This is a genomic window from Yersinia sp. 22-579, assembly GCF_030433455.1.
GTDB classification, from domain to species: domain Bacteria; phylum Pseudomonadota; class Gammaproteobacteria; order Enterobacterales; family Enterobacteriaceae; genus Yersinia; species Yersinia enterocolitica.
Genome location: NZ_JAUJTZ010000005.1, coordinates 1 through 115,343 on the forward strand (window position 1 = coordinate 1; position 115,343 = coordinate 115,343).

Consider the following 115,343-nt stretch of genomic DNA (forward strand, 5'->3'; position numbering starts at 1 on the left):
GGTGCGTCCGAATGGACTCGAACCATCGACCCCCACCATGTCAAGGTGGTGCTCTAACCAACTGAGCTACGGACGCACATCATACTCTTGGCATTCTAATAACTTGGCATTCTAATAATAAGATTGGTGCGTCCGAATGGACTCGAACCATCGACCCCCACCATGTCAAGGTGGTGCTCTAACCAACTGAGCTACGGACGCAATACCTAACTCTTATTACTCGCCATCAATGCTGACAGCGGGGACGAATATTAACGAGCCGCCCGTCCGCTGGCAAGGGGAAAAACATAATATTCACCGCAAACTCACGTAATTGCTGCGCTTTTACTCATTGCGCTGTTTTTTTCTCCAGCTTTTCTTATTTGGCAGGGCATTAATTACTGAGATGAGCGTCAGCAATTAATGCCTATAATGACAAGCGCTTAGTGCGCCGCTTTTTGCAGAATAAAAGCAGGTGGCTGCTTTTGTAACCAACGGATGCGCAGCGCCATCAAGATAGCCGCTGAGGTCAGGCCGATAACGAAGCCTATCCAGAAACCACTTGGCCCCATCGCTGGCACAATATAATCGGTCAGCCCCAACACATAACCCGTCGGTAACCCCAACAACCAATACGCGGTGAAGGTAATAAAGAAGATCGAGCGAGTATCTTTATAACCGCGTAAGACGCCGCTGCCGATCACCTGAATTGCATCAGATAATTGGTAAAGTGCTGCCAATAACATCAAGTGGGAGGCCATTACCACGACTTCAGGTGTCTTGTTATAGAGCAGCGCAATATGTTCGCGGAACACCACCGTAAATATCGCGGTGACACACGCCAGCATCAGGCCTACAGCAATACTGGTATACGCGGCCACTCTGGCGTTTTCAACAGATCCTTGCCCCAGGCGAAAGCCGACACGAATGGTCGCGGCGACACTCAATGACATCGGTAACATAAACATTAATGAACTAAAGTTGAGGGCAATCTGGTGCCCGGCCACCGCAACGATACCCAGCGGAGAAACCAGTAGTGCGACCACCGCAAACAAGGTCACTTCGAAAAACAGCGCCAGCGCCACTGGCAGCCCAAGGCCCCCGAGGCGCTTCATTACTTGCCAGTCCGGTGCAGCAAATCCTTTTTCCAGTTTGATATCTTGCTGTGAGCGGGCACGCGTGACATACCAACGCATCATTAAGAACATCACCCAATAAACCGTTCCGGTTGCCACCCCACAACCGACACCGCCTAATGCCGGAGCACCAAATTTACCGTAGATGAAAATATAGTTAATGGGAATATTAACCAGTAAACCAATAAAACCAATCACCATGCCGGGTTTGGTTTTGGATAGCCCTTCACACTGATTGCGTAGCACCTGAAAGAAGAGGTAACCCGGCGCGCCCCACATAATGGCGTGCAGGAAACCAACGGCCTTATCTGCCAGCACCGGATCAATGTTGTGCATCTGCTTAATCACGTGGTCGCTATTATAGATGACCACCATAATTAATACCGAGACACAGGATGCCAGCCAGAATCCCTGTCTGACCTGATGAGCAATTTGGTTGCGCCGCCCGGAACCATTAAGTTGGGCTACCGTCGGCGTCAACGCCAACAATAATCCGTGACCAAATAAGATAGCCGGTAACCAGATTGAGGTCCCCACCGCCACCGCAGCCATATCGGTTGCACTGACAGAACCGGCCATAATAGTGTCAACCACACCCATGGCGGTTTGGGACAATTGCGCGATAACAACAGGAATAGCGAGAGCCAACAAGCTACGCGCTTCGACGATATACTTCTGCACGTATGCACCTTTATCTACCCATCGTTCTTCACGATGCATGGGTATAACCTAGTTATAATTTCAGTAGCGATAATTTATCTTTTTGTAGCCGATAAATAAAATAGCGGGAAAACATAATACTCTTGGAACACGAAGAGTATAAAAGATTGTACCTCCCCGTCGAGCTTAAGCAATCCTTGTCATTCAGTTTCAATGAAATAACGCGAATACAGATTTTTAGTCTAAGTGGTTTGGTTTTCCTTATCTTCTGAGGCAAAATCAAGGCAATTAAACTTTTTTCTACAGATAAGAGGCATGGCGTATGTTCACCGGTATTGTTCAAGGCACCGCGCCAGTGGTTGCCATTGACGAGAAATCCAACTTCCGCACCCATGTAGTCGAAATGCCAACTGAAATGTTACCTGAATTAGCATTAGGTGCTTCAGTGGCCCACAATGGCTGCTGTTTGACAGTGACAGAAGTTAATGGAAATCGAGTCAGTTTTGATTTAATGAAGGAAACGCTGCGTATTACCAATTTGGGTGATATTAAAGTCGGCGATGTGGTTAATCTGGAGCGGGCCGCTAAATTCAGTGATGAAATTGGCGGGCATCTTATGTCCGGTCATATTATTTGTACCGCTGAAATAGCCAAAATATATACCTCAGAAAATAACCGTCAGATCTGGTTTCGACTGCCCAGCGACGATTTAATGAAATATGTATTACACAAAGGCTTTATCGGTATTGATGGCATCAGTCTGACCATTGGCGAGGTAGTGGGTAACCGTTTTTGCGTTCATTTGATTCCGGAAACACTGGCGCGAACCACATTAGGTAAAAAGCGACTGGGGCATCGGGTGAATATTGAAATAGACCCACAAACACAGGCTGTAGTGGATACCGTTGAGCGGGTATTAGCGCAACGCGAAATTGCTCAGGTAGCAGCAGCGGCTGAAAAAGTCGCTCGCCCATAGCATGATAAAAGGCAGGGCTGATATGCTCCTGCCTTTTTAAAAAAGAATCATGTTAGATATTAACGAGCAACCCGAATACCGCCTTCTACCCCGTTGGGGCTGAATAATACCTGCCACAATTGAATATCTCTGGCGCGGAATGCACCGGCACAGGCATTCAGATAATAGCTAAACATCCGCTCAAATCGAGGCGAGTAATTCTCAGCTAATTTTGGCCACGCTGCTTGGAAACGTTCATACCAGGCCATTAATGTTCGGTCGTAATCTGCCCCGAAATTATGCCAATCTTCCATGATGAAATAAGGTTCGCTGGCCTTGGCAATATGTTGTACCGACGGCAGACACCCATTGGGGAAAATATATTTATCAATCCACGGGTCAACACTCAGGTCGGTACGATTAGCGCCGATTGTATGCAGCAAGAATAATCCGTCAGGTTTTAAATTACGCTTAACTACCTCAAAGTAGGTGTTGTAATTTTTAGGGCCGACGTGTTCGAACATTCCCACCGAGACTATACGATCGAATTGTTCATCCAGGTCGCGATAATCTTGCAGCAAAATAGTGACATCCAAACCTTCGCAGCGTTTTTGTGCCAATTTCTGTTGTTCAGCTGAAATCGTTACACCTGAAACCGACACTCCAAAATGGCGCGCGGCGTAAGCGGCAAGCCCGCCCCAGCCACAACCAATATCGAGTAGTTTCATGCCAGGCGCTAATTGCAGCTTCTCACAGATCATCTGCAATTTATTTTCCTGCGCTTGCTCAAGGGTGGCCGCATCTTTCCAATAGGCGCAAGAATATTGCATGTTGGGGTCGAGCATTAGGCTAAACAGATCATTACCGAGATCGTAATGTTCTTTGCCGACAATCCAGGCTCGTTTCTTTGATTGCAAATTGATAATACGTGCGGCTGCGATGCGTAAAGTATCTTTGAAATGGTGTGGAAGTTGATGCTCCAGACCAGCCCTGAGAACGCGCTGGAAGAAAATATCCAGTCGATCGCATTCCCACCAGCCATCCATATAACTCTCACCTAATGCCAAAGATCCTTCTTGTAATACCCGCTTAAAGAAGTCTGGATTATTAACTCTAATATCGAAGGGACGTGAGCCATTGATTTCAATATCAGCGCGGCTCAGCATTTCTTGTACAATGCGAAACCACGGATTTTCTTGAATACTCTGGTCTTCTATACAGGATGAACTCATAGCTTCTCCATCACTTTCTTCTGACTTATGACCCGCGATAAAATCTATATGCGCAGATACATACCAATAAAGTTGGTGTCTGGTATCCATTACGGACAGAGGAAGATTAAGAAGAAACCCTAATTTAGGGCTACTCATCCATAAGAGTAAATGTGACGCAATCCACGCGTCCAGTAAGTGCTTAAGATAATGCTTTTTTTAAATGATATTCTAATTGGTTAAACCGAGTATAGGCTTGCCGGGAAGCTTTCTCAATACTAAATCTTTCCCGGCCTAAATTTCGCTTAGTGACTATTTTTACAAGGAATTATGACTCCACGCAATTATAGTCATTATTATCAGTATGGACTTTTTCTTTCCTCAACGCATAGCAATGAATGCCATATCCCAATGCGGCTAAAGCTACCGTTGACAGCATCACAGTGACGGTTGCCAGCAAAGGTTGGCTGATATAGGCCGACACCAGCATGCTGGCAACAAAACACAAGCCCAGTTGTAGTGTGTTTTGCAACGCTGCTGCTTTACCCGTACTGGCTGGAAAGGGCATTAATGCATTTGCTACGATAATAGGGTAGCAGGCACCATTCACAAGCGCCATTAAGCAGAATGGAATAAGTAAGGTCACCAGTGTGGGCGTCGTCAGCGTTGCTATCAGATAGAGTGCGATCATACTGATAGCATAACCCGCTAATAGCCACGGCAGCAGGGTGTTTCCCTTGATTCGGCTCAATGCACTACGACAACCAAACCCCCCCAGTAGAAAGGCTAATGTTTGTGGAACATAACTCAAACCAATAACATTCGGGCTATATCCCATATCGCCTAAAATAAAAGGTGAACCCGTTAGCCAGGCAAAAAAACCGGCACTGCATGCAGCAAACATCATCACGTTACCGCTGAATACCGGAGACTTCAGCAACTGCCAGAAACTAATAGCGTTTTTGTTTTTATCTACGTTATCCGATGCTGTTTCTTTCCGTTCCTTAAGCAAGGCGGTCGGAATCAGTAGCAGCAGGGTAATCACCAATAGCACGACAAAAATTGAGCGCCAGCTGAAATGGTTTAATAACCAGGCACCCAGTAATGGCGCGAGCGCAGGGGATAACGCCACTAAGGGCATAATGGTCGCAAATACTCGGTTGGCCTTGCCGTCGCGATAACGATCGACCACTAAAGCTTGCCAGCTCACCGCAGCGGAACAGACCCCCACCGCCTGAATAAAGCGCAAAACTAATAACTGCGCCGCAGTTTCAACCCATAAAACTCCCAGGCAGCCGATGGCAAATAAACCCAATCCAGCTAACAGCACCGGTTTGCGGCCTATTTTGTCCGAAACGGGTCCCCAGATAAGTTGGGCGATAGCGAAACCTGCGAGAAAGATACTGAGGCTGGCGCTGATGGAGCCGGCGGAAGTTTGGAGTTCTTGTTGCATGGCACCAAAGGCGGGCAAATACATGTCAGTGGCCAGATACCCCAACATGCTCAAACCGGCCAGATAGAACATGAAACTTGATGTCGTTTTCATTATTTATTTCTCATTATAGTTTTTGCAGGTAAAACTTTTGTTACCGAAAATTAATTGCGGGGGCATTCTAACGACGCGATATTCGGTTGTGAAACGGTAATATTTGCGCCATGCTATCAAAAAAATTGATATCAAATACTCCGTCTAAAGGAAGCGCAAAACCATGTGGTCAGAATACTCATTGGATGTGGTGGATGCTGTTGCGCGCACTGGGAGTTTTAGTGCTGCTGCGCAAGAATTGCACCGCGTGCCGTCTGCGATAAGCTATACCGTGCGTCAATTGGAGGAGTGGTTAGCTGTGCCGCTTTTTGCGCGACGCCATCGGGATGTGGAATTGACCGAAGCAGGCAAAGTTTTTATTAAAGAATCGCGTGATGTTATCAAAAAAATGAATGACACACGTCGTCAATGTCAACAAGTGGCGAATGGCTGGCGCGGGCAATTAAATATCGTGGTTGATAAAATCGTCAAACCTCAGCGAAGTCGCCGTTTAGTACTGGATTTTTATCGCCATTTTCCCGATATCGAATTGCGGGTGCGCTATGAAGTCTTTAACGGCGTTTGGGATGCGCTGGTAGATGGGCAAGCGGATATGGCCATTGGTGCGACTCGTGCCATCCCTGTTGGTGGGCGGTTTGTCTTCCGTGACATGGGTTTTCTGACCTGGCATTGCGTAGTGAGTATTAATCACCCTTTAGCGCAGCTAACCGGGCCACTTAACGACGATCAGTTGCGGCCTTATCCCTCCCTCTGTTTAGAGGATACGGCGCGAAATTTGCCGAAACGAGATACCTGGACGTTGGATAACCAACAGCGATTAGTGGCACCGGATTGGGCGACGGGCATAGACTGTCTGTGTGAGGGGTTATGTATTGGCATGGTGCCCGCTCATATGGTATCGCCCCTGATTGCACAAGGGAAACTGGCAGCCTTAACACTCGCGGAACCCTTACCTGCTAGCCCGTGTTGCTTGACGTGGGAGCAGAACAACCATTCCCCAGCCTTAGCCTGGATGTTGGAGTACTTGGGTGACAGTGTCACGTTAAATGATGAGTGGTTAAAAGATGATAATGGCACGGATGATGATATACGGCAGAATTAGCAGCCGGTAACAGGGCGCTACCGGCAGACTAAATGTTTAGGACGATAACTGTGCTTAGCGACGATAATCGCGGAATGGGCCATCAGCAACAGAACGACGTTCGACCAGTTTTGGATGTACTTCAATGGTTTGAGGGTCTTCGCGTTTACTGACAATTCTGTCGAGCAACATAGCAAAAGCCGTTTCACCCAATCGCTCTTTCGGCTGATGAATGGTGGTCAACGCCGGTGAGAAATAGCGAGCATTACGCACATTGTCATACCCGATCACCGAAATATCTTGTGGTACACGCAAACCTAATTCATCTGCGGCGCATATCGCGCCCATTGCCATAATATCGCCACCACAGAATACAGCAGTCGGACGATGCTTTTGTGTCAGAATTTGATGCATGGCTTTATAGCCGGATTCTGGCTCAAAATCACCTTGAACTACCCATTCTTCTCGCAGGGTGATGTTGGCCTCCTCTAATGCTTTTAGGAAGCCCTGATGGCGACCGCCACCGGTATTACGCGATAATTGGCCGGGGATAGCCCCGATATCGCGGTGACCACGCTCAATAAGATAACGGCCAGCTAAATAACCGCCTTCAAATGCATTATCAATAATCGAGTCGGTAAAATCGCCACGGGCAGTCCCCCAATCCATCACCACCATCGGAATATTGCGATAATCCTCTAACATTCCCAGTAACTGTTCCGGATATTCTGAACACATCACCAATAAGCCATCAACACGCTTTTGTGCCAGCATCGCCAAATAGGCTTTTTGTTTATCAAGATTATTATGAGAGTTACATAAAATCAGAGTGTAGCCTTTGCTATAACAGCTATTTTCAACCGCTTCGATCACTTCGGCAAAATAGGGGGCTTCACTGGATGTCGCCAACAAGCCAATTGATTTAGTGTGATTAACTTTTAAACTGCGCGCCACAGCACTCGGTGAATAATGCAGTTCTTTAATGGCCGCCCACACAGCGGCCTTGGTGTTTTCGGCGACGAAACGAGTTTTGTTGATAACGTGCGAAACGGTGGTAGTGGACACACCCGCGTGTTTGGCCACATCTTTAATCGTTGCCATAAAAAGAATGACTCCTAAGCTCACCTGTTACAGCAGGTAAGTATTATGTTAATCGTTTGCCTGCATGACTCGAACACCGCTCAGACAGAAACAAGATAGTAGGCTGGAGAGCTAAGTCAGATGGTCGTCTGAGAGTATTTATTAGACGTTATTAGTCGGCATACAGTTATGAACTGCGAATTTTGTCTGATCTGGAGGGAAAGTGGAAGAGGTAATCAATGTTATAAAGTGCGTAATGAGCACAAGATTTTTTTTCTTAACTGTGGGAAAATAATTTAACGCACTAACTATGTGCCTTTACCCTACTAAAATAAACCGGCTGAGGAGTTCTTATGGATACCAATCTGAAAATGTCGCTGATTACGACTGTTGGTGCACTGGCGATGATTATTGTCTTTAGCTTCGTGGCGGTCATGAATTAATTAAGCCGCATGCCGGTGTGAAGTGATAAGTAGGGCGGTTAACCCGCCCTTAATTATTTCTGTTGGTAATATGATTACACGGCGTCTTTTGCTTCTTGTCTTATCAGGCTAAGTTTTTCTCAACGAAAGACCAATTCACCAGCGCCCAGAAATTCTCCAGATATTTTGGTCGCGCATTACGATAATCAATATAGTAAGCGTGCTCCCACACATCTACAGTTAACAATGGCTTATCCGCGGTCGTCAGCGGTGTCGCCGCATTTGATGTGCTGACAATAGCTAACGTGCCATCCGCTTTTTTGACTAGCCAGGTCCAGCCCGCGCCAAAGTTTTTTACTGCCGCATCAGTAAATTGCGCTTTAAATTCAGCAAAAGATCCAAAGGATTGATTAATGGCATCGGCGACTTTTCCTGTCGGTTCGCCACCGCCATTAGGTGACAAACAGTGCCAGTAAAAGGTGTGGTTCCAAACTTGCGCTGCATTGTTAAAAATACCGCCACTGGAGGTTTTGACAATCTCCTCCAAGGATTTACCTGCAAACTCAGTATCCTTGATCAGGTTATTGAGGTTTACCACATAGGTGTTGTGGTGCTTGCCGTAATGGTATTCCAGCGTTTCAGCAGAAATGTGCGGTTCCAGTGCATTTTGTGCATAAGGTAATGCCGGTAATTCAAAAGACATAGCTCTCTCCTTTCGGGGTTGCTCAGGGTGTTTGCTCCTCAAATCCGAACGTTAGCTCACTAAGATGTGGTGAGGAGCGGTTAAAATCGTAATTGTTGTATTTTTATTGTGGGTATTAATCTTAACAACTTTTAACCGGAATGACAGGTATAACCATACCATTTGATGGGATATTGGCTGTTTGAAGTTTGATAGGTATGTTTGACAGGTGTGTTTGACAGATAATAAGCACCCGATAGGGCTACCGGGTGCGGTGCTTGGTTTAGCGGATAGTTTTCGGTGTCACAACACGACGAGCGCCGACATAATGATCTTGCCAGTAGTCGTTGTCTAGCATGCTGATACGAATTTCTTCACCGGTGCGTGGTGACTGAATAAATTTGCCGTTACCTAAATAAACGCCGACATGATCAGCAACACCGCGATTAGCAATATTGAAGAACACTAAATCACCACTTTCTAATTCAGCGCGCTTAACCGGTGCCGCATCACGCAAATGATACATTTCATTAGCAGTGCGTGGCATTTTTATTCTGATGACATCTTTATAGGCGTAGTAAATAAGCCCGCTGCAATCAAAACCTGTATTAGGGGAGGTGCCACCCCAGCGATAAGGTTTCCCCACTTGCTTCATCAGTTTGCTCATTGCTGTCTGCTTAGCATGCTGATAGCGTTTTTTATGCGCAGGGCTGAGTTTTATTTTACTGTTTGCTACTAATTCGGTCGCGGCTTTACCTTGGGTTTTATTGCGATGACGGCCGTAAGCCACTTTTTCGGTTTTTTTAACTGTCGCTTTTTTATTGCTAGCAGTTTTAATATTTGTTTTTTTGCTACTAGTGACTTTTGGGCTGGTAGGTTTGCTGACTTCCTGTGCCTTTTTCTTAATGGTTTTGCTGGCGGTAGCTGCCGTTTTCTTTTTATCGTTGTTGGTCGCTATTTTATTTGTCACATTTTTACTATTGGTTTTGTTGTTATCAATTTTGGCTTTTTTAGTATTTTTATCAGCTTTACGCTTTTTACGGTCATCAGGACTGGCCTGACTGACTTGGCCTTTCTTTTGCTCAGCCGAGACGTGAGCCTGCGGCGACGCATGTGCGAGGTTTAGAAATAGCTGGGTAAACAGCAGCACAAACAGCGTAAGTATTAAACGCATAATAACGCTACCAACCTTGGCCCTGAAATGAATATGAAGAGTCACAGTATTGCCGAAACTCCGGATATAAAAAAGCGGAGAGCTACAGGATTTTAGTCGATATTGTGAGAAAACGTTAATGGCGTCGCAATTGTCGTTTTTTCACACGGCTAATGAACTTAAATCAACCATACGTCAACAAGTTAGTCGACCTGAATTTCTGCTATCCCTCAGTGAAGATAATAATGAAGAGAAGGGATCAAAAATGTTATTCTAAATGCACATATTTGTAGCTGATAATATAACCCACAACTAACCGAGTAAAACCCCTGCAAAAGATGGCGTTTTATTCCAGTGGTGACAGTCGCTACAATAGGCTGGACGCAATAATAAAATAGCCCTAATGGATAGGTTCTAAGTATTGTAGCCACTAAATGGCTTGAGGAAGCAAGAAATGACGACGATTGATAAAATTCAGCGCCAGATAGCAGAAAACCCAATCCTGCTTTACATGAAGGGCTCACCAAAGCTGCCAAACTGCGGTTTCTCTGCTCAGGCTGTACAGGCGCTATCTGCTTGTGGCGAACGCTTTGCTTACGTTGATATTCTGCAGAATCCGGATATCCGTGCTGAGCTGCCAAAATACGCTAACTGGCCAACTTTCCCACAACTGTGGGTTGACGGCGAATTGGTGGGCGGTTGCGACATCCTGATGGAAATGTATCAGCGTGGCGAACTGCAACAACTGTTGAAAGAGACAGCTGATAAATACCGTACTGAAGAAGAAAAGCCCGCAGCAGAGTAATGAGCTGCCAGCTTAGGTAATAAACCAAAAGGTGGCTCTCAGGCCACCTTTTTTAATGGTTAATTTGCTATTTTTTCTTGAGTTAGGCTACTCAGATTCGCCCGCTGGTACCGGCCAGCCACCCAATTTCTTCCAACGATTCACCAACTCACAGAATAGTTTCGCTGTTTGCATTGTATCGTACAAAGCAGAGTGAGCCTGGCTGCTATCAAACGGAATACCTGCCGTCAGGCAAGCTTTTGCCAATACGGTTTGCCCCAGAACCAGCCCACTAAGTGCTGCGGTGTCGAAAGTGGCAAATGGGTGGAACGGGTTACGCTTCAAGCTGGCGCGTTCTGCCGCGGCCATCACAAAGCTGTGATCAAAATGCGCATTATGCGCGACGATAATGGCGCGGTTACAGCCTTGTTCTTTCAAGCCTTTGCGCACAGCTTTGAAAATAGCATGTAATGCATCATGTTCACTCACTGCGCCACGTAATGGATTGGTGGGGTCTATTCCATTAAATGCCAGCGCTTCGGGTTCCAGATTGGCACCTTCGAACGGATCTACATGAAAATGTAGCGTTTCATCAGGCAGCAGCCAACCGTCCTTGTTCATTTGCAAGGTGACGGCAGCAATCTCTAATAATGCGTCAGTTTGAGCATTAAAACCGGCGGTTTCTACATCAATTACTACGGGATAATACCCACGAAAACGGCCACTCAGGGCGTTAAGGTCACTTTTATCTGCCATCAGTTTCTTATCTTCATCGAATTCAGCACGCATTATGTCAAATTTTGGCGTGGGATGCAGGGGGATATCGTGATGAGAAAAAAGGCACCGCGCAGGTGCCTTCTTGCTACTCAGTTTCCGAGGCCGTGTCCGGCACTTTTATTCTCGATGAGCTCTATTTTGTAACCGTCTGGATCTTCGACAAAAGCAATAACAGTATTACCGCCCTTGACCGGGCCTGCTTCACGGGTCACTTTGCCACCAGCATTGCGAATTTGGTCGCAGGTGGCAGCAACATCATCCACCCCCAAAGCCAAATGACCGAACGCCGTTCCCATCTCGTAGCTGTCTACGCCCCAGTTATAGGTCAACTCGATCACTGAGCCTTCGCTTTCATCGCTATAGCCGACGAATGCCAGTGAGTATTTATATTCGGTATTTTCACTGGTACGCAGCAAACGCATCCCTAATACCTTGGTGTAGAAATCGATGGAACGTTGCAGGTCACCGACGCGGATCATGGTATGGAGTAGGCGCATAATACCCTCTGTTGATATGTTGCCTGAATTATGGGCAAGAGTGAATGAATCCAAGTTTAAGTATAGCCTTGGTAATTAAATCAGTTCAATGGGTTACAGAAAATGAATAGACTGCAAATGATAACGGTCAGGCATATTGCCTGACCGTGAGCAGAGAAATTGATTTACAACTAAGCAGGGTTTACAGCTTTGGATAGTCGGTATAGCCCTTAGCGCCACCGCCGTAGAAGGTTTCACCGTCAGGCTCATTCAGTGGTGCATTTTGCTGCAAACGCTCAACCAGATCTGGGTTGGAAATATAGCTGCGACCAAAGGCAACGGCATCAATAAATCCTTTCTCAATCAGGCTTTCGGCTTTTTCTGCGGTATAGGCACCTGCGCCGATAATCACCCCTTTGAAGCGGGCACGCACAGCATCGCGGAATGCATCTGAATAAGGCTTACCGCCAGCCCAGTCTGGCTCGGAAATGTGCAGATAAGCGATATGGCGTTTGTTTAATTCTTCAATCAGATACAGCGCCGCTTCTTCCTGATCTTCACCATTATCCAAACCATTGAACGGGCCTAAAGGTGAAATACGGATACCAATACGCTCAGCACCCCATTCAGCCGCGGTGGCATCAACCACTTCTAAGGTCAGGCGAGTTCGGTTTTCAATGCTGCCACCGTATTGGTCAGTACGCTGGTTTGATGCCGGAGACATAAATTGATGTAATAAATAGCCGTGGGCCGCATGCAATTCAATATAATCAAACCCAGCCTCACGGGCATTGGCTGTTGCCTGGCGGAAATCATTAATGATGCCAGGGATCTCTTCTGTTTCCAGTGCGCGCGGCGTAGAGCAGGGAACACGAACCCAGGCACCGGTTTCATCACGAACGGTGGTGCGGGTATCTGCGGCAATGGCAGATGGCGCAACAGGTGCTTGTTGGCCTGGCTGTAAACTGTTGTGTGAGATACGGCCAACATGCCACAGTTGCACGGCAATATGTCCACCTTCATCATGCACAGCTTGCGTGATTTTTTTCCAGGCGTTTAACTGCTCCTGAGTGTGCAACCCCGGAGCGCCAGCGTAGCCTTTCGCCTGGAAAGAAATCTGAGTCGCTTCAGTGATAATCAAACCTGCACTGGCGCGTTGACGATAATATTCAGCCATTAATGGAGTAGGAATATCACCTGGCTCAATACTGCGTAAACGCGTCAGTGGAGCCATAAATACACGGTTTGGCAAAGTGAGCGCGCCAACCTTCAAAGGGGAGAACAGTTTAGCAGTCTTCATGGTGCGTCCTATATTAATAGACCAGTCGTCTAGTGACTGGGTAAACCCTGAAAATAAAAAAACATAACATTCAGGATCATTGGATTATTGAGCGGGTTGTAAAATCAGTTCGATACTTTCTAGCGCACAGGTCAGCGGCGCAACTGATCGTTTCACCTTCGCTCGCAACGAAGCGCCTAGCCACAAGGCATAGAGCGTTTCTGCGGTTGCCGCAGGGGAAAGCGTAATACGCAAAGAGCCTTCTTCAACGCCGGCTTCGATGGCATCTTGCAAACGACCAATGACGCGAGCAGTGCCGATATCTAACGCATGACGCATAGGTTCGGATAAATCACTCACTTCAGCTGATAGTTTAACCGCCAGACAAGCATTGTGGCATTCACTGCCACAATAGTTAGCAATCGCTTGAGCAAAATAGTGCAGCAGATGGTGGCGCTTATCACCTTGCGAGCCGGTTAACAGGGTTGCCATCTGTGCATCATAGCGATCAAAATAGCGCTGTAGCATCGCCTCACCAAATACTTCCTTCGAGCGGAAATAGTGATAAAACGAACCCTTAGGGATACCCGCAGTTGTGAGTAACTGGCTGAGACCCATGCCATTAAAACCGAGGCGTAGGCTGAGGCTCTCACCAGTTGCTAACAGGTGCTCACGGGTGTCTACATGTGCGTGCTGTGTTTTATTCATGCTCGAAAGATTAATAGACCGATCGGTCTAGGTCAAGAAAAAAATGCCAGCGGAGGGTACGCTGGCATCAATATAGATATCTATTGGCTATTTATTTATGACTACTTTTATCGGTTTGCCTTAACTTCGACATTTTTGTAGCAAATCCATTCCAGATTGATATTCAGTAGTTTGAACATTCATCATCCCTAAAATGGTGTGGAAGAGATTATCTTGTGAAATCTCATCATGTTGCGCGCTATCGGACAAACACTGGCGATCAATGCCATAGTTTTTGGTGTATTCAGGCGACAACCACATCAAAAAAGGAATATGTGTCTGCTGGCTGGGGGCAAACATATAGGGCGTGCCATGTAAATACATGCCATTTTCACCTAACGATTCTCCGTGGTCAGAGAGGTAAACCAGTGCGGTGTTAAATCTATCATTATGTTGTTGCAGTAATTTGATGGTGTTATCGAGCATCGCATCAGTATAAAGAATGGAATTGTCATAGGTGTTGACCAGTTCCTGCGGCGTACAATCCTGAATTTGGTTGCTATCACAGGTAGGAGCAAACTGACGTACCTCTGGTGTGGATCGGCGGTAGTAAGCCGGGCCGTGGCTGCCCATCTGATGTAACACAATAACACCATCGCCTTGTAGCCCATTGATATAATTATCTAACTTGTAGAGCAATGCATTATCCATGCAAACACCATTCTCACAATCAGTGGTTAATTGCAGTTGTGTGACGTCCTGATGAGGAATGCGATCGCAGGCACCTTTACAGCCACCATCATTTTCGCGCCACAACACATTCAACCCGGCATGGGCAAGAATATCCATCAAGCCTTCCTGATGGCTGGCAAGTGTTGCATCATAATTTTTACGCGGCATATTTGAGAACATACAAGGCACGGATACCGCCGTTTCAGTGCCGCAGGATGATGCATTCTTGAAATAGGTCACATCCTGTTTTTTCAGTCGTGGATTGGTTTCCCGCTCATAACCACCTAATGAGAAATTCTCTGCGCGAGCGGTTTCGCCCACCACTAATATCACCAGTGTTTTCTTTGGTTGTCCGCTGATTAAGGGGCCTTTATGGGCATCTTCCCCGATTGTCACTAATGACATATTACTGGCGAAATATTTATGTTTGGCGAATTGAAAACTACCACTAACAAAATTGGACGGTGTTAGCATTTTAACAATGCTTTTATTATTCCGGATAAGCGAAGCGTAATCTTTATAAAATAATGCCGCGATCAGCAGAATAATAACGACTGACGCCAGAATATTGGCGGCTCTTAGCCCCAGCATATACCACCAAGGGCGCGTCGCTCGGATACGCACGAAACAGATAATAATGGCGGGGATAATACCTAATATCAGCAACCATAAAGCCATGCGCGGCGTGAAAAGGGCGGTTGCTTCCTGCGCGTTGGTCTCAAACGCATTTTGCATCATATTGGCGTCGATAACGGCACCATAGCTGAACATAAAATAGTTGGCCGCTGCGCTCCCCAGCAGAAACAAAATAATGATTGGCTTACGCAGTACAGGTACGGCTAAAAGACTAAAAATAATATTAAGGGCGCAGAAAATCACCAGCGGAATAGTTGCTGCAAAGAAATAACTATCACTGCTGTCAAAGTGAATTAACGACCAGGCTTTATAAATAAACAGCGCATTCTGGAAGAGAGTAAAAAACAGTGCGGTGACTAAAATAAACACCAATCCGTTACACTGTAACTTGTATCGAACATTCATTGTAAACATCAGACCCTAGTATTAACCAATTAACGAAATGCTACTGAATAAAACTTAAGATAACCTTAGCGGTTAGGGCATAGTGTGTAGCGTAATTAGCAATAGGGACTTGCCAGTCGCGCTGAAGCAGGCTTCAATTAAAGTCTGCCTCTTGTACTTGGGGCCGCAGGGGTGTTAGCTGTATTCACTTACCCGAATCACTTACTTGAGTAAGCTCATCGGGGTTCATTCATTTGCTGCCTTCCTGCAACCTCAAGTTCTTCAGGTATGTCAGCAGCAGGAGAGGCGATTTGGCTCAGCAACTTGAGTTTTTTGACATCCCCAGCCCATGCCGTGGTATCTGTCAAACAGATGACCGTGGCTTTTGCCGTGGGTGTATGCGTAGCCGGGATGAGCGCTTTAATTGGATGAAAATGAGTGATCCGCAAAAGCGGGATGTCCTGCGGCTGTGTCGCCAGCGCTTGTTACGCTTGCAGCGCGCCAACAAACAACTGGATGACCCACTACCAGAACAACCTTCATTATTCTGATTCGCCATTGTTTTACCTTAGTGTTTAGCGATTATGGCGATTTCACTGCTCAGCCCCAATTCATTACTCAGGGAGGATTTAACCTTTCTGCCGGTTGTGTATGCTTAAGAGAGATAAACAAATGAGGTAGCAAATAATGGATACACGTAGCCAACTGGCTCCGCTTGGGCCTGAGTTTTCTCGCATGATTTGCGGCTATTGGCGGCTGATGGAATGGGAGATGACACCACAACAGTTGTTGGCCTTTATTGAGCAACATATTGAGTTGGGCATCACTACAGCTGATCACGCTGATATTTATGGCGGCTATCAATGCGAACAGGCATTTGGCCAGGCATTGCGCCTTAAGCCTTCCTTACGTAGCCAACTGGAATTAGTCAGTAAATGTGGTATTGCCACCACGGCCAAGCCAGAGCATGCGTTGGGGCATTATATTACTGATCGTTCCCATATCATTGAAAGTGCAGAGCAATCCTTAACGCATCTGCATACAGATTATCTTGATTTATTGCTAATTCATCGCCCAGACCCATTGATGGATGCAGATGAAGTTGCTGAAGCATTCACTCAATTACATAAAAGCGGCAAGGTGAGACATTTTGGTGTTTCAAACTTTTCGCCTGCGCAATTTAGTTTGTTGCAGTCACGCTTGCCATTCTCGTTGGTCACTAACCAGGTTGAGATTTCACCGTTGCACCAACCCGCCATTGTGGATGGGACGCTGGATGCTTGCCAGCAGTTGCGTATTAAGCCAATGGCATGGTCTTGTTTAGGGGGCGGGCGTTTGTTTAGCGATCCTGAATTCCAAACATTACGTAATGAGTTACAGACAATAGCTGATGAGATTGGTGCTGAAAGTATCGAGCAAGTGGTGTATGCCTGGGTTCTGCGTTTGCCATCTGCACCCTTACCGATTATGGGTTCCGGCAAGATAGAGCGCGTTAAAACTGCCTGGGCATCTCTCTCCCTAACCCTGACTCGCCAGCAGTGGTTCCGTATTCGTCGTGCTGCACTGGGCTATGACGTGCCTTAATTTTATCCTTTGCGCCAGCGAGCCTCAGGCTGGCGCAACCTTGCTTTCTTCGCCCGGTACCGCCATTTGCAATTGTGTTAGCGAACAATACAGCCGCCAGATAAGCCCGGCCAGTTCTCGGCCTGTATCATCCGGATATTGTCCTAAAATAGCACTCATACGCTGCAATTCTTGCAACGTGGCTTGTAGTGAACTTGGCTGAATACCTTTCTCGGTCATACAACCTTTCAGGCAATGAATACACACGTCCCGCACGGCAGACAAAGGTGCAGAAGTGGTTTGCCAATCGCGTAACTGCCAGACCACATGGCTGCAATTGAGCAGCACTATCCCCCACCGCAGTAGCCACAAGCGCGCGGGTTGATCTTTGCTAAGATTGAGTTGATTGATGCGGTGATATATCAGTGATTCAAATTGATTCTGGCTTTGTTGCGGGTGTGCGCTGAGTTGATCGATAAAGTCACGCCGTAGCATGCGAACAATGCGCCGACTCTTGCGTTTATCTGAGCTGGGTCGCAGTATCTGAAATGCCACACCTGCCAACATCACGCCAACTAATTTACCAATATTATCATTTAGGAACTCTTGATAATCATAGCTCGGGGGATTGGTCACGCTCAGAAATGAACCCATAAAAACAATCAATTGCCCCCATAGGGAAGCATAAGCCGGATGCTGAAGCTTCATCATTTGCATGGTGATTAAAATGGGGAACAACACCACGGCAAATTGCCAAAAATCATCAATTTGTACCATCACGCCAAATTTCAGAATAAAACAGCCAATCGAAAGCAAGATAATGGCTTTCACTAGCGTGGCAATGCTGTCAGTTGGCGAAGGGGTGGCAGAGTAAAGCACGCAACTGACCGCCGCCAATGACAGAGCAGCAGCGCCGGAACTCCACTGCGTATTTATCCAGAAGGCACAACCGATAACAATGCACACAAAGGTTCTCAGGCCGTTATAGGCGGCCTCATAGGTGTCGGTGTGGCGAGCCAGGGAGGTCACGGCAGGGGGCAACAACATGCCACTTTCCGGTTCCTTATCCAGTTGGGCCAGCCAGCGATTAACTTGTAAATATAACCAACAGAAATGTCGCAAGCGCAACCAGAAGGCCCGATGGCGATAATCAAACTCATCATGGGGAGCAATTCGTTGCAGGATCCTGGCTATCTGATACTTATCACAGTCAGGTTGCTGTAAGGCGGTTAGCAATTGATTGAGAACGGCGGGCAGATTCTCCGGTGGCGATGGCCAGTTAACCAACATACGACGCAGACTGGTAATTACGCTGGTGATGCGTAACTGGCGATGCAAAATGAAATTCAATACATTATTGTGTCGCCGTAAACGGTAATGGCTCCAAAATGCCTGAATACGCAGCAGATTCATCGTAAGAATCTGGCCAATCAGCCCCTCATGGGAGGTGCGAATCTGCTGTGTTTGCTCGGTTTGCCACAATAATTCTGCATGTTCTAACAACCGTGATTGCATACGGCGCAGGGATGTCAGCAGTGCTTCGCCGTCCGAAGTGCTGGGGAGCAGCATCATCATCAGACCACCGCAAAGAATGCCGGTAATAACCTCACAAACCCGGGCTTGGGCAATATCAAAGATTTGTTGTGTATCAGTAGTATTGACAGTAGAAAAAGCAATGATCGCGGTGGTATAGCCAGCCAAAGCGAAAGCATAAGAAACGTTATTTTGATAGTGATTGGAGACAAAAGTACACAGGCCAATCCAGGCAGCAATGACAAAGGTGAACAACCAAGGGTCATTTAGACAATGACCGGCAATCATCAATGATGCGGCGGCACCGATAAGACTGCCGATAACCCGGCCAATACTTTTGCTGATAACACCGCCAACCGTTGGGAAACTGACTACCGCCGCAGAGGTCATCGCCCAATAGGGCTCATCCAAATTCAGTGCAAATGCAATCCAGAGGGATAAACACATTGCCAGCGAATTGCGTAATGCATAACGCCACTGACCCGCATTGGCTTTGCCCCAGGGAGTTTGCTGCCACGAGGGGAAAGAGAGGCGCATTTTTAATCTGCCAGCGAAATGGTGCAGGTGGTGCCAGCGATCAAGGTGACATCGGGCGGAACATCCAGCAATTTAATCCTGACCGGTACCCGCTGTGCCAAGCGAACCCAAGGGACATTAGGTTTCACATCAATCAACAAACTCCCGCTGCTATCGACGCTTTGATCATAAATGGCTCTCCCAATACTTTCGACCACACCGCGTAAAGGAATATTGCCATTATACAAAACAATCTTGGCTTCATTACCTTCTCTAATGTGTCTGAGCTTGGTTTCTTCGAAATACCCCATTACATAAAATGAGTCGGTATCGATAAGTGCAACTAATGGAGTGCCGACGGTTGCATAGTCGCCAACACGGGTTTGCAAGTTGGTGATATAGCCATTGGCGGGGGCATAAACCCGCGTTTTACTCAGATTCCATTTCGCCTGTTCGAGGTTTGCCTGCGCGCCTTGATACGCGGCCTTCATGCTGTCAGCTGTTAGGTTGGCAATGTCGAGATCTTCGCCTGAAATGATGTTTTTAGGTAAATTCCGCCGACGTTCGGCTTCATGATTGGCTTTGGCCAGTTCTGCCTGCGCCCGTACTACGGCCGCTTGGGCATTATCCAGCGCTAATTGATAGGGCTGTGGGTCAATGACAAATAATAAGCTTCCGGTGCTTACCAACTGGTTATCATGAACTAATATTTTAACCAATCGGCCAGAGACTTCTGGTGTGATACTGACTAATTCTGCCCGGACTTTGCCATCACGAGTCCATGGGGATTGCATATAATAATTCCACATCCACCAACCGGCACAAAGTGCGAAGGCGAATACGATGACAGAAGAGAAATATTTAAGAGACTGATGATTCATATCAATTTACCAACCGGCTAATATCCATAAAGAAACGCTGACCGCAATGACAAAAATGGACAGATCCATTAATATTGGATGCCAGATATCACCAGAGTAGATCCAATTCCGCAGCATATGATGGATCAGTAGCCATAACACTAAACCTAGCATAACCGCCTTAAAAATTGGCGGGAAATAGATAGAGGCACCTAAAACCAAGTCTGATAGGGGTGCACTTGTGGATAATATAGATACATACATAAGGTTAATCCTTAAGAGGTAATTTTAGTAAATACATAATTTTTGCTAAAGGATTCCCCGTATTTATTGCTATTGTCCTAGCATCGACGGTATATATACATTTGTGTTTTTAATGTTAATTACCCAAAATAGACTGGACTCTGGTAGTTATGCTAGCACGCTAAATAAAAGGAGGGGCAATTGGAATCGACATTAGGATCTGATTTAGCACGATTAGTTCGCGTTTGGCGCGCGCTAATAGACCACCGGTTGAAGCCGTTGGAGCTGACCCAAACGCATTGGGTTACCTTGCATAACATTAATCGTTTACCACCTGAGCAATCCCAGATTCAACTGGCAAAAGCGATTGGTATCGAACAACCATCATTGGTTAGAACCTTAGATCAACTGGAGGAGAAAGGTCTAATCACACGCCATACTTGTGCAAATGATCGGCGTGCAAAGAGGATAAAACTGACGGAACAGTCTTCACCGATAATAGAGCAGGTTGATGGAGTTATATGTTCCACCCGTAAAGAAATTCTTGGGGGGATTTCAGCAGATGAGATTGCGTTGTTATCTGGTTTGATTGATAAGCTCGAGAGAAATATTATTCAATTACAAAGCAAGTAAAATAAAGCTCTACGACTCTATTCACAGCAAAAAGAAAATTTTCAGTAGTACAAAAATAAGCCAGAGATCGTTATGATCTCTGGCTTTTATCGCTGATACCATGAGTGCCTTGCCTGATGGGCAAAGGCGATTAGCGCGGGCTAACAGTCACTGTACTGCCACTGCTGGCGAGCATCACGCGCTGACCTACGCTAAAGCGGGTTGGGCCTTGTTTCTGAACAACCAGAATAGTGGTGCCATCATCTTTACGCACTTCAAGTTGCACGCCGTCAGTACGGTTCATTGCACCTTGAACACCTTGTCCTGCCATACCACCAGCAACCGCACCAGCTGCTGTCGCCAGGCTACGGCCTGTGCCGCCACCGACAGTATTCCCGAGGAAACCACCCAGTACAGCACCACCGATTGCGCCCATAACATTGTTGTCATCGCCGCCTTGAATCGTCACCGGACGCACGGAAAGCAGGGTGCCGTAAGTCACCGTTTGTACTTGCTTGGCTTGTGAAGCGCTAAAAACGTCACCAGATAAGGTGTTGTTGTTGGCACAACCGGTCAGAGTAACCGCAGCAATAGCAACGGCGATTAATGGCTTGATCATAAAAACTCCTATTAAAATGCATAACCGTATTACGGTTCAGTATGCCTGGTATATCCAAATCCAGTCCAATGACGGCCTAGTATTTGCATAAAGTATGGCTTACTCAAATATTTATTTCACTACTTACCGTATTTTTGACTGTGTGCTTTATTTTTGGATAACACTAATAAGACCGCAGCTTAGCGGTTTGTACTTCAACCAATATTAAACGGCAGTTTAACTTTCTCAAAGTTAGAAATGTCACTGTCATAACTCATACTGTAAGAATTAATGACTTTTATGTGACCCTTCTTGCAAATAAAAATCATTCTTTAAGACATGCCCCTATGGCGGTATACACTTAAAAAAGTATATCTTTTCATGGTGTTAATTTTATTATTCTGACGTGATTTGGGTAAAGTCTCGTTGCTATTTTGTCCCACAATGGGAAATAAGGTCATTGCTATGAAATCAGGCCGTTTTATTGGGGTGATGTCGGGAACCAGTTTGGATGGCATCGATGTTGTTCTGGCTGCCATTGATGAGCGCATGGTCGCTCAGCAGGCCAGTTATTGTCACCCAATGCCGCTCCAGTTAAAAAAAGATATTCTCGGCATGTGCCAAGGGCAGTCAACCACGTTATCTGCCGTGGGTAAACTCGATGCGCAATTAGGCATACTATTTGCTGAAGCGGTGCTGGCACTGCTGACCAAAGCAGGGCTGACAGCACAAGACATCACGGCAATTGGCTGTCACGGGCAGACGGTTTGGCATGAGCCACTGGGTGAACCGGCTTTTACCATGCAATTAGGTGACAATAATCGTATTGCTGCCATGACAAAAATTGCCACTGTTGGGGATTTTCGCCGCCGGGATATGGCTTATGGCGGGCAGGGAGCACCGCTGGTTCCGGCTTTCCACCATGCTTTATTAGCCCATTCCACGGAACGGCGCATGGTGTTGAATATTGGCGGTATCGCGAACTTATCTATGCTACTACCTGATTTACCGGTGCGCGGTTTTGATACTGGGCCGGGGAATATGCTGATGGATGCCTGGATTTGGCGTAATCGTTCGCTACCTTATGATAAGGATGCTGCTTGGGCACTATCGGGCCAGGTTAATCAGCCATTGTTGGAACTGATGTACAGTGACCCCTATTTTGCGAAACCGGCACCGAAAAGCACCGGTCGCGAGTATTTCAATGCCGGGTGGCTGGATAAACAATTGAATAAAATTCCGGGTATTAAACCTGAAGATGTCCAGGCGACATTAGCAGAGCTAACCGCACTCTCCATTGCTGAGCAAGTTCAGTTGGCTGGTGGTTGTGAGCGGCTGCTGGTTTGTGGTGGCGGGGCGCGCAACCCATTAGTGATGTCACGGATGTCAACATTATTGCCGGGTACCGAAGTGTGTGTCACCGATGATTTTGGTGTCAGTGGCGATGATATGGAAGCGCTGGCATTTGCCTGGTTGGCTTTTCGAACCTTGTCCGGTAAATCGGGTAATTTACCCTCAGTGACCGGAGCCAGTTGCGAGACCATTTTAGGAGCAGTCTATCCTGTATCGTCACGATGAGGGTGCTAAGCTGCCATAAACTAGGGTGGCTTATCCACGCAATAAGGACGGCAAAATGAAACATCTATTTGGCACGACGGCAGTATTGGGTACCGCGGCAGTATTGATGCTGACAGGATGCAGTTTGGTGCAGCCAAAAAACGAAACTTTGCATTACCAATGTGGTGGTACCAAGCTAACGATTATGCAAGATAATAAGCAGGATAAAGTCAGTTTAGTGCTAGACGGTAAACAGCTGACCTTGCCGCAAGTCCGTGCCGCTTCAGGGGCGAAATACAGTGATAACCAGTATACTTTCTGGTCGAAGGGCAACACAGCTTTTGTTGAGCGAGATGAAAAAGTCATTATTAATGACTGTGTGTTGATAAAATAAATACTTTGATCAAGTAATCAGGCTGTTGTCGGCTCAGGGTGATTGTGATTCTGCCGCTGTGAGGGCAAAATGACAATCACTGCTTTCCTGCGCGATACCGAGCTTATATGACTGACAATAATGAATTTGATGTTGCAGATTTGCGCCGTGAATATATTCGTGGCGGTTTACGTCGCAGCGACTTAACCGAAAATCCATTGGAATTGTTTGAGCGCTGGTTAAAACAGGCTTGTGATGCGCGTTTACCTGATCCGACAGCCATGTGTGTGGCGACCGTGGACGCCAACGGCCAGCCCTATCAGCGGATAGTGCTGTTAAAACATTATGACGACCAGGGTTTGGTGTTCTATACCAATTTAGGTAGTCGTAAAGCGCAGCAATTGGCGCAGAACCCACATATCAGCTTATTATTCCCTTGGCATATGCTTGACCGGCAAGTCATCTTCCTTGGCACAGCAGAGCGGCTTTCCACCCTCGAAGTGCTGAAGTATTTCAGTTCTCGCCCCAAAGATAGTCAGATTGGTGCCTGGGTATCTCAGCAATCCTCACGGATTTCTGCTCGTGGTGTATTGGAAAGTAAATTTCTCGAGCTTAAACAAAAATTCCAACAAGGTGATGTACCGCTACCCAGTTTTTGGGGGGGATTCCGGGTTAAATTCGACTCTGTCGAGTTCTGGCAAGGAGGCGAACACCGCCTGCATGACCGATTTATCTATCAACGGGATGCAGATACCTGGAAAATTGACCGTTTAGCGCCGTAAGAGTGATGAAATCCTAGCGCTCATCGGGCGGGCGCTTTATTCTATACCCGTCATACTTCAAGCTGCATGCGCGTTGACTGCTTTCGTTCACCCCAGTCACTTACTTGAGTAAGTTCCTGAGGATTTGCTCAATTGTCGCCTTCCTGCAACTCGAATTATTTAGGGTATAAAGCCGCGTTACCTCGTAAAAGACAAATTTTTGTAAAAACAATTTTGTGAAAAACAATGGAGTCGTTGATGACCAGCAGCAACCTGATTAAACAATTGCAAGAGCGGGGCCTCGTTGCCCAGGTTACGGATGAAGACGCGTTAGCAGAGAGACTGGCGCAAGGGCCAATTTCACTGTATTGCGGTTTCGATCCTACCGCAGACAGCTTGCATTTGGGTCATCTGGTTCCATTGTTATGCCTAAAGCGCTTCCAACTGGCAGGGCATCGCCCGGTTGCTTTAGTGGGTGGTGCGACCGGTATGATTGGTGACCCAAGCTTCAAAGCCAGCGAACGTAAGTTGAATACCGAAGATACGGTGAACGAGTGGGTGGAAAAAATCCGTCGGCAGGTTTCGCCATTCCTGGACTTTGATTGCGGTGAAAATAGTGCTATTGCGGCCAACAACTACGATTGGTTCGGTGGCATGAATGTGCTGACGTTCCTGCGTGATATTGGCAAACACTTCTCTGTTAATCAGATGATCAACAAAGAAGCCGTCAAACAGCGTTTAAATCGCGATGATAGCGGTATTTCATTTACCGAGTTCTCCTACAATTTGTTGCAGGCTTATGATTTTGCTTGCCTGAATAAAGCGCACGGCGTTGCATTACAAATTGGGGGGTCTGACCAATGGGGTAATATTACCTCTGGTATCGATTTAACCCGTCGTCTTCACCAGCAGCAGGTTTACGGCCTGACTGTGCCATTAATTACCAAAGCAGATGGCACCAAGTTCGGCAAAACCGAAGGTGGCGCGGTGTGGCTTGATCCGAAGAAAACCAGCCCTTACAAATTCTACCAATTCTGGATCAATACCGCAGATGCTGACGTTTATCGTTTCCTTAAATTCTTTACTTTCATGAGTTTGGAAGAGATTAACGCACTGGAAGAAGAAGATAAAAACAGTGGCAAAGCGCCGCGCGCTCAATACGTTTTGGCGGAAAATGTCACCGGTATGGTGCATGGCGAAGAAGGTCTGGCTGCGGCAAAACGTATCACTGCCAGCTTGTTCTCCGGTGATTTAAACGACATGACAGAAGCTGACTTTGCTCAACTGGCGCAAGATGGTATGCCGACCATTGAACTAACTCGTGACGCCGATTTGCAGCAAGCGTTGGTCAATGCGGAGTTGGTGCCTTCCCGTGGTCAAGCTCGCACTATGATTAGCTCGAATGCGGTGGCGATTAATGGTGAGAAGCAATCTGATCCAGAATACGCTTTCACGGATGCCGATCGTCTATTTGGCCGCTATACCTTATTGCGCCGCGGTAAAAAACATTATTGCCTGATTAGCTGGCTGTAAGAGTAAAAGAAAATAAGGGGCAAGATATGTCCCTTATTTTTTTGCTGATGGTTTATTCACTTTAGGCCGTACCAATGAAAAATATACTTTCGATTCAGTCACACGTTGTTTTTGGCCATGCAGGTAATAGCGCGGCTGAATTTCCTATGCGCCGGATGGGTGTTAATGTCTGGCCGTTAAATACCGTTCAGTTTTCGAACCATACGCAATATGGTCACTGGACGGGATGTGTTATGCCCGCCAGCCATCTGACTGAAATTGTACAAGGTATTGCCGATATTGACCGGCTGAAAGATTGTGATGCTGTATTGAGTGGCTATATTGGCTCACCGGAGCAAGGTGGTCATATATTGGCTGCTGTCTCGCGGGTGAAACAGGCCAATCCTAACGCCTGGTATTTTTGTGATCCGGTCATGGGGCATCCTGAGAAAGGCTGTATCGTAGCACCCGGTGTGGCAGAGTTTTTCTGCCAGGAAGCATTACCTGCCAGTGATATTATTGCGCCAAATCTGCTCGAACTGGAACAACTCAGTGGCGTGCACGTAGACAATGTTGAGCAAGCGGTTAAAGTTGCCCGCGACCTTTGTGCGAAAGGGCCGAAAGTTGTTTTGGTCAAGCATTTGAGCCGTGCCGGTTATCATCTTGACTGTTTTGAAATGTTATTAGTGACCATGGATGATGCCTGGCACATCAGCCGTCCACTGGTAGATTTTGGCACACGCCAGCCAGTGGGCGTGGGTGATTTGACCAGTGGATTATTGCTGGTAAATCTACTTAAAGGCGAACCTTTGGATAAAGCACTGGAGCATGTGACGGCTGCGGTATATGAAGTGATGTTGAAAACTCAGCAAATGGGTGAGTATGAACTTCAGGTGGTGGTGGCGCAGGACGCTATTGTTAACCCTTCCTGTCATTTTACTGCGACAAAATTATAATCTTGGTATGCAGTGCCCCTTATTTAGGGGCACTTCAAATAAGTGACTTTCTTATTTCTTCACGTCTTCTGCTGCCAGAGCCGCTTTGACTGCCGGACGCTCTGCTACCCGCGCCATATATTTATCTAAATGGCTGCGCTGTTTAATTTCAAGTTTCAGTGCAGTTGCCCAGCGAGTTACGGTAAATAGATAAGCATCGGCCACGCTGAATTTTGAGCCTAACAAATAATCATGTTTTGCTAATACGCCATCGACATAACTGAATTGTTTGTCCAGCCGCTCACGGGCGATAGCTTTATATTCGTCTGGTGTTTTCGGGTTAAACAGCGGGCTGAAACCTTTATGTAATTCAGTCGCAACGAAGTTTAACCACTCAATGGCGTGGTAGCGGGAAAGGGTGCCTGATGGTGCAATCAGGTGGCGATCAGGCACTTTATCTGCCAGATATTGCACGATAGCCACACCTTCAGTGAGTAGGCTTCCGTCATCCAGTAGCAGAGCAGGCACTTGTCCTTTCGGGTTGATGTGCAAATAGTCTTCACCCGTTTCAGTTTTTTTAGTCGCCAAATCGACACTTTCAATACTGAAGTCTAGCCCCGCTTCACGTAACACAATGTGGGGAGACAAAGAGCAGGCACCGGGTTTATAGAACAATTTCATCACAAACTCCTTAATAGCATACTGAAAGAGAAAAGCTTCCATTAATCCTAAGACAGGCAGACAAAAAATGCAGCTAGCGCAGTGTAATATAATTATGCAAGAAGTGAGAAGTTGACCTACAGCAGTATATTTCCCCCACTGTAGGCCACTTGTGACAGTTATTTTCTGTCAGTGGTGATTGTTACCGTGGTGGACGTGTGCTGATCGAGGCAGACCAGCTAAAAGTGGTAGTGCTTGGTGCTGTTTTTTTGGTTTTTCTTTCTACGCGGGTTAATTTTGCGATTTGTTCGCGGGCGTTCATGATTTTTTCTATGGCTTCGTCTTTCACTTTATTTTGTTCTGAGTTGGTTAATGCCCTTCCTAAATTTATCCTGGCTTTATCAAGTTGCGTTTTGACGTCACGTTGCTCACTTTCAGTCATTTCTTTTAATGTCAGCTTTTTCATTTTTTTTGCCTTGTTTGCCTCAGTCCTACTTAGTGTACAACTTTATCCTAAGTGGAGATGTAAGAGATTGCGATCTGGGCGACATTAATCACGATAAAAGCCTGTTAGTGACTTCAAATAGGGAATTAGCACCCGCTCTCAGCAAAATAATGCCAAGAGCGGAGCACCGCAGTTATTTTAGGTCATTACAGCAATCGCGAACCGTAACCCCACAGTAAAACGGTCAGGCCAAGAAGTAACTCTAAAACCAGCACTCCGATGGCAAAGGTAGAACCAGAGAAGATAAAACCTTCTTGCCGGTCAATATTGAGGAAGGTGGGGATGCCCAGATACATCAAGTAGCCGGCATAGCAAAGTGCAATCACCCCGACCAATAAGCACAACCAGATAATTGGGTAGAGGGCGACCACGCCGGCCAGCAACATCGGTGTGGCAGCATAACCGGCAAACAAGGTGCAGCGTTGCCAACTTGGGCGGCTTTCATAGCGGCGCGCCATCCAGTAAATCACCCGGCCCATCAGTGCTACGGCGGCCAGAATCAAGACGTAAAAAATGACAGCGGAATAAAGTGCGGTTAAAGGTGTCAGTTTTAGGATCTGCCCATCACCAAAATTCCAACCGACTTGCGTGGTGCCGATAAATGCACAAATCACCGGGATAGCAGCCATCAGGAGAATGTGATGAGCATACATGTGGCGTACACTTTCGCCTTCACGTTTGATTTGTTGAAACTCCTGGCCGGGATGGGTCATAAGCCCCCAAACATGGTTGATCATAAATCACCTCCTGATCGGTTATCGACCGCAGATAACAGACGTGTATCAGCCTGAGATAGGGAGTAATACTCTGCGATATAAATTGAGTATAGATTATTTTTTGTACACCAAGAGTGTGGCGTTATTCACATTGGTGTTGGGCGGCGGTGAAGACATAATTGGAGGGAATGAATAAGATAAATCAGCCATACTATTTGATGAGTTAATCACAGGAGTAGATCATGGGGATTAAGGGAAATGATAGTCGTATCGACAATATAGAGTTTGCTGTCAGTGATATTGCCCGTTCAAAAGATTTTTACGGGACGGTTTTTGATTGGCGCTTTACTGATTATGGGCCGAGCTATTGTGAGTTTACCGATGGTCGATTGACGGGAGGATTCACCTTAGGGGAAGTTCAGCCTAATGGTGGGCCACTTGTCATTCTGTATGCTGATAATTTAGAACAGATGCAAAAACGTTTGGAACAGGCGGGTGCCAAGATTGTCATCCCGATATTTGCTTTCCCGGGTGGGCGGCGTTTCCACTTCACCGATCCGGATGGATATCAGTTGGCCGTATGGTCAAATAACTGACAGCCCGCAGATGCCAAAAAAAGAAAGCGCTCCCGAAGGAGCGCTCAAGGTTAATGACAAAGTGCCCGTAACGGTGAAAACAGGCAGATCGTAAAGACGCCGTAAACCCATCCCTGGGGGCTCGACCCGCGCCATCCTTGGCGCGGACGCTTTACTCTTCTACCTGCCTTCACCTTGCAAGATCGAGTTATCGAGGTTTGTCAGCAGTCTGAAGCGCTCCCGAAGGAGCGCTCTTAGCCAGCCAGCAGATTAAACAACTGCGGCAGGAGAGGGTTTGTTACTGTCACTTGGTGCCAATGTCATGCGATATAGTTTTGGTGCGGTCAGCATCATCAGAACTGCGATGATAGCGGTCACGATACCAATCTGCATAAACACGTGGCTATAGATAGCAAGTGATGCATGGGCGTCGGTGATATCACTTGGTACCGCGGTCAATGCGGCAACTTTACCGGCGATCAGGGCAGCAGCAGCAGTGGTCAGGAACCATGACCCCATGATGAAGCCCATTAAACGCTGAGGCACCAATTGTGCGACCATCGCCAGACCCAGCCCTGAAATCATCAGTTCACCGATGCTTTGCAGCGCGTAGCTGAGGATCAACCAGTTGACGGAAACAATGCCGTGTTCGTTGGCAAAGCTTGCACCCCACGGCAGCACCAGGAAGGCTGCGGAACAGAGCACCATACCAAAAGCAAACTTGTGCGGCATTGGCAGGCGGTCGCCCATTTTGTTATAGACGGCAGCCAGTATTGGGCTGGCAACCATAATCCAGAATGGGTTCAATGCCTGATATTGTTCCGGCTCAAAAGCAATACCAAAGATAGTATGTTCAACGTTATGGATAGCGAAGAAGTTCAGTGATGTTGGCATTTGGCTGTACAAGACGAAGAACACCACTGCTTCCAGCATCAGCAGGAATGCGACGATCATTCTACGACGTGCGGTACCGTGCAGTGAGAATGTCTCTTTGGCAAAGATAAAAATAATGCCGACAGAAACCAGTGCTAATGCCCAGCGCGCCACTATTTGGTTGTGTAGCAGCCAGCTTGACAATGCAACCAGCGCGACGACACCGACCAAGACCATCAGCAGCTTTTTAAATTGTAATGGAGCAAAGTCAGGTTTAGAACCTTGATTTTTCACCCATTTACGGCAGAACCAGAAGTTCACCAGCGTGATCAGCATCCCGACAACACTCAGTGAGAATGCTACGCTCCAGCCATACTTTGCCGCTAACCACGGGGTCGCCAGCATAGAGAAGAACGAACCGATATTGACGGACATATAGTACATAGTAAATGCACCGTCCAAACGCGGATCGTCTTTGTTATAGCAGGTTGACAGCAGAGAAGATGGGTTGGCTTTGAACAAACCATTACCAACTGCAATAGTTGCCATACCCAGATAGACCCAAAAAATGTCATGACCGGAGTAGGCTATCATGGCATAACCCACTGCCAGCGTCAGCGCACCCAGCACAATAACGCGTTTTGCACCGAGGACTTTATCTCCTAACCAGCCACCAATGGCAACAAAACCATAAACCAAGGCGCTGAAGGATGAGAACAAGGTGATAGAGTCGGCTTCGCTCATCCCGAGCATTTTCACCAAATAGACGGCCATGATCCCTTGCAGGCCGTAATAACCAAAACGTTCCCAAAGCTCGATAGAGAAGATCAGGTAAAACGCCTTCGGTTGCTTGAAAGCATTCATGCTGATTTCAGGCTGGCTGTCGTTTGGTGGTTGTTGATTGTTGTTTGCTGTTGACACGGAAACCTCTGTTTTCACTACCTGCCATAAATGACAGGAAAGACAAAAGTGAATGCGCGAGATGGCATCCTTTTGCGTTGTTATAAGATGTTTAGCGGCGGTTAATGTTCACTATCTTTGTCAACGAGACAAGGCTTTTGTAATGTTCTGTTACATATAACTTGCTCAACGCGATAAAGCTATGTTGCAAATGTTATGCAGTATTAACGTTTATGTTTTCGCTGTTTGGCGAATTTTTGTTTTGATTAAAAGCTGAACTGATTTTAATTAGTTATATATTCTACTATTTGGCTGTTTTATGGTTCATATCGTTATATGTATGTGAATAGAGAAATCATTATTGTGCGTATGGGTAAAAATCTGAAATTATCCAAATCAAGGTTAAATGTTAACCAGGCAAATACCTGAGTTGAGCAGTGAACTGAGATCTGGATCAGAGAGTTGTGTAAATTTTTAGCCGGTAAAAACAGCAACACGGCAAAACACAGATGCAGGCACAATGATATACTGCATGGGATCATGAAAATCTGAGAATGTGTATGGATATCAAACAGCTTATCTATCTCTGTAATTTAGAGCGCGAGCGGCATTTTGGCCGAGCGGCTGAAGCCAGTTTTGTGAGTCAGCCAACATTGTCGATGCGCTTGAAAAATCTGGAGCGGGAGCTGGGGGTTGCACTGATAAATCGTGGTAATAACTTTGAAGGATTTACCGCAGAAGGCGAACGCGTATTATCGTGGGCGAGAGAAATTGTCTCTGTTTATCAGGGGCTAAAATTGGAAGTCGAGTCACTTAAAAATGGGTTGAATGGCACATTACGTATTGGCGTGGTGCCACAATGCAGTATCTCTTTGGCACGATTACTGAAAAGCGCCGGTGAACGCTATCCTCATCTGGACTATCGAGTCTCGGTGTTAAGCGCAGATCAATTGTTGGAAGCGTTAACCGGTCATTCGGTTGATGTAGGCATAGGTTTTTTTGAACTGACCATACTCAATGAACTGCATTTTCAAGCTCAACCGCTAGTCGATAGCGGGGTTGATGTGGTGTTTCATCCCGAGCATTTTCCTGAGTTGATAGGCACCGAGCCACTGACACTTTCTCAGGTAGCAGCATTGCCACTCTGTTTGGCGGAGCCTAGCCGTTACTTCCGGCGTTATCTGGATAATAGTTTCCGCGATGCAGGGTTATCACTGCATGCTCGGCTGGAAAGCACATCGATATTTCAGTTGCTGCAAGGGATCTTTGTTGGGTTGGGCTGTGGTTTATTTCCTCAAGGCAGTTTACTGGCAGAGATGTCTCCGGCATTACTGCGCAGGCCGGTGGATATTCCTAAAATGAGCCGGCATGCTGCGGTGGTGGTGGCTGAGCCAGGGCGGGTGACACCGCTGGCCCAGCACTTCTTTGACGTTGCCCAAGAGTGGCTGACTTCCCACGAGGCGTAATAACTGCGGTGATCGCTGAATTTAAACCGTTTGTCCCAGGGTGTGACGCAACCGGTTAGTCCATCCGGCCGAGGCGGCGCTGAAGATAATACCCAGCAACTGCTTATCACTGAGGCCCATCGCCCGCAACGGGCTAATATGCTGGTGGCTAAAGCGCTCCGGTGCGCGGGTCAGTTCTGCTGTGACATAGATAAGCTGGTGGGATATCTGCCCAGTAGATTGTGCTGCCAGAGCTTGATCGACTCCGGTCCGTAACGCGGCTAGTAATGCGCTATCTTCAGTCAATTGTTGCAAATTATACTGATGATGAGCCTGGCAGTAGAGGCTGCCATTGATTCGGGCACTGACCAGTGATACCCATTCCTGCCAGTCCGCGGGTACTCGATCAGGGTTATCTAACTGAGCGGTAATCGCGCTATAGGCGGACAAACTCTCTTGATGGTATGAGAGCAACTCGTTGAGTGTCACCTCGCTAGCGACTGAGGTGTCCTCGGCTGTGACGGAGTCGTTTTGCGTCAGCGAAGGCAGCCAACCTTGCCATTGTGGCTCACTTTCTAATAACAGGGCTGACGGGGCATCTTCCATGCGTGGGAAGCCGGGTAGCATGACTGTTGGATAGCCTGCCTGGGCAGAAAAACCGGCAACCACTCTGGCCTGGAATCCAACAAAACCAATTATCTGCGATAAAACAATAATATCTGCATCGGTTAGTCCTACCTCAGCCAGCTGTTGCAATGCATGTCGGTCAATCTGTGTCGGTTGGCTGGCGAGTTGTCGCGCATATTGGGTAATTTGTGTCAGTCTCATGTTACTTTCCCGCGAGGCATCTGGGCTGGAAAGTGGTGTGAGGAGGGCGGCATAGTGACTGCATAAACGCTGAATTCCGGTAACTTGTGCAACAGTCAAGGCGCTGCTTAATCGGTCATAGAGGGAAAATGTATTCTCGTGATTTAGCGCGACAACCGCAGGGAAAAGCGCCAGGTACATGGCATCTGAGGCAGATAAAATAGCCGAGTAATCCTGTAGAGAATGGGTTAATACCAGCGGAATATCGTTGGCTAAACCGAGCAGGAAAATGCCTTGCTCAAAAGGGGCACCACTCTGATATGGATTGCCGATGTTGCCACTATTGGCCGCGTCACTTTCGTCGGCAATTTGTGTTGCAAGAGCGCCACCACTGCGCTGAGTTTCATGATACCAATGCGCATTATCTTGTCGTCTAAATTGCACCATAATGACCTCCGTTAGGGGCAGCAACGCGCCAAAGTTAAAGGTGAAGGAAGCACCTCTTCAGGCGACAGGTACAGATGAATACTGAACAAGGTGGGTATTGCGGTATCTGGCTGGGCGTTATGCAAAGTGCGAGGGTTCAACATCGGCAAGATATCCTGTTGTTTTATGGAATGAACACAGTGGATATCATTGCTGATTGAGTTGGCGAGATAAAATAATGTTAAACCATAATCCATAACTAAAAGTAATAACATATTATTATATATAACAAAAATGTTGTTACGTTAGTTAATAATTGGCTAATGATTGTATCAGACTCAGTGAGTGAAGGGTTTACCGCACCTAGGGGCGCTCCGGCGACTCTGTTGCTACGACCCCAACGGCACGATTTCCCTTCATTTGACTTTGTTAGCAGTCACCAATAGCTTTGTCATTAACTTCATATAGGATCATAAAATTTCCGCGATCAGATGATCGCGGAGGCAGGTTTGTTTGCGAATGACGTGACAATGTCACATTAACCCTGTGGCGGTTAGAAACTTGCGCTATCCCGACGCCAGGCATCTGCGGTAAGAGCTTCACCAAAATGACTGGAAATCAATCGCTTAGTTAGATCATGCAAGGGTGCTGCGAGCACTTCTGCGGTACTGCCGCGCTCCACAACTTCCCCTTCATGCATCACAATCACCTGGTCACTGATATGCTTCATCATGCCTAAATGTTGGGTTACATAAATATAGGATATGCCGTGCTTTTCCTGTAACTCCAGCATCAGATTAATAATCTGTGAACGCATGGACATATCCAGTGACGCCAAAGCTTCATCGGCAACAATCACTTTTGGTTGCAGGATCAATGCTCGCGCCAGCGCAATACGCTGTTTCTGACCGGAGGCCAACATATGTGGATAGTAATTCGCGTGATCCGGTAACAACCCCACCTGGCGTAAAGTCTGATAGATACGCTGTTCGCGCGCGGCGGCATCTAAATCGGTATTCAGCTTTAACGGTGCATCCAGTAGTTGGCCAATACGTTGACGCGGGTTAAGCGAGGTGCTCGGGTCTTGGAAAATCATCCGAATACGCTGGCTGCGATAAGCATAATCACCATACACCAGGCGGTGGTCGTCAATGAGCAATTCACCGTCGGTCGGTTCAATCATGCCCGACAGCATTTTAGCTAAGGTAGATTTACCCGAACCATTTTCACCAATAACCGCCAGTGTTTGACCTTCGCGTAAGGTGAAACTGACCGCTTTAACCGCCTCCACATGCTGGCGACGAAACAGCCCAGTGCGATAGCGAAAGGTTTTGCTCAGGTTACGGACTTCGAGCAGTGTCTCGGCCATTATTGCTCCTCCAGATTTAAGGGGAAGTGGCAGGCAAAGGCGTGGTTTTTCACCAATCGCAAGCGCGGTGTTTCGATACAGGTTTTCTGGGCATAAGGGCAACGAGGCCCCAGACGACAACCAATCGGCAAGTGCTCCAATGAAGGAATCGCTCCCGGTAAAGTATTCAGCCGACTTTTGTGTGGCAGAGAGCGGCCAAAGTCAGGCATGGCGCGGATCAGCGCTTGAGTATAAGGATGGTGTGGGGATGCCAGCAGGTCTTCACAAACAGCACTTTCCACCGTCTGACCGCAATACAACACATTAATCCGGGTGGCCCATTTACTCATCATTTGTAAGTCATGGCTGATGAGCAAAATTGTGGTGTTATTGTTTTGATTCAGCCGTGCCAGTAAACGGAAAATCTGTGCCTGAGTGGTAGGTTCCATCGCATTGGTGGGCTCATCGGCAATCAGTAAGCGGGGCTGATTGGCCAGCGCAATAGCAATCATCACCTTTTGGCATTCGCCTTCGGTCAGTTCGTAGGGATAACTGCCCATAATGTCTTTGTGGTCTTTAATCCCCACCCGATGCAGCAACTCGATTGCCCGACGTTTACGCCAATGGAATCGTTGCCACCAGCGGCCTTTGTAAGTCCAACCTGGGATAGCTTGCACCAGTTGCCGACCAATACTTTCTGACGGATCCAAACAGGATTGCGGCTCCTGAAAAATCATCGAAATATTATGGCCGATCACCTTACGTCGCTCACGGGGGGTCAGTTGCAACAGGTCAATATCATTAAAGCGAAAACGGTCGGCGGTAATACGCCAGTTATCTTTGCTTACGCCACAGATAGCCTTGGCAATCAAACTCTTGCCCGAGCCTGATTCGCCGACTATGCCACGGACTTCCCCCTCCGTGAGGGTGATACTGATGCGGTCAACCGCTTTCACCATCCCTTCGGCAGTCATAAATTCAATGGTGAGGTTACGAATATCCAGTAGCGGCATTATTCCACCCCCGCATTAATAGCTCGGCGCATACCATCACCTAACAGATTAACCAGCAGTACACTGACCAAAATTGCTCCACCGGGTAACATCACGGTCCACGGCGCGACATAGACTAAATCCAGTGAATCTCCGAGCATCGCCCCCCATTCTGGCGAGGGTAATTGCGCGCCTAAATCGAGAAAACCCAAGGCCGCAATATCCAAAATCGCCATTGAGAGCGCGCGAGTAAATTCAGTGACTAACACTGCTGCGATATTCGGCAAAATGGCATAGGCCAAAATATGGGGAGTCGATGCACCATCCAGACGGGCGGCAATCACATATTCTTTATCCAGTTCATCATGCACGGCACTGTAAATAGTGCGCACCATGCGGGGAAGTAGTGCCAACCAGACGGCGAACATGGCGTGTTCTAAGCTCGGGCCGACAAAAGCCACCACAATAATGGCTAGCAGCAGGGAGGGGATTGAGAGCAGTGTATCCAGCACGTGATTAAGAATGGCAGAACGAAAACCGTGGGTGATACCTGCAAACACCCCGAGGATCACGCCACACAGTGCCGCTGCCACTGTCACTAATAGCGCCGACCCATAAGTGGATGCAGTGCCCGCTAATAAACGGCTTAAAATATCGCGCCCTAAGTCATCAGTGCCCAGGAAGAAAGAGACATTGCCGTAACGTGACCATGAGGGGGGCAGTAACTGGTAGCCCAAAAACTGTTGGTCGAGAGCGTAAGGGGCTAGCGTGCTGCCCAGTACACATAACACTAACAACCCCAGCACGCCATAAAACCCTACCATTGCCAGGCCATCGGCATAGAAAAGCCGCCAGGTATAGAGCAGCGGGCTGGGCATTTTCTTCTCGCGGTAGACATTATCGAAGGGCATACCATTCCTTATGCTTTAACGGCGTCATCATCGCGCCCAGGATATCCGACAGAACGTTAATGACGATAACCAGCGAACCGACTACCATCACGCCGGCTGAGATTGCAGCATAATCTTGTTGTCGAATCGCATTGATTAGCCAACGACCTAACCCCGGCCAGTTAAACACCACTTCGGTTATCATCGCCAATGTCAGCATGGTCGAGAACTGTAACCCCAATTTTGGAATGATGGGCGGTAAAGCATTGTGCAACACATGGCGGCGAATAATGGTAAATCGGGACAAGCCACGGGTTGCCGCCGCTTTAATATAGTTTTGCCCGATAACATCATCGGTACTGGTGCGCATTAAACGAATGACTTCCGTGGTGGGGGCTACGGCCAGTGCCGTGATGGGTAAAATCATATGTTGCAACGCACTGAGCATCATTTCTTTACGATACGGCGAGGGTGACAGCCACGCATCGACTAACGCCAGCCCGGTGACAGGTTTCACTTGATATAACAGGTCAAAACGCCCAGAAACCGGCAGCCATCCCAAATGCAGCGAAAAGAACAACATCAGTAGCAGGGCGAGCCAAAATACCGGGATTGAGAAACCGATGAGTGCAATGGAACTGATGGCAATATCAGCAAATTTGCCGCGCATCACACCGGCAATAATCCCCAGTGGAATACCGATAAATAGCGCCAAGGTAAAGGCCAGAACACATAGCTCCATCGTGGCAGGGAAAGCTTCGCGCAATTGCTCACTGATTGGTTGACCATTAATGCTGGAAACGCCAAAGTCCCACTGAAGCAAGCTGCTGAAATAGAAACGGTAGGCATCGAGCAGAGATGCGCCATTCAAGGGGGCATGAGGAGTAAAATAGCTCAGGCTAAAACTGACCAATGACAACATAAAGAGGGTTATCAACAGCAGTAATAAGCGCCGCAATGTGAAGATTATCATGGCTTTTTACCCTCATCACGATTGCTTTGGTGAGACTGGCTTTCTTGAAGCTGATTTTCTCGAAGCTGGTTTTCGCGAAACACGCCTGCAAAAGAAGAATTACCAAATGGGCTTAAAACTAAACCTTTAATATCATAACGGTATGCTTGCAACCGCAAGGATGACGCCAGGGGTAACAGCGGCAGTTGCTGTTCCAGAATGCGCTGGGCTTGCTGATAATATTCAATACGTGCCGATAATTGCTGGGAACGTAAAGCTTTTTGCAGCAACTCATCAAACTCAGGGTCACACCAGTGAGCATAGTTTGTTTGCGAACGGATTGCTGCACAGCTTAATAGTGGGCGGAAGAAACTGTCGGGGTCATTACTGTCGGTTGACCAGCCAGAGAGTGTCAGGTCGTGGCTCATCTCCATCAGGCGAGCTTCCTGGAAACGGCCTTCGACCGGCACGATATTCACCGTAATTCCGACCTGCGCTAAGTCAGCTTGTATCAACTCTGCCGTTTTTAAAGGGCTGGGGTTATAGGACTGCGATGCCGTCGGTACCCATAAGTTGAGTTGCAGCTTGGTGATACCCAGCTCTTTGAGGATCGCTTTGGCTTTTTCCGGATTATATTCAGTCACCTGAGCCTGATTATCATAAGCCCATGATGCACGGGGCAAAATGGATGCCGCAGTTTCCGCCGTGCCATAATAGATTGATTGCATCAATCGTTGGTTATTAATAGATAAGGCGATGGCCTGGCGGACGCGTTGATCATTCAGCGGCGGTTTGCGGGTATTAAAGGCCAAATAAGCCACGTTCATCCCTGGGCGCAGAGTCAAGCGCAGGCGGGGGTCATCGCGTAAAATAGATAACTGGCTAGCAGCGGGATAGGCCAATACATCACATTCACCAGTTAATAACTTGGATAAGCGGCCAGTTCCTCCCGCCCCGAGGTCAATGACGACCTGCGGCATGCGTGGCAAACCTTTCCAATAATCACTGTTACGGAACAAACGGATATATTGCCCGGACCGATATTCGTTTAATAAGAAGGGGCCAGTGCCTACCGGCTCGCGATCGATCTGCTCTTGTCGGCCCTGTTGGGTTAATACATCGGCATATTCGGCTGAAAGGATCGGCGCATAGTGGGTCGCTAAGTGCCACAGAAATGAAGCATCGGGGGCTTTCAGTTTAAATTCAACAGTATAGTCATCAAGTTTTTTGACACTTTGCACTGCATCAGCAAATTGCAGGCTATCAAAGTAAGGATATTCACCGCCGTTGACCTCATGATAAGGATGCTGCGAATCAAATACCCGTTGGAAACTGAATACCACGTCATCAGCATTCATCTTGCGTGTGGGAGTAAACCAATCGGTAGTCTGGAACGGGACATCTTTACGCAAATGAAAACGGTAGGTAGCCCCGTTATCCAGCACTTGCCAGCTTTCCGCCAATTCAGGGCTTAACCGGTAGGTATAGGGGTCAACATCTAATAAGCGGTCATAAAGCTGCGCCGCAAGGGTGTCGATAGTTAATCCGCTACTGGCCATCTGTGGATTGAAGGTATTCAGTATCCCACTGACACAATAGACAAAACCGCGCTGACGGATATCCGGCAGAGGTTGAGTCGGTTCGGCGGCTGGGGCAGGTTGCGCCAGCGCTGGGGTCGCAAGGCAAGCCAGCGGGAGCATCCAAATCGATAGCATCAAAATAAGTAATGCACGCATAAACGCTTCGCAGTAAGTAAGCAATACACTTAGTGTACCGTAATCTGGCACGCCTCCCAATCCATTGAGCAAAACAACTGCGCTGTCTGCTGTTTGTTGCAGCAATTGAGAGTAATAAGCAGCAAATTATTGTTTATTCACCGAGAAATCGGGAAGGCATCATTAGGGGGAAAGGTTTTTCATTCTGAAATTGTCCGTAATTCCATCAGAATTAGTATGGGAATGAGAAAAATTCTCAACAAAGTGTTTGCAAGTGCTATTGATAACCATTATCATCTATTTGCTCTTCGAGACAAAGCTAGTTGTTTCAGGCTTTTGACAGAAAAGCACGACATTGCTCACATTGCTTCCAGTGTTTTTTAAGCCAGCTCGGGTGCTGGCTTTTTTTTTACCTACCGTCGCCAATTCCCTTTCCGATAGTAAGTGTACTGACGTCCAGTCATGATTTAATTTAAATAATAATATTTAACATGTATACGCCCAGTTATTTTGGATTATGACATCAATGTATCCATTGCTATATTCATACATGAAATATATGAGTAACAAAGCTACATTTAGATTTTATGGAGGCGTGATGGGCCGATGTCAGTTAATGATTTTATTGCTTACTTTATGCCTGATAAATTTTAATAGTAGGGCTAAACCACCTGATATTGTCTGGCGTGTTGATACTCGTGACCATCATGAAATATTCAGTCAGGGTTTTTATTCTTCAGGTGACAATGATCTGGTGCTAGAACACCTTAGTGGTAGAAGCTGCCGTAGTAATATTTACCAACTCGCAGATAGTGCATTTATTTCTACTACGGCGGACAGAAGTTTTGCTTACGATTATTTAGAAAGAGTGTTGAAAAATATAAAAACGACAATGACCAGTGGTCCAAAGGCGTATATTTATCAGATACGAGCTGATGCTAATATGTATAGTGCAGATCATACCCTGGATTTTTTATTACGACTGGGGGCCAGTGAGATTCAACAGGAGATTCATCGTATTTTTCGTTATGCACCCTACTTATCAGAATGGATGGCCCATCGCAGAGTTTTAGCGGAACAGGTCATGTCAGCAACTTCATATTTATTGCATCAGGGCAACGTTCTGTTTAATGGATATATTCCCAACCCTTTCTATCAACAAACACGTTCGAGTGCCAGTATGAATCCTTATCATAGCGCTTTTATTGTGCCTTCAGCGCTGAATATGATGCGAACCTGGATGTTAAGAATGGGAATAAGACCTATGATTAGGGCTTGTTTTGGCAGTATGGATTCAATAAGTTTCAAACGAAGTCTGGATTCAATTTATAGCGGTCATGGGAAAATGTTTAAGCTAGTGGCTATTTTATAAAGCTAACTTTCATATATCACTAAATGGGGTGGTTATATTATGAAATTAATTACTTGCGGGGCTATTATATTTATATGCATCCCTGCATTCGCGACGAAACCTGGAGATTTAAAATCACAATGCGATATTGATGAAGGTATTATGATTTATAAACGGATAATTAAAAATTATAATGCGAGCATTATGTGGCGGCCGGATGATATATCTCTCGATGCGATTAATATCAAGATAGATGATAAGTGGTATGGCGCCATAGCGGATGACAGAACAAATGGGAATGCAGCAAAAGGGATGTCCAGTTTTGCACAAGCGGCGTATTTAATCAGTCTCCCAGTTAATGTTTGTGTTAAAAATAAATATTTACGAGGAATTGAAGGTGCCGACTGATACTTCAGTCAGCGCCTTCCGCTTATCGCCATAGGCTGATTTATTGTTCACCTGCCAATATTTGATGTTTCTTCAGCATGCCGCGTAATTGATGGTAAGTCAGCCCCAACAAGCTGGCTGCCTTGCGTTGATTAAATCGCGCCTGTTCCAATGCCTGCTTGAGTATCTGTTTTTCACTATTATGCAGCCAATCTTTAAGATTGAGCGGTAAGGTGGGCAACTCGCTGGTTTGGTTGTCAGCGTTGCTGCGCTCGATACGGCTATTTTCTATGTTCTGCCGGTGTGCAAAAGGGTCGATAATAATGTTATCCAGCGCCTTACTGCTGTCGCCGTGGCGATATACTGAGCGCTCGACGACATTTTTCAGCTCGCGCACATTTCCCGGCCAATGATATTCCAGTAATTGCTGTTCGGCTTGCGGGGTAAATCCAGGGAACAGTGGCAGACCTAATTCCCGGCACATCTGAATGGCAAAATGCTCTGCCAGCAACATAATATCTTGTTGGCGTTCACGCAACGGCGGCAGTTGCACCACATCAAATGCCAGGCGGTCGAGCAGGTCAGCGCGGAATTTCCCTGCGGCGGCCAGCGCGGGCAAGTTGTCATTGGTTGCACACACTAAACGAACATCCACTTGCAAGGGTTGGCTCCCACCAACACGCTCCAGATGACCATACTCAATCACCCGTAATAACTTTTCCTGTACCAGCATGGGGGCGGTTGCCAGTTCATCTAAAAAAAGCGTGCCGCCATCTGCGCGTTCAAAACGCCCAAGATGACGCTTCTGCGCGCCAGTAAAGGCTCCCGCCTCATGGCCGAACAGTTCTGAATCGAGTAAATTTTCATTAAGAGCAGCACAATTGAGTGAAATAAACGGCCCCTGCCAACGGCCTGATAAGTAATGCAGGCGATGGGCTATCAACTCCTTGCCGGTACCTCGTTCACCAATCACCAACACTGGCTTATTCAGCTTTGCCAGCCCTGAAACTTGCTCCAGCACTTCAACAAAAGAGTTGGCTTGGCCTAACAGGTTTTCTAATTGCTCGCTCATGATGAAATTCGCCAATAGTTGGTTAAAGTAATCACTTTACATTTTATATTCAAACAGTCAAAAATTACTTTTTGTTATTTTTCAATCAATTAATTTTATGAGAAAGTTGGCACGACTCTTGATATATCACTATTGAAATTATGTGAATCGGCGCAACCAAACGCCAATTAGTTTAAAGAGGATGTAAATTATGGGTATTTTTTCTCGTTTTGCCGATATCGTGAACGCCAACATCAATACATTACTGGATAAAGCTGAAGATCCACAGAAGTTGGTGCGGCTGATGATTCAGGAAATGGAAGATACACTGGTTGAGATCCGCTCAACATCGGCCCGCGCACTGGCTGAGAAAAAACAATTGCTACGCCGCATTGACCACTGTGAAAGCCAGCAGCAGGAGTGGCAGGATAAAGCCGAACTGGCTTTGCGCAAAGATAAAGAAGATTTGGCGCGTGCCGCCCTGATTGAAAAGCAAAAAGTGGTCGCACTGATTGAGACGCTGACTCGTGAAGTGACGACGGTTGATGAAACGCTTACCCGCATGAAGCATGAAATCACTGAGCTTGAAAGTAAGCTGACTGAAACGCGTGCCCGGCAGCAAGCCCTGACACTGCGTCATCAAGCGGCTGCATCATCTCGTGATGTTCGCCGTCAGTTAGACAGTGGCAAACTGGATGAAGCAATGGCCCGTTTTGAACAGTTTGAGCGCCGCATTGATCATATGGAAGCTGAGGCTGAAACTGTGGGTATTGGCAAACAAAAGTCATTGGAAAGCCAGTTTGCCGAACTGAAAGCTGATGATGAAATTAGCAACCAACTGGCCGCACTGAAAGCAAAAATGAATTCAGCGCAATAAGTTAGCGCTAAACTTCAGAAAAATACCTCGTCAGGCCGTCGGCATACAGGCGGCCTGCCATGATTAAAATGCGGATATCCGCGAGCATATATACACCAATAATTCGAGTTGCAGGAAGGCGGCAACTGAGCGAGTCCCAGGAGCTTACACAAGTAAGTGACTGAGGTGAACGAAGGCAGCCAACACACATGCAGCTTGAAGTATGACGGGTATAATTGAGGGGAACTAATGAGTATCCTATTTCTTGCCATACCGCTGACCATTTTTGTGTTGTTTGTCGCACCGATTTGGTTATGGCTGCATTACAGCAATCGCCAGCAAAGCGGTGCTCAACTTAGTCATCAGGATATGCAACGTCTATCGCAGTTAACAGACGATGCGCGCCGGATGCGTGACCGCATTCAGGCATTGGAAGAAATTCTTGATGCCGAGCATCCGAATTGGAGGCAGTCATAATGGGCGATATGTTTAAAAACGATTCGTTTAAAAGCAATTCATTTAAAAATAATGTGTTAAGTAAGAAGAAACTCTATCGCGTGCCAGAAGAAGGCATGATCAAGGGCGTTTGTGCCGGGTTAGCGCACTATTTTGATATTCCGGTGCGGCTGATTCGTGTGATGGTGGTGTTATCGCTGTTCTTTGGTCTGTTCGTTTTCACCATTGCGGCTTATATCGTACTGACTTTCTTGTTGGAACCTGCGCCTGCATCCAGTTTTAGTGAGCATCACGAGGCGACGCCGCGCCAGCTTCTTGATCAACTTGAGTATGAACTGGGGGCTGGAGAGCAACGTTTGCGCCAGGTCGAGCGCTATGTCACTTCCGAAACCTTTGGGGTGCAGAGCCGTTTTCGTCAGTTGTGATATGACTTATTCAATTAACGCTAAAGTCTGCCGGAGGGCATAACGATGAACAATAATCCCGCCCGCAGCCGTGCAGGTGTAGTATTAACCACACTAATTAAAATTATTTTTAGTGTCGCATTGACCTATGGCCCGGCAGGTGCAGCAGGTTTTATCGTCAGAAATGTCAGCCGAAAACCCTTGCGCTGGTTGTTGCTGATGATGTTGGAACCCATGCTAAAACGTGCAATGGGGGCAGCGGCGGGTCAATTTGCCAAGGAGAAGCATGAAACGACTGCAAAATGAGATTACGTCATTGGTCAATCGCGGGATGGATAGGCATCTGCGCTTGGCAGTAACCGGCTTGAGCCGCAGCGGGAAAACTGCATTTATCACTTCTCTGGTGAATCAATTACTTCATGTCCACAGCGGCGCGCGCTTGCCGCTGTTTTCTGCTGTGCGTGAAGAACGGTTACTGGGAGTAAAACGGGTGCCGCAGCGTGATTTGGGCATTCAGCGCTTTACTTACGATGAAGGTCTGGCCTCTTTATACGGTACGCCGCCTAATTGGCCAACCCCAACCCGTGGTGTTAGCGAAATTCGCTTAGCTTTGCGTTTTCGCTCCAACGATTCCTTGTTGCGGCATTTTAAAGAGACATCAACGCTGTATCTGGAAATTGTCGATTATCCGGGTGAATGGTTGTTGGATTTACCCATGCTGGAACAAGATTATTTGAGCTGGTCGCGGCAGATGGCTGGCTTGTTGCAAGGGGATCGCGCTGAGTGGGCCAAACCTTGGCTGACGCTGTGTCAGCAGTGCGATCCATTGGCCCCGGCCGATGAAAATCAACTGGCGGCGATTGCTCAGGCTTATACTGATTATCTGATTCGTTGTAAAAATGAAGGCCTGCATTTCATTCAACCGGGGCGTTTTGTGTTGCCGGGTGATATGGCGGGCGCGCCTGCATTGCAGTTCTTCCCGTGGCCGGATGTCACTGATCTTGGCGAATCGCGGCTGGCTCAAGCCGATAAACATTCCAATTTGGGCATGCTGCGCACTCGTTTTAATTATTACTGCAACTCGGTCGTGAAAGGTTTTTACAAAGAGCACTTTGTGCGTTTTGACCGACAAATCGTGCTGGTAGATTGCCTGCAACCCCTGAATAGCGGGCCGCAGGCGTTTAACGATATGCGCCTGGCGTTGACGCAATTGATGCAGAGCTTCCATTACGGGAAGCGCACGTTATTCCGTCGCTTATTTTCTCCGTGTATCGATAAGCTGATGTTTGCAGCAACCAAAGCCGACCATGTCACGGCCGATCAACACGCTAACCTGGTCTCCTTACTGCAACAATTGGTGCAGGAGGCCTGGCAAAATGCCGCATTTGAAGGGATCAGCATGGATTGTGTTGGGCTGGCGTCGGTACAGGCGACACAAAGTGGCATCGTTGAACATCAGGGACAGAAAATTCCTGCATTACGCGGCAATCGGCTAACTGATGGTGCGCCGCTAACGGTCTTCCCCGGCGATGTTCCAGCACGCTTACCCGGCCCCGCATTTTGGCAGCAGCAAGGGTTTCATTTTGATGAGTTCCGTCCACAAGCGGTACATGTCGATAGCCCATTACCCCATATTCGCCTTGATGCCGTCATGGAATTTTTATTGGGAGATAAATTGCGATGAGCGAGCCTTTAAAACCCCGAATCGATTTCGAACAGCCTCTGCAACCCATAGACGAACCGGTATTAAAAGCGGCGCAAGCTTTTGATCAACATACCGCCGAGAATTTCTATCCTGCGGATCCAGAACTGGACGCAGAGAATGAAGAAGGGCGGGTAGAAGGGCTGGTTAATGCGGCATTGAAGCCGAAACGTAGCCTGTGGCGTAAAATGGTGACGCTGGGGATAGCCCTGTTTGGTGTCAGTGTGATTGCTCAGTCAGTGCAATGGGTTAATCAGGCGTGGCAACAGCAGGATTGGATTGCACTGGGGGCCACCACTGCGGGGGGGCTTATCGTACTGGCGGGAGTCGGTTCAGTGGTGACGGAGTGGCGGCGTTTATACCGCCTGCGCCAACGGGCTGAAGAGCGGGACATTGCGCGCGAACTACTGGTGAGTCATGGTATAGGCCAAGGGCGGGCATTTTGTGAAAAGTTGGCGCGTCAGGCAGGGCTGGATCAAGGTCATCCGGCACTCCAGCGTTGGCAAGCCTCGCTACATGAAACCCATAATGACCGTGAAGTCGTTGAACTGTATGCCAAACTGGTTCAGCCATCACTGGATAATCTGGCGCGGGCCGAAATCAGCCGCTATGCCGCCGAGTCAGCATTAATGATTGCCGTCAGTCCGCTGGCGCTGGTGGATATGGCGTTTATCGCCTGGCGAAATATTCGTCTGATCAATCGTATTGCTGCTTTGTATGGTATTGAGTTGGGGTATTTCAGCCGCATCCGTCTGTTCCGTTTGGTACTACTCAATATTGCTTTTGCCGGAGCATCTGAATTGGTGCGCGAAGTGGGTATGGACTGGTTATCGCAGGATTTAGCCGCACGTTTATCTGCCCGAGCCGCGCAAGGCATCGGGGCTGGTTTGCTGACGGCTCGACTGGGTATCAAAGCAATGGAGTTGTGTCGCCCATTGCCGTGGTTGGGAGATGATAAACCTAAGTTGGGCGATTTCCGTCGGCAATTGATTGGCCAATTGAAAAATACCTTGCCAAAAAAAGATAAACCGGCGCAGCAGTAGCGCTATTTCAGCCGTGGGTCAAAGGCAAAAGAGAGCGGTTGAACACTGCTTAGGCAGGCTTGAAAGCTTTTGTGCCGAGGATTGAGCAGTAGATTGTTTTCTGTCGGCACCAGAGTGGATGGAACCAGTAATCCAAGTGATGATTCTGACTCCAGCCATTCAGTGCCGATATCCATTGTGGTCGCAGGTGCGGGGTCGCTGCGCCAGTCCGTGGGCCAATCCTGCGGCTGAAGCAGCATAATGTTGCTATCTTCGATTTCAATTTGGAATAACTCGAACTCACTTAGTGTTGAGCTGTCCTGAATATGTACCAACGTCTCCAACATCGCCAGTGATACACTGCTGGCTAAGTAGATGGCGGCGTGCCCCTTATGATTCCAGCGGCCACCATAGATTTCGGCACCATAGCCGGTCCAGGTTGAGGCAAGATAGCGGCGCATCACAATGCGGTAGAGCATCATAAATAGAGGCCTGCCGGGTTTATCTTCATAAGCTACTGATCCTTATAGCGCACAGTTATGAAAATACGCCGTGCTCCAGGCGTCCAATCAAATCACAGACTTCCAATGCACCGGTTTCGGTTTCCAGTAAGGAATCCGGACTACGGTGACCCAGGCCTTTAATCGGGGTCGACATCCAAGTGATAGCTTTGCCTTTATCTCCGCCAAATAGATCAACTGCGGCGTCCATAACCCGAACAAAACGCGCAATTCGCTCACTCTCTTCGGGAGTGAAACGGCCATCATGTGTGCGTCTGCGAGTCAAGCTGCGGCTGGGAATGCCGGTCGCACGCAAGATTTCAGCTTTGGGGATTGATGCCCATAGATGGATGCTGTCAATGACATCAACAGAAAAACCCATTTTGATGCTATCGACCAATACAGTACCGCGGCTCGCGGGCAAACCAATCTCTCGCCATAGCGCCCCTGTTTTGGTCGCTGGAGTGGGGTGATACGCTCTCATGTAACCTCCTCGGTCAATTGGCTATGTCTACTATAGCCAGTTGGCCGATATAAAGCAAAGTGTCACCGGTTCTTGACGAGAATGCCGACAGCATACGTCATTATATAATTCTAAATTATTAGTATAAAAACTAATAACTCGCTATATACGGCCCTGATAGGGGTTGATGATCTTATCTTTGTGAGTTCAATTGGATAGAAAAAACAGCAAAAAGCCGATTCCTGTCAACTTTTGCTGACAGATTGCTTCATCAGTAAGGGGGGACAGGGTATTATCATAGACAGATATTCCGCACCTGCCCTATATAAGGTCGATACTGATGCGCTTGGAAGTTTTTTGCGAAGACCGAATCGGTCTCACCAGAGAGTTACTTGATCTCTTGGTTTTACGCGGCATTGATTTACGTGGGATCGAAATTGATCCGATTGGCCGTATTTATCTGAATTTCTCACAGCTGGATTTCAGTGTATTTAGTGCGTTGATGATGGATATTCGACGCATTGATGGAGTGACTGATGTCCGCACCGTCTCCTTTATGCCATCTGAGCGAGAACACCGTTCGCTGCGGGCGCTGCTTGAATCCATGCCAGAGCCGGTATTTTCTATCGATTTAAAAGGTAACCTTGAGTTAGCTAACCCGGCTGCCCGTGAACTTTTCTCCCTTAATGAGGAGAAGGTTCGTCACAAAACAGCGGGTAGTTTGCTGGGCGGATATAATTTTGCGCGTTGGTTCGATGGGGGGGAAACTGCGCCTCATACTGAACGTGTATTGATCAATAATCAGGATTACCTGATGGAGATCACTCCGATTCAGCTTGAAGACGAAAATCAACAGAGTCAGACGGTCGGCGCTGTGGTGATGTTAAAATCGACCGCGCGCATGGGGAAACAACTGCAAATCTTATCGGTAAATGATGATACCGAATTTAAACAAATTGTTGCCACCAGCGTTAAAATGCGTCAAGTGCTTGACCAAGCACGTAAATTAGCCATGTTGGATGCACCACTACTGTTGGTGGGTGATACCGGCACCGGCAAAGACCTGTTGGCACGCGCTTGCCATCTACGCAGCCCGCGCGGGAAAATGCCCTTCCTCGGCCTGAATTGCGCTTCTTTACCCGATGATGTCGTAGAAAGTGAGCTATTTGGCTATGCCGCAGGAGCATACCCCAATGCTGTTGAGGGTAAAAAAGGCTTCTTTGAGCAGGCTAATGGCGGCTCAGTACTGTTAGATGAAATCGGCGAAATGTCGCCTCGCATGCAGATCAAACTGTTACGTTTCCTTAATGACGGAACTTTCCGCCGTGTCGGAGAGGAGCATGAGGTGCATGTTGATGTGCGGGTTATTTGTGCCACCCAAAAGAATTTGGTGGAATTAGTACAGCGTGGCGAATTCCGCGAGGATCTCTATTACCGCCTTAATGTATTGACTATCACTTTACCGCCTCTGCGTGAGCGCCAAGCCGATATCATGCCACTGACAGCACTGTTTGTGGCGCGTTTCTCTGACGAGCAGGGTGTACCTCGGCCGAAACTAGCGCCTGAACTGAGTGGTTTTCTGACCAATTACGGTTGGCCAGGTAATGTCCGCCAACTGAAAAATGCGATTTATCGTGCTTTGACCCAATTGGAAGGGGCGGAGCTACGGCCACAAGATATTGTCTTGCCGGAGTTTGAGGTTGAAGCGGCTCTGGGGGATGAAGTACTTGATGGTTCGCTCGACGATATTAGCAAACGTTTTGAACGCTCTGTTTTAACTCGGCTTTATCGTAATTATCCCAGCACACGTAAACTTGCTAAGCGCCTTGGTGTTTCTCACACCGCAATTGCCAATAAACTACGTGAATATGGCCTGAGTAGTAAGCGCTCCGCCAGTGATGAAAGTGAAGAAGAGTCGACGTAAAAGAGAAAACCATAAAAAAACGGCTGCACCCGAAAGGGCCAGCCGTTTATGGATAAACTCTATTTAAACCAAAGTAGTTCGAATTACTTCAGTGCTGCCAGTGCAGCATCATAGTCTGGTTCGGTGGTGATTTCGTTAACTAGCTCACTATAGATAACGTTGTCCTGACCATCCAGAATCACTACAGCACGAGCGGTCAAGCCTGCCAACGGGCCTTCAGTAATGGCCACACCGTAAGCTTGTTTGAAATCTGCGCCACGCAAAGTTGACAGCGTAGTCACGTTGCTCAGGCCTTCAGCACCGCAAAAACGTGATTGAGCAAATGGCAGGTCAGAGGAGATACAAAGAACAACGGTGTTCTCAAGTTCGCCAGCCAATTGATTGAATTTGCGTACAGATGCGGCACAAACACCGGTATCAATACTCGGGAAAATATTCAGAACCTTACGTTTACCCACGAAGCTGCTCAGAGCAACATCAGATAAATCTTTCGCAACCAAAGTAAAATCTTTAGCTTTATCGCCGGGTTGCGGTAGTTGACCTGCAACGGTCACTGGATTGCCTTGGAAATGTACTGTCTGTGTCATTATTTGATCCCTTTTACAGATGTGTAACACGAAGCTCAGTTTAAGGTAACAATAGCGGCTTGGATATGAGAAATTTGCTAAATAATTTAGATTTTACTGACATTAGGTTCTAATACCGACAGTCAACCCCTGAATTCTTCTGAGGAACCATAATGAGAACTCTGCGTTGCTATCCCGAGTCCTGGCCTCTACATTCCGCATTTGTGATTTCTCGCGGAAGCCGTACCGAAGCAAAAGTTGTGGTTGTCGAGATTGAGGAAGCGGGCATTCATGCCTTTGGTGAATGTACTCCATATCCACATTATGGAGAAAGTGAATCTTCGGTGATGGCACAGTTGGCTCTGGTGGCCAGCGCCATTGAGCAGGGCGTTTCACGTGAGGGCTTACAACAGCTATTGCCTGCTGGAGCGGCGAGAAATGCGGTCGATTGTGCATTATGGCAGTTGGAGTGTTTGCAGAATCAGCAGAGTTTATGGCAGTTGACCCAGACGGCACCGGTCGCCCATATCTCTATGGCCCAGACAGTCAGTATCGGGACTCCGGAAGCGATGGCGTACAGTGCGAGCGCATTGGCACATCAGGGGGCCAGGTTATTGAAAATAAAACTGGATGACCACCTGATTGCTGAGCGGTTGGTGGCAATCCGCAGCGCAGCACCAGAAGTGACATTAATTGTAGATGCCAATGAATCCTGGCAGCCTGAGGGTTTAGCCGCGCGTTGCCAGTTACTGGCAGATTTAGGAGTGGCTATGTTGGAGCAGCCATTACCCGCAGGGAATGATGATTCTTTGCAGAACTTTATCCACCCGCTGCCCATTTGTGCTGATGAGAGTTGCCATACTCGCGCGGATTTGGCGGGGTTGGTTGGCCGTTATGAGATGGTCAACATTAAACTGGATAAAAGTGGTGGGTTAACCGAAGCATTGCTATTGGCCGAACAGGCAAAATCGCTCGGATTTGCCATTATGCTTGGTTGTATGTTGTGTACATCTCGCGCTATTCGTGCTGCATTGCCACTGGCTTCAGGTGCCCGCTTTGTTGATCTGGATGGCCCTACGTGGTTGCAACACGATGTCGATGATGGGTTACATTTCTCGACCGGCGCTATTGATTTATCGGCTTAATCCGGTCTTGTGAGTAAGTCTACCAGGGCAGCCAGATAACATTCACTGGCTGCATCGGCAGAGATGGGGGGTAATTCCGCCGTAATACAAGGTAAGCTGATGTCGGCGCACCAACTGCCAAATGACCCCGGAGTGGCGTAACCTACATTCGTCACCAGTGGTAAGTTAAAGTTTGCCGCCAACTGTTCCCCCAATGCTGAACTATCAGGGTCTTCAATGCAGGCTAATGGCTCGTGAAAAGAGACTACCCAGCGCGGAGACAACTGCGTAATCAATGCACACAATGCTTGAGTTTCGGGTTCGGAGGCTGCGCACTCTCCAGTCGATAACACCACATCTCTTGCATCCGCCGCACTGTTCCAGCGATATACCGTTTCGCCAGCCTGCCAGTTTTTTGCCGGAAAATTACGATTAAGATCTACGCCATTGGCATTAGCCCGCAGCCCCAATTGGCAGCCATCGGGATTAACTGCCAATATCACATGGTGGCGCTGTTGTTCAGGGGAAATGCTACGTAACGCGCAGGAGAGGGCTACAATTGCCGCACTTTCATCGCCATGAGTCCCCGCGATAATCAGCCCGGTTTGCGCTGATGGATTTGCGGCCGGAAAATAGATCAGTGGCGCTCCCAGCAGAGTGGTACCGTAGTGTTGCCCTAAGGTAACCAGATTTCCCCGTGTGGAGCGGGGGCGATATTGACTCATGATATTCTGTTATTCCGAATTATATGCATATTACACTCAACATATCATTTAGCATTATTACTTTGAACCAATTGATCTGCTAGTTTATGTTGATAAGAGTTAGTGACTTTCGCTGAAATGGAACGACAACGAAAAGGTTAATCATTATGCGCTATTTCCGTTATGCATTATGTGCCGCATTGGTGGGGGCAGCGCTGGGCGCGGCAAATGCTGCTGATGTCCCCGCTGGCACTGTGTTGGCTGAAAAACAAGAACTTGTTCGTCATATTAAAGATGAGCCTGCGTCCCTTGACCCAATGAAAGCGGTTGGGTTAATCGAAGCTCAGGTTGCCCGTGATCTATTCGAAGGGCTGGTTAACCAGGATTCGCATGGACAGATAATTCCAGGTGTTGCGACAAACTGGAAAACGTCAGATAACCAAACCTATATATTTACGTTACGCAAAGATGCTAAATGGTCGAATGGCGATCCCGTGACCGCTCAGGATTTTGTATATAGTTGGCGTCGCCTGGTTGACCCTAAAAGTTTATCTCCTTTCGCCTGGTTTGCCGAGCTGGCTGGTATGGAGAATGCGCAACAGATTATTGCCGGAAAGATGCCACCCGAGGCCCTTGGGGTTAGTGCTGTTAATGATTACACCCTCAAAGTTAAACTTAGTAAGCCGGTACCTTATTTTCCCAGCCTGACCGCTAATTTCAGTTTATTCCCGGTACCATCAACCGTGGTTGAGAAATATGGTAGTGACTGGACTAAAGTCGGCAATCTGGTGGGGAACGGCGCATTCAAATTACAAGATAGAGTGGTGAATGAGAAATTGGTATTGGTGCCAAACAACTATTATTGGGACCATGCTCATACAGTTCTCACCAAAGTGACTTTTATTCCTATCAATCAGGAAGCTAATGCCACTAAGCGCTATCAGGCAGGCGATATTGATATTACGGAATCCTTCCCTAAAAATCTCTATCAGAAACTATTAAAAGATATTCCTGATCAGGTTTATACCCCAGACCAATTAGGTACTTATTATTACGCATTTAATACCCAGCGAGCACCAACAAATGATGTTCGGGTACGTAAGGCATTATCTTATGCAATAGATCGTAAAATTATCGCTGAAAAAGTCTTGGGTACTGGGGAAAAGCCTGCCTACCACTTTACCCCTGATGTTACGGCTGGCTATCATCCGGTGACCAATTTATTACAACAACAAGACCAGGATGAACTGAATGCACAAGCCAAAGCGTTACTGCATGCGGCGGGTTATGGGCCTGATAAGCCACTAAAATTATCGCTGTTGTATAACACATCGGATAATAATCAAAAGTTAGCCATCGCCATTGCTTCAATGTGGAAAAAAACATTGGGTGTGGATGTTCAAATGATTAACCAAGAGTGGAAGACCTACATTGATAGCCGCAACACCGGCAATTTTGATGTGGTCCGTGCTTCATGGGTTGGGGATTACAATGAGCCTTCTACATTCCTGTCATTACTGACCTCGACCCATAGCGGCAATATCGCCAAGTTTACGAGTGCAGATTATGACCGTTTGCTGAGTGAAGCGGGTAAACAAACAAATCCGAAAGCGCTAAGTGACGATTATAATAAAGCCGAACAAATTATTGCAGAGCAAGTACCAATAGCACCTATATATCAATTTACTAACGGGCGCTTAATTAAACCTTGGGTAAAAGGTTACCCGATTACTAATCCGGAAGATGTGGCATATAGCCAAATGATTTATATTATTAAGCACTAGTTATTATTAACCAATTAACCTGCAAGGGAATTCACTCTTGCGGGTTAATTGGTTGATCCGAAACTTAATCTATAAGTCATTTATATTGTGCTGCTTAGGAACAATGGCAGATATAGAGATCATAAACCCAGTCAATGATGCTACTATGAGTGGAAATATAAAAGCATCAGATGTTCTTAATGGGTTTTTCATATCAAAAATTATCACAATAAAAAATGAGCTAGTAGCAAACGTTGATGATGAATATAGTTCATTAAGCTTATATTGCAGATTTTCCAATGCAAATCTTGGCGTCTTTTTTGAAATACAATCCCATGTGATGTGCACCAACATGTAAGAAATACAGATGATACAGTAGAACTTCGTCAACTCATCAGTGGTCTGCGGTGAGTACCAGAGGGAAGAGAGTGGCTCCAATTCAGTGCCCCCACTGTTTGCTCAGATAGATACCGGAAATTAATACACTGCCAATTGCTGCGAATGTAAATGCAAGGGATGTGGTAATGGTTAATGTGGGGACTAAAAATGATAACCCACCAGTCAATGCAAACCCTGCCCCTGCGCCACCAATGAATGCTTTCATTAACGTAATAATACTGGTTTTCATAATCAATATCCCTTGAATATATAACGTGGTAATTAGCAAAATTGTACCTCAAAGTTTGAGGGCTTCTTCTGTCTTTATTATTATGTATCCTTAATATAAAATCTGATTGTTTGATATAAATTCTGTTGCCCGGAAACATATAGTTAATGAATCGGATAGCTGCATTTACGATGCTCTAATATAAAGTGTATTGCGATTATTTTATAGTAACAGCAAGCTATCGCATACATCACCTTTAAAGATCAGTGGGTGGGCGCTACACTGAGCTAATTGCATGATAAATGCTGAAATTGAGGATGTTGTCGTGGATGTAGTCGCAGGAAAAGCACTTCAAGTTTCTGATGCCGTTTATTCTTATCAACTCGATGGTAAAGGGGGCGTAACATCAATCAGCCCCGATGCTGTTGCTACCGCAGAGCAGCCATGTTGGCTGCATCTGGATTACACTCACCCGGACAGCGCCGCCTGGCTGCAAAATACCCCGCTATTACCTGAAGTTGTTCGCGATGGTTTGGCGGGTGAAAGTGTACGGCCGAAAGTGACCCGCTTGGGTGACGGTACAATGATCACCCTCCGAGGGATTAACTTCAATAATGATGCCCGGCCTGACCAGCTAGTCACTATCCGGGTTTATATGACAGATAAATTGATAGTTTCAACCCGGCATCGCAAAGTTTACTCGATTGATGATGTGCTCAACGATTTACAAAGTGGCACAGGTCCAACCAACAGTGGCAATTGGCTGGTGGAGATTGTCGATGGTCTGACCGACCACACCAGTGAGTTTATCGAAGACTTACACGATAAAATTATCGATCTCGAAGATGATTTATTGGAGCAAAAAATCCCAGCGCGCGGGCAGATGGCATTGTTACGTAAGCAGTTGATTGTACTACGACGATATATGGCCCCCCAGCGCGATGTATTCTCTCGGTTAGCCAGTGAGCGCTTGCCGTGGATGAATGATGATGATCGGCGTCGCATGCAGGAAATCTCAGAGCGCTTGGGCCGGGGTTTAGAAGATTTAGATTCCAGTATTGCGCGTACTGCGGTGTTGTCCGATGAAATTAGTTCATTAATGGCCGATGCGATGAACCGGCGCACTTATACCATGTCACTGTTGGCTATGGTATTTTTGCCCACCACCTTTTTAACCGGGCTGTTTGGTGTCAACCTTGGTGGTATTCCTGGGAATACCGACTCTTTTGGTTTTGCGACATTTTGTATGATGTTGGTGGTGTTGGTACTCGGTGTTGCATGGTGGTTAAAACATAGTAAATGGCTTTAATTAGCTATTCGCAAGCGAGTAAAAGAGTGTGCCAGGTAGCACGCTAATCACTGCAAAATTGAGCGATATCAAGATTTGACAGTGATGACTCAGGCATTATCACTTTGCAGGTGAATGCAACGTCAAGCGATGGGCGTTGCGCTCCATATTTGTAATACTTTTATTTTTGAATTACTGCATAGCACATAATTGTTACGATGCCGATGTTGTCTCAACATCGGCATTTTTTTTGTTTTTTAGGAAAAACAGTGGGTAAGGCTAACGAGAGGATTGCCTCTACACCTGAACGGTGAGAAGCAATACCTGATACTTGGTTACTTGATTTCCAGTACGTCGAGGCGAACCAGCGGTTGTGTATCGCCATCTTCAGCATCTTCTGGCCGCCAGCCAACCGGTTGTAGTGGCAATTCTTCACGATCAAACGCCAAATCACCGCCATCAACAATTTCACTATTGTGGGTGATATTTTTGAAATCAAACAACTTGTGATCATTTAAATGTGATGGCACCACATTTTGCATAGCGCTGAACATAGTTTCGATCCGCCCCGGATACTGTTTATCCCAATCACGCAGCATATCTTTGATCACCTGACGTTGCAGGTTAGGTTGCGAGCCGCATAAGTTACAAGGAATAATCGGGTACTCTCTGGCAACAGCAAAACGTTCAATGTCTTTTTCGCGACAGTAGGCCAGTGGGCGAATAACCACATGTTTGCCATCGTCGCTCATCAGTTTGGGTGGCATGCCTTTCAGTTTGCCGCCATAGAACATATTCAGGAATAGCGTTTGCAGAATATCATCGCGATGGTGACCAAGCGCGATTTTGGTGGCTCCCAGTTCAGTCGCGGTGCGGTATAAAATCCCACGGCGCAGGCGCGAACAGAGCGAGCAGGTGGTTTTCCCTTCCGGAATGATCTCTTTCACAATCCCGTAAGTGTTCTCTTCTACAATCTTGTATTCAACACCTTGCTTATCCAGATAGGCAGGCAGGATATCTTCAGGGAAACCTGGTTGTTTCTGATCCAGATTAACCGCGATGAGGGTGAAGTTAATTGGTGCACTTTTTTGCAGGTTCTGCAAAATATCCAACATGGTGTAGCTGTCTTTACCCCCCGACAGGCAGACCATGACGCGATCACCTTCTTCAATCATATTAAAATCAGCAATCGCCTGGCCGACATTGCGACGCAGGCGTTTCTGTAATTTGTTCAAATCGTATTGTTCTTTTTGCTTAACCACTTGTTTCTCTTGCATTTGTTCTTGACTCATATCCAGTTAGGGGCATGACGGGCAGTGCTGCTATGACATAAGTTTATCATCCAACAAGCATATATATTAGTGTTTTAATCTCTGGCATGTGGGGCATGGTATATGAGGTTTGTGAAAGGAGCTCGTCTATAGCTTGTGAAATAGTTCACAAAAAAAGGAAGAATCATTATTGCAACTTGCCACAATCCATCCTTTATGATGTAGTGGCTTCAACGGATTGTTACTGTGTAAGAACAGGCAAAACCTAAAAGAGAATGAACTCTTTTAAGTTTTGCCTTTTTTTTTGGGTGGAATATGAGAATACAAAGAGTTCTGAATAACAATGTGGTCGTCGCTCACGATTTTAGTGGGAAAGAATGTGTTGTTATTGGTAAAGGTGTAGGTTTCAATAAAAAGCCAAATGATCTGGTTGATGAAGCAGGCATTCAAAAAATATTCCGTCTTGATGAAGAAAATAGCTTTGATAAAACCCATGATGCTTTTCAGGATCTCCCTGAGGAGCTGTTTGATATTGTCCTGGATATTGTTAAACAAGCCACAACCAAATTAGATAGAAAGATTCATAAGAGTGTTTACGCTTCACTGTTGGATCATATTAGTTTTGCTATTGAACGAGCGAAGCAAGGGGTCCATGTTAGAAATATGCTACTTTGGGATATCAAACGTCTCTACCGGAATGAGTTTATTATTGGCGTTTCTGCATTAGAAAATATTAAACAAAAACTTAATGTCGATCTTGCTGAAGATGAAGCTGGATTTATTGCACTTCATCTGTTGAATTCACAAAAAGACGGCACCATGCCTGATATAGAGAATGTATCAAAAGTCATTCAAGACTTATTGAATATCGTTAAATATCACTTCAATATTGAATATGAAGAAGAATCAATTAATTTTCAACGTTTTGTGACACATTTGAAATTCTTTTCTCACCGTTTACTCAGTAATACTTATGTCATGACCAATGATAACTCTTTGCATGATGTTGTTGCCGAGAAATACTCTATCTCTTATGAGTGTGCCAAGAAAATAAATAAATTTATTAAACATGACTATGGCCGGGAATTAACAGGTGACGAAATGATGTTTCTCGCTATTCACATTGAACATGTCAGAGTGCCGACTTAAATAGAGCATTAAAAATATTAATTAAAAAGAATAGTCCATAAAATAAATGGATTCAATAGTTTATCAATTTAATTGAGGTTATCCCATGGGTGCATATAATATGCTGGCAGGGGAAATAATTGAACATGTAGGTGGGAAGGAAAATGTTGTTTCGCTCACTCACTGCATTACACGTTTAAGATTTTCTCTAAAAGATTCCAAAAAATTTAATAAATCAGTTTTAGATAAATTGGAGGGTGTAATTTTAGCTGTTGAAAGTAATGGTCAATATCAAGTTGTTATTGGTAACGATGTGACTAAAGTCTACAATGTGATCGTTGACGAGTTTGGTATTAAAGGAGATGTGTCATCAATAGACGGTGAGTCATCACCTGATAAGAAAGGTAATATAGTCGGCCGCATCTTTAATAAAATGTCGTCCATTTTAGTCCCTATTGTGCCGGCTCTGGCTGGTGCTGGTATGTTAAAAGCATTACTGGTTATTTTATCGACGTACCATTTTATTGACCCGACTGGTAGCACTTATAAAATTCTGGCTGCGGCCAGTAACAGTGTGTTTTATTTCCTTCCACTCTTATTAGCGTTCTCATGTGCTAAATCTTTCAATGCTCACCCATTTGTGTCAGTGGCAATAGTTGGGGCATTACTGGAACCCACATTTACAGGGTTGATGAAAAATCAGGGGGATATTGTCGAATTTATGGGGATCCCCGTAGTGCTGATGAAATATTCATCAACCCTGATCCCGGCCATCCTCGCTATTTGGGCTTACTCTTATCTTGAACGATTTTTAAAACGCTTCATCCATCAAAGTATTGAAATGATTGCTGTCCCTATGCTAGGGCTGCTCATCATGGTACCGGTAATCGTTATTGCTGTTGGGCCGATTGGAGTTTATCTGGGGGATGGCATTGGTGCAGGTATTGCTTATATGAATAATGTAAGCGGTATGCTGACGGGTGCAATTATTGGTGGTGGCTGGACATTGTTAGTGATGTTTGGCTTACATTGGGGATTAGTCCCTGTGATGCTGAATAACCTGGCATTACATGGCTTTGATACCATTAAGCCCGCCGCTGCCACCGCAACATTTGCTTCGGCTGGCGCTGCATTTGGTGTGTTCCTTAAAACCAAGGATAAGAAATTAAAATCTTTCGCCTTGTCCACTATGGTTCCCGCGTTATTTGCCGGGGTGACCGAACCGATTGTTTACGGTATTTCCATCAAATATAAACGTCCATTAATTGCTTCTCTTATTGCAGGAACTATTGCTGGAGGATTTGTTGGCGCCATGGGCACCACAGTAATGGCTTATGTTTTCCCGGCATTGACTACGCTGCCTGCATTTATGACCAATACTTTTGCTTATTATGTTATTGGTATATCGATGGCATTTGTCTTATCAACAGTGCTGACTTATATATTAGGTTTTGATGAGAAAATAGATGAAAATAGTGTGGTGCCGCGCCCAGATAGCACATCAAATAGTCAATTTTCTCGAAATAACTCAGCAACTATATTAGCTGAAGTATTATTGAATGCACCACTTAATGGAAAAATAGTACCGTTGGCTGATGTTAAAGATGGCGTTTTCGCCAGTGAAATAATAGGGAAGGGAATAGCTATTTATCCCACAGACGGTTTTGTCTATTCGCCGGTGAATGGTGTCGTGTCAAAATTATTCCATACTCACCATGCAATAGGGATTATCTCCGATGAGGGGGTGGAGATTCTCATTCATGTAGGTATTGATACAGTAAAATTAAATGGCGAGTTTTTTAAAAATAATATAAATGAAGGTGATGTTGTCACCAAAGGGCAATTACTTTTAACATTCGACCTTAATGCGCTAGTGGCTAAAGGGTTTGATATAACAACACCAGTTATTATTGCTAATACCGACGACTACAAAGATATTCTGGTAACTGAGCGAGACAGTATTGATCGTAACAATACATTAATGACTGTGCTTCCTGCCTCAGCCTAAATATATATTGGAGATATAAGATGACAGATTTATTGATTAAAGGTTTTCCTAAGGGATTTCTGTGGGGGGGCGCTGTCGCCGCTAATCAGGTTGAAGGTGGTTGGAATGTAGGGGGCAAAGGTTTATCTACCGCCGACATGGCAATTCATAAAAAAGATCTCAAACGTGAAGAGTATGAGAAACATTATAAAATTAGCAATCAACAAATTGCAGATGCTATTGCTGCCAAAGATGCGAGTGATTATCCAAAGCGTCGGGGTATAGACTTCTTTCATCGTTATAAACAAGATATGGCGCTATTTGCCGAAATGAATTTTAAAGTCTTGCGAGTATCTATTGCCTGGACACGCATTTACCCCAATGGCATTGAAGAACAACCGAATGAAGAGGGCTTGCGTTTCTATGATGAATTATTCGATGAAATGCATAAGAACGGTATTGAACCTTTAGTCACACTTTCACATTATGAAATGCCAATCTATTTGGTCAATAATTACGGTGGTTGGAGTAGCAGAAAAACTGTCGATTTATTTGAAAAGTTTTCGATTACTGTTTTAGAACGCTACCAACATAAAGTAAAGTATTGGCTGACCTTTAATGAGATCGACAGTTTAATTCGCCATCCATTTACTTCAGGCGGTATTGTTACTGAGCGCTTCCCCGCAGATGAAATTGAATCGGTTATTTATCAAGCGTTGCACCATCAGTTTGTCGCTAGTGCATTAGCTGTTAAGCACTGTAAGCGAATTTCACCGGACGCCAAAATAGGCTGTATGTTGACTCGCTTGCTGACCTATCCTGAAAGTTGTGCCCCGGAAGATGTATTACTGGCTTACCAGGAAAATCAACTTAACTATTTCTTCTCGGATGTCCAAATCCGTGGCCGTTATCCACGTCATATGACGCGTCGTTTTGCGGAAAAAGGTATTAATATCGTCATGCAGCCCGGCGATGAAGAGATTCTGCAGCAACATACCGTAGATTTTCTGTCATTCAGTTATTACATGTCGTTGGTGACCAGTGTTAATGCCGACAAGATGGATAAAGTGGGTGGGAATATTGCTGGCGGTGTTAAAAACCCGTATTTGAAGACCACTGACTGGGATTGGCAAATTGATCCAGTCGGCTTGCGTATTGCACTAAATGATATGTATGACCGCTATCAAATCCCATTATTTGTGGTGGAGAATGGGATGGGTGCCGTTGATAAAATTGATAAGGACAACCAAATCAATGATGACTATCGAATCGAATTCTTCCGTTCCCATTTAAAGGAAATGAAAGAGGCCGTCAAAGATGGGGTTGAATTGATGGGCTATACCTCTTGGGCACCTATCGATCTGATTAGCGCGTCAACGTCAGAAATGAATAAACGCTATGGTTTCATTTATGTAGACCAGGATAATGATGGTAATGGCACTTTGGAACGCTACCGTAAAAAGAGTTTTTATTGGTATCAGGAAGTGATCGAAACCAATGGTGAATATTTATAGTTTTTCACTGACAGGCTTCAGACGGCTGACAAACCTCGATAACTCGATCTTGCAAGGTGAAGGCAGGTAGAAGAGTAAAGCGTCCGCGCTAGGGACGGCGCGGCTCGAGCCCCAGGGAGGGGTTTACGGCGTCTTTACGATCTGCCTGTTTTCACCGTTACGGGTACTTTGTCATTAACCTCAGCCAGTCAGTTTTTCACTGACTGGCTTTTGGTTTAACGGACTGCCTATTATTCCGTTGCTGCTTTTTCGGTTTTCCCCGCTAGCAAACTTAGGAAGTCATAACGTTTTTTCAGATCTTTTTCAGCCGCAGCATACAGCTGTGCGGCAACCTCTGGCTCTTGGGTATTGAGCCGCCGGAAACGCTGCTCATTGAGCAATGTGGTGGTCAAATCACTGCTTGGTGGGCGAGAATCCAGTGCCAAAGCCACTTTGCCTTCGTCGGTACGGCGTGGGTCAAAGCGATACAGTGGCCAGAAGCCGGTGGCTGTTAGCTGCTTCATTTGGTCATGGCTGTAGGCCAAATCATAACCGTGCTCTTCGCAAGGGCTGTAAGCAATAATCAGAGACGGACCAGGGTAGGCTTCTGCTTCCTGAATAGCTTTAACAGTTTGATTCAGCTGTGCGCCCAGCGAAATCTGCGCGACATAAACATGACCATACATCATCATGCTGACGCCCAAATCTTTGCGTGCCTTACGTTTACCATGCTCGCCAAACTTGGTCACCGCGCCCAGCGGGGTTGCTTTGGATTGCTGACCACCGGTATTGGAATAACATTGGGTATCTAACACCAGCACATTGACGTTTTCCGTCAGACTGAGCACATGGTCCAAGCCACCAAAGCCAATATCGTAGGCCCAACCGTCACCACCGATCAGCCAGATGGATTTATCGACCAGATAATCTGCATCGGTTGCCAATTGTTGTGCGTCATTACCCGGAATATCTTTTAACAGCTGGCGCAGTTGTGTGACTTGCTCACGGCGAACTTCAGGTGTCGCCTCCTCATTCAGCAGTTGGTTGACCAATTCCTGCGGCAATTGCGCTGCCAATTGATTGATCAAGCGGATAACCCGTTGGCGATGTTGGTCAACAGTCAGGCGGAAGCCCAAGCCAAACTCGGCGTTATCTTCAAACAGTGAGTTAGCCCAGGCGGGGCCACGGCCATCGGCATTAGTGGTATAAGGCGTGGTCGGCAGGTTGCCACCATAAATTGAAGAGCAACCGGTGGCATTAGCTATTAACAGACGATCGCCATACAACTGGGTGAGCAATTTAATGTATGGCGTTTCACCACAACCTGAGCAAGCACCGGAATACTCAAACAGCGGTGAGATCAACTGTGAGGTACGGATATCGATGCGCTCCATTTGCGTTTTATCGATTTCCGGCAATTTGAGGAAGAAATCATAGTGGGCTTTTTCTTCCACCAGATGTTCCAGTCGCGGTTTCATATTGATGGCTTTGATTTCTGGGTTCTGCCGGTCTTTCGCCGGGCAGACTTCGTAGCAGAGATTACACCCAGTGCAGTCTTCCGGAGCAACTTGCAAGACATACTTCTGTCCACGCATATCGCGGGCTTTCACATCCAGGGATTGCAAGCTGCCTGGTGCGCCTGACATAGCATCCGGCTGTACTACTTTGGCGCGAATGGCCGAGTGCGGGCAAGCAGCAACGCAGTGGTTACACTGGGTACACAGATCCGGCTGCCAGATAGGAATATCTTCAGCAATATTGCGTTTTTCCCACTGGGTAGTGCCCACCGGCCAGGTGCCATCAGGTGGGAAGGCCGAGACGGGCAGTGCATCACCCAAACCGGCCAGCATGGTGGCCGTGACAGTTTTAACGAAATCAGGCGCTTGATCCGAGACAATCGGTGGCCGCATCGGGCTATTTTCATCAATCGGTTGCAGTGGGATTTCTACCAATGCATCAAGGGTGGCATCCAGCGCCTGCCAGTTACGAGTAACAATTTCCGGCCCTTTATTACTGTAGCTACGGTCAATAGCCGCCCGTAATTGCTCTTGCACCATAGCCGTTGGCAATATTTGCGTCAGGTGGAAGAACGCCATCTGCATCACGGTATTGATGCGCGCACCCAGTTTGCATTCGCGGGCAATTTTTGCCGCATTAATCACAAATAGACGGGCATTGCGTTGGTGCAGCACCGCCTGAACTTCTTGCGGCAAACGCTGCCACATTTCATCGGCGCTGAACGGGGTATTAATCAGGAAGATACCGCCGGGCTTGAGGCGTTCCGCCATTTGGTAGGTATCAATAAACTGTAATTGATGGCAGCCGACAAAATCGGCCTGGCTGACCAGATAAGCCGAATTAATAGGGGTTTCACTGACACGCAAGTGAGAGACGGTCAGGCCACCGGCCTTTTTCGAGTCGTAAACAAAATAACCTTGGGCATACAGCGAGGTACTGTTGCCGATAATCTTAATGTTATTTTTTGTCGCAGAGACTGAACCATCACTGCCAAGGCCATAAAACAGGGCTTCTAATGTGGCGCGTTGTTCGATTTTCTCATCAGTGAGCGGTAAGGATAGCCCCGTCACGTCATCAAAAATCCCTACGGTAAAGCGCGGGCGCGGTAAATCAAGCGATAATTCTTTGAACACCGCCAGCGCACAATCGGGGCCAAACTCTTTGGAAGATAAACCATAGCGGCCGCCAATCACTTTCGGCAATGTGGCTCGCTCACCACGGCTATAGGCTTCAGCCAGCGCGGTCATGACATCAAGATAAAGTGGCTCGGCCAGTGCACCGGGTTCTTTGGTGCGATCCAGCACCGCAATTTTAGTCACTGATTGCGGCAAGACACTGAGCAGATGTTCAGCAGAGAAGGGGCGGAACAAGCGCACTTTCAGTACGCCCACTTTTTCCCCGCGGGTTAGCAGGCTATCAATCACTTCTTCACAGGTACCAATCGCTGAACCCATCAGAATGATAACGCGCTCCGCCTGTGGGTGGCCATAATACTCAAATGGCTTATATTCACGCCCTGTGGCTTCAGCAAAAGCCTGCATGGCATCGGCAACATGTTGATAAGTATTGTTATACCAAGGGTTAGTGGCTTCACGAGACTGGAAATAGGTATCCGGGTTAGCGGAAGTGCCCCGCACCACCGGATGATCTGGCGAAAGCGCCCGACTACGGTGGCCGTCTATGCCTTTCTGCGGCAGCAATTGGCGCAGCGTGTCATCACTGAGCGGTACAATTTTATTGATTTCGTGTGAGGTGCGAAAACCATCAAAGAAATGAATAAATGGGATGCGACTATTGAGAGTTGCTACTTGGGAAATCAGGGCGAAATCTTGTGCTTCCTGCACACTGCTGGCGCACAGCATGGCACAGCCCGTTTGCCGCACCGCCATGACATCGGAGTGATCACCAAAAATAGACAGGGCATGGGTCGCAATGGTACGCGCCGCCACATGCAGAACAAAAGGTGTCAGCTCGCCCGCCAGTTTGTACAGGGTCGGGATCATTAACAGCAATCCCTGCGAGGAGGTAAACGAGGTCGATAATGCGCCAGTTTGCAGTGCGCCATGCACCGTCGCAATGGCCCCGCCTTCAGACTGCATTTCAACCACGCGGGGAACATCACCCCAGATATTAACTTTACCATCACCAGACCAGGCATCAGCTTGTTCTGCCATGGTGGAGCTTGGCGTAATAGGGTAGATGGCAATAACTTCACTGGCACGATAGGCCACAGAAGCTACTGCACTGTTACCGTCAGTAGTAATCATTAATTTATACCTTCACATTGCAAGTCATGCAGAGAACAAAAGAAGTGCGGGGTGTCTCTGACTATTTGAACTAATAATGAAATTCTAGCAGAGAGTATTTTTGCCAGTTATCGCATTTGTGTGGCGGCGGCCCGCCAGGTTGTGTCGTGAATAAGGCGAATAGCAGGTTTGGGGTTATATTGTGGTTTTCAGATAATAATTATTACAATTAGAAAACTATTGATAACAGCGATTAGATATTGCTTGCCAGTTCGGCGCACAATAATTGCGCGGCGCTGAGTTTGTTTGTGAAATAATTGTGAAGCGTAAACAGATTTAATGACCATTTAATCATCGGCGGGCATAATGTCGACCCAATACTGAAATGAGAGACTGATAATGAGTGGTTTCATGTATTTAATGATGGCAATTGTTGCCGAGGTGGTAGCCACCACAATGCTAAAAGCCTCTGATGGCTTTACCCGTCTGGTGCCCTCTGTTGTGGTTGTGATTGGTTATGGTATTGCTTTCTGGGGGTTATCACAGGTGGTGAAAACCATGCCATTGGGTATTGCTTATGCTATTTGGTCAGGATTGGGAATTGTATTAGTGTCCGTCGCGGCCACTTTTATGTACCAGCAGAAATTAGACTGGGCAGCCATTGCCGGTATGACATTGATTATCGCCGGTGTGTTGGTGATTAACCTGCTGTCGAAGACGCCAATGCATTAGAGATATACCCGTCATACTGCAAGCTGCATGGTGGTTGGCTACTTTCCGCGTTATCGCCACAGGGTTACGATAACGCGGAAGGGGATAACTGTGATTTTATACTCGTCATACAGTGCTTGCAGTACAACTATTTAATGTCCAACTGCTATTTAATGTCCAACTGATGTATCCCCTCGACGGCCAATAATGTTTCATATACCTGATCCAGATTTTTTCTGGGTGGTAAGGTGACTTCCATCGTGAGTTCACATTCATGTTCACCTTTCTCAGGTTTGTGAGTAACGGACAGATTAATAGGATGTAATTTTAATTTTTGCATCGCAATCAAAATACGTGGCACGCTGTCCGCGAGTAGCTTAATAGCAACAAAATGGTGTTGACCAATAAATCGGTTACTTAACTGGCGGAAGATCTCCAGCACCACTAATGTCACCATGGTGCCGTAAATACCAATCTCATATAGACCACTACCAATCACCAGACCAATCGCGGCGGTGACCCACATCCCGGCGGCGGTGGTAAGCCCTTTGACCATCTGTTTTTGAATCATGATGGTCCCGGCACCGAGGAAGCCCATGCCACTGACGACCTGTGCCGCGACGCGGCTAGGGTCAAAACTGACGTGTTCTAATGTCAGCAAATCCTCAAAACCATATTTTGAAACAATCATAAACATGGCACTCCCAATACCCACCAGGATATGGGTTCTTAACCCGGCATCTTTAGCACGCAGCTGACGTTCCAGCCCAATCAATCCTCCCAAAGCACCCGCTAAAGTAATTCGTAGTAGTAAATCAGTAATCATAATTATTCCCGTTTTATTTTGTACAAACTGTAGGTGTTTGATTCTTTACTATGATTAATATGGTTTGCTTATTTTTTTTCCAACCCTTAGCGCCAGAATAGCGCGATAATTCGATAGTCTGTTTTGATCTGGGCTAAATTAAATTAGCGCACTCTGCTTATTTATGTTGTGTTTTAATTATAACAGTTATTATATGAGCCTATTATAGCGCGATATATTTCTCATGCCGGAGCATAAAGAATGAATGCATTATCTTGGTTTGTGGGCGGAACTGTGTTCTTTCTAGCCGCTTGTAGCAGCAATGACCCAACAGATACAGCATCAACCTCTCGATTTTTAAACAATAACGATACCGCTGAGCCAGTACAACAAGCCACCAGTGCCAATGTTCATAATCTCAATATGGCGAATCCTGCGTCCGTCAATTGTGCCAATGCAGGCGGTGTATTGACCATTGCCAAGCAACTTAATGGGAGTAGCGTAGGCATGTGTCAATTGCCGGATGGTAAACGCTGTGAGGAGTGGGCATTAATGCGCGGCGCTTGTCCGGCTCGCTGATATACCCTCTATCTTTCAAGTCGCAGATGCGTTGGCCGCGCTCAATTACCCGAATCACTTACCAGTGTAAGCTCATCGGGATGCTTTCGTTTGCCGCCTTCCTGCACCTCGAAATCTATTGGGTATATAGCTATCGCCATCTTTCAAGTCGCAGATGCGTTGGCTGCGCTCAATTACCCGAATCACTTATAAAATCTAAGTCAGCTTATCGGGATGAATGAGCCTCATCCTTGAGACTCACCCTGCGGCTTTCTGGATATATTAGGCAGAAACAATATTCGGGCAAGGTTCGCCCTTTTTCAGTTGCGCAATATTCTGCATGGTGGTGTTAGAAATACTGGTCAGCGCTTCTTCTGTCAGGAAAGCCTGATGCCCGGTAAACAACACATTATGGCAAGAAGACAGACGGCGGAAGACATCATCCTGAATCACGTCATTGGATTTGTCTTCAAAGAACAGATCGCGTTCATTTTCATACACGTCCATGCCGAGTGAACCGATTTTCTGCTGTTTCAGTGCATCGATTGCCGCGGTAGAGTCAATCAGACCACCACGACTGGTATTGATGATCATTACGCCATCTTTCATTTGTTCAAAGGATTGCTTATTGAGCAAATGGTGGTTTTCTGGCGTCATCGGGCAGTGCAGCGAGATAACATCCGATTCGGCATATAAGGTTTTGAGGTCGACATATTCAGCCCCCAAATCCAGCGCCGCCTGGCTTGGGTAAGGGTCATAGGCTAGCAAGCGCATACCAAAGCCTTTCAAGATACGCATGGTCGCAACACCAATTTTGCCGGTGCCGATGATCCCCGCGGTACGGCCATGCATATTGAAGCCAATCAGACCTTCCAGCGAGAAGTTGGCATCACGGGTGCGTTGATAAGCACGATGGATACGGCGGTTAAGGCTCATCATCATACCGACAGTATGTTCAGCGACGGCTTCAGGTGAATAGGCCGGAACGCGAACCACCGGAATCCCCAGCTCTTTCGCTGCATTTAAATCCACATTATTAAAGCCGGCACAGCGTAATGCCAAAATCTCAACGCCGACTTCTTTTAATTCTGTCAATGTTTCGCGACAAGCATCATCGTTGACGAAAATACAAACCGCATCACAGCCAGCCGCCATTTTTGCGGTTTTTGGGCTTAACAGAAAATCGAAAAACTCTAATTCAAAGCCAAAATCTTTGTTGACCAATTCGAGGTATTTACGGTCATACTGTTTGGTACTGTAAACGGCTAATTTCATCATGATATCTCCGCTAAAATATTGTGATCAATCTAACAGATTTGAATAAATCATACAATTTGCCACAATAATAAGTTAAATGCGGCGCTTGTAAGTTTCTCATGCCAGTGAGGTAAGGTTTTTCTTCCCATTTTCAATGGCAGCAGTTCTGCGTGTGAGTCACCAGAGCATAGTTCGTTATTATGGTATCGTGCAGCAGTTTAGTTGCAGTGATTTTAGTGGTAGAGATTCAAGTACATCGGATGTCGGGTTAGTGATTACACAAGGTAAGTCATGACTAAATGCGCAAAAACAGTGGGTTGGTTGCTATTAATCAGCGCAATTTTCCTGGTGGTTTTATGGAAAACGCTACCGCAGTGGTTACCGAAAATCGCACAATTTTGGTTGCCAGCGGGTAGCCAACTGATTTTAACCCATCCCCCAGTTTGGCATGATGGCGCATTGCGTCTGCCACTACTGCGCTACCGGGTACAAGATTGCACCTTGGCCAATATTGACCAGTTAAGTGTCGGTTATCAGCAGGGGCGTTGGCAGTTAGCGGCTAATACCGTTGCTGTGGATACCGCATGTCTGAGCAAGTTACCGAGCAGCGACGAGGGTGCGCCGCAAAATTTGGCTTACTGGCAGCAACAACTGTCAAAGCTTGATCTGAATATCGGCAATTTGCAGATTACGCCGTGGCAGCAATACGCAGGTAAACTGACCTTAACCTCGCAAAAACTCAGCCAAGAGTTGCGTTATCAGGGCCAGCAATTGAGTTTCGCTGCGACACTGGATGCGCAGCAGCAACTTAGCTTACATCAATTCTCTATTGCCGTTCCCGGCACCCCGCAACCTTTCGAACTGAGCGGTAAAATTAAAATCCCACTGTCGCTGGATGATTGGCCAGAACAAGGTGCGCTCGACGGCGTATTGACGACAGGCTATCTGTCTAAACCGTTATTATTGAATTTGAGTTGGCAACAGCAAGAGGGCGTTTTAACCCTGACAGAGCGCGGTGATGACTCTCCGCTCGCACGGCTACCGTGGCGCGTTTCCGCGAACAAAATTCAAATAGCTAACGGCCAGTGGCAATGGCCCTACCAGCTGCAACCCTTGAGTGGCGGCATTAATCTGACGCTGTTTGACTGGGATCAGGGGTTGGATCAAACCTCGATTGAGGCGCGCATTAATGTCATCACCTCGGGGAAAAGTGGTAAAGGCAATGCTGTCCTGACGCTGGGGCCTGGCAATCTGAGCATGATAAACAGTGACTTAAAATTCCAGCTCAGTGGTCAAGCTAATCTGGAACGAATGGTATTGAATGCCACCATCCCCGGCTTACTTAGCGGTTCAATATTGAATCCGACCTGGGTACTGCATCCCGGTGCTTTGTTGCGTGCTCATGGTAATGTGACACCGGAGTTACGTATCAGAGATGCGCGTTGGCCTTTGGCGGGGGTTAAGGTGACGGCTGCTGGAGTGACGGGGCGGCTACAGGCCATTGTGGACGCGCAGGACAGTTATTGGGGTGATTTTAATCTGCATTTGGATGGGCAGGCGCAAGAGTTTTGGCCCGATAAAGGCAATTGGCAGTGGCGATATTGGGGTAATGGTCAGTTGCCGCCGCTGGCTGCGCGTTGGGATATGGGCGGCAGGGGAAGTTGGCAGGGGACGTTGATCACTGTCGATAAACTCTCGACCGGCTTTGATCGGCTGAAATATGGGGTGGTTTCAGTCGAGGCACCACGGCTGACTTTAGCCAAGCCTCTGACCTGGCAGCGCGATAATCATCACCCCGCTTTTATTGCCGGTTTTGAACTGGGCGCTAAAAAAGTCGCGTTTAGTGACGGTGGCGGTTATCTCCCTCCTGCCGTGCTTTCACTGCAACTGAATGGACGCGAGCCGGACAGTTTTTTGTGGCAGGGTAAGTTACAGGCGCAGGCTATCGGGCCAATTGCATTGCGTGGCCGTTGGGATGGCGAGCGTTTACGGGGTGAGGGCTGGTGGCCAAAACAATCGCTGACAGTATTCCAACCGCTTATTTCAGAAGAGTTGGGTATCAAACTGCGTGATGGTGAGCTGTATGCTCAGGCCGCTTTTTCTGCTGCTCGTGAACAAGGTTTTACTGCGGGGGGGCATTGGGTTGTCAATAATGGCGGAATGTGGCTGAAAGACGGTGAACTCAGCGGATTGGATTTTGTCATGTCTTATCGCTTAGAAAATCATCACTGGCTGTTGGGGCCGAAAGAGCCTGTTATGTTACGTATTGCCTCAATAACCAATTTGTTTGAAATGCAGAATATCACCGCCGATTTGCAGGGGACTTTTCCCTATTCAGAGAAAGCCCCATTGACCTTAAGTCATGTAGGCATGGATATTCTGAAAGGACATTTAAGTTTGTCGGCTTTGCGCTTACCCCAACATGATGCGGCGGTGCTGAAATTAAAATCGATTGATTTAAGTGAATTATTTACCGTGCTCAAACCCAAGCAATTGGCTATGTCGGGTAAAGTGAACGGCGAATTACCGCTTTATCTCAATAACCCACAGTGGTTGGTGCGCAATGGTTGGATAGCAAATGACGGCACAGTGACATTGCGCCTGGATCCTGATTTGGCTAATTCTATCGGTGATAGCAATTTGGTTGCTGGTGCGGCGATTGACTGGTTGCGCTATATGGAGATTTACCAATCTTATGCCACCGTCAGTTTGGATAATCTGGGCCAATTAACGCTGCGTTCAAAGATCCATGGTGTTAATACGCAGAAAAACGCAAAACGAGAGATAGTGTTGAATTATCAGCATGAGGAAAATGTATTCCAACTCTGGCGCAGCCTCCGTTTTGGTGACAATTTACAAGAGTGGTTACAACAAACACTTTCGTTGCGACCTACAGAATCTATACCGGTGAGGGCTAAGGAATGAAGATCTTGACATGGGAACCTGTGGCAATCCTGCTGGGCATTTTTATGCTGAGTGGCTGTTTGCGCCTTGAAGTAGCAACCCCGGAAAAACCGATCACGATTAATATGAATGTCAAGATTGAGCATGAAATCCAGATCAGAGTTGATAAAGATGTGGAAAATCTGCTTAAAAATCAATCCAATCTATTTTAAGGGGCCATTATGAAAAAGCTAACGTTCAGCTGGATTGGCTCACCACAGCAGTTAGTCCGCGTGATATTGGGCTGCATAATATTAAGCGGCAGTTTAGTATTTAGCTCAGGGGCATTTGCGCTGACATTAGAGCAAGCTAAACAGCAAGGCCGGGTGGGCGAAACTCTCAGTGGCTATCTGGCTCCGGTGAAAAAAGATGCTGAAACACTGGCGCTGGTGGAGCAAATTAACATCGCCAGAGCAGAGAAATATCAGGAAGTGGCGCAAAAAAACCATATTTCAACCGAGGATGTTGCCAAGCTGGCGGGGCAAAAGTTGGTTAACCGTGCGGCGGCGGGGGAATATGTGCGCGGCATAAACGGCCAGTGGATGCAGCGCTGAGCATCGTTATCCTACCACGCAATTGATAAAAAACGCCCGCCACGAGATGGGCGTTTTTTTATGGTAAATAGTCTTACTTTTTCTCAATAAAACAACAGATTAGCGCTCTGCCTGCAAATTCGCTGCAACAGGGGGCGTATTGATGCTGTTTAGCGACTCTTTGCGGTAATAGGTATCCACATGGCCTGGTTGTTCGACTTTGACAATCAAAGTCAACACCGCTGCAATCAGGTACAACGCGGTATAAACCCACACCACGCCGACAATATCGAAGAAAGGTAATACCAGCGAGGCGATGGCTGGCGCAACAAAATTACTCAAACCGGCAGACAGGTTATAAATCGAAATAGCTGCACCTTTGTGTTCTGGCTCCAATACCGGGAACACTGCGGTCATCGGGACAAACGCCGCTACCGTTATTCCTAACATCACCGCCGGGATAAGTGCTGCCCAGAAGTTATGGCCGAAATGCACCGGAATATAGTAAAACGCCAGGCTGGAGATCGCGCAGCCGATGCAGCCAAACCAACGCACCTGCCGCATCCAACCAATTTTTTCGCCCAAAATCCCCCACATAATGTTAGTGAAAATGGTCACGAAGAAGAACACAGCCCAGATTTGCAGCCATTCAGACATGGTAAAGCCGAGTCTGCCAACAAACAGCAGCGGCATGATCACGGCAAATCCGAACAAGGATAGCGTGTTAATAATGCGGATCAGACAGGACAAGAAAATATTCTTGTTGGTAAATAGAATGGTCACCGCCCGCGACAACTCTTTGATTTTTTCTTTATTGGACAGCGCCGCCTTTGGGCTGGCGGTACCGACATTACGCAGCAGTATCAGGGCCATCATGCCACCGACTGTGACCCACACAATGGCAAACCACAAAGTGCCAGTTTTACCTATCATCGGAATGGTGAAGCTAGGCAAATAGCTGCCCACCACACCAATGCCCACCGAGTACATGGCCCAGAACCAGCCCATCGCCGAAGAGAGTTGCTGTTTAGGGACGTTTTGCACAATCAGCATGACAAATGAATAGATAAATAACGGGTAGGCCAGGCCACGGATCCCGTAGAACACCAACATTAATGGGTAGCTTTTCATCCCCAGGCCAAACAGCATAAACAAGCAATGCATCACCACCCACAGGATAAAACCTATGCGCATAGCGCGTTGTGGCGTGATAATTTCCGCCACCACACCTGAACTCCAGGCGGCAATGGCAGCCGCTAACCCATAGAGGGTAAAAACAAAGGCCGATTGCGCCGGTGAAAAACCCATATCGGTAATATGCTTAGATAAGAAGGCCATTTCAAAGCCATCGCCGCTCATAAATATGGCAATAGCAATATAGCCCCAGAATAAATTCATCGGCAAGCCAAACCAATGAGTCGATTTTTTTTGCATAGTCGTTTCCTTGGGCGTTTGAGCGCCGGCTGCTTATTTGTAGGGACAGCAAATGAAAGGGCGATGTGCTCACCCGGGCATATGTGTGTTTTGGTTTTTTATCGTGCTAGCGTTTGGCGCAACTGGCGTTGCTGTTGGTAAAGTAATCGGTAGCGCTCAAGGCGGGCGAATAAGGCATCTTGCCGGTTCATATCCGGAATAAAACGCTGGTCAATTTGCGGCTTGGCACACACCAATTGCTCATCACCGCCGGCCGCCAGCCAGCCTAAACGCGCTGCACCTAACGCGCCGCCAGCCTCTCCGCCACTGTGGGTCACAATAGGTAAATTGAGCGTATCGGCCATCAATTGCCCCCACCAGACACTGCGCGCACCGCCACCAATCAGAGATGCCTGGGTAAGTTGAGTACCCGCCTGTTTCAATACCGCCAAACCATCAGCAATACCAAAAGTGACACCTTCCAGCACCGCATAACCCAATGCCGCGCGATCAGTAGCATGTGTCATGCCGTGAAAAGCGCCGGTTGCCAGCGGATCGTTATGAGGGGTACGTTCGCCGGAAAGATACGGCAGAAAAATAGGGGCCAGCCGTTGTTCCGCCCGACTGAGTTGAGCCACTTCGGATAACAAGGTTGTTTCATTGGTACCCAGCAGTTGGCATAACCAGCGCAGCGCACTGGCAGCGGTGAGCATCACACTCATCTGGTGCCAACGATGCGGCAAGGCATGGCAAAAAGCATGTACCGCCGATTGTGGGTTAGGGCGATAGCAATCATTAACGGCGAACAACACGCCGGATGTACCTAAAGAGATAAATCCATCACCGGGATTAATGGCTCCAATCCCAACGGCACTGGCGGCATTATCGCCACCACCACCGGCAATCACCACCTTATCGGGCAACCCCCATTCGCGGGCAATATCCGTTTTCAGATAGCCGCTGGGCTGATTGCCTTCAATCAGCCGTGGCATCATATCGCGCGATAAGCCACAAGCGGCCAGCAGGGAGTCTGACCAATCCCGTTTTGCCACATCCAGCCACAGTGTTCCGGCGGAGTCAGACATATCGCTGACCTTATCGCCACTCATCATCCAGCGCAGATAATCTTTCGGCAGCAGCACGGTGGCCAGTTGTGAGAAGATTTCTGGCTCGTGGCGAGCCACCCACAGTAATTTTGGCGCAGTGAAACCCGGCATCGCCAAATTCCCGGCAATCTGATGCAATTGCGGGGCATTGCGCGTTAGCTCCTCGCACTCGTCGGCACAGCGCGCGTCATTCCATAAAATTGCCGGACGCAAAATATGGTCTTCACGGTTGAGCAACACCGCACCGTGCATTTGCCCCGACAGGCCGATAGCAAGGATCTCACCCCAACGTTGCGGTATTTTATGACGCAGGCGGCCAATCACGCGTTGTGTCGCCTGCCACCAGTCAGTCGGATTTTGTTCTGACCACAGCGGATGTGGGCGTTGCACGGTGAGCGGCTCACCTTCGCTTGCCAGGATCTGCCCATGATCATCAATCACCACGGCTTTAATTTCTGATGTGCCTAAATCAAGTCCAAGATACATAGCCATTCCTTGTCGCTGATTAACGGTTAGCCATCACCCAGGCATTAACCCGGTCAATGGATTGTCGTAATAACTGTTCAAACTGGCTGTCACTGGCCAGTGCGCCAAACAGTTTGTTATCGCGGGCAAACAGACCCACAGGGTCAGTCGACTGGAACATGGCATGAACGGCAGAGACATCTAACATGCCATCCTGATATTCATATGGCAGTGTGCCTTGGTGCCAACTCTCCATAAAGACAAAGAACAGGGCGGGCAGCATGGCGGTGGCAGCGGGTACACAACCTCGTTGGTAGCACTCCATCAATGTCGGTGTGATAAAACCTGGGATTTTGGAGAAACCGTCGGCGGCGACGCGTTGATTGGTGTCGCGGATAAACGGATTACTGAAACGATCTAAAACCACATCACGATAATTCGCTAAATCCAATGGGCTAGGCGATAGCGATGGGATGACATCTTGGGTCACATAGTCATAGGCCATCTGGCGAATAGCGTCTGTTTGAGTACTTTCGTGAATGTAACGCTGACCGATCAAAGTACCAGCCCAGGCGATGCAACTGTGGCTGGCATTGAGGATACGAATCTTTGCTTCTTCATATGGCAGCACAGATTCGACCATTTCTACTCCCACATTCTCCAGCGCTGGCCGCCCGGCAATAAAGTCATCTTCAATAACCCACTGAATAAATGACTCACCCATGACAGGTGCCTGGTCGGCAAAACCAGTTTGTTGCAGCACGCGCGGGGCGATATCGTCAGATGGGCGAGGCGTAATACGATCAACCATGGTATTTGGGCTGCGAGTTTGATCGGTTGCCCAACTGAGCAAACTTTGCTGATCGCGCAATGCCAGAAACTGCAACAGGCAGTGGCGGAAACGCTCGCCGTTATGGCGCAAATTATCGCAGTTCAGCAAAGTTACCGGGCCGCTGTGTAGTTGTTGGCGTTGCAGCAAAACCCGGCTGATTGCACCATAAATTGTCCGGCAATCCCCGTTGAGATCGGCCTGAATATCGGCGTTATCCTGTTGCAGGTTAAACTGATTATCCAGATAGTAGCCGCCTTCCGTCACGGTAAAGGAGATAACGCGAGTTTCCTCCTTACTGCCTTGCTCAACCAAATTGTGCAGTTCTTTATCCCACGGAATGATTTTGCGTAGCGAGGTGATCTTTTCATATTGGCGTTCACCGGCAGGTGTGACCGTTTCCAGCATGTATTCGCCATGCTGTGCCGCTAAAGTTGTCAGCAAAGGGGTTGCATCATCGCGAATATTCGCCAGCGCAATAGACCAGCGATTATCACCCGCAGCCCGTAAACGATGCAGGTACCAGGCCTGATGAGCGCGGTGAAAAGATCCCGCACCAATATGTAGCCACACAGCAGGGGTTGAGTTCAGTTCAATATTCATCATGTTCTCCGCAATCTCAGTCAGCATTAAGATAATTCTTGGGCACAAGCCCATTGGTTGGGCATTTGCTCTAATGGCGATAGGTTAGTGTAACTTTTGCCCTTAAGTTGGGCTTTAGCTCACATAAACGTTAGCTGAGATAAAAATCTGCCAAACAACGGCGTAAAATGTTTAACATTGCTCCTTCACCACTAGCGCGTAGAAAACCCATGCATAAGAGTGACAAAAAATTGGATCAAGCGGCCAGAGCGGCCTGGATGTATTACGTAGCGGGTCAAACACAGCATGAAATTGCTGAAGCGCTCGGGGTTTCTCGCCAGGTAGCTCAGCGATTGGTGGCCTGTGCCATAGATAACGGGCTGGTGAGTGTCAGCATCGCCCATCCGGTGGGACGCTGTATGGCGCTGGCGGATCAACTGCAAAAGCACTACGGATTACATCAATGCCAGGTAGTGCCAAGCCAAGGTATGGACAGTGCGGGTGTGCAACGGGCTATCGCCGTGGCGGGGGCAGAGGTGATGGCGCAGTTTCTGCGACAAGAGCAACCACTGGTTATTGGTGTGGGGTCAGGGCGCAGCTTAAAAGCGGCTATTGATGAACTGCCGGATTTTGAACGCCCTCAGCACAGCTGCGTTTCCCTGATTGGGGCAATAGCTGCTGATGGTTCTTGTACCCGCTATGATGTGCCGTTATGGATGGCGGAGAAAACCCAAGGTCGCTATTTTATTTTGCCCGCGCCGCTTTTTGCGGATAGCGCCGCAGATCGTGACCTGTGGTGTAATCATCGGATTTACCGTACGGTGACCGAGAAGGCGGCTCAAGCTGATGTGACTTTTATTGGCATTGGTTCAATGGGTTATCATTGCCCGCTGCACAAAGATGGTTTTATTTCACAGCATGATGTGGCGCAACTGACGGCATCCAATGTGGTGGCCGAAATGTTAGGCAACTTCATCGATATTGATGGTCAGCGAGTGAGCTATGAGCTGGATCAGCGTTTAACCAGTGCCAACCTGCGTATCCGGCCTGAAAAACCGGTTATTGCTATTGCGGGTGGTGTAGAGAAACATCAAGCTATCAAAGCCGTTCTTAGGGGGCATTGGGTGAATGGTTTGGTGACGGATGAAGAGAGCGCTATCGCGCTGCTGGCATAGGTAGCAGGCGATAAAAGATAGCAGACAATAAAAAAACGCGCCCAAGGGCGCGTAATGATTCAATAACACTACTGGGTAAAACGAGGGTAATACAAGGCCATTCAGTCATGCATCAACAGAGACACCTGCCGATGCATGAAAGTCATTCATTAAGCGCTAACTATCTATTTAAGCGCTAACAACCTGAGTCAGTAACTCTTTGGCATCAGCTTGCGCTTTGGTCGCGACTTCAGGACCATAAGCAATACCTTCTGCGAACACGAACTCGACATCGGTAATCCCGATAAAGCCCAGGAACAGTCGCAGGTAAGGCACAACCAGATCAGTTGGGGTGTCTTTATGAATACCACCACGGCTGGTCAAAATAATGGCACGTTTACCGGTAATCAGGCCTTCAGGCCCTTTTTCGGTGTAACGGAAAGTCACGCCAGCACGTGCAATCAGATCAAAGTAGTTCTTCAACTGAGTTGGGATATTAAAGTTGTACATTGGAGCTGCCATGACGATCACGTCATTAGCCTGCAACTCAGCAATCAATTCATCAGACAGCGCCAGTGCTTCTTGTTGACGCGGTGTCAGCTCGGCATCTGAAGGGCGTAACGCGCCCACTAATTCGCCATCTAATACTGGAATCGGCTGAGCTGCCAGGTCACGCACGGTGATTTCATCGCCAGCATGAGCCGCTTTCCATTGTTCAACAAAAAAGTCAGCCAATTGGTTAGATTGTGAATAAGTTGCCAGAATGCTTGATTTCAGAACCAGAACTTTGCTCATCGTAATTCCTTAACAGGTAACAGAGACTTAGGCGGTACGCCCTTTCAATGAGATACACTTTATTCAACTTTTTCTATCAGTGATAGCGCAATATTTTGCGTTCTTTGTTCGATTTTATTGAATGATGATAATCAGATAGCTCAGTATCCGCCGGTTACAGCACCAACCCTGGCTGTGTTACCCTATATGACAAGGGTATATATAATTAAAAACTATGGATTACTCGTAGAGGATTAGCCGATCGAAAATTGACATCAATTAATAAAAAACAATGGCTAATCAAATTCATAGCATGAAATCATTGAGCTGACACCTTGAGTCTCAGCCGCATCGCAACAAGGAATATTGAACGTGAAATCTTCGCTCGCAGCATTATCCTCCCAACTCGGTGAGTTGATGCTCCGTGACCAACAGCGTATGCGGCGTCGGCTGCAAGGCGCACGAAAAGTCCATAATCCCGAGGCCGTAGAGGCGATTACCCGCGAAATCGAAACTGAGATTGCCACTGCAATGCAGCGGGTTAACAGTCGGCGGGCGGCGTGTCCGGCTATCTCGTATCCCGAGAATTTGCCGGTCAGTCAGAAGAAACAAGATATCTATAATGCTATTCGCGATAATCAGGTGGTGATTGTTGCCGGTGAAACCGGTTCTGGTAAAACCACACAATTACCGAAAATCTGCCTGGAGTTAGGGCGTGGTGTCAAAGGACTTATTGGTCATACCCAGCCGCGCCGCCTTGCCGCGCGTACCGTGGCAAATCGTATTGCTGATGAGCTAGACACCTCACTGGGCGGCTGTGTCGGTTATAAAGTGCGATTTAATGATCAAGTGGGTGAGAACACCCTTGTTAAGTTGATGACTGACGGTATTTTGCTGGCTGAAATTCAGCAAGACCGTCTGCTGATGCAATATGACACCTTGATTATTGATGAGGCGCATGAGCGCAGCCTGAACATTGATTTCATCTTGGGGTATTTGCGGGAGTTATTGCCAAAGCGCCCTGATCTGAAAGTTATTATCACTTCGGCGACCATTGATCCGCAGCGCTTTTCTAGCCATTTCAATAATGCGCCCATTATCGAAGTCTCTGGCCGTACCTATCCGGTGGAAGTGCGCTATCGGCCGATCGTGGATGATGCCGATGATGTTGAGCGTGATCAGTTACAGGCCATTTTTGATGCGGTAGATGAATTGGGGCGTGAAAGCCCCGGCGATATCCTGATATTTATGAGTGGCGAGCGGGAAATTCGTGATACTGCTGACGCGCTGATGAAGCAGAATTTGCCTCATACCGAAGTGCTGCCGCTGTATGCTCGCTTATCCAATAGTGAGCAGAATAGGGTGTTTCAGTCTCATCATGGGCGGCGCATTGTGCTGGCGACTAACGTGGCGGAAACTTCACTCACCGTGCCGGGCATTAAGTATGTCATCGATCCCGGAACTGCACGTATTAGCCGCTATAGTTTCCGTACTAAAGTTCAACGGTTGCCGATTGAACCGGTTTCTCAAGCCTCGGCTAATCAGCGTAAAGGCCGCTGTGGCCGTGTCTCTGACGGTATCTGTATCCGTCTTTATTCCGAACAAGATTTCCTTTCACGCCCTGAATTCACTGATCCGGAAATTCTGCGTACCAATTTGGCCTCCGTTATCCTGCAAATGACCTCATTAGGGTTAGGGGATATCGCGGCCTTCCCATTTGTGGAAGCACCGGACAAGCGCAACATTCAAGATGGTGTGCGGCTGCTGGAGGAGCTAGGGGCTATCCAAACGGCCAGTAACGGCCATCAACAATTAACACCGCTAGGTCGTCAATTGGCCCAATTACCGGTTGATCCCCGTTTGGCTCGAATGGTATTGGAAGCCCAGAAAAGTGGCAGTGTGCGGGAATTGATGATCATCACCTCGGCATTGTCTATCCAGGATCCGCGTGAACGTCCGATGGATAAACAACAAGCCTCTGATGAAAAACATCGACGTTTTGCCGATAAAGACTCTGATTTCCTTGCATTTGTTAATCTATGGGATTACCTGAAAGAGCAGCAAAAAGAACTATCATCGGCGCAATTCCGTAAATTATGCCGTAGCGATTTCCTGAACTATTTGCGGGTGCGCGAATGGCAGGATATCTATACCCAACTGCGTCAGGTGGTGAAAGAGCTGGGTATTCCGGTCAATAGCGTCGCCGCAGACTATCGCAGTGTTCATACGGCCATTCTGACCGGATTACTATCACATATCGGCCAGAAAGACGTTGAAAAGCAAGAGTATACAGGTGCGCGCAATGCCCGTTTTGCCATCTTCCCTGGCTCCGGTTTATTCAAAAAACCGCCAAAGTGGTGCATGGTGGCCGAATTGGTCGAAACCAGCCGCTTATGGGGGCGCATTGCTGCTCGTATCGAACCGGAATGGATCGAACCCTTGGCACAGCACTTGGTTAAACATCACTATAGCGACCCGCATTGGGAGAAAGCGCAAGGGGCGGTGATGGCCAGTGAGAAAGTGACCTTATTCGGGTTGCCTATCGTCACTGAGCGCAAGATCAACTATGGGCCAATTGATCCGCCGCTGTGTCGCGAGTTATTTATCCGTCATGGCTTGGTTGAAGGGGATTGGCAGACGCGCCATGCTTTCTTCCGCGCTAATTTAAAGCTATTGGCTGAAGTTGAAGAATTGGAGCACAAATCTCGCCGCCGCGACATTCTGGTTGATGACGAGACATTGTTTAACTTCTATGACCAGCGTATTAGCCGTGATGTTATTTCCGCACGTCATTTTGATAGCTGGTGGAAGAAAACCAGCCAGACCCAGCCGGAGTTGCTCAACTTTGAAAAAACCATGCTTATCAAGGATGGTGCAAACAAAGTTAACCCATTGGATTATCCGAACTTTTGGTATCAAGGGGCACTCAAACTACGGCTTTCCTATCAATTTGAACCCGGTACGGATGCTGATGGGGTCACTGTCCATATCCCGCTGCCTATCCTGAATCAGGTTCAGGAAGAGGGGTTTGACTGGCAAATTCCGGGGATCCGCCGTGAGCTGGTGGTGGCGTTAATCAAGTCATTACCTAAGCCGGTTCGCCGCAATTTTGTGCCGGCGCCTAATTATGCCGAGGCATTCTTAGCACGGGTAACCCCGTTGGAAACCAGTCTGCTGGATGCATTAGAGCGCGAGTTACGTCGCATGACTGGGGTGACAGTGTCACGCGAAAGCTGGCAGTGGGAGCAAGTTCCCGACCACCTAAAAATGACGTTCCGCGTGCTGGATGATAAAAACCGAACTTTGCGTGAGGGGAAAGACCTTGCTGCCTTGAAGCTCCAACTCCAGGATAAAGTACAAGAGACTCTCTCAGCGGTTGCCGATGACGGTATTGAGCAAAATAACTTACATATCTGGAGCTTCGGCTCACTTCCGGTGTGCTACGAGCAACGCCGGGGAGGATACGAAGTCAAAGCATACCCGGCATTGGTGGATGAAAAAGACAGTGTCGCGATTCGCTTATTTGACACAGAAGCCCAGCAGCAACAGGCCATGTGGCAGGGGACACGCCGTTTATTGCTGCTAAATATCCCTTCTCCGATTAAGTATTTACATGAAAAGTTGCCGAACAAATCCAAACTCGGTCTCTATTTCAATACTTATGGCAAAGTGATGGATCTAATTGATGATTGCATTGCTTGTGGGGTGGATAAACTTGTCGCGCAATATGGTGGGCCGGTATGGCAAGAGGCTGATTTCGCTCAGCTACAAGAAAAAGTTCGGGCCGAATTAAACGATACTGTTGTGGATATTGCCAAACAAGTTGAACAGATCCTGACTACCGTATTCAGCATTAATAAACGTTTAAAAGGTCGGGTCGACATCTCGCAAGCATTAGCGCTTTCCGATATCAAAGCACAGCTTGGCGGCCTGATTTACCGCGGGTTTGTCACCAATAATGGTTGGAAACGCTTACCGGATACATTGCGCTATCTGCACGCCATTGAGCGACGGATGGAGAAGTTAGCCGTAGATCCTCATCGTGATCGTGCCCAAATGCAACGGGTGGAACATGTACAACAGATGTGGCAGCAATGGCTCAACAAATTGCCGCCTAAACGTCAACAAGATGAAGATGTTAAAGAAGTTCGTTGGATGATTGAAGAGCTACGCGTGAGTCTATTTGCCCAACAATTGGGAACACCATACCCCATATCAGATAAGCGTATTTTACAGACTATCGAACAACTTTCTGCTTAATGGCTAATCAAGAGGACTCCGCGCCTGAGATAATGGCTCAGGCGCGGAGCTTTTCGACCGCTAGATCCCACTTTACGGCAGTATTTATATAATCTAAATCCTCTCATTGGTGTCTCAAATATGTAATCGATGAAATTTACTGATTTTCATGCGAAGCCTCTCGAAAACTATCAATTAACTCCTCTAATGCGCCGCAACATTATTGCCTTAGGCCTTCAACTACGGCTATATCTGCCATGGTATTCAGGCGGCTTGCTCAAAGTTTGTCTGATTATGGGTCACCATATTTGATTACATTTGGTGAGTTTGATAGAGTTTTTCGGGAGCAGGGATTGCTTATGTATACGATTAGTTTGTTGAGGTTGGCACAAAAAGAATTGTTTAAATTACCTGCGGGGATACAAGCGGCTCTGATTAAGGCTCTTGATGAGTTAGAAGTTTATGGTCATGAGTTGAGAGAACCTGTAGTGCGGGATATAGGAAAAGGGCTGAAAGAATTGAGGGTCAGTGCTAAGGAAGGTTGCGGGCGTGGTTTTTTCTTTTACCAGGCAGATCGGCAGGTTTATATCATTCATATCTTGCAGAAGAAAACGCAAAAGGCCTCAAGACGGACACTGATGTTGGCTTATCAGCGTATGAAGGAACTCAAACGGAGATTGCTGCCATGAAAAAACAAGATGATTTTGACATTCTTCCTTTTTCTGAGGTTAAAGCGAACGCTTTAAATCACCCTCAGGTAAATGAAGCGTATTCTGACTTGCAGATTAGGCAAGCAATGATGACGGAGCTCAAGGCTGCCCGCCAGCGATGCAATTTGACTCAAGAAGACATTGCCCGGAGAGCGGGGTTGAGGAAACAAAATATCAGTCGGATGGAAAAAGGTATCATTTCGCCTAATCTCACGACGTTGAGTCGATATGCCGCAGCATTAGGTGGGACTTTTGTTTTTAAATTTACTCAAAAGCCCCGTTGTACCAGTAAGGAGTAGTGGCTGTTAGGTTCGTTGTTAATCCATCAATGCCTTTTCCGGATTGAGACATGACTATTTGCTTGTTTTAGCCGCCTTATTAGCGAGCGTTTTTAACCGGTCTTTTATGGCTGTGACCGCTAAAGCCCGGTTATCTGCTAAATAACGGTCTTTAGCGGCGGGAGCTGAACTTTGAATGGCAATCAAAGACCATTTCTCGCCATTTTTCAGCAACAAGGGCGAGCCGCTATCACCTGGTAATGTATCGCATTGATGAGAAAGTACACCTTGCTGCGCCCAACCGGTGATCAGGCAATCTTCATGGCTATAGAGGGTATCCAGGTGGTCAAGTGGATAACCCGCTTGTGTTATTTTACGGTCAACTTGTTTAAGTGCTTGAGTCAATTCATTAGCGGTTCCATCCCACAATGGTAACGGCTTGATAGGGAGTGGTTTTTTATTAGTTAATCGAATAAGAGCATAGTCATATGCAGCTGCTGCGGGTGGAACTATCCAGCCGTCGCCGTCAGGTTTGAGTTTCTTACCCAACTTGGCATCAACCAGCGTTTCCAGACTCGTAATTTGATACTTCCAATGGCCGTTGTGCGAAATAAACCGTAAGGCCACAGCACGATCAATCTTTCCTGGAGGTGCTAATACACAATGCCCAGCGGTAAGTGCGAGGCGAGGGGAGATTAATGTCGCAGTACAAAGATTGCCACTGGCTGTCTCAACTTGACCGATGGCTTGCCATGGCCATTGAGAGCCATTAGTGACCGCAGTACGATCATCTTTACCAAAAAATAGGGTGGTCTGATCAGCAATATTACTGTCGTCATTTGACGTGTCAGTGAGGGGAAGTGCATGAGCCACGGAAAGAGGTAACAGACTTAATAGCAATAATGAAGATAAACGCATAAATAATTAGCCTGCCTTATTCCCTAGAGGGGTATTTATTCACAAACCTGAGACCTACTGGTTAAGCTGTTAATCACAAGCCTCCCCATTGATAACTATAGACACAATTAGCTATGTAGTATGTTGCCAGTATTTGATTTTTCGATAATTTTAGCGCGGTATAAGTCGCTTATACTCTAAGTAATGCACATGCTGCTTGAAGCATTACGGATATGCACTATAAATAAAAAAACAGTGCGATCAGGCCGCACATAATTAATGTTGCCAGAGTGATTTCAAATAAATAACGGCGCAGCATTATCAGCACTCCTGATAAAAAACACCCGGAGAACCGGGTGTTGAGCGAGTGAAGTTGTTGCAGGTCAATCTAAAGAGCTGGCTTCAGCTATCTTCTCGACTTTATTTTGCGGCGGGCACTGCTGCTGGGGCAGATTTAGTGTGCGTCGTTTTTTTGTGATGTTTCTTAGCGGCTTGCGCTTTTTGCATCGGGGCGGCTTTGTCGGCTTTTTTCACCGATTTTGTCGCTTTTTTGTGATGCATATTTTTGGCAGGAGCACTATGGGCCGCTGGTGCCGTAGCCATTGGAGCCGCTGCTGCAACGGTATCGGCTGCGAATGCAATAGAAGACATACCCAAAGTTGCAGCAACAATCAGAGCTAATACTGTTTTCATGATTTATTCCTCAGTGTTCTGTTTGTATATCGGCCCCGTTGGGTCGTTGTAATGAGAATAGGGTAAATGATTAATGGCTTCCGTGAGTCATTGGTTTCGGCTTGTAACCGATTGTACAGAGCCGATTGTTATGACGAATAGTCAACTTTATGGCATATCGTTAAATGCATTTTATTGCATAGATAGCATGGAAGCTGAGAGGAATAAGAATAGCTAGGATAACCTTTACCCTAAATTAGTTACAACATACATTAGGTTGTTATCTGAAAAATGATCTCTTTAGGTACATGCAAATTTGTGGCTAACACGGAATTTATGTTCAACAGGACGATACTGCCTCCTTAAAGGAAGGGCAGTATCGAAGTGAAAAATCTGAGGTCAAAGATAATTATAAATAACGGCGTTCTAAGTGCTCGCGGAAAAAACGAGGGTTAAGTGATTCACCGGTTGCTTTGGTAATCAACTCAGCGGTTGAGTAACGGCTTCCGTGTTGCCAGATATTTTTCTGTAACCAACTGAATAGTGGGTTCAAATCACCGTTGGCAATATTGCTATCTAATTCAGGAATAGCGCCACGCGCAGTTTGGAAAAGTTGAGCAGCATACATGGCACCCAGGGTATAAGTTGGGAAATAACCAAAGGCACCATCCGTCCAATGAATATCTTGCATGCACCCATAGCGATAATTTCCTTCAGTGTTTATCCCCAGATATTGCTGCATCTTCTCATTCCACAGCGTGGGGATATCATCTACCTCGATTTCACCACTAATCAATGCTTTTTCAATTTCATAGCGCAAAATTACGTGGGCAGGGTAGCTGACTTCATCAGCATCAACCCGGATAAAACCGGTCTTGACACGTTGATTCAAGGCGGTGAAGTTTTGCTCATCAAACGCAGGTTGCTCTCCAAATTGCTGTATAACCAGAGGGCGGATGACTTGCAGAAACTCCTTGCTGCGAGCTAATTGCATTTCAAACAGTAAGCTTTGGGATTCGTGAATTGCAGTAGAGCGTGCGTGCGATATAGGCTGCCCCAACCATTCACGGGGTAAATTTTGCTCATACCTCGCATGACCCGTTTCATGAACAATCCCCATTAACGCACTGAGAAATTCTTGTTCATTATAACGAGTAGTGATGCGTACATCCTGAGGAACACCTCCGCAGAATGGGTGCACACTGACGTCGACTCGTCCACCATCAAAATCGAAGCCCAATACTTTCATCACACTCAGTCCAAGTTGACGCTGTTTTTCCAGATCAAATGGCCCTTGTGGTATCAAGCAGGTTTCATTTTCTTGTTTAGCGATCACTTTTTGCAATAACGTGGGTAGCCATTGTTTAAGATCGCCAAAGATACGGTCCAAATCAGCACTATTTATTCCCGGCTCATATAAATTCAACAAAGCGTCATAGCGCGATGTCCCAGCAGCTTGAGCTCTGATCGACGCTTCTTGACGACTTAACTTGACCACTTCACGTAGATTTTCAGCAAAACCGTGCCAGTCATTTGCGATACGCTGCTGTCGCCATGCGTGCTCGCATCGAGCACCTGCTAATGATTTTGCCTCAACCAAAGCCTCAGGTAGTAACACCGCATTATTGTAATGCCGCCGCATCTCACGCAGATTAGCCAGCTCAATATCATCCAGAGTCTCTTGTTCCGCTTGCTGCAACCACTCGCCAACCTGTTTGGCCGTCAGAATCTGGTGTTGCAGCACATTTAGCTCAGCCATCGCCTCTGAGCGAGCAAGATTTCCTTTGGGCGGCATCATTGTTTGCATATCCCACCCAGCAATGGCGGATAAGTGCTCAAAGCGGGAAAGGCGGGTGAATGTAGTGCGCAGGGATTGATAAGCTGTAGTCATTAAGTACTCCATTTAAACTATTCTCGCCATTCTTCGAGCTGTATATCCGTTGGCGGCTTGTATTGGTTCGATTGCCGCTTTCCTGCAACTTGAATTATTTAGAGCATATAGGCTGACTTGTTTTATTAAGGCTAGAGTTTAGGCAAAACTATTAGTTAGGGCTATCTTGGTCGATAGTGAGTGAATAAAGCTCTTTCACCGGCCAGCAAAATCGGAAACTGGCACCGCCCAGCGAACTGGCATCGACGGAAATGCTGCCCTGATATGCTTGTGCGATGGAATGGACGATTGCCAGACCCAATCCACAGCCACCTGTTGCACGATCCCGACTAGGATCCAGCCGAACAAATGGTTCAAATACGCGTGCGCGTTCTTCTAAGGGAATGCCCGGCCCGTCATCTTCAACTTGTAAACATGCGTTATTGCCGTCAAACCACAAGCCAATACGTAATCGCTGAGTCGAGTAGCGCAGGGCGTTATTGACCAGATTATCCAATACTCTTTCCATTAGACGTAGATCGACTGCACCAAAGTCGCCGCGATGAGGTATGTCGAGCTCTATCTCACGCTCACTATGAATCAAACGCATATCTGCTACTTTTGCGCTGAGCCACGCCGGTAAGTCTATAGGTTCAAGATTGAGCGCGACTTGGGGGCGATCCAGCCGAGCATAGGTTAGCAATTCGTCAATCAGGGCCTCTAACTGGCCAATATCATGATTCAACGCCAGTTGTTCGCTTTCAGTCAGGTTATCACTCATGGCTAGTCGATAGCGCAAGCGAACAAGTGGGGTGCGTAACTCGTGAGCAATTCCATCAATAAGCAGCTTCTTACTGACTATCAATGTGCTGATGTTGTCGGCCATTTGGTTAAACGCGACGCCTAAACGGCTTAGGCTGGAGGTGGGATCAAAATGTGTCCGTTCGTCCAGATGTCCGGCCCCAAGCCGCTGGGCGGCATTCTCTAGTTTCAGCAAGTCTTTCCAGTGAGGGCGCATCCACAGGAACACCGGCAGCGCCAAAGAGAGACCAATCAGGATGAGCAAGATTAAATCCAGTAGCCGCATTTGGTGCAAATAAAACAGATAGGGAACCGGGCCTACAGCCAAGACATAGTGGCTGCGGGGGATCCGTTGTAGGAAGGTGTATTCATCATCCAAGGCAATGATTTCACCAGCACGCAGGCGCTTATTTAATCTTTCGCCCAGATCCCGTTTATCAAGAGGTTCAATATGTAATTGAAAAGAGAGATTCAAATCCAACGTGGCGATGGTTTTATTCCAATCTTTTAGCGGAATTTCTCGTAACTCACTGCGCATCAATGACAGAGAGCTTTTCATCAAATCATCTAATGACTGGCGGCCAGCGCGTTCAGCCGTGACTTTATAAACTAAGCCAACCAGCATCGCCATCACCATAAAGCAGACGAACAGCAATAAGAAAAACTGAATAAATAGCTTCCTCATTGCTGCACTGACTCCCAGGCATTGGGGGCGAATAAATAGCCTTTATTGCGCACTGTTTTGATTCTAAAAGGCTCGAGGGCATTGTCATGGAGTTTGCGGCGTAAACGCGAAATAGCCACATCGATACTGCGATCCATCCCGTCATAACTGACGCCCCGCAAATTTTTCAATAATGCTTCCCTGTCCATGATGATGCCGGCATGTGTCGCGAGTTCCCACAACAGATCAAAATCTGAAGTCGATAATGTAATCTCTTCATCGCCGAGATTGACTTGCCTATTAACCGGGTCGATGCAAAGTAAACCAAAGTGAATGGCATTATGCCCAGTGAGTGGAACATGGGGCGTTTCTTTGGTTTGTTGCTGATTATGTTGACGTAAATGCAAACGTAACCTTGCCAACAACACGGCGGGAGGCGTAGTTTTCAGGATATAGTCATTCGCGCCCATTTCCAGAGAAAGGATATGGTTCATATCACTGTCAAGTGAGGTTAGCAGCACGATCGGGCCGTCATAGCTTGGTCGTAAATCGCGGCACAACGTCATCCCATCTTTGCCGGGCAACATAATATCGAGCAACACCAGGTCGGGCTGTTGATGTTCAATAACCGCTTGAGCTGTATCTCCACGCGGTTCCACAAACACATCAATATCATGCTTGCCGAGATAGGCTGCAATTAGTTTTCCGACCTCCGGGTCGTCTTCTACAAAAACAATTTTGGTCATGTTTTTCAGTTTTTAAAAATGCCGGGATTCAGCATAGCGCGCTGTTGGTAGCAATGCTATGCACGTTACTTTATTCTTCATGCCAATGACTGGCCAATGACTGATTGGTAGACAACTAGCAAATTATTTCATTATATTAATGAAAGTGATTGTATCGTCATCTCTATTTAGTTGCGCCCATCGTTTATATATCAATACTTATGATTAATGAATAGCTGTATCGATCAGCTAAGGACTGAGGGATGAGTGGCGAACGCATTGGTGTGCCAGCACACAGTGAAAAAGTCTGCTTCGATTACACGGAGTTTTTAGCTGCTTCTTGCAAAAAGCGGTGGAGTTTTATTGATGCTATTTATGGTGTCATGCCGATTTTCGGGATGGTGGTCAAGTCCCAAACGGAACTGGAGAAAACACCTCAGGAGCGGCTTACCGCCTTGGCATTACAGGTGTTATCAACTCAGCTTAGCGATGAAACTAATATTATTAGATTGATTCACCTTGCTGAACTGCAGGGTATTACAGAGTTGGATATCCAATTACCTTATCCGTTAGAAAACGCACAATTGGATCAAATCAAACAAAAATTTCCATCTTCAATGCAGCTAAACCAAAAGGGTGAATGTCTCTCTGTGGATATATCTGGAACAGAACACCATTAGTTACCTGCCGATAGATGCCCACATGGGCAGCCAGTTTAACTGGCGTACCCGGTTCGGTTCAATGCATAACCAGCCAGGTTGCCGGAATAGTGGCAATCAGCACCAGGCCAATAGCCGCACGCTCCACCGTATTGAGTAACCTAAGACCTTCATGCCCTTTGCGTGCATAAATAAAGACCAGCAAGCCGGGCGCGTATAACAGAGCGGATAGCAATAGGTACAGCAAGCCAGCGGCATAAATCAGCCACAAACCATATAAACACGCGCCACTAGCTGCCATAATTAATCGCCAGTCCTGGCGTTTTAAAGCCACCTTAAATAAGAAGGCCCCTACTAGAAAATAGGGCACTAAAATCATCTCTGATGCAATTGTCAGCAAGGTATTGTAGTTGCTGCCCGTCAGCCAGATAAGTATCAGTGCCACTTGTACCGCACAGTTAGTCAGCCACAGTGATTTTGCCGGAGCATTGTGCTTATTCTGATACTGGAACATCTTAGGAAATGCGCCATGTTTCGCGGCCACCATCGGTACTTCTGCGGCCATAATGGTCCAGCTAAGGTAAGCACCGCACACTGAAATAATCAGCCCGGTGGCGATAATCACTTCCCCCCAAGGGCCAATCATCTCAACCATAATGCCTGCCATTGATGGGTTACGCATCCCCGCGAGTTCAGCACGCGGCACCACGCCAAGCGACAGTAACGTAATGAGCAGGTAAACGCATAAAGCTGAGATAACCGCCAGCATAGTTGCCCGGCCTACATCTTTCTTATTGCGCGCTCTGGCAGAAACAACGACCGCGCCTTCTACACCAATGAAAACCCACAGCGTTATTAGCATAGTGTCTTTCACTTGCTGCCAAACGGGGGTGTGTAGGGCCAGGCCGGTAAAATCAAAACTAAATGTATCGAGGCTGAATGCGAGGCCAGCTAACACAATAAAGCCGCCGATTGGCAACAGTTTTGCCAGTGTCGCGGCTAAATTAATACTGGCGGCTGTTTGAACACCACGCAATACCAGAGCATGAACCCCCCATAACAGGAAAGAAGCACCCAGTAGCGCTTGCCAGGTATTGCCTTCACCAAAGACAACATCGCCAGATTTATCGGTAAAAAAGCTCAAAGCGGCAAAAACAATCACCAGATAAGATACGTTGGCAATAACAGCGCAAAGCCAATAGCCCCAGGCAGAGAAGAAGCCAATAAGGTCGCCAAAACCTTCTTTGGCATAGGTGAATATTCCACCATCCAGATCAGGGCGCAGACGCGTCAGCAGCAACATGGCAAACGCCAGAAAAATAATCCCGATGCCGGTAATACTCCAGCCAATAAGTAATGCCGCAGGGCTGGCGACCTCTGCCATATTTTGTGGCAGGCTGAAGACACCTGCACCCAGCATTGAGCTGAGAACCAGCGCAGTGAGCGCGGTCAGGCCGAGTTTTCTTTCCAATTATGGATCCTGGTTTTTAGAGTATTAATGAATGGTTACTGACTTGTAAGCAGCATTATATGAGGCAAAGTTATTGATACTTGACAGATAATAGCCCCAAGATTTTCGGAGGATTTTACGGAGTGGGGCGCGATCATGCAATGATTGGTTATGCGATTTGGGCAAAAAATTATTCAGTCAGTACTCATCAAGTTCATCACCATAACTAAAATATAAAAAAGGACAGCCTATGGCTGCCCTTATGGTGAGAATTTAAACAGATTTATTTGAACAAGTCAGCGCTAATACTCACGTTACCGCCACTTTGGTTTTGCCACTGGCGAGTAACATGGTAATACTTCGCACCTTTGGCAGCAGCACGTTTAGCTACTTCATGGGAGACGTCGGTCATGCTGTTGTAGTGACCGCTGAAGGTCACAGAATCAAACGGTACCATCTGCGCGGCAGTGGTATTGTTTAATTCTTGGATCTGGGTGCCATCATTCAGGGTGACAGTGTAACGTTTACCTGTAGATGATTGAGTCTCAAAGAAACGGCCCACATCAGCACTTGGCGTGCCTGAAGAGGCAACACCTGGAATCTCGACGTTTGCAGCAGCAGCGCCGCCAGCGGCTAATGCAGCACGACCAGCATCTGAATCTGCAGGAATAACATCTGGGCTTTGTACCGCACGTTTGGCTGCATCTTGTTTATAAACATAAGCAGTCACAAACTGGTTGCCGCCTTGGTTAGCATCAACCTGGCGCACGATGAAGAAGGAGTATGCTCCTTTCTCTTTCGCAGCTTTGGAAATGGCGTCGTTAATATCTGGCTGGCTACGGAAGAAACCACTGACAGACACGGTGTCATAAGGTTGCAAGGCGTAGGCTTCTGTTTTTGGTAATTCTTTGATGCCATTGAAGATACGATACTGCGTATCTTTGCTCACTTCCTGTGCATCTTTATGATAAACATCGGCCGTTACACGCCAGTTGCCACCATTATTGTTGCTGTTCAGATCCTGAATATAGAATGAATCAGCACCTAATTTATCAGCACGACGGGATACCGCATCAGCGGCTTCATTGATTGCATTAAATCTGCCGGTAATAGTAATACGATCAAATGGCTTAATGGCTGCTGCTTGCTCTGGTGTAAGTTCTTTTGCCGCATGTGCAGCAGAAAGCGCCGAGAGTGATAGCAATGCCGACGCGATGATCGTGTATTTCAGCTTCATAAAAAATCCTTTCGCCTTGCGCATTAACGTTGATACGTGCGGAACAATTGATGTGTAACAGAATAGCAGATGATTATTACATGTAATAATGGCGGGTGTCTCCGCAATTTATATGACTAAATAATTTATATGGCTAAATATATGAATTTCGAAGCTAGGCCTAATAGCAAGTTACATCAATAATTGGGATAAGCTTTGCGAATAATGCCTTTAACGTCATAAGTGTTGTTTATTTACATTTTTCTAACCTAATGCCGCGCTATGACTGGGTTGCCTTATTATACTAAAGCTTATTATTTTAGCTCAAAGTTGCAGGACAAGCCGCTAGTAAATATTATTTTTATAGTGAATTATACAGAGTTCTTTCCGCCTGCCAGTTTTAGTGCAAAAACTGCTTCAGAACCGCATACAGATATGGATCATAAGTTACATTTTCAGTAGGTTATAGGGAGCCGTAACAAAGCAGGTTTGTCAGTAACCCAATAGAACATGGCAATACTTATCATCAAAGACAGGTAAAAAAGGGAACATTATGCGTATTGGTGTACCAAGAGAGCGGTTGGCCAATGAAGCCCGTGTCGCAGCAACGCCGAAAACGGTAGAACAATTGCTGAAACTGGGTTTCACCGTGGCGATTGAAAGCGGAGCTGGCCATTTAGCCAGTTTTGACGATGCGGCGTACCAGGATGCGGGTGCCACCATTACGGATACCACCGATGTGTGGCAATCCGACCTTATCCTCAAAGTGAATGCCCCACTTGAGGAAGAAATTCCCCTGATGCGTGCGGGGAGCACTTTGGTCAGCTTTATCTGGCCGGCTCAGAACCCGGAATTACTGCAAAAGTTGGCAGAGCGTCAGGTTACGGTATTAGCAATGGATTCTGTGCCGCGTATTTCTCGCGCGCAATCAATGGATGCTCTTAGCTCAATGGCTAACATTGCGGGCTATCGCGCTATTGTTGAAGCTGCACATGAATTTGGCCGTTTCTTCACCGGACAAATCACGGCTGCAGGTAAAGTTCCCCCAGCTAAAGTGATGATTATCGGCGCTGGTGTTGCCGGGTTGGCCGCTATCGGTGCGGCAGGGAGCTTGGGCGCTATTGTTCGCGCTTTCGATACCCGTCCGGAAGTGAAAGAACAAGTCCAAAGTATGGGCGCTGAATTCCTTGAACTCGATTTCGAAGAAGAGGCTGGCAGTGGCGATGGTTACGCCAAAGTCATGTCTGAAGCGTTTATCAAAGCCGAAATGGCGCTATTTGCAGCGCAAGCGGCTGAAGTGGATATCATTGTGACCACCGCGTTGATTCCGGGTAAACCCGCGCCACGGTTGATCACTAAAGAGATGGTTGCTTCAATGAAGTCGGGTAGTGTGATTGTCGATCTGGCAGCGCAGACTGGTGGCAACTGTGAATTGACAGTGGCCGACAAAGTGACGGTGACTGAGAATGGCGTGAAAATCATTGGTTACACCGATTTACCAAGTCGCTTGCCAACACAGTCATCCCAGCTTTATGGCACTAACCTGGTTAACTTGCTGAAATTACTCTGCAAAGAGAAAAATGGTGAGATTGACATTGATTTCGAAGATACCGTGATTCGCGGTGTTACGGTGGTCAAAACCGGTGAAGTCACCTGGCCGGCACCGCCAATTCAAGTATCAGCACAGCCTCAGGCGGCGAAAGCTGCACCGATTGTCAAAGAAGAGGCTAAACCTTCCTCGCCTTGGCCTAAATACATCATGATGGCGCTGGCTATTGTGCTATTTGGTTGGTTGGCCAATGTGGCACCGAAAGAGTTTTTATCTCACTTTACGGTCTTTGCACTGGCGTGTGTGGTCGGATATTACGTGGTGTGGAACGTCAGCCATGCGCTGCATACACCGCTGATGTCAGTCACCAACGCTATTTCCGGCATTATTGTCGTTGGCGCATTGCTGCAGATTGGTCATGGTGGCTGGGTGAGTTTCTTATCCTTTATTGCCGTTTTGATCGCCAGCATCAACATTTTTGGTGGTTTTACCGTCACCCAACGCATGCTGAAAATGTTCCGTAAAAACTAGGTTTCGATGAGGCCGAACTTGCCTAAAGCGCAAGTTGATAAAGCTGAGTGGATAAAACAATGTTTATAAAAACAACAATGTTTATAAAGACAACGTTATACAAAAATGAAGGGGTAACTGATGTCTAGTGGTCTCGTTACAGCTGCGTACATAGTTGCTGCGATTTTATTTATTTTCAGTTTGGCTGGGCTGTCGCGCCACGAAACATCCAAACAAGGTAACACTTTCGGTGTGACCGGTATGGCCATCGCGCTTATTGCGACCATTCTGGGGCCAGACTCAGGTAACGTTGCCTGGATTATCATCGCCATGGTGATTGGTGGGGCAATTGGTATTTATCTGGCGAAAAAAGTCGAAATGACCGAAATGCCGGAGCTGGTTGCCATCTTGCACAGCTTTGTCGGTCTGGCGGCGGTTCTGGTTGGCTTTAACAGCTATCTGGATCATGGCCCAGTGGTCATGGATGCAGTGATGGTGAATATCCATCTGACTGAAGTGTTCCTGGGGATCTTTATTGGTGCGGTGACATTTACCGGTTCTATTGTTGCCTTCGGTAAATTACGCGGGATTATCTCATCCAAACCGCTGATGCTGCCGCAACGCCATAAATTGAACCTGGTCGCGCTGGTTGTTTCATTCCTGCTGATGATTATGTTTGTCAAAACAGATAGCGTTGCGCTGCAAGTGGTCGCACTATTATTGATGACCGTGATTGCCTTAGCCTTCGGTTGGCATTTGGTTGCATCTATTGGTGGTGCTGATATGCCAGTTGTCGTTTCAATGTTGAACTCCTATTCAGGTTGGGCAGCGGCGGCGGCAGGTTTCATGTTGAGCAACGATTTGCTGATTGTGACCGGTGCGTTAGTGGGTTCTTCTGGTGCGATTCTGTCGTACATCATGTGTAAAGCGATGAATCGTTCGTTCATCAGCGTTATTGCCGGTGGCTTTGGTACCGATGGTTCTTCTACCGGTGATGCTGAAGAAATGGGTGAGTATCGTGAAACCAATGCTGAGGAAGTGGCTGAACTGCTGAAAAATGCCAGCTCTGTCATCATCACCCCTGGCTATGGTATGGCGGTGGCACAGGCACAGTATCCAGTTGCTGAAATCACAGCAAAACTCCAGGCTCGTGGGATCAAAGTACGCTTTGGTATTCACCCAGTAGCAGGGCGCTTGCCAGGCCATATGAACGTTTTATTGGCTGAAGCTAAAGTACCTTACGACGTGGTGCTGGAGATGGACGAGATCAATGATGATTTCCCAAGCACTGATGTGGTCCTGGTGATTGGCGCTAATGACACCGTAAACCCAGCAGCACTTGAAGATCCTCGCAGCCCGATTGCCGGTATGCCTGTGCTGGAAGTATGGAAAGCGCAAAGTGTTATTGCCTTCAAACGCTCAATGAACACCGGCTATGCTGGCGTCCAAAATCCATTGTTCTTCAAAGACAATACTCAGATGTTATTTGGCGATGCTAAAGACAGCGTGGAAGCCATTTTACGCGCGTTGTAATGGCGGTAGGGTATTGATTAAGGGCCACTAAGGTGGCCCTTCAGACTGCTGACAAACCTCGACACTTCGATCTTACAAGGTGAAGACAGGTAGAAGAGTAAAGCGTCCGCGCCAGGGAAGGCGCGGCTCGAGCCCCCAGGGAAGGGTTTACGGCGTCTTTACGATCTGCCTGTTTTCACCGCTACGAGCACTTTGTCATTAACGTTAGGGCCACCAAGGTGGCCTTTCTTTTGCTCTAATTACGAATAGCTGGTGAAGCGGTTATTCTCCATCCGCAGAATCTTCATTGCTTTCCACTGGACAATTAAAGCCTTCCGGTTTAATGGCTAACAAATCACATTTCAGATGATCGATCACATGTTCCGTGGTATTCCCGATAAAGGCGGCAGAGAGACCGGTACGCCCTAAAGTACCCAGAACTACCACCCCAGCCCGTAAATGTTCCGCCAGATCAGGAATAACTTCTTCCGGCAACCCTTTTTCGACATGAGTGAATTTCTCATCAATACCAAATTGCTGGCGCAATGCTTTCATCGCGACCAAATGTTGGCCACGAATAGCATCGTTATAGACGCTCGGATCAAAATCAGGTAATTCAATGGCAATGTTAATCGGGGTAACCGGATAGGCGCTAATCAAGTGCACCGGAGTTTGGTTGAGATTTTCAGCAAGCTCTCTGGTTTCGTTAACTAAACGCAGATTAAGTGGGTCATGCAGTGGGTCTTCACTTGAGAGATTGACGGCAACCAGTGCCGTACCATTTTCTGGCCAAGGTTGGTCTTTGACCATCCACACCGGGCATGGACATTTACGTAATAAATGCCAGTCAGTGGGGGTGAAGATAATTGATTCGAGGCGGTCGTGCTGATGTGCCATTTTGAGCAATAAATCATGCTTAAATTTCAGGACTTCCTGAATAATGGCTTCGTAGGGCCGATTGTGCCATACCACTTTGATTTCAATCGGTATCCCTTCATCAAGATAAAATCGACACTGTTCACTTATCCATGCTGAACGTTGGCTGATAACCCCTTTGCGCATTGCGGTGCGCTCATCAGGCGACAGTAGAGTGGTCATGTCATAGGACAAGTCATAAATAGCCAAAAATGCTTTAATTGTGCCACCATTACGCCGTACAAGATAAACTGCACGCCTTAATGCAGGCTGATCATCCTGATTGGGGTCAATAGCAACCAGAATATTCTGATACTTTGCCATAGAGTCTCCTTACAACCGTGAATTAACAGTATGTTAGTTAAAGAGTAAACCATGAAAGTGAAAGAGAACAGGTGAGAGCACAAACCAGATAAATTATATAGATATGAGGGCGACTGATAAATCACATTTTGTGAGTCAGAAAGTGGCGGGGCAGCTATACCGTTCGGCTCGCGCCGCGACAAACATCCGGTACCTATCCCCGCCTACCTATTTACTGACGTCATAGAGCAATAATATTAATTACAGCTTGGTTTTGGGTTTCCCGCCAGTTGAGCCAGAGCTTCGGTATTCTCGATAGTGATGTATTTACCTTTCACACTCAGAATATCGCTTTTCTGGAAACGCCCCAATAAACGGCTGATGGTTTCTACCGTCAGGCCTAAATAGTTGCCAATATCACCCCGCGTCATAGTGAGGCGGAATTCACGTGGTGAGAAGCCACGTTGAGCAAAGCGGCGCGAGAGATTATAAATAAACGCTGCCAAACGCTCTTCTGCATTCTTTTTAGAAAGCAGCAAAATCATGTCTTGATCACCTTTAATCTCGCCACTCATCAGGCGCATCATCTGCTGGCGCAGATTTGGCATTTTACCGGATAAGTCATCTAAGGTATCAAACGGGATTTCGCAAACCATTGAGGTTTCGAGAGCTTGCGCAAAGCTCGGATGTTGCAAATTACTAATAGCATCAAAACCGACTAAATCGCCTGCCAGATGGAAGCCGGTAATTTGCTCATCACCTTCTTCGGTAATGGTGTAACTTTTAATGGTCCCGGAACGGATAGCGTACAGGGATTTAAGCTCATCACCTGCTTTAAACAACGCCTGTCCCTTCTGAATAGGTTTTTTTCTTTCAATGATATTATCGAGCTGATCCAGCTCATTTTCATTCAAAGTAAAAGGAATACAGAGCTGACTGATACTGCAATCCTGGCAATGGATTGCACAACCGCCAGACTGAATACGTCGGATTATTCGTTTTTCCGGGATCATAGGGTATTCCCATTAATATTGATATGCGTCAATTTTAACATCTTTTCTTGCTTCTGATAAGAGCAACAATAGTTAGCGCGCTAAAAGATAGCCCTCGTGCATTAATAACCAGCGTTTTCGTTCTACGCCTCCCGCATAACCGGTCAATGCACCTTGTTGCCCAATCACCCTATGACAAGGCACAACAATCGATATGGGGTTTAAGCCGTTGGCCATCCCAACCGCTCTGGAAGCGGTGGGGCGATTAATACGTTTTGCTAACTCCCCATAAGTAATGGTCTCACCACAAGGGATTTTACGCAGTTGTTGCCAAACTTGACGCTGAAAATCGGTACCCGCGGTTTTAACCGGTAAATTATCAATAATATTCAGTTCGCCGGCAAAATAGCGTTGCATGCTGTCACTCAACCCACCAGGATTGCGCTGTTCCACCAGGGTAAAAGTATTTGCGCCGTAATGATTACGTAGCAGTTTCATCAGGCGTTCATAGTGATCGGTCCAATCAATGGCGCGTAGCCGGTGCTTTTCGTCTGCAATTAACAACAGTTCACCCTGAGGGGTTGCCATTTTATCAATCAAAAACGTTTCCATAGTTCTCCACGATGTTGCTGCCACTGGTTGAGCGAATTGTTGGCTTAAAAACTTTGCCGGCGATTATTACATGAAAAATAACATCAATAGATGACTATCAGGGCTGAAAAGCAAAAACCTGCTTTTATTGCGGCGTTAATCGCATAAAACATGAAGTTTAGGTATAAGGTCAAGGTGGGCGAAGTCAGTGTAAACCGCTAGGATAAAAGTCTGTTATTTACGAAATCAATTCATATCAGGTATTCAATTCATGTCCAATTTCACCTCGTATCCTTTATTACGTGAGAACGAACCGCCAGCTGCGGCTATCGAACGAGCTGAGAGCCGCTCGCCTTTTATCTTATTGGCAGACCATGCCGGCCAGCGTATTCCGGCTCAACTCGGGGATTTAGGATTACCAGCAGGAGAAATTGATCGTCACATTGGTTGGGATATTGGCTCATTAGCCACCGCGCAGTTACTTAGCCAATATTTAGATGCCACATTGATTCATCAGCGTTATTCGCGTTTAGTTATTGATTGCAACCGTACCCCCGGTATTGCCAGTTCTATCCCTGAACTCTCTGAAAATACACGGATCCCGCGTAATATCGGTGTCACGGTGGAAGAGGCTCAAGCTCGTCGAGCAGAGGTATTTCAGCCATATCATGATTTGATTGCACAGACGCTTAATCAGCGCCGTGATAGTGGCCAGCCTGGTGTCATTATTTCCATGCACAGTTTTACACCATCATTCAAAAATATTTCCCGGCCTTGGCAAATTGGCACTTTATTTCACCGAAACCCCGAGTTCGCGCTGCAATTAGTGTCATTTTTGCAGCAAGAAGATGCCTTAAATGTGGGGATCAATGAACCTTATGCGATGACGGATGCCACAGATTTCACTTTGCCATTCCATGCCGAGCAGCGGCAGTTGCCATATGTTGGTATTGAGATTCGACAAGATCTTATTACTGATGAGAACGGGCAGGAGGAATGGGCCAGACGGCTGGCGCGGTTGTTACCGCAAGTTTTATCCACCTATAGCCACTCAAACTAAGCTATCACCTATTTAACGACCCGAGAAAAGTCTGTTTTGCGCCAAATATTTTTCTGGGTTTATGACTGGCCACTATTAATTAGTTATTATCGGTGGCTATAGTTATTCTTATTTTATAACCAATTATTTATCACACAACTTTAAGGTTGATAATCTTGTGGAACCCAAACCCGCGCGTGTCCTGATCAGTGCCTGTTTGATGGGCAAACCTGTTCGTTATAATGGAAGTGCCCTGTCTGTCCATCATGAAATTATTCAGCGCTGGCAGGATGAAGGGCGGTTGGTCATGGTATGTCCTGAACTGGCTGCCGGAATGCCAGTACCGCGGCCTCCTGCTGAAATTCAGCAAGGTAATGGTGAGGCGGTATTACAAGGTCAGGCCCGGGTGATTGAACAATGGGGCAATGATGTCAGCCGGGAATTTCTGCAAGGTGCTTACCAGGCATTAGCGTTGGCCCAAAAACATCAGTGCACCTTGGCCATTCTCACTGAGGGTAGCCCGTCATGCGGTAGTAGCCGTATTTATGATGGACATTTTAATGGCACCCAGCGCACTGGACAGGGCGTAACAACGGCCTTATTGCGCCGCCACGGGATCACCGTGTTTAGTCATCTTCAACTTGAGCAAGCGGATGATTTTTTGCGAAGTGGTTCACAAATCCAGGTTGAAAATTAATCAAAAGTCATAAAATGTCGCTATACTGTATAAATAAACAGTACTCGTATCTTTAGTCACTTAATTTTATTGAAACCATTAAGTCGAGGTAGCGATATGGCATTTAAGATAATTGAAAAACAACCACAACAGATTGTGAGTATCCGAGTCGTCGGGCCTTATCACGAAACCATTCCAAAAGGTTTTGACCAACTATCATCACTTTATACCCAATACCAAATTCCGGGAAAAGATTGGTTAGCGCTTTACTGGGATAATCCTGAAACCAATCCACCGGCTGAGTTGCGAGCTGATGTCTCATTATCTGTTGCGGATGATTATGTTTTGCCTCCAGAGCTCAGTGATCATCTGCAACTACAAGTGATTCCCGCTGGTTTGTATGCGGTGTACCACACTCGTGTATCGGATGATGATTACGCCAAAGCTTGGGGGGAATTATATAACCAGCATCTGCCACAAAGTGGCTATCGCCCAACCGAAGGGGCGTGCTACGAGGTTTACCTCAATGACGGCAGGGCTGATGGCTATTTTGATATTGATATCTATCAATCAGTTGAGAAAGACCAATAGAGTGAGACAAGCAGCCGGGCCTGAACAGTTCGGCTGTTTATTGCCTGAGTACGTTGGTTTCTAATCGCTATTTGATTTGGTCAGGAATATCCGGCTCAGCCAGTCACTGAACGTTCGCACCCGCGGTGATAATTGTCGATTGTGCGGATATAGGAAAGAAACCGGCATTGGGGGCGGTGCATATTCTGGCAGTATCTCAACCAGTGTTCCTGCGCATAAATCAGGTTCAACATGGTAGCGCGGCACCTGAATGATCCCGAGTCCGAGCCGGGCGGCAGCAACGAAGCTCTCTGCACCACTCACCGACAGAACTGCGGGTAATTTTACTGTTTGAATTTCAGGTATTGGGCGAGGAACCGGCCGTGGCGATAAACCTTCTTTTCTGGCAAAGGGCGCTAATGTGGTGTCGACACAAAACTCTAATGGCATCAATCCACCGGTTGCGCTGGAGCGAAATCCCACCATTTGGTGCCCGGTCAATTCAGCGAGTGAGTGCGGCGTTTCGTGTTGTTGCAAATAGCGTGGTGCAGCACAAGTTACCTGGGGCAACAGTGCCACTCGGCGGGCGACCATATCACTGTCTTGTAAATTGCCGACTCGCAATACCCCGTCAATACCCTCGCGAATCAAATCAACCAGCCTATCGCCTTCACTGATGAATAATTCGATATCGGGATATTGCATTATAAAATCAGGCAGTTGTGGTAACACAAAATGTCGAGCTAAGGTTCCATGCACATCTATTCGCAGTAAACCTCGTGGCTTGGCATTGGCAAACGCCATTTCAGCATCTTCTATATCAGCAATAATATGTAGGCAGCGCTGATAATAAGCCTCACCATCCAATGTCGGACTGACGTGTCGGGTTGTGCGCTGTAATAAGCGGACATTCAATCTCCGCTCAAGCTGTTTAATTGCATCCGTCACACTCGAACGGGGCAAATTCAAGTCTTGGGCTGTTTGGGTAAAACTGCGCTGTTCCACTACTCTGATAAACACACGCATTGCGTCAATTCTGTCCATACCATTGTTCGTTTTTTTCGGATAGTGTTGTCGAATAATAAGTGATTATCCGAATTGATAACAGTGGCATTATCTCTCTGGCGGTTAAGTGATCTGGGTTTTAATCATTGCTTACCGCCCATATAGATGATGAAACTCGTATTCAGGAGAATATTATGACAAATACCATTCAGCAGGTCGCGATTGTTACTGGTGCATCACGGGGTATTGGTGCGGCAATAGCCGAGCGTTTGGCTCAGGAAGGCTACACTGTCTTGATCAATTACTCTCGGGCTGATGATGAAGCCGAAGCTTTGGTGCGTAAAATTCAACAAGCGGGTGGCAATGCATTGAGTGCCAAAGGCGATATTAGCGATCCCGCCGCCGTAGCTCAATTGTTTACCAAAGCTGAAACCGCCTTCGGTGGAGTTGATGTATTAGTCAATAATGCCGGTATTATGTCACTCAGCACGGTTGCCGACAGCGACGATGAACATTTTGACCGCCAAATTGCCATTAACTTGAAAGGGAGCTTCAACGGCATGCGAGAAGCGGCGAGACGGCTCAGAAATGGCGGCCGAATTGTTAATTTCTCAACCAGTGTTGTGGGCTTAAAGTTGGAAAAATATGCTGTTTATGCTGCCACCAAAGCTGCGGTTGAAACGATGACGGCAATTCTGGCAAAAGAGCTGCGAGGTCGCGATATTACTGTCAATGCTGTGGCACCCGGGCCGACCGCGACTGATCTTTTCCTTAACGGAAAATCCGCTGAACTGATTGAAAAAATGGCGAAAATGGCACCATTAGAAAGATTGGGCACACCAGAGGACATTGCCGCGGCTGTGGCATTTTTAGTCGGAAAAGACGGCGGCTGGATCAATGGGCAAGTGTTGCGTGCTAACGGTGGGCTGATTTAACACTATTGTGCGAAGGCGTGGCGGGGCCAGGGAACGCCCCTGAAAGATAAGGAATAATAATTAATTGGGCTGCTATAAAAGTGTGGACTGTCATAAAAGCGTCATTCGCCTGTTCTAGTATCCGTTGTAACCAATCAATACAAATTGTATTACTGTTTTACAACAAGGAACTCTACTGATGCAGAACCGCGTATCCACTTTGTCCGGCATAGCGTTATCCACCCTGATACTGAGCAGCTCTCTGTTCGCCCCCAATGCTATTGCCGCCGCCACCGGTTTATACGATCGCAGCGCCCATGGTGATGTCACTCAATTTGGTGGTGCTCGCCGTTTAACTGAAGATCAAACTCAGGCTCTTCGTGATTCGCTGTCCAACAAAACAGTAAAAAATGTCATTTTACTGATTGGCGATGGGATGGGTGACTCAGAGATAACCTCGGCACGTAACTATGCTATGGGCGCGGGTGGTTTCTTCAAAGGGATTGATGCATTGCCGTTGACCGGACAATACACGCACTATTCATTAGATAAGAAAACCCAGAAACCAGATTATGTGACTGACTCGGCCGCGTCTGCTACTGCATGGTCTTCAGGTGTGAAAACCTATAATGGCGCTCTGGGTGTCGATGTATTTGGGAAAGATCACGTCACCCTACTGGAATTGGCTAAAAAAGCAGGTAAAGCTACTGGTAACGTTTCAACGGCGGAACTGCAAGATGCAACGCCTGCGGCACAATTTGCTCATGTTACTGGCCGCAAATGTTACGGCCCGGAAGAAACCAGTGAGAAGTGCAGCACTAATGCGCTGGAGAATGGAGGTCGTGGTTCCATCACCGAGCAAATGATTGAAGGGCGCGCCGATGTCACCTTGGGCGGCGGATCAAAATCATTCAGCCAGTTGGCTAAAGCGGGTGAATGGAAAGATAAATCTTTGCGGGATCAGGCACTGGCTCGCGGTTATGTGATTGTCGAAAACCTGGATGATTTGAATGCCATCAAACAAGCAGACCAACAAAAACCACTGTTGGGGTTATTCAGTTCTGGCAACATGCCGGTACGTTGGCAGGGGCCTAAAGCCTCTTATCACGGCAATATAGATAAGCCGCCTGTGGTTTGTGAAAATAACGCTGAGCGAACTCAGGGCACGCCCACCTTGGCCGTCATGACCGAAAAGGCCATTGACCTGCTCAAAACCAACAAAAATGGCTTCTTCTTACAAGTCGAAGGGGCATCAATCGATAAACAAGATCACGCTGCTAACCCTTGCGGCCAGTTTGGCGAAACCGTCGATTTGGACGAAGCAGTGCAAAAAGCATTAGAATTTGCCCGCGCAGATGGCAACACACTGGTTATCGTGACCGCAGACCATGCCCATTCCAGTCAAATTATTGAGGCTGATGCCAAAGCTCCGGGCCTGACCCAAGCTCTAACCACCAAAGATGGTGTAATAATGGCTATCAGTTATGGCAACTCAGAAGATGATTCTCAAGGGCATACCGGTACACAATTGCGCATTGCCGCTTACGGCCCACATGCTGCGAATGTTGTTGGTCTGACAGACCAAACTGACCTGTTCTTTACCATGCGCGATGCCATGGCAATTAAATAAATATCCGAACTTGTTGCTGAGAATCCCGGTGCAGTAGTGGCCGGGATTTTTTATTTCTAAACGTTGCCTCAACTTTCCGCACCACTAGTGAACCTTCATTTACATCACTGTCGCTTACCAATTGTTATAATTATAACATTATATTTGCTCTGGTTAAGGCCGTCACTCGGCAGATCTCACTTTCATTGATGCGATCATTGTCACATACATAACATTTCCTCCCTGTTAATGTTATTGCAATAACATTGAATGATAAAAAAATAGCATAGAGGAATGGACAATGGATATTGCAGTCATTGGCTCGAACATGGTTGATCTGATTACCTACATTGATGACATGCCACAAGTCGGGGAAACATTGGAAGCACCTGATTTTGAAATCGGGTGCGGGGGGAAAGGGGCAAATCAGGCAGTCGCAGCGGCCAGATTAGGTGCCAATGTCATGATGGTTACCTGCGTAGGAGATGATCTTTTTGCTGAAAATACCATTAGAAATCTGCAACAAGCGGGGGTGAATACCCAGCATGTTAAAGCTGTAGCCGGAACTTCCAGTGGTGTGGCTCCGATTTTTGTCGATAAGTCGTCACAAAATCGCATTTTGATTATTAAAGGTGCCAACAACCATCTATTACCAGCAGATGTTGACGCCGCCGCAGATGTCTTAAAAACCTGCCAACTGATTATCTTACAACTCGAGATCCCGCTGGAAACTGTTTACGCAGCCATTGATTTTGCGAGACAGAATAATATTAAAGTTATTCTTAATCCGGCTCCAGCCTCCAAAGCATTGGATATCGGCTACGCCTGCCAATGCGAATTCTTTATGCCAAATGAAACAGAACTGGCCATTCTGACAGGAATGCCAGTAGACAGTCTGGATAATATCTATCGGGCAGGGCGTAGTTTGTTGGATAAAGGCCTGCATAATCTGATTATTACTTTAGGGCATCGTGGCTCGTTATGGATGCATGGCGAAGAAATTCATCATGTTCCACCGGTCAGTGTTCACGCCATAGATACCAGCGGTGCGGGGGATGCTTTCATTGGGTGTTTTGCTCATGAATATGTCTTGCATGGCGATATATTAAAAGCCATGGAAATGGCATCAGCTTTTGCTGCATACAGTGTCACCGGTAAAGGAACGCAACGTTCTTACCCTGACGCGTCGCAATTTATTGATTTTTTAAAGACCCTACACCAAGGAAAATAAAATGCGCCTTAATACCGTTCAACTGCCCGATGGCTATTTAAATAAAACACCATTATTCCAGTTTATTTTGCTTTCCTGTTTATTCCCTCTTTGGGGATGCGCAGCCAGTCTGAATGATATTTTAATTACCCAATTTAAAAGCGTTTTTGCACTTAGCGATTTTGCCAGCGCACTGGTACAAAGTGCATTTTATGGTGGTTATTTTCTGATTGCTATTCCTGCATCATTAGTGATTAAAAAAAGCAGTTATAAAGTTGCTATATTGATTGGGCTAACACTTTATATTGTGGGCTGTACTCTGTTTTATCCGGCCTCTCATATGGCAACTTACACGATGTTTCTGGCGGCTATCTTCGCCATTGCCATTGGGTTAAGTTTCCTTGAAACAGCCGCGAATACTTACAGTTCAATGATTGGTCATAAAGACTATGCGACGTTGCGGCTCAATATCAGCCAGACGTTTTATCCCATTGGCGCATTGATGGGGATCGTGTTAGGGAAATATCTGGTATTCCAGGAAGGCGACAGTTTACAGAATCAAATGGCATCAATGACGCCAGAACAGATTCATGAATTCCGCCTCAGCATGTTAGAACACACATTAGAGCCTTATAAATATCTGATTTTTGTCCTGTTGTTGGTCATGCTGCTTTTTGTCATTACCCGTTATCCTCATTGCAAACCGCAAGGTGACAATAATAAAAAAGTGGCTCAACCTTCATTAAAAGAAACACTGAAATATCTGGCAGGAAACAGTCGCTTCAAAAAAGGCATTATGGCGCAGTTCCTCTATGTGGGAATGCAGGTTGCGGTATGGTCCTTTACTATTCGCTTAGCGTTGAATCTGGGCGCTTCTAATGAGCGAGATGCATCAAACTTTATGATTTACAGCTTTATCTGCTTCTTTATTGGTAAGTTTGTTGCCAACTTCCTGATGACTCGTTTTAAAGCTGAGAAAGTATTAATCGCCTATTCCATCTTAGGGGCGTTGACCCTGTTATATGTGGTATGTGTTCCTAACTTTACTGCAGTTTATGCGGCGGTATTTGTCAGTGTCCTGTTCGGGCCTTGCTGGGCGACTATTTACGCTGGCACTCTGGATACCGTGGATAATAAATATACCGAAGTTGCTGGGGCCATTATTGTCATGTCAATTGTGGGGGCCGCTGTCGTACCGGCATTGCAAGGCTTTGTCTCTGACCATCTGGGTTCAATGCAGCATGCTTTCGTGGTCTCATTATTGTGCTTTGTTTACGTAGGTTTCTATTTTTGGGGTGAACTGCGCAATAAGCAGCGAGTCAATGCGGCAACATTGGCAAATAATGAATCCTAATTAACCGGGGAGTAATCATAAATGACCGCCAAAATAATGCTGTTTCGTGAACAATTCAGCCGTCATGAGCAAGAAATTTATCACAGCGATAATTTTACTGTGACCAGTTTTAAATATGCATCAGGTATTGAAGCGTTAAAAATTACCAACTCACGAGGTTATGTCACTCTGTTACCTTATTACGGTCAGATGATTTGGGATGCAGAATTTGATGGTCACAATCTGAAAATGGATAACATGTTTTCTCAGCCTAAACGGGGGGAGAATATTGTCGATACTTACGGTTGTTTTGCTTTCCATTCAGGTCTGCTGCGCAACGGTTGCCCATCACCTGAGGACGACCATGTATTACATGGCGAAATGCCATGCGCAGACATGGATCAAGCCTGGTTACTGGTTGATGGTGATCGACTGGCACTGACAGGTAGTGTGGAATATGTAAAAGGTTTTGGTGACCACTATTGTGCTCAACCGCTAGTTCGGTTGACAGCGGATAGTGCACAATTCGATATTGAAATGAATGTCACAAACTTAGCCAGTATCGCTATGTCTCTCCAGTATATGTGTCATATGAATTACGCTTATATTCCAGGGGCCACTTTCCGACAAAATTTACCTGGCTCAGCTCTAAAACTACGTGAGACTGTGCCCGCACATGTTCATCCAACACCTCAATGGCTGCAATACACACAGCAATTACGGGAACGACCCGCGGGACTCACTGATTTAAATGAGCCTGAGTTTTATGATCCGGAAATTGTTTTCTTTGCCGATGATCTTTCACAATATATTGATAATGCCGAGTTCTTTATGCTGGCTCCGCAAGGACATCGGTTTGTAACACGTTTTTCAACTAAGCAGTTTAATTATGGTACTCGCTGGATACTGCATAATGGCGATCAGAAAGTGGCTGCTTTTATTTTACCGGCGACCTGTCGCCCTGAAGGTTATTTAGCCGCAAAAGAAAAGGGCACTTTGCAGATGTTATCACCGGGCGAAACCCGCCATTTTAGCGTAACCACTGGGGTGGTTTAATACCGATTGTTTTCTTTATTAAGGCGGGCAAGGAAGCCCGCCAGTTGTCATCACTAAAAACTAAAGCCGGCCATAAAACGTCATTCTGGCGCTTTCAGATAACGAAATATCGGGCTGTGCATTATAAGCTAAAACCACCAGCATTCGGGTGATATCACCCTGCGTCGGCGTCACGCGATGAATGGCATTTCTGCCGCGGAATAGGACTAAATCCCCCGGTTCAATGTGCAATGTTTTGGGCACGACTTGATGGTTTAATAGTGCTTCGACTCCGGAGTAATTCATCTCACCTTTATCGGCATCTCTCATCTCTTCAATATATTCAAACACGCCACCCGCCTGCGGTTTTTGTATTAATAAGGTGATGGCAAATGATGAATTATCAAAGTGCCAGCCTAATTCCTGACCTTGGCTGGCATAGTGTAAATTAATCGAAGAAAGAGAATCGGCATAGGGATAGAGCTGCTCTTCACCTAAGACGGCACAGAGAAAACCCTTAAAATCAATAGCGCCATAGAGTGTTCGCAGTGCAGAATCTGCGGGAATTTCCTCATCGGTAATACAGCCTTTTGATGAGATAATCAACCTATTCCGTGGGTGATCAGCGGCAAACTCCGGATCAGTTTTGGTCAGATAAACATTGTGTTGGTTAGCCGCGTAGTAAGCCAAATGCTTATGCTCAATACCTTCTTGCTTAATACTATTCAGGGCCTGTGGTAATAGAAAATTAGATAAAACCAAGGCACCGTAGGTTTCTAAGGTACTTTTGGATTGTGCAATGAATGCCGGGTCGTTGATCGGATGGGCAGTCATATCAATTATCTCAGCGAGTTTCTGCATATGTCCCCACAATTGTGTTAAATGTCACTTGGTTGCTACATCTAACTTGGTTGCCATATCTAACTATATAGGATTATTTGCAACCAGAATAATAATAAAATGTTATCGTCAGGTTGAGTTTAGCTATGGAGAAGGGAGTGAAGTATAAATATCTTTGCTAGCTGAATGCATAATGAACTGGCATAATTGGTTTATGACCGTTTGGGCACGCTTTCTGCCGGGTGCGCCGTTATTAAAATAAAATACGACTTATTATTTAACCTATAAATTGGACTTAAGTGCAATTTATAGGATACCTCTGTGGTTTTTACGGCGCTTAATTGGTGTAAAGAGTATCTGTAAGAAGAATTATTTATTAAAAATTGCCCTTAAAGGCAGAATAAAAATTATTATTTTAAGATAGGGGCATATAAACCATCGTGGCTAAGAGAAAATCTACTGGTACCGTCTGGGTTGTCCTACTGATCGTGGCTTTAGGGCTGATGACCGGGATCCCAAGAGAGGCGTGGATTGCACTGAGTGCGGCTATCTTATGCATGTTTTTTGTCTGGCAGAATCTTAGAGGAACCAAGCGGCCCGCAATTCCGTCGATTAATACCGATATGCAAAAAACCGCGGCGGTTCCGGATCTGGGCGATTATCAAATAGCTCCTTCGCAATTGGAATCAGAACAAACCATTGCCCCAGATGAAGCCAATAAGAAACCCACTGTTGATGAAGCAAAAAAAACCAAGGAAAAACAGCCTGATGTATCGCGAGGTTCTTTAGCTCGAGCATCATGGCTACGCCCTGGGGAGTTGGCGGTGGTTGCCGGAATAAACTTACCCGATGGTATGATTTATATTGGTAATAAATACAAAAGTAACCGCACCGGTGCAGAGCCAGCATTTATTAACCCATCAATGGATGTCGCGACAGAAGAAATAGATATCTCATTGCCGCTTATTGATAGTACACCGGATTACTCGACTTGTTCGCCTGAAGCGAGAAGAGGGTATTTACAGTGGTTAGCCGAAGGGCGCAAATCTCCCACCGCAGATATTGGCTATATTTTCTTATTTTTCTATGGCTTAGAGCATCGCGTACTCATTGACGCGGCTATCGACCCAATAGCAAAGAAAGAACTTCCTATTATTGAGGCTGAAATTAATCGCCTGCTAAATATTTATGGAAAAAATAACGCATTTAATCATTATGCACAGAATTTATTAGTTTATATTTCCCGAGTGAATATAGATGAGAAACTCTATCTCTCCGCGCCACCTGCAACTCGCGAAGCTTCAACTGAACTGCCGCTAGCTTTATTGGTTGGGTTGGGGCAATTAGCCCTTGATCAGAAACCACTCCCGGCACCATGGGCACTCGCATGGGGAGAGGCTGACCCGGCTATTAACCAAAATATCTCCATGGCACATTGTGCGGATGTTTTTGCTACTCTGTTCTGTCAGCGTTATCAGGAGCAGTATGGCGACGGATTTTTATTACCGGTTAATAAAACCAAGTTGCAAATATTCTATCGCCCAGCGTCAGCGGGTTTGATGGGGCAAGAGTTCTTCCAACAAATTGCCGATCTGCCCAATGTTGCTGTGTGTAAAGCGCATCGCGATAAGCTGCGAGCACTATTTGAAGCATGCCAACAAGAGCTTGATATTTATAACCGCTTTGCCAGTGTTAATCCGAAGAAAAAAATGTCACTGGAAGGGCAGTTATTAATGCCGGAGGCATTGTGGTCTGTGGCATTAAAAACTGAATTAGAGAATATCAAAGCCCGGGTCGGTTATGGGTTATTGATGGTCACATTGGGTGAGTTGTTTCTTCAACTCAGTACGGCCTGTGGCACCAAGCCATTAGAGCGCTTATCGCGCAGCCATGTTATGGCATTAACTTATGCATTAGCTTCTTTGCAAGTGGGTATTGAGCCTGATGTCCGGGCAGATAATCGTACCCCTGTATTACAAGATGCTGTTGCATTGTTTCCTATTGAATCGCTGGTTGCGGAGTCGGCAACCTTTGATACCTACCGTGTCACGATGCTGACTGTCGAACTTGCCTGTGCTGCGGTGATGTTTGATGGAAGTATCGCTGAACCTGAATCGCTAATATTGACCCGACACATTGATGCCTGGGGCTTCCTGAGCCCTGGTCAACGGATGCGCCTAAAGGCCTATTTGCAACCAGGTATTCGGAAAAGTAATACATTGCTGGCGCTGAAAAATAACTTAGAGCCGCTTTCACTGGAAAATCGCCGAATTATAGCGCGGTTCCTGGCTCACTTGATTCAGGTCGAAGGCACTATTACACCACCAGAAGTGAAGTTCCTTGAACGGGTATATAAACGTTTTGGTCTGGACAGTAAATTGGTTTATGCCGATCTTGATAGCCGTGCAACGCCAATGACATTAAGTCTACCTTCGGCGGCAATTGATGTAGTGACTGATGTCGATCGCGTTAATCTGTTGAAAAAAGAAAGTCAGGAGTTGGTAACATTACTTGAGGATCTGTTTGTTACGCCAACGGCTGCGGTACAAACCACGGAAGAAATTAATCCGCGTTCGATGGCCGCAATTACCGCTAATTTGGCTGATAGCGTGGTGACATTGTTAAAATTACTGATTTCACGTGATGCTTGGGAACGTGAAAAATTGCTGGATATCGCCGCTGATATGGAAGTTAAACTTGAAGACGCGCTGGTTGAAATTAACCGTAAGGTATTAGCTGCGTTTGATACCCCGTTAATTACCGGTGATGCCACTATTACAATAGATCGTGATATATCCGCTGCGCTGTTGTTATGAACAGTATCTAAAATACGCCTGGCTTGAGCTGGGCCGCAATACTCGCTACCATAGCGCGCCTAATAATGCCAAAAGTCAGAGAGACAATAGTAATGAAATACCAATGGATACTGTTCGATGCGGATGAAACTCTATTCCACTTTGATGCTTATCAAGGGCTAAAGCTGATGTTCTCGCGCTTTAATGTGGATTTCTCCGTACAAGATTTCGACCATTATCAGTTGGTTAACAAACCGCTCTGGGTAGATTATCAGGACGGTAAAATATCGGCAGCCGAATTACAACGCACACGTTTTGAGATGTGGGCTGAAAAGCTGGGTGTGACGGCAACTCGCCTGAACAGCGAGTTTTTAATTGCTATGGCCGACATCTGTTCACTGTTACCTGGTGCGCGTGAGTTAGTCGATGCCTTAAGCGGTAAAGTGAATATGGGCATCATTACTAATGGTTTCACCGAATTGCAGACTATCCGATTGGAGAGAACCGGGTTAAAAAATATTTTTTCTCCGCTGATTATCTCAGAGCAAGTCGGTGTAGCTAAACCCGATGTTGCTATATTTGAGCATGCATTCAATTTAATGAATAACCCAGCGAAAGAAAATATTTTGATGGTGGGAGATAACCTCCATTCGGATATTCAGGGAGGTATCAATGCAGGTATTGATACTTGCTGGCTTAATACTAGTGGCGCAGTGGTAGATGATAATATTGCACCACGTTATCAAGTCAGTTCACTGGCCGAATTACAAAAATTATTGTTGGCATAATTTAACGCGATTTCATGAAATAAGGGCGGTTAACGATATATTGTCGATACCGCCCTTATTATTTTCTCCATACCAGCCGTTGCGCCGGCCAGTATGGGTAAATGCGAATGCGCTATTACCGTTGATTAGCGACTAAGTCTTCAACTTGATCAAAAATAGGCATTTCTGAGTCAAAACGGCAAACCTGAAGTACGTCTTCGAGTTTTTCCAGTTGGCTTATCATTTGCTGCAAACGCTGGTCATCTAATACCTGCAACCAAATACGGCTCTCTTCGCCGCCAGCCAGTGGCATACACAATATCCCGTCAACGTTAAAGGCGCGGCGGGCAAATAAACCACAGATATGGGACATGACCCCAGGGTGGTTGCGTACTGTTAACAATAGCGTGACGCGTGCAGAAGAGACGAGTTGACCAGTCATATTATTCACCTCCAATCATATCGATATTTGCCGCACCCGGCGGCACCATTGGATATACCTTTTCATCTACATCAATCAGAGCATGAATAAGTACCGGGCCAGGGCGATTTAATGCCTCATGCAATGCGCTATAAGGATCACTGGCAGTATTGAGGTCACAAGTTGAGAAACCAAATCCTTCTGCAATATGAATAAAATTAGTGCGATAAGGGTAGTCTGCGGCAAAAATTCGCTTACCGAAGAACAGGTCTTGTTGCTGATGGACTAACCCGAGTGACTGGTTATTCATCAAAATAATCTTAACGTTAAGTTGCTCTTCCGCAGCCGTCGCCATCTCTTGAATATTCATCATCAGGCTGCCATCACCGGAAAAACACACTACTTTTGCTTGCGGTTTGGCCAGTGCGGCACCAATTGCCGCGGGTAAACCAAACCCCATAGTGCCCAGCCCACCGGAGGTTAACCACTGGCGGGGGCGATGCAGAGGATAGGCCTGAGCCACCCACATCTGATGCTGACCGACATCGGTGGTAATAATGGTTTCATCATCCAATGCGGCGGCGGCGGCACGAATCAAACCATAGTGGCACAGTGGATTTTCGCTGTTGGGCTGATTGAATGGGAATTCGCGCTGCATATCGCTAACCTTGCTACGCCATTCACTGCGCGTTTGTGTTTCGATCAAGGGTAGCAAGTGAGTTAATACCTGCTTGATATCCGCATTCATCGCCAAATGTGGCCGGCGAATTTTACCCAGTTCAGCCGGGTCAATATCAATATGAATGATACTGGCATCAGGGCAGAACTGTTCGGCTTTTCCGATAGCCCGATCATCAAATCGCGCACCGAGCACAATCAATAAATCCGCTTGTTGCATGATGAGATTGGTGGATCGCGCGGCATGCATACCTAACATACCTAATGATAATGGATGGTCAACCGGCATGGTGCCTAATGCCATTAGTGTCATGGTGGTGGGCAAACCGGCTTGTTCGGCCAGTTGTATAGCTTGCTCATGAGCTTCAGAACTGACGATTCCGCCGCCAAGATAGAGCACCGGCCGCGCAGCGCTGTTGATCATTTGCGCGACGGTTGCAATGGCAATAGGGTCAATCGGGCAGGGCTTATCGGCGAAGCCTGGCTCCGGCAGGTTATCAAGCTCGATTTCCGCCGTTTGTACATCTTTGGGAATATCAATCCATACCGGGCCGGGGCGGCCAGATTGTGCAATGCGAAATGCCGCCGGGATGACTCGTGTCAATTCGCTGATATCACGCACCAGATAATTGTGTTTGGTTATAGGGATCGATATGCCGTAGGTATCGACTTCCTGGAATGCGTCAGTACCAATCATTGAGGATGATACTTGTCCGGTGATGCAAACTAGGGGAATCGAATCTAGCTTGGCATCGGCGATTGCGGTAACCAAATTGGTCGCACCTGGGCCACTGGATGCCAAACAGACCGCAGTTTGTCCTGAGGCTCGGGCCATGCCCTGAGCCATAAAACCTGCGCCTTGCTCATGCCGCGCCAGTACATGGCGGATAATGCGACTTTGCCCCAGAGCATCATACAGCGGAAGCGCGGCTCCACCTGGAATGCCCGCAACAGTGGTAATGCCTTGCTGTTCCAGCAAACGAACTATTAATTGGGCGCCTGTATAACGCATGGTTATATCCTTCATCAGGGCCGGTAGCTAACAGAGTGGGGCTAAAAAGAAACCCCGCTCGGCTGGCGCCGGCGGGGTTTGGGAATCTTTCTGGATTCGGTACCCGTTACGGCGCGCTGCCGACCACTACCACCACCACGCGCACGACGACTACCGCGTCAACATGCGCGGCGTTTAGTAGAGCGAAATGGGCAGTGGAATAGTTCACGGGGTATCTCATCAATAAATGTTGTAAGTGTAATAAGTAAAATAAGTGTAGTGAGCCTTAAGAGATAAACACGCTTTTATAAAAGGTACAAGAGCGGCGAATAGCCAGAATGCAAAAATCGAAGATTGATCACAAAGTGATGCAAGATGATATCAAGTGAGTCAGTATTTAATTAACTGAAAAATAAAGGAGAACTCATTTCAGATAAAA

106 protein-coding genes, 2 tRNA genes and 1 pseudogene are annotated in these 115,343 nt (G+C 46.8%); 52 read left to right on the forward strand and 57 right to left on the reverse strand.

The features are described from left to right. Positions 1–2: 2 nt before the first annotated feature. The 3 genes from QSV56_RS07260 to QSV56_RS07270 all read right to left on the reverse strand — a co-directional run bounded on the left by QSV56_RS07260 (position 3) and on the right by QSV56_RS07270 (position 1,796). Positions 3–76: transfer RNA gene (locus QSV56_RS07260), tRNA-Val, on the reverse strand. Between the two features lie 48 nt (positions 77–124). Next, positions 125–201, reverse strand: a tRNA-Val gene (locus tag QSV56_RS07265). Positions 202–422: 221 nt separating this feature from the next. After that, positions 423–1,796, reverse strand: a complete 1,374-nt coding sequence (locus tag QSV56_RS07270) for an MATE family efflux transporter (protein ID WP_026017826.1) — start codon at positions 1,794–1,796, stop codon at positions 423–425. 301 nt (positions 1,797–2,097) lie between these two features. Here QSV56_RS07270 and QSV56_RS07275 point away from each other — a divergent pair, with 301 nt between their 5' ends. Beyond that, complete coding sequence (locus QSV56_RS07275) at positions 2,098–2,751, forward strand: riboflavin synthase (protein WP_019083054.1); 654 nt, start codon at positions 2,098–2,100, stop codon at positions 2,749–2,751. 59 nt (positions 2,752–2,810) lie between these two features. Here QSV56_RS07275 and cfa read toward each other — a convergent pair whose 3' ends face one another. Together cfa and punC are read right to left on the reverse strand one after the other, a co-directional pair. Continuing rightward, positions 2,811–3,962, reverse strand: coding sequence for a cyclopropane fatty acyl phospholipid synthase (gene cfa, locus QSV56_RS07280; protein WP_019079322.1), 1,152 nt, complete (start codon positions 3,960–3,962; stop codon positions 2,811–2,813). A 307-nt stretch (positions 3,963–4,269) separates the two neighbouring features. Beyond that, complete coding sequence (punC, locus tag QSV56_RS07285; protein ID WP_046695032.1) at positions 4,270–5,487, reverse strand: purine nucleoside transporter PunC; 1,218 nt, start codon at positions 5,485–5,487, stop codon at positions 4,270–4,272. A 163-nt stretch (positions 5,488–5,650) separates the two neighbouring features. On the opposite strand from punC, the gene punR reads away from it, so the two are divergent. Next, complete coding sequence (punR, locus tag QSV56_RS07290) at positions 5,651–6,589, forward strand: DNA-binding transcriptional activator PunR (protein ID WP_046050967.1); 939 nt, start codon at positions 5,651–5,653, stop codon at positions 6,587–6,589. A gap of 54 nt (positions 6,590–6,643) precedes the next feature. Here punR and purR read toward each other — a convergent pair whose 3' ends face one another. Beyond that, on the reverse strand, positions 6,644–7,669 hold the full coding sequence (purR, locus tag QSV56_RS07295; RefSeq protein ID WP_005165644.1) for an HTH-type transcriptional repressor PurR: 1,026 nt from the start codon (positions 7,667–7,669) through the stop codon (positions 6,644–6,646). 332 nt (positions 7,670–8,001) lie between these two features. Here purR and QSV56_RS07300 point away from each other — a divergent pair, with 332 nt between their 5' ends. Next, complete coding sequence (locus QSV56_RS07300; protein ID WP_019079325.1) at positions 8,002–8,091, forward strand: YnhF family membrane protein; 90 nt, start codon at positions 8,002–8,004, stop codon at positions 8,089–8,091. Positions 8,092–8,194: 103 nt separating this feature from the next. On the opposite strand, the gene sodB is transcribed toward QSV56_RS07300, so the two are convergent. Both sodB and QSV56_RS07310 read right to left on the reverse strand, forming a co-directional pair. Further along, complete coding sequence (sodB, locus tag QSV56_RS07305) at positions 8,195–8,773, reverse strand: superoxide dismutase [Fe] (RefSeq protein WP_046050966.1); 579 nt, start codon at positions 8,771–8,773, stop codon at positions 8,195–8,197. A 262-nt stretch (positions 8,774–9,035) separates the two neighbouring features. Further along, entirely contained in the window at positions 9,036–9,926 is an 891-nt protein-coding gene (locus tag QSV56_RS07310; RefSeq protein ID WP_019079326.1) for a C40 family peptidase, read from the reverse strand. Positions 9,927–10,359: 433 nt separating this feature from the next. On the opposite strand from QSV56_RS07310, the gene QSV56_RS07315 reads away from it, so the two are divergent. Next, positions 10,360–10,710 (forward strand): Grx4 family monothiol glutaredoxin, encoded by a 351-nt coding sequence (locus tag QSV56_RS07315; RefSeq protein ID WP_004390185.1) that lies wholly within the window; start codon positions 10,360–10,362, stop codon positions 10,708–10,710. Between the two features lie 87 nt (positions 10,711–10,797). Here QSV56_RS07315 and rnt read toward each other — a convergent pair whose 3' ends face one another. The 5 genes from rnt to eptA form a co-directional block, all read right to left on the reverse strand. Continuing rightward, positions 10,798–11,445: a ribonuclease T gene (gene rnt / locus QSV56_RS07320; protein WP_005169454.1), complete on the reverse strand. Its 648-nt coding sequence runs from the start codon at positions 11,443–11,445 to the stop codon at positions 10,798–10,800. 110 nt (positions 11,446–11,555) lie between these two features. Next, the gene (gloA, locus tag QSV56_RS07325) at positions 11,556–11,963 is read right to left on the reverse strand and encodes a lactoylglutathione lyase (protein WP_005165939.1); all 408 of its coding nucleotides are present in this window, start codon (positions 11,961–11,963) and stop codon (positions 11,556–11,558) included. Between the two features lie 181 nt (positions 11,964–12,144). Next, on the reverse strand, positions 12,145–13,242 hold the full coding sequence (locus tag QSV56_RS07330) for an alkene reductase (protein ID WP_242365147.1): 1,098 nt from the start codon (positions 13,240–13,242) through the stop codon (positions 12,145–12,147). A gap of 84 nt (positions 13,243–13,326) precedes the next feature. Next, positions 13,327–13,929 carry a TetR/AcrR family transcriptional regulator gene (locus tag QSV56_RS07335; RefSeq protein ID WP_019083059.1) on the reverse strand — a complete coding sequence of 201 codons (603 nt, stop codon included), beginning with the start codon at positions 13,927–13,929 and terminating at the stop codon, positions 13,327–13,329. Between the two features lie 120 nt (positions 13,930–14,049). Continuing rightward, positions 14,050–15,681, reverse strand: coding sequence for a phosphoethanolamine transferase EptA (eptA, locus tag QSV56_RS07340; RefSeq protein ID WP_019079329.1), 1,632 nt, complete (start codon positions 15,679–15,681; stop codon positions 14,050–14,052). A gap of 290 nt (positions 15,682–15,971) precedes the next feature. On the opposite strand from eptA, the gene QSV56_RS07345 reads away from it, so the two are divergent. Further along, on the forward strand, positions 15,972–16,211 hold the full coding sequence (locus QSV56_RS07345) for a DUF1289 domain-containing protein (protein WP_005165934.1): 240 nt from the start codon (positions 15,972–15,974) through the stop codon (positions 16,209–16,211). Positions 16,212–16,347: 136 nt separating this feature from the next. Next, positions 16,348–17,244 carry an aldo/keto reductase family oxidoreductase gene (locus tag QSV56_RS07350; protein WP_046695029.1) on the forward strand — a complete coding sequence of 299 codons (897 nt, stop codon included), beginning with the start codon at positions 16,348–16,350 and terminating at the stop codon, positions 17,242–17,244. Positions 17,245–17,268: 24 nt separating this feature from the next. On the opposite strand, the gene QSV56_RS07355 is transcribed toward QSV56_RS07350, so the two are convergent. From QSV56_RS07355 to QSV56_RS07365, 3 genes are read right to left on the reverse strand one after another with little or no spacing between them, the layout of a single operon-like run. Beyond that, positions 17,269–19,293 carry an FUSC family protein gene (locus QSV56_RS07355; protein ID WP_301211721.1) on the reverse strand — a complete coding sequence of 675 codons (2,025 nt, stop codon included), beginning with the start codon at positions 19,291–19,293 and terminating at the stop codon, positions 17,269–17,271. Positions 19,294–19,295: 2 nt separating this feature from the next. Then, a complete protein-coding gene (locus QSV56_RS07360; RefSeq protein WP_019083062.1) occupies positions 19,296–20,153 on the reverse strand; it encodes an HlyD family secretion protein in 858 nt (285 codons plus the stop codon). 6 nt (positions 20,154–20,159) lie between these two features. Further along, complete coding sequence (locus QSV56_RS07365; RefSeq protein WP_005169476.1) at positions 20,160–20,396, reverse strand: DUF1656 domain-containing protein; 237 nt, start codon at positions 20,394–20,396, stop codon at positions 20,160–20,162. 180 nt (positions 20,397–20,576) lie between these two features. Here QSV56_RS07365 and rovA point away from each other — a divergent pair, with 180 nt between their 5' ends. Continuing rightward, positions 20,577–21,008 carry a virulence master transcriptional regulator RovA gene (rovA, locus tag QSV56_RS07370; RefSeq protein WP_050131382.1) on the forward strand — a complete coding sequence of 144 codons (432 nt, stop codon included), beginning with the start codon at positions 20,577–20,579 and terminating at the stop codon, positions 21,006–21,008. A gap of 130 nt (positions 21,009–21,138) precedes the next feature. Here the strand turns inward: rovA and QSV56_RS07375 are convergent, their stop codons facing one another. After that, positions 21,139–21,606: a glycine zipper 2TM domain-containing protein gene (locus tag QSV56_RS07375; protein ID WP_005165921.1), complete on the reverse strand. Its 468-nt coding sequence runs from the start codon at positions 21,604–21,606 to the stop codon at positions 21,139–21,141. Between the two features lie 444 nt (positions 21,607–22,050). On the opposite strand from QSV56_RS07375, the gene anmK reads away from it, so the two are divergent. The 5 genes from anmK to pdxY all read left to right on the forward strand — a co-directional run bounded on the left by anmK (position 22,051) and on the right by pdxY (position 26,744). Continuing rightward, positions 22,051–23,163 carry an anhydro-N-acetylmuramic acid kinase gene (gene anmK, locus QSV56_RS07380; RefSeq protein ID WP_050131384.1) on the forward strand — a complete coding sequence of 371 codons (1,113 nt, stop codon included), beginning with the start codon at positions 22,051–22,053 and terminating at the stop codon, positions 23,161–23,163. A gap of 55 nt (positions 23,164–23,218) precedes the next feature. Then, complete coding sequence (locus tag QSV56_RS07385) at positions 23,219–23,536, forward strand: MliC family protein (RefSeq protein ID WP_050162560.1); 318 nt, start codon at positions 23,219–23,221, stop codon at positions 23,534–23,536. 107 nt (positions 23,537–23,643) lie between these two features. Next, positions 23,644–24,297 (forward strand): pyridoxamine 5'-phosphate oxidase, encoded by a 654-nt coding sequence (gene pdxH / locus QSV56_RS07390; protein ID WP_019083064.1) that lies wholly within the window; start codon positions 23,644–23,646, stop codon positions 24,295–24,297. A gap of 237 nt (positions 24,298–24,534) precedes the next feature. Further along, positions 24,535–25,809: a tyrosine--tRNA ligase gene (gene tyrS, locus QSV56_RS07395; protein WP_013649859.1), complete on the forward strand. Its 1,275-nt coding sequence runs from the start codon at positions 24,535–24,537 to the stop codon at positions 25,807–25,809. A 74-nt stretch (positions 25,810–25,883) separates the two neighbouring features. Further along, entirely contained in the window at positions 25,884–26,744 is an 861-nt protein-coding gene (gene pdxY / locus QSV56_RS07400) for a pyridoxal kinase PdxY (protein ID WP_050131389.1), read from the forward strand. A gap of 51 nt (positions 26,745–26,795) precedes the next feature. On the opposite strand, the gene gstA is transcribed toward pdxY, so the two are convergent. From gstA to QSV56_RS07415, 3 genes are all read right to left on the reverse strand, one after another. Continuing rightward, the gene (gstA, locus tag QSV56_RS07405) at positions 26,796–27,404 is read right to left on the reverse strand and encodes a glutathione transferase GstA (protein WP_013649860.1); all 609 of its coding nucleotides are present in this window, start codon (positions 27,402–27,404) and stop codon (positions 26,796–26,798) included. A gap of 181 nt (positions 27,405–27,585) precedes the next feature. Continuing rightward, a complete protein-coding gene (locus tag QSV56_RS07410) occupies positions 27,586–27,849 on the reverse strand; it encodes a DUF3811 domain-containing protein (protein WP_004706625.1) in 264 nt (87 codons plus the stop codon). A gap of 185 nt (positions 27,850–28,034) precedes the next feature. Then, positions 28,035–28,625: a Yip1 family protein gene (locus QSV56_RS07415; RefSeq protein ID WP_072083007.1), complete on the reverse strand. Its 591-nt coding sequence runs from the start codon at positions 28,623–28,625 to the stop codon at positions 28,035–28,037. Positions 28,626–28,846: 221 nt separating this feature from the next. On the opposite strand from QSV56_RS07415, the gene QSV56_RS07420 reads away from it, so the two are divergent. Next, positions 28,847–29,200, forward strand: a complete 354-nt coding sequence (locus QSV56_RS07420) for a VOC family protein (RefSeq protein ID WP_046050959.1) — start codon at positions 28,847–28,849, stop codon at positions 29,198–29,200. A gap of 46 nt (positions 29,201–29,246) precedes the next feature. Here the strand turns inward: QSV56_RS07420 and QSV56_RS21940 are convergent. Both QSV56_RS21940 and dtpA read right to left on the reverse strand, forming a co-directional pair. Then, positions 29,247–29,312, reverse strand: a pseudogene (locus QSV56_RS21940) (gluconate 5-dehydrogenase); the annotation flags it as partial. A gap of 137 nt (positions 29,313–29,449) precedes the next feature. Next, on the reverse strand, positions 29,450–30,973 hold the full coding sequence (gene dtpA, locus QSV56_RS07425) for a dipeptide/tripeptide permease DtpA (RefSeq protein ID WP_046050958.1): 1,524 nt from the start codon (positions 30,971–30,973) through the stop codon (positions 29,450–29,452). Positions 30,974–31,512: 539 nt separating this feature from the next. On the opposite strand from dtpA, the gene QSV56_RS07430 reads away from it, so the two are divergent. Further along, entirely contained in the window at positions 31,513–32,418 is a 906-nt protein-coding gene (locus QSV56_RS07430) for a LysR family transcriptional regulator (RefSeq protein WP_020424078.1), read from the forward strand. 21 nt (positions 32,419–32,439) lie between these two features. Here QSV56_RS07430 and QSV56_RS07435 read toward each other — a convergent pair whose 3' ends face one another. After that, the gene (locus tag QSV56_RS07435; RefSeq protein WP_046695026.1) at positions 32,440–33,651 is read right to left on the reverse strand and encodes a carboxymuconolactone decarboxylase family protein; all 1,212 of its coding nucleotides are present in this window, start codon (positions 33,649–33,651) and stop codon (positions 32,440–32,442) included. Between the two features lie 74 nt (positions 33,652–33,725). Between QSV56_RS07435 and QSV56_RS07440 the strand changes: the two genes are divergently transcribed. Next, on the forward strand, positions 33,726–33,851 hold the full coding sequence (locus QSV56_RS07440) for a hypothetical protein (RefSeq protein WP_019079342.1): 126 nt from the start codon (positions 33,726–33,728) through the stop codon (positions 33,849–33,851). A 332-nt stretch (positions 33,852–34,183) separates the two neighbouring features. Here QSV56_RS07440 and sapF read toward each other — a convergent pair whose 3' ends face one another. Genes sapF through sapA form a run of 5 tightly spaced genes read right to left on the reverse strand, consistent with a single transcriptional unit; the run spans position 34,184 to position 39,548 of the window. Beyond that, positions 34,184–34,999 carry a putrescine export ABC transporter ATP-binding protein SapF gene (gene sapF / locus QSV56_RS07445; protein WP_019079343.1) on the reverse strand — a complete coding sequence of 272 codons (816 nt, stop codon included), beginning with the start codon at positions 34,997–34,999 and terminating at the stop codon, positions 34,184–34,186. Beyond that, positions 34,999–35,991: a putrescine export ABC transporter ATP-binding protein SapD gene (sapD, locus tag QSV56_RS07450; RefSeq protein ID WP_005169513.1), complete on the reverse strand. Its 993-nt coding sequence runs from the start codon at positions 35,989–35,991 to the stop codon at positions 34,999–35,001. Before sapD ends, sapF begins: the two co-directional genes overlap by 1 nt. Then, positions 35,991–36,881 (reverse strand): putrescine export ABC transporter permease SapC, encoded by an 891-nt coding sequence (gene sapC / locus QSV56_RS07455; RefSeq protein WP_019079344.1) that lies wholly within the window; start codon positions 36,879–36,881, stop codon positions 35,991–35,993. The genes sapD and sapC overlap by 1 nt, the downstream gene beginning before the upstream one ends. Next, positions 36,868–37,833, reverse strand: a complete 966-nt coding sequence (gene sapB, locus QSV56_RS07460) for a putrescine export ABC transporter permease SapB (protein WP_019079345.1) — start codon at positions 37,831–37,833, stop codon at positions 36,868–36,870. The genes sapC and sapB overlap by 14 nt, the downstream gene beginning before the upstream one ends. Further along, positions 37,830–39,548, reverse strand: coding sequence for an ABC transporter substrate-binding protein SapA (gene sapA, locus QSV56_RS07465; RefSeq protein WP_229699174.1), 1,719 nt, complete (start codon positions 39,546–39,548; stop codon positions 37,830–37,832). Before sapA ends, sapB begins: the two co-directional genes overlap by 4 nt. A 577-nt stretch (positions 39,549–40,125) precedes the next feature. On the opposite strand from sapA, the gene ytxA reads away from it, so the two are divergent. Together ytxA and ytxB are read left to right on the forward strand one after the other, a co-directional pair. Then, positions 40,126–40,899 carry a putative AB5 enterotoxin ADP-ribosylating subunit YtxA gene (gene ytxA / locus QSV56_RS07470; protein WP_301211941.1) on the forward strand — a complete coding sequence of 258 codons (774 nt, stop codon included), beginning with the start codon at positions 40,126–40,128 and terminating at the stop codon, positions 40,897–40,899. A 39-nt stretch (positions 40,900–40,938) separates the two neighbouring features. Further along, positions 40,939–41,286: a putative AB5 enterotoxin binding subunit YtxB gene (gene ytxB, locus QSV56_RS07475; protein ID WP_077174681.1), complete on the forward strand. Its 348-nt coding sequence runs from the start codon at positions 40,939–40,941 to the stop codon at positions 41,284–41,286. Between the two features lie 40 nt (positions 41,287–41,326). Here the strand turns inward: ytxB and pspF are convergent, their stop codons facing one another. Beyond that, positions 41,327–42,337: a phage shock protein operon transcriptional activator gene (gene pspF, locus QSV56_RS07480; RefSeq protein WP_050162999.1), complete on the reverse strand. Its 1,011-nt coding sequence runs from the start codon at positions 42,335–42,337 to the stop codon at positions 41,327–41,329. 190 nt (positions 42,338–42,527) lie between these two features. Here pspF and pspA point away from each other — a divergent pair, with 190 nt between their 5' ends. From pspA to QSV56_RS07510, 6 genes are all read left to right on the forward strand, one after another. Continuing rightward, complete coding sequence (gene pspA, locus QSV56_RS07485; protein ID WP_046695022.1) at positions 42,528–43,193, forward strand: phage shock protein PspA; 666 nt, start codon at positions 42,528–42,530, stop codon at positions 43,191–43,193. A 228-nt stretch (positions 43,194–43,421) separates the two neighbouring features. Further along, the gene (gene pspB / locus QSV56_RS07490; protein WP_019079351.1) at positions 43,422–43,649 is read left to right on the forward strand and encodes an envelope stress response membrane protein PspB; all 228 of its coding nucleotides are present in this window, start codon (positions 43,422–43,424) and stop codon (positions 43,647–43,649) included. Positions 43,650–43,657: 8 nt separating this feature from the next. After that, positions 43,658–44,053, forward strand: coding sequence for an envelope stress response membrane protein PspC (gene pspC / locus QSV56_RS07495; RefSeq protein WP_161803522.1), 396 nt, complete (start codon positions 43,658–43,660; stop codon positions 44,051–44,053). Positions 44,054–44,098: 45 nt separating this feature from the next. Continuing rightward, positions 44,099–44,338: a phage shock protein PspD gene (gene pspD / locus QSV56_RS07500; protein WP_005169543.1), complete on the forward strand. Its 240-nt coding sequence runs from the start codon at positions 44,099–44,101 to the stop codon at positions 44,336–44,338. After that, entirely contained in the window at positions 44,319–45,716 is a 1,398-nt protein-coding gene (locus QSV56_RS07505; protein ID WP_046050953.1) for a YcjX family protein, read from the forward strand. Before pspD ends, QSV56_RS07505 begins: the two co-directional genes overlap by 20 nt. Next, positions 45,713–46,777: a YcjF family protein gene (locus QSV56_RS07510; protein ID WP_046050952.1), complete on the forward strand. Its 1,065-nt coding sequence runs from the start codon at positions 45,713–45,715 to the stop codon at positions 46,775–46,777. Before QSV56_RS07505 ends, QSV56_RS07510 begins: the two co-directional genes overlap by 4 nt. Positions 46,778–46,779: 2 nt before the next feature. Here QSV56_RS07510 and QSV56_RS07515 read toward each other — a convergent pair whose 3' ends face one another. Then, on the reverse strand, positions 46,780–47,238 hold the full coding sequence (locus QSV56_RS07515) for an RES family NAD+ phosphorylase (RefSeq protein ID WP_019079355.1): 459 nt from the start codon (positions 47,236–47,238) through the stop codon (positions 46,780–46,782). A 55-nt stretch (positions 47,239–47,293) separates the two neighbouring features. Then, the gene (gene xre / locus QSV56_RS07520; protein WP_019079356.1) at positions 47,294–47,740 is read right to left on the reverse strand and encodes a type II toxin-antitoxin system antitoxin Xre; all 447 of its coding nucleotides are present in this window, start codon (positions 47,738–47,740) and stop codon (positions 47,294–47,296) included. 319 nt (positions 47,741–48,059) lie between these two features. Here xre and tyrR point away from each other — a divergent pair, with 319 nt between their 5' ends. Beyond that, positions 48,060–49,643, forward strand: coding sequence for a transcriptional regulator TyrR (gene tyrR, locus QSV56_RS07525; protein ID WP_219656704.1), 1,584 nt, complete (start codon positions 48,060–48,062; stop codon positions 49,641–49,643). Between the two features lie 83 nt (positions 49,644–49,726). Here the strand turns inward: tyrR and tpx are convergent, their stop codons facing one another. Continuing rightward, positions 49,727–50,230, reverse strand: coding sequence for a thiol peroxidase (gene tpx, locus QSV56_RS07530; protein ID WP_005161000.1), 504 nt, complete (start codon positions 50,228–50,230; stop codon positions 49,727–49,729). Positions 50,231–50,382: 152 nt separating this feature from the next. Here tpx and ycjG point away from each other — a divergent pair, with 152 nt between their 5' ends. Next, complete coding sequence (gene ycjG, locus QSV56_RS07535; protein ID WP_019079358.1) at positions 50,383–51,354, forward strand: L-Ala-D/L-Glu epimerase; 972 nt, start codon at positions 50,383–50,385, stop codon at positions 51,352–51,354. Here ycjG and mpaA read toward each other — a convergent pair. Beyond that, positions 51,351–52,058: a murein tripeptide amidase MpaA gene (gene mpaA / locus QSV56_RS07540; RefSeq protein ID WP_050131552.1), complete on the reverse strand. Its 708-nt coding sequence runs from the start codon at positions 52,056–52,058 to the stop codon at positions 51,351–51,353. The genes ycjG and mpaA overlap by 4 nt on opposite strands. Positions 52,059–52,204: 146 nt before the next feature. Between mpaA and QSV56_RS07545 the strand changes: the two genes are divergently transcribed. Beyond that, positions 52,205–53,821: an ABC transporter substrate-binding protein gene (locus tag QSV56_RS07545; protein WP_019079360.1), complete on the forward strand. Its 1,617-nt coding sequence runs from the start codon at positions 52,205–52,207 to the stop codon at positions 53,819–53,821. A gap of 418 nt (positions 53,822–54,239) precedes the next feature. On the opposite strand, the gene QSV56_RS07550 is transcribed toward QSV56_RS07545, so the two are convergent. Next, a complete protein-coding gene (locus tag QSV56_RS07550) occupies positions 54,240–54,428 on the reverse strand; it encodes a hypothetical protein (protein ID WP_019079362.1) in 189 nt (62 codons plus the stop codon). Positions 54,429–54,732: 304 nt separating this feature from the next. On the opposite strand from QSV56_RS07550, the gene zntB reads away from it, so the two are divergent. After that, the gene (gene zntB, locus QSV56_RS07555) at positions 54,733–55,716 is read left to right on the forward strand and encodes a zinc transporter ZntB (RefSeq protein WP_005169583.1); all 984 of its coding nucleotides are present in this window, start codon (positions 54,733–54,735) and stop codon (positions 55,714–55,716) included. Between the two features lie 314 nt (positions 55,717–56,030). On the opposite strand, the gene ttcA is transcribed toward zntB, so the two are convergent. Next, on the reverse strand, positions 56,031–56,972 hold the full coding sequence (gene ttcA / locus QSV56_RS07560; protein ID WP_026018215.1) for a tRNA 2-thiocytidine(32) synthetase TtcA: 942 nt from the start codon (positions 56,970–56,972) through the stop codon (positions 56,031–56,033). A 309-nt stretch (positions 56,973–57,281) separates the two neighbouring features. Here ttcA and licT point away from each other — a divergent pair, with 309 nt between their 5' ends. The 3 genes from licT (at position 57,282) to QSV56_RS07575 (ending at position 61,595) form a co-directional block, all read left to right on the forward strand. After that, positions 57,282–58,115: a BglG family transcription antiterminator LicT gene (gene licT, locus QSV56_RS07565; protein ID WP_019083080.1), complete on the forward strand. Its 834-nt coding sequence runs from the start codon at positions 57,282–57,284 to the stop codon at positions 58,113–58,115. An 85-nt stretch (positions 58,116–58,200) separates the two neighbouring features. Next, on the forward strand, positions 58,201–60,102 hold the full coding sequence (locus QSV56_RS07570) for a beta-glucoside-specific PTS transporter subunit IIABC (protein ID WP_050131557.1): 1,902 nt from the start codon (positions 58,201–58,203) through the stop codon (positions 60,100–60,102). Between the two features lie 20 nt (positions 60,103–60,122). Next, positions 60,123–61,595, forward strand: a complete 1,473-nt coding sequence (locus QSV56_RS07575) for a glycoside hydrolase family 1 protein (RefSeq protein ID WP_019079368.1) — start codon at positions 60,123–60,125, stop codon at positions 61,593–61,595. A gap of 230 nt (positions 61,596–61,825) precedes the next feature. On the opposite strand, the gene nifJ is transcribed toward QSV56_RS07575, so the two are convergent. Then, complete coding sequence (nifJ, locus tag QSV56_RS07580) at positions 61,826–65,359, reverse strand: pyruvate:ferredoxin (flavodoxin) oxidoreductase (RefSeq protein ID WP_301211757.1); 3,534 nt, start codon at positions 65,357–65,359, stop codon at positions 61,826–61,828. A 378-nt stretch (positions 65,360–65,737) separates the two neighbouring features. Between nifJ and QSV56_RS07585 the strand changes: the two genes are divergently transcribed. Continuing rightward, entirely contained in the window at positions 65,738–66,070 is a 333-nt protein-coding gene (locus QSV56_RS07585; protein WP_019079370.1) for a multidrug efflux SMR transporter, read from the forward strand. Positions 66,071–66,215: 145 nt separating this feature from the next. On the opposite strand, the gene QSV56_RS07590 is transcribed toward QSV56_RS07585, so the two are convergent. Next, positions 66,216–66,875, reverse strand: a complete 660-nt coding sequence (locus QSV56_RS07590) for an MgtC/SapB family protein (protein ID WP_019079371.1) — start codon at positions 66,873–66,875, stop codon at positions 66,216–66,218. Between the two features lie 240 nt (positions 66,876–67,115). Here QSV56_RS07590 and QSV56_RS07595 point away from each other — a divergent pair, with 240 nt between their 5' ends. Continuing rightward, positions 67,116–67,433, forward strand: coding sequence for a DUF333 domain-containing protein (locus QSV56_RS07595; RefSeq protein WP_019079372.1), 318 nt, complete (start codon positions 67,116–67,118; stop codon positions 67,431–67,433). A gap of 261 nt (positions 67,434–67,694) precedes the next feature. Here QSV56_RS07595 and QSV56_RS07600 read toward each other — a convergent pair whose 3' ends face one another. Further along, positions 67,695–68,687 (reverse strand): 2-hydroxyacid dehydrogenase, encoded by a 993-nt coding sequence (locus tag QSV56_RS07600; protein WP_011816352.1) that lies wholly within the window; start codon positions 68,685–68,687, stop codon positions 67,695–67,697. 273 nt (positions 68,688–68,960) lie between these two features. Between QSV56_RS07600 and QSV56_RS07605 the strand changes: the two genes are divergently transcribed. From QSV56_RS07605 to QSV56_RS07615, 3 genes are read left to right on the forward strand one after another with little or no spacing between them, the layout of a single operon-like run. Further along, positions 68,961–71,594 carry a YdbH family protein gene (locus QSV56_RS07605; protein ID WP_046050946.1) on the forward strand — a complete coding sequence of 878 codons (2,634 nt, stop codon included), beginning with the start codon at positions 68,961–68,963 and terminating at the stop codon, positions 71,592–71,594. Beyond that, positions 71,591–71,785: a YnbE family lipoprotein gene (locus tag QSV56_RS07610; RefSeq protein WP_005160956.1), complete on the forward strand. Its 195-nt coding sequence runs from the start codon at positions 71,591–71,593 to the stop codon at positions 71,783–71,785. The genes QSV56_RS07605 and QSV56_RS07610 overlap by 4 nt, the downstream gene beginning before the upstream one ends. Before the next feature lie 9 nt (positions 71,786–71,794). Beyond that, the gene (locus tag QSV56_RS07615; RefSeq protein ID WP_019079376.1) at positions 71,795–72,166 is read left to right on the forward strand and encodes a YdbL family protein; all 372 of its coding nucleotides are present in this window, start codon (positions 71,795–71,797) and stop codon (positions 72,164–72,166) included. A 99-nt stretch (positions 72,167–72,265) separates the two neighbouring features. Here the strand turns inward: QSV56_RS07615 and QSV56_RS07620 are convergent, their stop codons facing one another. The 3 genes from QSV56_RS07620 to dalD form a co-directional block, all read right to left on the reverse strand. Continuing rightward, on the reverse strand, positions 72,266–73,579 hold the full coding sequence (locus tag QSV56_RS07620; protein ID WP_301211761.1) for an MFS transporter: 1,314 nt from the start codon (positions 73,577–73,579) through the stop codon (positions 72,266–72,268). 98 nt (positions 73,580–73,677) lie between these two features. Further along, a complete protein-coding gene (gene xylB / locus QSV56_RS07625) occupies positions 73,678–75,150 on the reverse strand; it encodes a xylulokinase (protein WP_019083087.1) in 1,473 nt (490 codons plus the stop codon). Positions 75,151–75,169: 19 nt separating this feature from the next. Beyond that, the gene (gene dalD, locus QSV56_RS07630) at positions 75,170–76,561 is read right to left on the reverse strand and encodes a D-arabinitol 4-dehydrogenase (RefSeq protein ID WP_050157869.1); all 1,392 of its coding nucleotides are present in this window, start codon (positions 76,559–76,561) and stop codon (positions 75,170–75,172) included. Positions 76,562–76,770: 209 nt separating this feature from the next. Between dalD and QSV56_RS07635 the strand changes: the two genes are divergently transcribed. Continuing rightward, complete coding sequence (locus QSV56_RS07635; RefSeq protein WP_046695012.1) at positions 76,771–77,715, forward strand: sugar-binding transcriptional regulator; 945 nt, start codon at positions 76,771–76,773, stop codon at positions 77,713–77,715. 168 nt (positions 77,716–77,883) lie between these two features. On the opposite strand, the gene azoR is transcribed toward QSV56_RS07635, so the two are convergent. After that, a complete protein-coding gene (gene azoR / locus QSV56_RS07640) occupies positions 77,884–78,489 on the reverse strand; it encodes an FMN-dependent NADH-azoreductase (RefSeq protein ID WP_019083088.1) in 606 nt (201 codons plus the stop codon). A 351-nt stretch (positions 78,490–78,840) separates the two neighbouring features. On the opposite strand from azoR, the gene hrpA reads away from it, so the two are divergent. From hrpA to QSV56_RS07655, 3 genes are all read left to right on the forward strand, one after another. Beyond that, a complete protein-coding gene (gene hrpA, locus QSV56_RS07645) occupies positions 78,841–82,728 on the forward strand; it encodes an ATP-dependent RNA helicase HrpA (RefSeq protein ID WP_071843377.1) in 3,888 nt (1,295 codons plus the stop codon). A 338-nt stretch (positions 82,729–83,066) separates the two neighbouring features. Further along, on the forward strand, positions 83,067–83,396 hold the full coding sequence (locus QSV56_RS07650; RefSeq protein WP_019079383.1) for a type II toxin-antitoxin system RelE/ParE family toxin: 330 nt from the start codon (positions 83,067–83,069) through the stop codon (positions 83,394–83,396). Continuing rightward, positions 83,393–83,716 (forward strand): helix-turn-helix domain-containing protein, encoded by a 324-nt coding sequence (locus tag QSV56_RS07655; RefSeq protein WP_019079384.1) that lies wholly within the window; start codon positions 83,393–83,395, stop codon positions 83,714–83,716. Before QSV56_RS07650 ends, QSV56_RS07655 begins: the two co-directional genes overlap by 4 nt. Before the next feature lie 54 nt (positions 83,717–83,770). Here QSV56_RS07655 and QSV56_RS07660 read toward each other — a convergent pair whose 3' ends face one another. The 5 genes from QSV56_RS07660 to rstA all read right to left on the reverse strand — a co-directional run bounded on the left by QSV56_RS07660 (position 83,771) and on the right by rstA (position 89,345). Further along, positions 83,771–84,613: a serine protease gene (locus QSV56_RS07660; RefSeq protein ID WP_019079385.1), complete on the reverse strand. Its 843-nt coding sequence runs from the start codon at positions 84,611–84,613 to the stop codon at positions 83,771–83,773. Between the two features lie 399 nt (positions 84,614–85,012). After that, positions 85,013–85,285 (reverse strand): acid resistance repetitive basic protein Asr, encoded by a 273-nt coding sequence (gene asr / locus QSV56_RS07665; protein ID WP_046050943.1) that lies wholly within the window; start codon positions 85,283–85,285, stop codon positions 85,013–85,015. Between the two features lie 388 nt (positions 85,286–85,673). Continuing rightward, complete coding sequence (locus tag QSV56_RS07670; protein ID WP_301211770.1) at positions 85,674–87,155, reverse strand: carboxypeptidase M32; 1,482 nt, start codon at positions 87,153–87,155, stop codon at positions 85,674–85,676. 151 nt (positions 87,156–87,306) lie between these two features. Continuing rightward, positions 87,307–88,620: a two-component system sensor histidine kinase RstB gene (rstB, locus tag QSV56_RS07675; RefSeq protein WP_046695010.1), complete on the reverse strand. Its 1,314-nt coding sequence runs from the start codon at positions 88,618–88,620 to the stop codon at positions 87,307–87,309. Then, positions 88,617–89,345 (reverse strand): two-component system response regulator RstA, encoded by a 729-nt coding sequence (gene rstA / locus QSV56_RS07680; protein ID WP_026018216.1) that lies wholly within the window; start codon positions 89,343–89,345, stop codon positions 88,617–88,619. Before rstA ends, rstB begins: the two co-directional genes overlap by 4 nt. 242 nt (positions 89,346–89,587) lie before the next feature. On the opposite strand from rstA, the gene QSV56_RS07685 reads away from it, so the two are divergent. Then, positions 89,588–90,004 (forward strand): hypothetical protein, encoded by a 417-nt coding sequence (locus QSV56_RS07685; RefSeq protein ID WP_019079389.1) that lies wholly within the window; start codon positions 89,588–89,590, stop codon positions 90,002–90,004. Positions 90,005–90,062: 58 nt separating this feature from the next. On the opposite strand, the gene QSV56_RS07690 is transcribed toward QSV56_RS07685, so the two are convergent. Next, positions 90,063–91,454, reverse strand: a complete 1,392-nt coding sequence (locus QSV56_RS07690) for an amino acid permease (RefSeq protein ID WP_019079390.1) — start codon at positions 91,452–91,454, stop codon at positions 90,063–90,065. Positions 91,455–91,716: 262 nt separating this feature from the next. Beyond that, positions 91,717–92,670: a DUF1471 family protein YdgH gene (gene ydgH, locus QSV56_RS07695; RefSeq protein WP_019079391.1), complete on the reverse strand. Its 954-nt coding sequence runs from the start codon at positions 92,668–92,670 to the stop codon at positions 91,717–91,719. A gap of 532 nt (positions 92,671–93,202) precedes the next feature. Between ydgH and pntA the strand changes: the two genes are divergently transcribed. After that, positions 93,203–94,729, forward strand: a complete 1,527-nt coding sequence (gene pntA, locus QSV56_RS07700; protein WP_019079392.1) for a Re/Si-specific NAD(P)(+) transhydrogenase subunit alpha — start codon at positions 93,203–93,205, stop codon at positions 94,727–94,729. A 120-nt stretch (positions 94,730–94,849) separates the two neighbouring features. Then, a complete protein-coding gene (gene pntB, locus QSV56_RS07705; protein WP_005169667.1) occupies positions 94,850–96,241 on the forward strand; it encodes a Re/Si-specific NAD(P)(+) transhydrogenase subunit beta in 1,392 nt (463 codons plus the stop codon). Between the two features lie 261 nt (positions 96,242–96,502). Here pntB and uspE read toward each other — a convergent pair whose 3' ends face one another. The 3 genes from uspE to ogt form a co-directional block, all read right to left on the reverse strand. Then, positions 96,503–97,459, reverse strand: a complete 957-nt coding sequence (gene uspE, locus QSV56_RS07710; protein WP_019079393.1) for a universal stress protein UspE — start codon at positions 97,457–97,459, stop codon at positions 96,503–96,505. Positions 97,460–97,695: 236 nt separating this feature from the next. Continuing rightward, positions 97,696–98,451 (reverse strand): FNR family transcription factor, encoded by a 756-nt coding sequence (locus QSV56_RS07715; protein ID WP_005160911.1) that lies wholly within the window; start codon positions 98,449–98,451, stop codon positions 97,696–97,698. Between the two features lie 72 nt (positions 98,452–98,523). Further along, entirely contained in the window at positions 98,524–99,042 is a 519-nt protein-coding gene (gene ogt, locus QSV56_RS07720) for a methylated-DNA--[protein]-cysteine S-methyltransferase (protein WP_019079394.1), read from the reverse strand. A gap of 250 nt (positions 99,043–99,292) precedes the next feature. Here ogt and QSV56_RS07725 point away from each other — a divergent pair, with 250 nt between their 5' ends. The 3 genes from QSV56_RS07725 (at position 99,293) to sbmC (ending at position 101,327) form a co-directional block, all read left to right on the forward strand. Continuing rightward, on the forward strand, positions 99,293–100,081 hold the full coding sequence (locus tag QSV56_RS07725; RefSeq protein WP_046695008.1) for an N-formylglutamate amidohydrolase: 789 nt from the start codon (positions 99,293–99,295) through the stop codon (positions 100,079–100,081). A 157-nt stretch (positions 100,082–100,238) separates the two neighbouring features. Next, on the forward strand, positions 100,239–100,757 hold the full coding sequence (locus tag QSV56_RS07730; protein WP_019079396.1) for a DUF523 domain-containing protein: 519 nt from the start codon (positions 100,239–100,241) through the stop codon (positions 100,755–100,757). Positions 100,758–100,853: 96 nt separating this feature from the next. After that, complete coding sequence (sbmC, locus tag QSV56_RS07735) at positions 100,854–101,327, forward strand: DNA gyrase inhibitor SbmC (RefSeq protein WP_005160901.1); 474 nt, start codon at positions 100,854–100,856, stop codon at positions 101,325–101,327. Positions 101,328–101,387: 60 nt separating this feature from the next. Here sbmC and QSV56_RS07740 read toward each other — a convergent pair whose 3' ends face one another. Continuing rightward, positions 101,388–102,350: a LysR family transcriptional regulator gene (locus QSV56_RS07740; RefSeq protein ID WP_019079397.1), complete on the reverse strand. Its 963-nt coding sequence runs from the start codon at positions 102,348–102,350 to the stop codon at positions 101,388–101,390. 155 nt (positions 102,351–102,505) lie between these two features. Between QSV56_RS07740 and QSV56_RS07745 the strand changes: the two genes are divergently transcribed. The 5 genes from QSV56_RS07745 to QSV56_RS07765 all read left to right on the forward strand — a co-directional run bounded on the left by QSV56_RS07745 (position 102,506) and on the right by QSV56_RS07765 (position 108,433). After that, entirely contained in the window at positions 102,506–103,246 is a 741-nt protein-coding gene (locus QSV56_RS07745; RefSeq protein ID WP_046050938.1) for an SDR family oxidoreductase, read from the forward strand. 178 nt (positions 103,247–103,424) lie between these two features. Then, positions 103,425–104,855: an alkaline phosphatase gene (gene phoA, locus QSV56_RS07750; protein WP_050121828.1), complete on the forward strand. Its 1,431-nt coding sequence runs from the start codon at positions 103,425–103,427 to the stop codon at positions 104,853–104,855. Positions 104,856–105,135: 280 nt separating this feature from the next. Next, positions 105,136–106,065 (forward strand): ribokinase, encoded by a 930-nt coding sequence (rbsK, locus tag QSV56_RS07755; protein WP_019083098.1) that lies wholly within the window; start codon positions 105,136–105,138, stop codon positions 106,063–106,065. Position 106,066: 1 nt separating this feature from the next. Next, entirely contained in the window at positions 106,067–107,398 is a 1,332-nt protein-coding gene (gene fucP / locus QSV56_RS07760) for an L-fucose:H+ symporter permease (RefSeq protein ID WP_019079401.1), read from the forward strand. Positions 107,399–107,419: 21 nt separating this feature from the next. Further along, positions 107,420–108,433 carry an aldose 1-epimerase family protein gene (locus QSV56_RS07765; RefSeq protein WP_046050936.1) on the forward strand — a complete coding sequence of 338 codons (1,014 nt, stop codon included), beginning with the start codon at positions 107,420–107,422 and terminating at the stop codon, positions 108,431–108,433. Between the two features lie 60 nt (positions 108,434–108,493). Here QSV56_RS07765 and QSV56_RS07770 read toward each other — a convergent pair whose 3' ends face one another. Continuing rightward, on the reverse strand, positions 108,494–109,273 hold the full coding sequence (locus QSV56_RS07770) for a 2OG-Fe(II) oxygenase (RefSeq protein WP_301211784.1): 780 nt from the start codon (positions 109,271–109,273) through the stop codon (positions 108,494–108,496). 419 nt (positions 109,274–109,692) lie between these two features. Between QSV56_RS07770 and QSV56_RS07775 the strand changes: the two genes are divergently transcribed. Together QSV56_RS07775 and yjjG are read left to right on the forward strand one after the other, a co-directional pair. Then, positions 109,693–112,068 (forward strand): TerB N-terminal domain-containing protein, encoded by a 2,376-nt coding sequence (locus QSV56_RS07775; protein ID WP_019083101.1) that lies wholly within the window; start codon positions 109,693–109,695, stop codon positions 112,066–112,068. 92 nt (positions 112,069–112,160) lie between these two features. Then, positions 112,161–112,835, forward strand: a complete 675-nt coding sequence (gene yjjG / locus QSV56_RS07780) for a pyrimidine 5'-nucleotidase (RefSeq protein ID WP_019083102.1) — start codon at positions 112,161–112,163, stop codon at positions 112,833–112,835. A gap of 115 nt (positions 112,836–112,950) precedes the next feature. Here yjjG and ilvN read toward each other — a convergent pair whose 3' ends face one another. The 3 genes from ilvN to QSV56_RS21945 form a co-directional block, all read right to left on the reverse strand. Further along, complete coding sequence (gene ilvN / locus QSV56_RS07785) at positions 112,951–113,256, reverse strand: acetolactate synthase small subunit (protein ID WP_019083103.1); 306 nt, start codon at positions 113,254–113,256, stop codon at positions 112,951–112,953. Position 113,257: 1 nt separating this feature from the next. After that, complete coding sequence (gene ilvB, locus QSV56_RS07790; protein WP_019079406.1) at positions 113,258–114,925, reverse strand: acetolactate synthase large subunit; 1,668 nt, start codon at positions 114,923–114,925, stop codon at positions 113,258–113,260. A gap of 106 nt (positions 114,926–115,031) precedes the next feature. Next, on the reverse strand, positions 115,032–115,145 hold the full coding sequence (locus QSV56_RS21945; RefSeq protein ID WP_005178915.1) for an ilvB operon leader peptide IvbL: 114 nt from the start codon (positions 115,143–115,145) through the stop codon (positions 115,032–115,034). Positions 115,146–115,343: the final 198 nt, after the last annotated feature.

Bases quoted from the DNA above. Each gene is read 5' to 3' on its own strand.
- QSV56_RS07275 (WP_019083054.1), top strand. From the start codon at position 2,098: ATGTTCACCGGTATTGTTCAAGGCACCGCGCCAGTGGTTGCCATTGAC.
- cfa (WP_019079322.1), bottom strand. From the start codon at position 3,962: ATGAGTTCATCCTGTATAGAAGACCAGAGTATTCAAGAAAATCCGTGG.
- punC (WP_046695032.1), bottom strand. From the start codon at position 5,487: ATGAAAACGACATCAAGTTTCATGTTCTATCTGGCCGGTTTGAGCATG.
- punR (WP_046050967.1), top strand. From the start codon at position 5,651: ATGTGGTCAGAATACTCATTGGATGTGGTGGATGCTGTTGCGCGCACT.
- purR (WP_005165644.1), bottom strand. From the start codon at position 7,669: ATGGCAACGATTAAAGATGTGGCCAAACACGCGGGTGTGTCCACTACC.
- QSV56_RS07300 (WP_019079325.1), top strand. From the start codon at position 8,002: ATGGATACCAATCTGAAAATGTCGCTGATTACGACTGTTGGTGCACTG.
- sodB (WP_046050966.1), bottom strand. From the start codon at position 8,773: ATGTCTTTTGAATTACCGGCATTACCTTATGCACAAAATGCACTGGAA.
- QSV56_RS07310 (WP_019079326.1), bottom strand. From the start codon at position 9,926: ATGCGTTTAATACTTACGCTGTTTGTGCTGCTGTTTACCCAGCTATTT.
- QSV56_RS07315 (WP_004390185.1), top strand. From the start codon at position 10,360: ATGACGACGATTGATAAAATTCAGCGCCAGATAGCAGAAAACCCAATC.
- rnt (WP_005169454.1), bottom strand. From the start codon at position 11,445: ATGGCAGATAAAAGTGACCTTAACGCCCTGAGTGGCCGTTTTCGTGGG.
- gloA (WP_005165939.1), bottom strand. From the start codon at position 11,963: ATGCGCCTACTCCATACCATGATCCGCGTCGGTGACCTGCAACGTTCC.
- QSV56_RS07330 (WP_242365147.1), bottom strand. From the start codon at position 13,242: ATGAAGACTGCTAAACTGTTCTCCCCTTTGAAGGTTGGCGCGCTCACT.
- QSV56_RS07335 (WP_019083059.1), bottom strand. From the start codon at position 13,929: ATGAATAAAACACAGCACGCACATGTAGACACCCGTGAGCACCTGTTA.
- eptA (WP_019079329.1), bottom strand. From the start codon at position 15,681: ATGAATGTTCGATACAAGTTACAGTGTAACGGATTGGTGTTTATTTTA.
- QSV56_RS07350 (WP_046695029.1), top strand. From the start codon at position 16,348: ATGGATACACGTAGCCAACTGGCTCCGCTTGGGCCTGAGTTTTCTCGC.
- QSV56_RS07355 (WP_301211721.1), bottom strand. From the start codon at position 19,293: ATGCGCCTCTCTTTCCCCTCGTGGCAGCAAACTCCCTGGGGCAAAGCC.
- QSV56_RS07360 (WP_019083062.1), bottom strand. From the start codon at position 20,153: ATGAATCATCAGTCTCTTAAATATTTCTCTTCTGTCATCGTATTCGCC.
- QSV56_RS07365 (WP_005169476.1), bottom strand. From the start codon at position 20,396: ATGTATGTATCTATATTATCCACAAGTGCACCCCTATCAGACTTGGTT.
- QSV56_RS07375 (WP_005165921.1), bottom strand. From the start codon at position 21,606: ATGATCAAGCCATTAATCGCCGTTGCTATTGCTGCGGTTACTCTGACC.
- anmK (WP_050131384.1), top strand. From the start codon at position 22,051: ATGAAATCAGGCCGTTTTATTGGGGTGATGTCGGGAACCAGTTTGGAT.
- QSV56_RS07385 (WP_050162560.1), top strand. From the start codon at position 23,219: ATGAAACATCTATTTGGCACGACGGCAGTATTGGGTACCGCGGCAGTA.
- pdxH (WP_019083064.1), top strand. From the start codon at position 23,644: ATGACTGACAATAATGAATTTGATGTTGCAGATTTGCGCCGTGAATAT.
- tyrS (WP_013649859.1), top strand. From the start codon at position 24,535: ATGACCAGCAGCAACCTGATTAAACAATTGCAAGAGCGGGGCCTCGTT.
- pdxY (WP_050131389.1), top strand. From the start codon at position 25,884: ATGAAAAATATACTTTCGATTCAGTCACACGTTGTTTTTGGCCATGCA.
- gstA (WP_013649860.1), bottom strand. From the start codon at position 27,404: ATGAAATTGTTCTATAAACCCGGTGCCTGCTCTTTGTCTCCCCACATT.
- QSV56_RS07410 (WP_004706625.1), bottom strand. From the start codon at position 27,849: ATGAAAAAGCTGACATTAAAAGAAATGACTGAAAGTGAGCAACGTGAC.
- QSV56_RS07415 (WP_072083007.1), bottom strand. From the start codon at position 28,625: ATGATCAACCATGTTTGGGGGCTTATGACCCATCCCGGCCAGGAGTTT.
- QSV56_RS07420 (WP_046050959.1), top strand. From the start codon at position 28,847: ATGGGGATTAAGGGAAATGATAGTCGTATCGACAATATAGAGTTTGCT.
- QSV56_RS07430 (WP_020424078.1), top strand. From the start codon at position 31,513: ATGGATATCAAACAGCTTATCTATCTCTGTAATTTAGAGCGCGAGCGG.
- QSV56_RS07435 (WP_046695026.1), bottom strand. From the start codon at position 33,651: ATGGTGCAATTTAGACGACAAGATAATGCGCATTGGTATCATGAAACT.
- QSV56_RS07440 (WP_019079342.1), top strand. From the start codon at position 33,726: ATGAATACTGAACAAGGTGGGTATTGCGGTATCTGGCTGGGCGTTATG.
- sapF (WP_019079343.1), bottom strand. From the start codon at position 34,999: ATGGCCGAGACACTGCTCGAAGTCCGTAACCTGAGCAAAACCTTTCGC.
- sapD (WP_005169513.1), bottom strand. From the start codon at position 35,991: ATGCCGCTACTGGATATTCGTAACCTCACCATTGAATTTATGACTGCC.
- sapC (WP_019079344.1), bottom strand. From the start codon at position 36,881: ATGCCCTTCGATAATGTCTACCGCGAGAAGAAAATGCCCAGCCCGCTG.
- sapB (WP_019079345.1), bottom strand. From the start codon at position 37,833: ATGATAATCTTCACATTGCGGCGCTTATTACTGCTGTTGATAACCCTC.
- sapA (WP_229699174.1), bottom strand. From the start codon at position 39,548: ATGCGTGCATTACTTATTTTGATGCTATCGATTTGGATGCTCCCGCTG.
- ytxA (WP_301211941.1), top strand. From the start codon at position 40,126: ATGGGCCGATGTCAGTTAATGATTTTATTGCTTACTTTATGCCTGATA.
- ytxB (WP_077174681.1), top strand. From the start codon at position 40,939: ATGAAATTAATTACTTGCGGGGCTATTATATTTATATGCATCCCTGCA.
- pspF (WP_050162999.1), bottom strand. From the start codon at position 42,337: ATGAGCGAGCAATTAGAAAACCTGTTAGGCCAAGCCAACTCTTTTGTT.
- pspA (WP_046695022.1), top strand. From the start codon at position 42,528: ATGGGTATTTTTTCTCGTTTTGCCGATATCGTGAACGCCAACATCAAT.
- pspB (WP_019079351.1), top strand. From the start codon at position 43,422: ATGAGTATCCTATTTCTTGCCATACCGCTGACCATTTTTGTGTTGTTT.
- pspC (WP_161803522.1), top strand. From the start codon at position 43,658: ATGTTTAAAAACGATTCGTTTAAAAGCAATTCATTTAAAAATAATGTG.
- pspD (WP_005169543.1), top strand. From the start codon at position 44,099: ATGAACAATAATCCCGCCCGCAGCCGTGCAGGTGTAGTATTAACCACA.
- QSV56_RS07505 (WP_046050953.1), top strand. From the start codon at position 44,319: ATGAAACGACTGCAAAATGAGATTACGTCATTGGTCAATCGCGGGATG.
- QSV56_RS07510 (WP_046050952.1), top strand. From the start codon at position 45,713: ATGAGCGAGCCTTTAAAACCCCGAATCGATTTCGAACAGCCTCTGCAA.
- QSV56_RS07515 (WP_019079355.1), bottom strand. From the start codon at position 47,238: ATGATGCTCTACCGCATTGTGATGCGCCGCTATCTTGCCTCAACCTGG.
- xre (WP_019079356.1), bottom strand. From the start codon at position 47,740: ATGAGAGCGTATCACCCCACTCCAGCGACCAAAACAGGGGCGCTATGG.
- tyrR (WP_219656704.1), top strand. From the start codon at position 48,060: ATGCGCTTGGAAGTTTTTTGCGAAGACCGAATCGGTCTCACCAGAGAG.
- tpx (WP_005161000.1), bottom strand. From the start codon at position 50,230: ATGACACAGACAGTACATTTCCAAGGCAATCCAGTGACCGTTGCAGGT.
- ycjG (WP_019079358.1), top strand. From the start codon at position 50,383: ATGAGAACTCTGCGTTGCTATCCCGAGTCCTGGCCTCTACATTCCGCA.
- mpaA (WP_050131552.1), bottom strand. From the start codon at position 52,058: ATGAGTCAATATCGCCCCCGCTCCACACGGGGAAATCTGGTTACCTTA.
- QSV56_RS07545 (WP_019079360.1), top strand. From the start codon at position 52,205: ATGCGCTATTTCCGTTATGCATTATGTGCCGCATTGGTGGGGGCAGCG.
- QSV56_RS07550 (WP_019079362.1), bottom strand. From the start codon at position 54,428: ATGAAAACCAGTATTATTACGTTAATGAAAGCATTCATTGGTGGCGCA.
- ttcA (WP_026018215.1), bottom strand. From the start codon at position 56,972: ATGCAAGAGAAACAAGTGGTTAAGCAAAAAGAACAATACGATTTGAAC.
- licT (WP_019083080.1), top strand. From the start codon at position 57,282: ATGAGAATACAAAGAGTTCTGAATAACAATGTGGTCGTCGCTCACGAT.
- QSV56_RS07570 (WP_050131557.1), top strand. From the start codon at position 58,201: ATGGGTGCATATAATATGCTGGCAGGGGAAATAATTGAACATGTAGGT.
- QSV56_RS07575 (WP_019079368.1), top strand. From the start codon at position 60,123: ATGACAGATTTATTGATTAAAGGTTTTCCTAAGGGATTTCTGTGGGGG.
- nifJ (WP_301211757.1), bottom strand. From the start codon at position 65,359: ATGATTACTACTGACGGTAACAGTGCAGTAGCTTCTGTGGCCTATCGT.
- QSV56_RS07585 (WP_019079370.1), top strand. From the start codon at position 65,738: ATGAGTGGTTTCATGTATTTAATGATGGCAATTGTTGCCGAGGTGGTA.
- QSV56_RS07590 (WP_019079371.1), bottom strand. From the start codon at position 66,875: ATGATTACTGATTTACTACTACGAATTACTTTAGCGGGTGCTTTGGGA.
- QSV56_RS07595 (WP_019079372.1), top strand. From the start codon at position 67,116: ATGAATGCATTATCTTGGTTTGTGGGCGGAACTGTGTTCTTTCTAGCC.
- QSV56_RS07600 (WP_011816352.1), bottom strand. From the start codon at position 68,687: ATGAAATTAGCCGTTTACAGTACCAAACAGTATGACCGTAAATACCTC.
- QSV56_RS07605 (WP_046050946.1), top strand. From the start codon at position 68,961: ATGACTAAATGCGCAAAAACAGTGGGTTGGTTGCTATTAATCAGCGCA.
- QSV56_RS07610 (WP_005160956.1), top strand. From the start codon at position 71,591: ATGAAGATCTTGACATGGGAACCTGTGGCAATCCTGCTGGGCATTTTT.
- QSV56_RS07615 (WP_019079376.1), top strand. From the start codon at position 71,795: ATGAAAAAGCTAACGTTCAGCTGGATTGGCTCACCACAGCAGTTAGTC.
- QSV56_RS07620 (WP_301211761.1), bottom strand. From the start codon at position 73,579: ATGCAAAAAAAATCGACTCATTGGTTTGGCTTGCCGATGAATTTATTC.
- xylB (WP_019083087.1), bottom strand. From the start codon at position 75,150: ATGTATCTTGGACTTGATTTAGGCACATCAGAAATTAAAGCCGTGGTG.
- dalD (WP_050157869.1), bottom strand. From the start codon at position 76,561: ATGAATATTGAACTGAACTCAACCCCTGCTGTGTGGCTACATATTGGT.
- QSV56_RS07635 (WP_046695012.1), top strand. From the start codon at position 76,771: ATGCATAAGAGTGACAAAAAATTGGATCAAGCGGCCAGAGCGGCCTGG.
- azoR (WP_019083088.1), bottom strand. From the start codon at position 78,489: ATGAGCAAAGTTCTGGTTCTGAAATCAAGCATTCTGGCAACTTATTCA.
- QSV56_RS07650 (WP_019079383.1), top strand. From the start codon at position 83,067: ATGTATACGATTAGTTTGTTGAGGTTGGCACAAAAAGAATTGTTTAAA.
- QSV56_RS07655 (WP_019079384.1), top strand. From the start codon at position 83,393: ATGAAAAAACAAGATGATTTTGACATTCTTCCTTTTTCTGAGGTTAAA.
- QSV56_RS07660 (WP_019079385.1), bottom strand. From the start codon at position 84,613: ATGCGTTTATCTTCATTATTGCTATTAAGTCTGTTACCTCTTTCCGTG.
- asr (WP_046050943.1), bottom strand. From the start codon at position 85,285: ATGAAAACAGTATTAGCTCTGATTGTTGCTGCAACTTTGGGTATGTCT.
- QSV56_RS07670 (WP_301211770.1), bottom strand. From the start codon at position 87,155: ATGACTACAGCTTATCAATCCCTGCGCACTACATTCACCCGCCTTTCC.
- rstB (WP_046695010.1), bottom strand. From the start codon at position 88,620: ATGAGGAAGCTATTTATTCAGTTTTTCTTATTGCTGTTCGTCTGCTTT.
- rstA (WP_026018216.1), bottom strand. From the start codon at position 89,345: ATGACCAAAATTGTTTTTGTAGAAGACGACCCGGAGGTCGGAAAACTA.
- QSV56_RS07685 (WP_019079389.1), top strand. From the start codon at position 89,588: ATGAGTGGCGAACGCATTGGTGTGCCAGCACACAGTGAAAAAGTCTGC.
- ydgH (WP_019079391.1), bottom strand. From the start codon at position 92,670: ATGAAGCTGAAATACACGATCATCGCGTCGGCATTGCTATCACTCTCG.
- pntA (WP_019079392.1), top strand. From the start codon at position 93,203: ATGCGTATTGGTGTACCAAGAGAGCGGTTGGCCAATGAAGCCCGTGTC.
- pntB (WP_005169667.1), top strand. From the start codon at position 94,850: ATGTCTAGTGGTCTCGTTACAGCTGCGTACATAGTTGCTGCGATTTTA.
- uspE (WP_019079393.1), bottom strand. From the start codon at position 97,459: ATGGCAAAGTATCAGAATATTCTGGTTGCTATTGACCCCAATCAGGAT.
- QSV56_RS07715 (WP_005160911.1), bottom strand. From the start codon at position 98,451: ATGATCCCGGAAAAACGAATAATCCGACGTATTCAGTCTGGCGGTTGT.
- ogt (WP_019079394.1), bottom strand. From the start codon at position 99,042: ATGGAAACGTTTTTGATTGATAAAATGGCAACCCCTCAGGGTGAACTG.
- QSV56_RS07725 (WP_046695008.1), top strand. From the start codon at position 99,293: ATGTCCAATTTCACCTCGTATCCTTTATTACGTGAGAACGAACCGCCA.
- sbmC (WP_005160901.1), top strand. From the start codon at position 100,854: ATGGCATTTAAGATAATTGAAAAACAACCACAACAGATTGTGAGTATC.
- QSV56_RS07740 (WP_019079397.1), bottom strand. From the start codon at position 102,350: ATGGACAGAATTGACGCAATGCGTGTGTTTATCAGAGTAGTGGAACAG.
- QSV56_RS07745 (WP_046050938.1), top strand. From the start codon at position 102,506: ATGACAAATACCATTCAGCAGGTCGCGATTGTTACTGGTGCATCACGG.
- phoA (WP_050121828.1), top strand. From the start codon at position 103,425: ATGCAGAACCGCGTATCCACTTTGTCCGGCATAGCGTTATCCACCCTG.
- rbsK (WP_019083098.1), top strand. From the start codon at position 105,136: ATGGATATTGCAGTCATTGGCTCGAACATGGTTGATCTGATTACCTAC.
- fucP (WP_019079401.1), top strand. From the start codon at position 106,067: ATGCGCCTTAATACCGTTCAACTGCCCGATGGCTATTTAAATAAAACA.
- QSV56_RS07765 (WP_046050936.1), top strand. From the start codon at position 107,420: ATGACCGCCAAAATAATGCTGTTTCGTGAACAATTCAGCCGTCATGAG.
- QSV56_RS07770 (WP_301211784.1), bottom strand. From the start codon at position 109,273: ATGCAGAAACTCGCTGAGATAATTGATATGACTGCCCATCCGATCAAC.
- yjjG (WP_019083102.1), top strand. From the start codon at position 112,161: ATGAAATACCAATGGATACTGTTCGATGCGGATGAAACTCTATTCCAC.
- ilvN (WP_019083103.1), bottom strand. From the start codon at position 113,256: ATGACTGGTCAACTCGTCTCTTCTGCACGCGTCACGCTATTGTTAACA.
- ilvB (WP_019079406.1), bottom strand. From the start codon at position 114,925: ATGCGTTATACAGGCGCCCAATTAATAGTTCGTTTGCTGGAACAGCAA.
- QSV56_RS21945 (WP_005178915.1), bottom strand. From the start codon at position 115,145: ATGAGATACCCCGTGAACTATTCCACTGCCCATTTCGCTCTACTAAAC.